Source organism: Gammaproteobacteria bacterium (assembly GCA_016200485.1).
GTDB lineage: Bacteria > Pseudomonadota > Gammaproteobacteria > Tenderiales > Tenderiaceae > JACQEP01.
On record JACQEP010000009.1, the window covers coordinates 1 to 103867 of the forward strand.

Below are 103867 nucleotides of genomic sequence, written 5' to 3' on the forward strand. Positions count from 1 at the left end.
GTCGGCTCATCACATCCTGGGGCTGTAGTCGGTCCCAAGGGTATGGCTGTTCGCCATTTAAAGTGGTACGCGAGCTGGGTTTAGAACGTCGTGAGACAGTTCGGTCCCTATCTGCCGTGGGCGTTAGAAACTTGAGAGGAGCTGCTCCTAGTACGAGAGGACCGGAGTGGACGTACCTCTGGTGTACCGGTTGTCACGCCAGTGGCACTGCCGGGTAGCTATGTACGGACGGGATAACCGCTGAAAGCATCTAAGCGGGAAGCCCACCTCGAGATTAGGTTTCTCTGGGACCTTGAGTCCCCTAAAGGGCCGTTGGAGACTACGACGTTGATAGGCTGGGTGTGGAAGTGCGGTAACGCATGTAGCTAACCAGTACTAATTGCCCGTGAGGCTTGACCATATAACACCAAAGATATTTGGTGGGTACGAAACAAACCGTACGACCTCAGTATTGCGACAATTCCCAAATTACGGCAGCCGGAGTATACCGGCGTCGAAAAAGTTTGCTTGGCGGCAATAGCGAGTTGGCCCCACCCGATCCCATCTCGAACTCGGAAGTGAAACGACTCAGCGCCGATGATAGTGTGGCAGATGCCATGTGAAAGTAGGACACCGCCAGGCTTTAATCAGTGACCCTCAGCTCGTGTGAGCTGAGGGTTTTTTTATTTCCCGGGTGCGGTCCTGCTTTCACGCGCCGCTCTCGCACATCCCTGTACTTCGCGGCATTCGAATTTTCCTGTTCATCAAGTGGGGTGAGAACGGATTAGCAAAAGCCAATAGGTTGGCTTAACCACCCGAGGCGCGGAGCAGGGGCCCCGGCAAAAGCCGGGGATGCAACCGCCGGTGGGTGGTATATCGTTCCTTTGGCGGTATCCGCTCCACCGAGGGTCGGATCCCCACTTAGGTGGGGCCCCTCCTCTGCCTCTCGGAGCGGTCCCGTTCGAACGCCCGAGCGTCTCGCGAGGGCTGGACCACCGCCAGGCTTTATTCCCAAAACCCTTGAGTGAGAGGTCGCTCAAGGGTTTTTCTTTTGTTTTTTTCGGCGTTGTCAAGCAAAAAATTTTAATAGTTGAGAAAGCGTAGGGGTTTAATTGGCCCTACTAATTTGGTATCTTTACACCCTAACAAAGATCAAGGTTCAAGCAGCAGGGACTGGGTTCTTTGTTTGTCACAACTTTTTTGATCGTAGTTAACGAGGAGAGATGTAGATGGCAACTAAGAAAGCGACTCAAGATGACGGTTTGATCGTGGTCTCCACTATTATTGCCCTGGTCGCACTGACCGTTCTGGGTTTTGGCATGGTTGGTTAATTAACTGAGCATTAGGCCGTCGATGAAAGGCCGGCGTACCGCCGGCCTTTCGCGTTTCCGGGGAGAGGTTATCAGTATCGGGGGGCGGGTATTTTTTCAAGTCAGACCTGATGGAGTTTGTTGCGGGCTCAGGTAAAGCGCATTTCTTTTGGTGATACAATTACTTCTCGCGATATTAGTTGATATCACATCTTTTGTAATAACCCCGAACTCAAAGAATAATATGATGAAAAAAACAACGCGCACCTATCTTGTTTTGGCGTTGCTTGTAATCACATCGCAGATCATCGGCTGCAGTGCGGGTGGTGGCAAGGTGGGTAGCCGTAAGGCGGCTTACACCGTCGGCGGCAATGTTTCTGGGTTGAGTGCAGCTGGATTGGCGGCGAACAAAGGTCTGATTTTACAGAATAATGGTGGGGATTCGCTGACGATCACGGGTAATGGCAGTTTTACTTTTGGTGGTGCGTTGCCAAATGGTCGTGACTATAAAGTGATAGTGCTCACCCCCCCGGAAGGGATGACCTGTTCGGTGAGTAACGCCGGTGGGACAGTGAATGGGGCCGATGTCACGAATGTTGATGTGAGTTGTGCAAATATTGAGACAACCTACACCATCGGCGGTACCTTGTCCGGGCTGATGTCGAGCAATAGTCTGGTGCTCCAAAATAATGGCGGCAACGATATTACGCTCAATAAGGAAGGTAGTTTTACCTTCGTGGCACAGTTAAAGACCGATGCTGCCTATAATGTTACGGTTGCGACACAACCTGTCAATCAATCCTGCGACGTAATCAATGGCAGCGGTACTGGTACCGTGAATAAAGCGGCAGTGACTACTATATCGGTTGCCTGTGTCATTACCTCTGGTCCGCCTGAGCTGCGGCTTGATTTTGGCATCAAGCAACTTAAATTCCATTGGGCGAAACGGTTGGGCGCTACTCATTACCGGCTCTTCGAAAAATTAAATGCGGGAGCGTCACCCGTGCAGGTGGGTGGGGATATTGCTAGCACCGAGTTGAGCAAGACACTGGGTATTGAGGCAATTCACTTCTATGATTGGCCGAATATGAGCTACCTGATGAAGGCGTGTGATGCCAATGGTTGCTCTGATTATTCCAATGAAGTGACTCTGGTCGGTGCGTCGGCTAAGGCAGTGGGTTATTTCAAGGCATCCAATACCGATGCGAATGATTATTTCGGTTGGGCAATGGCCTTAAGCGCCGACGGTCAGACGCTGGCTGTCGGGGCGTTTAATGAGGGCAGTGATGGTACTGCAATCGAGGTTCCGAATGCGGCCAACAGCAAGCAAGCCAATAATGCAGCGCCTAAATCGGGTGCAGTATATGTTTATACCAGGGACTCGTCTTCAGGCAATTGGTCACAGCAGGCGTATATCAAGGCCTCTAATGCCGGGGCAGGTGATTTATTCGGCATCTCGGTAGCGCTGAGCGAGGATGGGAATACGCTGGCGGTGGGAGCGATTAATGAGGATGGCAGTGCTACGACTGTTAACGGTGGAAGTAATGAGTCCGCTGTCGATGCAGGAGCGGCCTATGTCTTTAGACGTTCAGGAACAATCTGGACGCAGGAGGCGTATGTGAAGGCTTCCAATACTGGGGCAGGTGACGGCTTCGGGTATAAGTTAGCGTTGAGCGGCGATGGTAACACGCTGGCGGTGGGGGCGATTTATGAGGATAGTAATAGCGCTGGTACACCAGCCGATAATAGCGTGCAGGATGCAGGTGCGGTGTATGTTTTTACCCGATCAGGAACAACTTGGACGCAAGAGCAGTATCTCAAGGCGTCTAATCCAGGTGCGGGTGATTTTTTCGGGTACTCGGTGGCATTGAATAATAACGATGGCAATACCCTGGTGGTGGGGGCGATTCATGAAGATGGCGATGTTGCTTCTACGATGGCAGTCCCCAATGATACTGCCGCCAATGCGGGTGCGGTGTATGTTTTTACCCGTGCTGCAGGCGTATGGACGCAGCAAGCGTATCTAAAAGCTTCCAACACCGAAGCGGGCGATGGCTTTGGCTATTCGGTGGCATTGAGCGGGACTGGGAATACCTTGGCTGTTGGCGCTATTTATGAGGACAGTAATAGCGTTACTATGCCGGTTGATAATAGCGCGACTGATTCCGGTGCTGTCTATGTTTTTACCTTTTCAGGAAGCTGGGCACAGCAGAAATATCTGAAGGCCTCCAACGCCGAGGCAAATGATGGCTTTGGTTCTGCCGTGGCCCTGAATGTCGAAGGCGATACCTTGGCAGTAGGTGCTTACCACGAGTCAGGCAGTGTGGTGGGAATCAATGGTACGGAAAGCAGTAACACGGCGCCGACGGCGGGAGCGGCATATGTGTATTCGAATGTGAGTGCGGTATGGTCACAAAAGGCATATGTCAAAGCCTCGAATACGGCCGCTGGCGATAATTTTGGACACGCGGTGAGCCTGAGTAGGAATAATAATTCGAATCAATTTAAAAATACATTGGCCGTGGGGGCTTCTGCGGAATCAAGCTCGAGTACCGGGGTTGGTAGTGCGCGATCGACAGTGAGCGCGCCTTTTGCGGGCGCAGTGTATTTGTATTGATGCGCATTGTGTGTTGTCTTTCGCCAACAAACCCCGAAACATGTGTCGGGGTTTTGTTTTTTAGGCCAAGGGAATACAGATTCCGCGGTTTGTTAAACCACTCTACAATGATTAAAAAATAGCGGGGAGATTCTCATGCACTACCGTATTGCACCGGTACGACCACAGGCACATATCTTTGAAGTCAGGGTCACGATACCTGAGCCAGATCGTGAGGGGCAAGTGTTGGCGTTGCCGGTGTGGATTCCGGGCAGTTACATGGTGCGCGAGTTTGCCAGAAATATTCTCACCATTCGTGCCGAGACGAATGGTCGGCCAGTGATGTTGACCAAATCCGATAAACAGCGCTGGCAAGCGGCGCCGTCACCGGGGCCGTTGACGGTCATATATGAGGTTTATGCCTGGGATTTGTCCGTGCGCGCGGCGACTCTGGATCTGACGCGCGGCTACTTCAATGGCACCAGTGTCTTCTTGCAGGTGGTGGGGCAGGAAGATAAACCATGCACAGTGGAGATTGTGCCGCCACCGTTTGCGCAGCAATGGCGCGTGGCAACAACGTTGCGTCGCGATGGGGCTGAAGCCTATGGTTTTGGTCGTTATATCGCAGACAATTACGATGATCTGGTCGATCACCCGGTGGAATTGGGCGAGTTTACATTGGGCACATTTGCTGTGGCGGGTGTGCCGCATGAGGTGGTGATTACGGGTCGGCATAATGCCGATATGGCGCGCGTGTGCCGTGACCTGGAGGCGATTTGTGCAGCGCAGGTGCATATGTTTGGCGAGCTGCCGCCGATGGAGCGTTACTTGTTTTTGGTGACCGTGGTGGGCGAGGGTTACGGTGGCTTGGAGCATCGTTCATCGTGTAGTTTGCTGTGCAGCCGCGATGATTTGCCGTTGCCGGGACGTGCTGAAATGACCGAGGAATATCGGACATTTCTGGGATTGTGCAGCCACGAATATTTTCATACATGGAACGTCAAGCGCATCAAGCCGGCGGCGTTTGTGCCCTACGATTTAAGTGGTGAAAACTATACCCGCCAGTTGTGGGCCTTTGAGGGGATTACGGCCTATTACGATGATTTGATGCTGGTGCGCAGCGGCCGGATTTCTGCCAAACAATATCTGGAGACGCTGGCGCAGACGGTGACGCGTGTCTGGCGCGGCAATGGACGTTTTGTACAGTCGGTGGCGGATTCGAGTTTTGATGCCTGGATCAAGTTTTACCGTCAGGATGAAAATGCACCGAATGCGGTTGTAAGTTATTACACCAAGGGCAGTTTGATTGCTTTGGCATTGGATCTGTTGATTCGTAAACACACGAATAGTGCAAGCTCGCTGGATGATGTGATGTGCCGTTTGTGGCGAGATTTCGGTAAAAAGGGTGTCGGTGTGCCGGAGGGGTATATCGATCAACTGGCCGCCGAAATTGCAGGCGTGCGTCTGAATGATTTCTTTGCGCGCTGCCTCTATGGCACTGAAGACCCACCGCTGGAAGCGTTGCTGGAATATGTTGGCGTTGAATTTCGAATGCGGCCTGCAGAATCGAGCAGCGACAAAGGTGGTCAGGTCAGTAAAAAGACTACGCAGGGACTGGCTACGCGGCCAGTCTTGGGGGCGCGTACCAGCGGTGAAAATGGTGGGGTAAAGTTGCAGACGGTGCTCACGGGCAGCGCAGCAGAAAAGGCAGGCTTGGCGGCGGGTGATGTGTTGATGGCGATTAATACTTTGCGGACGACGCCATCCAATCTGGATAAGTTGTTGGGCCGTTTTGAAGTTGGCCAGAAGGTGATAGCGCATGCCTTTCGGCGCGATGAGCTGATGACGTTTGATGTCGTATTGCAGGCACCGCCAGCGGATACTTGCGAGCTAGTTTGGAACGAAGATGTCGATCCGCTAACGGCAGCGCGGGGCGCGGCCTGGTTGAGGGGTAATGCTTCAAGCTGAAAACTCAATGTCTGGTACGCACTGATCCTGGCGCGGCACGTTTTGTAAATTCCAGTGATGAATGGCCCACTGCCATAGTTCATCGAGCGTGGCGTCACTAAGTTCGGCAGGCGGCTGCTGACCGAGAAATTCCAAGACCTGAATAATGAGTTGTTGCGGGCGCCAGTGATCGATGCTGGCGGCGCCGGTTTGTTTACTCAGTTTCTGGCCGAGTTGATTGACAGCAATGGGTAGATGGGCGTAGCGCGGGGTGGGCAAGCCAAGTTGTTGTTGTAAATAAATCTGACGTGGCGTGTTGTCGAGCAGGTCAGCGCCGCGCACGATCTCGGTAATACCTTGGGCGGCATCGTCGACGACGACAGCAAGCTGATAGGCGAATAAACCGTCGGCGCGCTGGATGACGAAGTCGCCGACCGAGGACGCGAGATTCTGGGTATAGCGGCCGCGCAGTTGATCGTCGAAGCCGATGAGCTGGTCTATAGTAATGAGTCGGAGGGCAGACGGGCCGGTGGCAGTGGGTTTGACCCGGCGGCAGAGACCATCATAGACGAGCGATTCGGCAGTTGTCGGGTGGCGGGCGGCCAGTTCTTTGCGGCTGCAGTGACAGGCATACACCAGTCCCCGATGGCGCAGATCGGCGATGGTGGCCAGATAGGCCGCGCGGCGCTGGCTTTGGTAAACGACTGCCCCGTCCCACCCCAGTCCCAGTCGTTCCAGGCTGCGTAAAATGGCATCTGAGCCGCCAGGAACCTCGCGGGGCGGGTCAATATCTTCGATCCGCAGCAGCCATTCTCCGCCCTTATGGCGGGCCTGGAGATGGCTCCCAATCGCAGCGACGAGGGAGCCGAAGTGCAGGGGGCCGGTGGGTGAGGGGGCAAAGCGGCCGCAGTAGGGGTGAGTGAGATTCATAGGTGGCCTATTTTACAATCTTCCGGGTCGATTGCCTTGGAGCGATTCCGTAAGAAGCGCGTGGTTGCGTTACCCGGGGGGAGTAGGGTAAGTTTAGTCCAAGGTCGATTTAGACTCATTCTTAATTGTTGATCGAAAAGCTACATCCAAAGGAGAATAACTATGAGCGTATTGGTAGGCCGTCCGGCTCCTGATTTTACCGCTGCCGCAGTAATGCCCAATGGCAGCATCAAGGACAATTTCAAACTGTCTGATCTGAAGGGTAAGTATGTAGTGTTGTTCTTCTATCCGCTGGATTTTACCTTTGTCTGCCCGTCTGAGATCATCGCCCATGATCATCGCGTCGATGAGTTCAAGAGCCGTGGTGTGGAAGTGGTCGGTGTGTCCATCGATTCTCAGTTTACGCATCATGCTTGGCGCGAGACGCCGGTAGAGAAGGGTGGGATCGGCCGTGTCAAATTCCCGCTGGTGGCCGACGTGAAGCACGAAATTCAGAATGCCTATGGTATTGCGCATCCTGAGGCGGGCGTTGCGATGCGCGCCACCTTTCTGATCGACAAGAGTGGTGTTGTGCAACATCAGGTGGTGAATAATCTGCCACTGGGTCGTAATGTCGATGAAGTGGTACGCATGGTTGATGCCCTGCAATTCAGCGAGGAACATGGCGAAGTTTGCCCGGCTGGATGGAAAAAGGGTGCCGAGGGAATGAAGCCTACTACTGAAGGTGTTGCCGCTTATTTGGCTAAGCACAACAAAGAACTCTAATCTCCACGCGTGATGAATACAAAAGCCGGGTGCTTGTGGTATCCGGCTTTTTTCTTGCCTTAATTTTTTTCTTCTATCAGGGAGTCGCCATTGGGCAATAATGATTCCGGTGTTGGTCGGCCGTGATGTTTTAGCACGCGCCGTACACAATCGGTTTTCTTAGGGCCATTGCAATAATGGTTGATCCAGATTTTCTTGGTGTTGGTTTTGTAATTACGCCAGATTCCTTTGCCGCATTGTTTGAAGTTGGGACACAACGTGTGTTGAGGTGGCTGCACAGTCTTTGGGTCGTCCATGGTTATTAATTAATCCCTTTTGTATGATTCTGGCGGGCGCTCTGTAATCAGCACCCTTTGATAATAACGTGCCCTGTTGCAGAATCTTTAATTAATTCATTGATTGACAAGTATTTTTGACTGATTTGATATACTATTTTGTCAATAAGTTTGTGGTGATGATTGCACGATGAAGCCGATAGAGTTGCTTGGAATTCTTGCCGATGGACGTTTTCACTCCGGTGCGCAGCTTGGGCAGCGCCTGGGGGTGAGTCGTGCGGCGGTGTGGAAGCACATCAAGGCGCTCGCTGAGTTGGGGATTGATTGTCATTCAGTGCCAGGCAAAGGTTATCGTCTGACGGCGCCGCTGGAATTGTTACAGCATGAATCAATCCTGACTGCGATGAGTGATGCGCAACGTTCATTATTGTCTGCGCTGGAAATTCATTCAGAAATCACGTCAACCAATCGTTACTTAATGGAGCGGGCGGCGATGCTGCGTAGCGGTCACGCATGTTTTGCCGAGCGCCAGAGTGCGGGGCGTGGGCGGCGCGGCCGGGAGTGGGTGTCGCCGTTTGCGCGGAATATTTATTTGTCGGTGTACTGGCAGTTTGCGCTCAGTCCGGCGGATCTTTCGGCGTTAGGCCTGGCGATGGGTGTAGCAGTGATGCGCGTATTGCGGCAGCTGGGTGTGAAGGATGTGGGTTTGAAATGGCCGAACGATGTGTTGTGCCGTGGCCATAAGCTGGCGGGGATTTTGATTGAGATGAGCGGCGAGAGCGCCGGGCCCTATCACGTTGTTGTGGGCGTGGGTCTGAATGTGGATATGCCACAGACGCATCATGCCGCGATTGATCAGCCGTGGATAGATCTGGCGACTATCTTGCGCCACCCGGTATCGCGTAATCGGGTGGCGGGTAAATTATTGACAGAAATATTGGCGGCATTGGATGTTTATCAACGGCGAGGTTTTGCAGCGTTTCGAAATGAGTGGCAGCAGTGCGATGCGTTCGCGGGCGCGCCAGTGATGATCATGACGGCGATGGAGCAGATTGCAGGACGTGCGCGCGGCGTTGATGAAGCAGGGGCGTTGTTGCTGGAAACGGAATCCGGCATGCAACGTTTTCATTCGGGGGAAGTTAGTTTGCGGCGTTTTGCGGAGTGATGTGATGGTGCGTTTGCTGGTGGATATTGGAAATAGCCGCATCAAATGGAATTGTGCCAATGATGAGACACTAAGGGTGACGACAGCAGTCATGCGCAGCGATGATGGCTTGCCCAGTGAGTTGTTGACTGCATGGCAAGGGCTGGCAGCGCCAGCGGCAGTATGGGCGGTGAGTGTTGCTGGCGCCGGTGTTGATCATATCTTGGCGCAGTGGGTGAAAGAAAATTGGGGCTTGGCGGTTCAATTTGCCAAGCCATCCAGCAGTCGTTATGGCATTATCACGCGCTATCGCGAACCACAAAAATTGGGCGCTGATCGTTGGGTGGCAATGATTGGGGCGCGTGAGCAAGCGCCGGTGTGTGTCATTGATTGTGGTACCGCCATCACGTTGGATGTACTGACTGTCCGGCGCGAGCATGTGGGCGGTTTGATTGTGCCAGGATTGAATCTAATGCGCGCGAGCCTGACACAGCGTGTGCCTGGAATACGTGCCGGTGTGGTCGATAGTGTTGGGACTGAAACGGGAGTGTTGGGGCTGGATACCGTGTCAGGGGTACAACAGGGGACGCTCCGTGCTATCGTCGGGGCGATCAGGCATTGTGTGGCAGACATCGAGGCGGCGTACGGGCCGCTAGCACGGCAGATCACCGGCGGCGATGGGGCATTAATCCAGTCACTTCTGGGCGATGAGTATAACTATGTTCCTGATTTGGTATTACATGGATTGTTAAAAGTGGCTTTGGAAGAGCAATGATACGCGGGATCGCCATTTTTCTGCTGACACTCAACCTCGGCTATCTGGCCTGGAATATGTTGACGCCGCCGCCACAAGTTCCGGTCACAGCGGATAGCGAGCCATATTATGGCACCCGGTTGATGCTGTTGGCGGAGCGGGTGATCTCTTTGCCTGGGGCGCAGACCAATGGCGGGACGGGCAGCGGACCGTTGTCTCCGCACCCGGAACCAGCGCCGTCGCTTGTATCACCTGCGACCGAGCCGGCAAAGGTGGCGGAGGTCCCCCCCTTAGTTCCCCAGGTCAGAGCGCCTGAGTCTGTGACTAAAGTTGAACCCAAGCCCGAGATTAAACCGGTCGTGACGCCACCGCCACCTCCGCCCGTGCGTTCCAAACCCAAGGCATGTTATGCCGTCGGTCCTTTTTATCTGGTTGGCGATGTCGGGCGTGCCGCCGCCGTGTTTGAAAAAGAGGGGGTGAGCGCCCAGCAGCGGGCAGCGGCCGAGCGCAAACAGGCCGGATTCTGGGTCTATATTCCGCCGCGACCAACATTGCAGGAGGCGCGTGAGGTGTTGAGAACGCTCAAAGAGAAAGATATTTACGACGCGTTGATTATTGCCGAGGGTGAGAAACAGAATTCGATCTCGGTCGGGGTGTATCACGTGGAGCCGCAGGCTAAACAGCGCCAGGATGAGATCAAGGTCCTGGGTTATAAGGCCGTGGTTGAGCCTTTATATCGTACCCAGCCGCAATATTGGCTGGATCTGGAGCTGAAAGATGCGCGTGAGATTCCGGTCAAGCCGTGGAATAAGGTGCGAGAGGATTTTCCAGGGATATCGCAATCCGCACGCAAATGTGACTAGCCCATTAGGGATGCCTTAGGTAAAATGGCGCACCTTCGTCGTCAGGTGAGCCGGGTTAGCACAACGGTAGTGCAACCGCCTTGTAAGCGGTAGGTTGGGGGTTCAAATCCCTCACCCGGCACCATACAAACATGTCCTTTAGTTCATATTCCTTTCGGAACAGCATTATTGCGGCTGTTGTGTTAACGACAACACGAAATCAACCAGGATCTCAATATCCTGCTCACTGACGCGGCCACCGTAGGCGGGCATGACCACGCCGCCCGTAATCTCGGTCCAGTTGCCGCTACCACCTGTCTTGACCTTCTTGATCAGGTGGCTGCGGGCACCTTCATCTCCGGCATAGCGTTTGGAAACCTCCTGCCAGGGCGGGCCGATGATTTTGTGGTCTACGGCGTGACAGTTAAGACAGCCGCTCTTCTGGGCCAAAGCTAAGGGCGGGGAGAGCGTGGGTTCGGTGGCGGGCGCGCTTAATTGACTGAGCGTGTGGGGCTTGATGGGCGAAGTGATTTCGTCGTGGGCGCTGCCTGGCGCTTCGGGTGGAGCCTGCTGCTCGCATGCGGCGAGGTTAAGGGTGAGTGTCAGCGCGGCGATGATCAGGCGGCCAAGGTTCATGGCGGGCTCCATTGTTTGGGGGCTGGAGCAATAATACTCCTCGAACGTGGCTGTTGCGAGAGTGTTAGGATGGCAAATCGTGACAGGAGGATGATATGGGTGATGTCATTAAATTCCGTAAACCCAAACTCAGCGAGAAACACAAGGGCAACACCTTGTGTCGTGAAGGATTCCATAAGTGGCAGGTGATGCAGGATCAACGTTTCGATGTGAAACAGGGAAAACTAGTGACGGTTTATAAGTGTAGCCGCTGTGGTGTGACCAAAACGGAATTAAAGTAATCCGCAAATTTCCAGTTTCCGAATAAAATAATGTAATGAATTTACCGATTGAAGCCATCCTCCCGCAGTTGCAGCAAGCGCTGGCGGGGCATGTCAATGCCGTGCTGCAGGCAGCGCCAGGCGCAGGCAAAACGACGCGCGTGCCGTTGGTGTTGCTGGCAGCACCGTGGTTGCGTGGACGCAAGATCATCCTGCTTGAGCCGCGGCGTTTGGCGGCGCGCACTGCGGCGCATTATATGGCGCAATCGCTGGGTGAAAGTGTTGGCCAAACGGTTGGATACCGGGTGCGGCTTGATAGCCGTGTCAGTGCCGCAACGCGCATTGAAGTCGTGACCGAAGGGGTGCTGACGCGGATGTTGCAATCCGATCCGGCGCTCGAAGGTGTGGGGCTGGTGATCTTCGATGAATTCCACGAACGCAGTTTGCAGGCGGATTTGGGTCTGGCCTTGTGCCTCGAAACACAATCGGCGCTACGCGATGATCTGAAACTATTGCTGATGTCGGCGACGATCGATGGTACAAAGGTTGCTGCCTTGCTCGGCGACGCGCCCGTCATTAGCAGTGCCGGACGCAGTTTTCCAGTGGCTGTGCATCATTCAGCGCCGCCCGCCCATGCCAGTCGCGATCAAACGTTGCAGCATGTGGTGAGTGCCGTGCTGCGCGCCATGCGCGAGGAGTATGGCAGCATACTCGTGTTTTTGCCGGGCACGGGGGAGATCCGGCGCGTCGAACAATGGCTGCAGGCGCAAGTATCCAATGCCGAGGTGATGATTACACCGTTGTATGGTGAATTATCGATCGAAGCGCAGGAACAGGCGATTCGGCCTGCGCCTGCCGGTAAGCGAAAAGTGGTGTTGGCGACCAATATCGCTGAAACCAGTCTCACCATCGAGGGGATACGCATCGTGATCGATGCCGGTCTGGCGCGCGTACCGCGCTTTGATCCGAATAGTGGTTTGACGCGTCTGGAGACAGTGAATGTCTCGCAAGCAGCGGCCGATCAACGCTGTGGCCGCGCCGGGCGCCTGGAATCCGGTGTGTGTTATCGTCTGTGGCCGGAAGGTCGTCATTTGTTACCTTATGCGTCACCGGAAATTCTGGAGGCTGATCTGGCGCCGCTGACATTGGAGCTGGCGCAGTGGGGATGCCGCGATCCGCAGCAACTCGCGTGGCTCGATCCGCCGCCGGCAGCGGCTTATGCCCAGGCACAGGAGTTATTGCAGCGGCTTGGCGCCTTGGATAATGAAAATCGAGTAACAGCGCATGGCCGCGAGATGGCGGCGCTACCTGTGCATCCGCGTTTGGCACACATGATATTGCGGGGGCGGGATATCGGTGCCGGAGCGCAGACCTGTGCGTTGGCGGCATTGTTGTCAGAGCGTGATGTGTTGCGTACCGGCAAAGAGCGCAATGCGGATATGCACACGCGTATGCAAGTGTTGCATGGTGTTGTGCGCGACGAGGAATTTGACCGTGGTGCGTTGCAGCGCATTAAGCAGACGGCGGCGCAATGGCGGCGACAGTTAGGGATCTCAACGGAAAATTATGATGATGCCCTGCTCGGCGTGTTGCTGGCGTATGCCTATCCCGATCGTATTGCCCAGCGGCGCTCAGGTGACGCCGGGCGCTATTTGCTGGCGAATGGCCGTGGGGCCGTCTTCACACAACACCAGTCATTGGCGGATGCAGCCTATCTGGTGATTGCACAACTTGAAGGCAGCGAGCGCGAGGCGAAGATATTTCTTGCGACGGCCATTAGTGAACAACAAATCGAACATTATTTTGCCGCGCAAATCGAGAGTCGTGAATTTGTGGAGTGGGACCGCCGCGAAGAGGCGGTGATGGCGCGGCGCCAGCGGTGTTTGGGCGCCTTGGTGCTGGAAGATTTGCCGCTGACGCAAGCAAGCCCAGAGCACGTGACTCAGGCGTTACTGGCAGGGATCCGGCAGCTGGGTCTTGAATCTCTGCCCTGGGACAGGCAAACGCGGTTTTGGCAAGCACGGGTGCAATTTCTGCATCGTCTGGAGCCGGAACAGTGGCCCGATGTCTCGGATCAAGCGCTGATGGCTACGCTCGAAAAATGGCTGGCGCCCTTTGTGACGGGGATGAGCCGGCGAGTGCATTTGGCGAAGCTGGACTTGGCGGGCGCATTGAATCATTTGTTGTCATGGCAGCAACAACGGGCGCTGGATGAATTGGCGCCAACGCATGTGCAAGTCCCCACCGGTTCGCGTATTGCGCTGGATTATAGTAACGATCCGCCGGTGTTGGCGGTGCGCTTGCAAGAGATGTTTGGTGCGACGGATACGCCGCGCATCGGTGGTGGCAAGGTGAAGCTATTACTGCATCTGCTTTCCCCCGCGCAGCGGCCGGTGCAAGTGACACAGGATTTGGCCGGTTTCTGGCGCGGCAGTTATCATGAGGTCAAAAAAGACCTCAAAGGCCGTTATCCCAAACATTATTGGCCGGATGATCCCTTGCAGGCGGAGCCGACTCGCCGCGCCAAGCCGAGGCCGCACTAAAGCGTTTGGCTCGTGGCCGATCGAAATCATGATGGGATGCTGAATGAAGACAAGGATGTGCCCCATTTTGTTGGTCAGGATCATTATTAAATGGGTAAACCCCGGCACGCAACCGAACGCCTGAGCGGGACGTTCGGTTGCGTGCAGTGATGTTACTGGGGCTTGCTGGCAGGTTTTGCCGGAGTGGTTTTTGCGGGAGCGATTTTTTTGGCGGCAGCAGGTTTGGTGCTGGGATTTACGGCGGCCTTGGGTTCGGCTGCTGACGTGGCGTCGCCAGTCTTGGTGAGTTTGCTCAGGCGAGGCTTATCCGCATCGCTGACCTGATGTTCTACCTGATATAGGATCTTCGCTAATTCCCGTTCCTGTTCTGAGGCGCCGGGATCTACCATGACTGAGCGTAATTTCGGCTTGTCTTCCTGACGTACGGAATGATCCATGTTGATCAAGGATGATGCGAGACGGCGTTCATTTTCGGTCACGCTGTGGCTGTCGATAATGCTTTGCAGATCCTTTTTCTCAGTAGCTGATGGCTGGTGGTTTAGTTTCAGCATGATCGATGCCATGGTTTCGGTGGCATTAGTTGCGTGAGCGGCTAAAGGTGACGCCATAGCCAGTGCAACGATTAATGCTAATTTTTTTTTAATCATCTCTTAGGTTCCCCTCCGGTAGTAATAGTCTAAATTAGCCGTCTTGGCGGTTATTATTTGGTGTATTGTCCGAGACGGATTTTTTCACGATCTTCTGGTTGTGACTCCAGTTTGTAGAGTACTTTGGCGATAGCGCGCTCGGCATCGGTTGCACGCGGGCTGATCATGATGTCACGCATTTTTGGTTTGTCGTCAGCTTTCACTTTGTCTTCGACGCCGATCAGGGCGCTGGCCAAGGTACGCTCATATTCGGTGGTCGAAGTGCTGCTGGCGATTTCTTGCAGGGCCTTCTTTTCTTGATCAGAAGGAACCTTGCTGAGATTGATAACGATAGTGGCCATCTGCTGGGTGGCAACTGTGCCTTCGGCCATGGCCGCGCACTGGAAGCCGATCATCAAAGCAATGGTGGCACCGATTAATTTGCTATTCATTGCATCTCTCTCCAAGTGGACAATATAGTAGGGCCACTATTCTATACAGGATTACCCGGCCCGTCACGGGTAAAAGGAGGTTGTTATGGTTGGGTTTGTGAAGCCGGATTATCTTGGTGGCGGGATCGTCAATCTGATGAGCACGATTATCCGCGGCCGGGGTGGTGAGATGGGAGATTACCTGCCGCTGACGGGTTTGGATCTCGAAGTATTTGATTCAGCACGCAATGTGGTATTGCTGGTGGTGGACGGGCTAGGCCACGACTATCTCCAGGGCGCGGGCGGGATGATGGCGGGGCAGGTAGCGCGGTCGCTGACGTCTGTCGCGCCGCCGACCACGGCCACCGCGGTGACGACATTTTTGACCGGAGTGGCGCCGCAGCAACATGGCTTGACCGGCTGGTTTGTCCATTTTCGCGAGGTGGCCAGCGTCCTGGCGGTGTTGCCGTTCCAACCGCGGCTGGGAGGCGCTGCGCTCGGGCAGACCGGGATCAGTGCCCATCAATTGCTGGGGCATGTGCCGATATTCGACCGGATGCCGGTGCAGAGTTATTCCGTGAGTCCGGCCTGGATTGCCGAATCCGAATTTAATCGCGCGCATCTGGGGCGTGCACAGTTGGTGCCGTTTCAGAATCTGGATGATCTTATTACCCAAATTAATCGCGTCGTGCTCAGTCACGATCAACGCAAATATGTGTACGCCTATTGGGCCGGGTTTGATGGTCTGGCGCATGAGCATGGCGTCGGCAGTTTCCAGGTGGCAGAACATTTCAAGCGTATCGATCAGGGTGTGGCTCGGTTGCGGGAATCAATGGCGGGTAGCGATACCTTGTTGTTGGTGACAGCGGATCATGGGTTTGTGGATATCGCGCCGGAAAATAGAATCGATATCAATCAGCACCCGCAATTACGACAAATGTTATCGCTACCGCTGTGTGGTGAGCCACGGATGGCCTACTGTTATGTACGTACAGCGCAGGCGCGTGATTTTGAATCCTATGTGACCGAACAATTGGGTCATGCGGTCGCGTTGTTTTCAAGCCAGCAAATTCTGGAGGAGGGATGGTTTGGATTAGGCGCCCCGCATCCAGAGCTGTTGGCGCGGTTGGGGGATTATGTGCTGGTGGCGAAAGAAGGTTATGCCTTGGTGCAGCGACTGCCGCATGAAACGCCCTTGCGGCATATTGGATTTCACGGAGGAGTGAGTAGGGCGGAAATGCTGGTGCCGTTGGTGATGATGCGGGTGTGATGAGTGACGGGTTGTTAAAAAACGCGCTGCATCCCCTGGCTGCGACTATTAACCGATTTCTAGGAGGCGAGGGGCGATGAAGTTTCAGCAATTGTCTGTGGGGCAGCGTTTTGAGTTTGAAGGGCAGGTGTTCGTCAAGATCTCACCCTTGCTGGCGCAGGCAGAATCATCGAGCGGCCAACGGCTATTGCCGCGTTCGGCCATTGTGCGTCTATTGGATAAAGGTATGCCATCAGTTGCAGAGTCCGTTAAAAAAGAGACGCTTGATTTAGCGGAGGTATCGGCGGCAGTTGGACAATTCCATCTCGATTGTGTGGCCAGTGTCGAGATCTTGGCTGATGTGGTGCCACAAGAGCGGCTCGCGCTTGTTTTGCAGGCAATTGATGAGGCGTATTCAACTGTGCAACGCAAGTTACGACATTAGTGTTCACCTTGACGTGAGTTTGAGGCAGGGGTAGTGTGTTCGATGATCAGCGTCATGCTGCTACTGATCGGTATTGATTAAAAAATAATAAGAATTCGGGTGGTGGAGAGGTGTCTTGGGGGATGGCCAATACAAATCTCTGTGGGGGATCTTATGAATCAATGTCGTAATGTAATGAACATCCTGGTGGGGATTTCACTGACCGGGATAATGGTGGCGTGCGCCACGAATACGAATACTGCCGGGATGCAGGCGCCTGATGCGGGCGCTGGCAGCGCCCAGGTGGCGGCAGCGGCACCGGCGGTGCAGGTTGCAGCAGTACCTAACATGAAGGCGGCTTCAGGTGCCGAAATTTCAGCAGCGCCTGCGGCAAAGACTGATGCAGTGCGCGAGCCTGCGGCGGTGGTTGAGTCGCGCCCGACGCGTACGGTGGCGGAGCTCGCAGCGCAGCTACATAAAGATCGGCGTGCGCTTTATATTTCAAGTGAGGGAAGTTATCAGTTTTATATTGGGGGCGTGCTCAAGGCCAAGTATTTCCCCGACGATCAAAAGCTGGTGCTGCTCGATATGTCGACCGACCAGTCACAACCTTGCAATTACAATATTGACGGCAGATTACAAACCAAAGCCAAGGGTAAAAATACTGCAGATGTGACCAAGTCGTGCGCGGACCTGGTGGAGAAGCTAAATAATTCACTGCCCAATTAGTGGGCAGTTGATTTCAAAGATTGCTGTAGTGGCGCCACAAACGGCGCCACTACAGTAACGGTTTAACTATCAGCGTCATCAACCCAAACGGCATCGTCATCACTGATAACGGCGACATCTTCGCTGTCTTCGGGATTGGTTTCCGCGGTGTCAGGGCGTGTGCGGCCACCTTTTTCCGGGATCGCGAGACGGTTGCCTTTTGGTTTGAAGTTGGCGCGGACAAGGGCATAGCCCGCGGTCAGCTCTTCTTCCAGGGCTTTTTCGTTATTCTTCAACGTGCGCAGCTTGGGTTCAACAACACTGCGTTTATATTCTATGATCTCGCCGCGGCTGAGATTGAAAAGATAAAACGTGTCCGGGTTGCCGGTGGAAATTTTGTCGTCACGCAATACGGCTGCACTTCTGTCGCCGGCTTCCAAAAAGCCAAACCAAAATCTATCGGTGCTCATCGCTATCCTTCAATAAATTCAAAAAATTTGTTATTCACTTTAATCGTTGTTCTGGGCGCCTGAGGCCAGAATCACCCTCCTATCTCCCGGTTGAATTACCCTAAAAATAGAGGCTAGATTCCGGGAACGACATTGGAGCGGGGTAAATTTAGCTACACTCGGGCGCCGTGTCTAGTGGGTATGTGATTTAGAGTAGCGCGGCGATGGAGTCGATGACATAGTCCGGGCGGGAGGTGAAAGGGGAGGTTCGGGGGGTGATGCCGCTGCAGACCAGGACACTGGCGATACCGCACCCCTGGGCTCCACGGATGTCGGTCTCCAGTTGGTCGCCGATCATGACCAGTTTGCCGGGGCTGCGCGCCTGAGCCGCCAGGAAGATGGCGGCGTGGGGTTTGCCGAGCCGGATGAAGTGCAGGTCATTCAGACCGGGGTAGCGGAGTTGCAGGGCGGCTTCCAGAATCATGGCGATGCTGCCCGCCGTGATCCCAAAGCCTGAGGCTTTGGGGTAGATCAGGTCCGGGTTGGGCAGGATCAGATGTAGAGGGAGATTCTGATCCAGCCGGCGGCAGAGGGTGCTCAGCGCGGCGTCGATGGTCTCCAGTAGCGGGTAGCCCATCTCGTCGGCAACCACCAGTACTTCAAAATCGTCCTCAGCGGTGACCACCTGGCCCCCGGCGTTGGCGACAAGCTGCCGGCTATCCTCCGGCCCCAGGACCAGGCAACGTTTCCCGGTCAGGTGATGGTACTGGAAATGGTCGGTCAGCAGGCTGCCAGCGCTGAGAATGCGTTCGGGCGGGATCGCCAGACCATAGCGCTGATAACGGGCGCTCGCAGTCGTCGCCAGGCGCGATGCATCGTTGGTCAGGATCAGATACGGTTTGCCGATCCGGTTCAGGCGGTTAATCAACTCGCTGGCGCCGGGCAAGGCGCCGCTGTTATGGATCAGCACGCCATAAGCGTCGAACAGCAGGGTGTCGTAGCGGGCGATGAGTTGTTCCAAAGAGATGGTTTGCATAACGGGTTTAAGCGACAATGGCGGTTTAAGTTAGATAGTAACATCAGGGGTAGTGCGTGAATATCGATATTGAGCGGCTGAGTCCGGGGCAGGCCTATTTTTATTTGACCCAAACCTTGTTGCCGCGGCCGATCGGCTGGGTGCTGAGTGAAAACGCCTTGGGGCGATACAATCTGGCGCCGTTCTCATTTTTCAGCGCAGTGGCGACGGACCCCCCGCTGGTGATGATTTCGGTGAGTCGCAAGGCTGACGGCTCGGCCAAGGATACCTTGGCCAATATCGAACAGCGTGGTGATTTCGTGGTGCATATTGCATCGGTGGATCAAATGCGGGCGCTCGATGCCAGCGCGGCAGCCTTTCCGCCAGAGGTTTCAGAAGTTGAGCAATTAAAGCTCAAGGTGAGGGATTTTCCTGGTTCCCGTTTGCCTCGCGTGGAGGGTTGCCCTGTGGCGTATGCCTGTGACACGTATCAGATCCACGATCTGGCGGGGATGAAGGTGATCTATGGCCGGGTGCGGCACATGTTTGTCGATGATACGGTGTGTCAGCAGCTTTCAGATGGGCGGCTTAAAGTGGATGCTGCCAAGGTCAGATCGTTATCGCGGCTGGGCGCGGGTGAGTATATGGGGCCGGGCGAGGTGTTGCGTTATCCACCGCGGGAATAACTGCCTAAAAAAACCTAACGCGGAGACGCAAAGGCGCGGAGGAAATGCAAAAGTTTGCAACGGTAAAGACACCAGCGACACGAAGAAAGCGGTCTTTAATATGCGGGATGTGAGCAGAAAAATCGTGTATCGCTTTGGTTTTCCTTTGCGCCTTTGCGTCTCCGCGTTAGATTTTCAATAGTTTTTCAATCAAGTAACGCTTGATATCGAAGATGTCTTCCGGTGCAGACGTGAACTGTGTGTGACGGTAGCTGCCATCGGGCAATGCCTGATAAAGCGGCCGGTAGTGTTCGATCTTGCGAGTAATATCTTTGATGGCGGCGACTAAGGCATCGATATCGGCTTCGGTGGTGTAAAGACCAAAACTGGCGCGCACCATGCCGCGCTTGAGATTGATCAGCATACTTAATTCCGCTTCGGAATCCGTTTCTGGAATTGAGTCAAATAATTCTTCCTTGATCATCGCCGCGACGTAGGGGTGAGCGCAGAAACATTCGTTGCGCACGGCAATACCGTAATAGTCATTGAGCAGCGCAGCGGTGAGGCCATGATCGATGTGGTTAAGATTAAAGGCGATGCAACCAACACGGTTTGGATTATCAATGGGGCCATAGAGACGAATGCCCGAACATTGTTGCAGTTGCCGCGTGGTGTAATTCACCAGCGCCAGGTCGCGGCGGAAAATCTCCTCCATACCAATTTGGTCTAAGGTTTCAAGCGCGCAGGCCAGTAATAAACTACCGATAATATTTGGCGTGCCGGCATGTTCGCGCGATTCAATATCGGGCAGTAGTTCAAAGGCAAAAGGTGTGACGTGTTTGACGATGCCGCCGCCGAGTTCAAATGGCGGCATGGCGGCGAGTAGATCGCGGCGGCCGATCAGTACGCCCGGCGCACCGGGGGCGTAGATCTTATGGCCGGAAAAGATCATAAAATCAGGACTTCGCATATCCATAGCGCCGATGCGAATCGGTACATGGGCGGCCATTTGTGCTGCATCGACGATTACATAAGCATCATGGCGATGGGCGAGTTCTGCAATTTCGGCCAGCGGATTGATAATGCCGGTGACATTGCTGACGCCGGTCACGGCAATATAGTTCACGCGCCCCTTATGGCGCAGGAGTAAAGCCTCGAGGGCGTTGAGGTCAATATTGCCCAGCTGCGGACCGGTGCCACAAAGCGGGATATGTTCAATCAAGTTGCCATAGGCACGATGCGGCAAATCATTGGAATGATGCTCGAGTGTTGAGATCAGCACAATGTCACGTTCAGGCCGTAGCACCTTCAGTCCGTGTGCGAGCCGATTTGCGGGTGCCGTGGTGCCGCTGCCCATGAAGACGCTGACATAGTGCGCTGGATCGGCGTGGGTGAACTCAAGCGCCTTGTGGTGAGCCCAGGCCATCGCCTGGGACGTGATACGGGCGCTGGTGTGGACGGTGGTATGGGTGTTGGCGTAATGCGGTAGATAATCAAGTACCGCTGCCAGCGCCGGTTTCAGCATCAGGCTTGAGGCGCCGGAATCCAGGTATATCCGGCGCGTGACACGTCCGTCAGCCAGTGGATACTGTGTATCCAGGCCGAAAAATTGATTTTTGATCTGTTCGTAGCGCAAAACGCAGCATCCTGATCTGGAATGAACACTATATACTCTCAAGCATTCTATAATGAATCACCTTGCTCGAATATGGCGGACACAATGATAACCACTGAAGGGTCGGAGCAGGCAGTCGGCAGTTTATCCGAAGTTCAGTTGCGAGCGGTATTGAAAAGCGTCTCGCGTTCGTTCTATTTGAGCATTCGCGTCTTGTCTACGCCCTTGCAGGCACCGATCGCCCTGGCCTATCTGTTGGCACGCGCCGCCGATACCATTGCCGATACGCGTATCTTGCCGCCGTCGCAACGCTTGCACTGGTTGCAACGGTTCCGGGCGGTGGTCGCCAATAATGCGAATGTCAGCGAAATCGAGGCGATCATCGCGTCGTTGACGCCAGGTCAAGCCAATGTCCATGAGCGGCGCTTGATGCATTGCCTGCCACAGGTATTGCAGTATGTGGAGGCACTGCCACCCGCAGATGCGCAGCGGGTGCGGCAAGTTGTGCTGACGCTCTGTGATGGCATGTTCATGGACCTGGAAGCTTTTCCCGATGAGCAACGTGGAGTGATTGCAGCGTTACCGAATGCCGCGGCGCTGGAGCATTATATTTATCTGGTCGCCGGTTGCGTGGGCGAGTTTTGGACGGAGATGTTGCTGGCGCATGAGCCAGCGTTGGCTGGTTGGGATTATGAGCGGCAATGCGAGCAAGGTGTGCAATTTGGCAAGGCGTTACAGTTGACCAATGTGCTGCGCGATGCGGGTACTGATTTGCGCAATGGGCGCTGTTATTTGCCGCGGGATGCGTTACAGGCGTTAGGTTTGAAACCGGAACACTTGCTGGCGGAAGATGCTTCACTGCGGGCGCGCCCTGTGCTGCGGCATTGGCTAAGACAGGCGCTGGAGTATTATGACAGCGCAGGTGTTTATGTGCTGGCGATTCCGCAACATTGTTTGCGGCTGAGGCTGGCAGCGATCTGGCCGTTAGTGATTGGCATGGCAACGCTGGCGCGGTTATCTGTGAACCCGGCGTGGCTGAAGTCTGAGTCTGCGACCAAGGTGCCGCGGCGTTCGGTATATGCCATGTTGCTGTTGTCTATTCCGCTGGCGTTTTCCAATAATTTGCTCAGTCGTTGGTTGTTGTTGCTACGTAAACGCGTAGTCGTTGTTTAGTGAACAGGAAGATTCGATGTTGCCAGTCACCAAGTTTTTATTATATTGCCGCTCCGGATTTGAAGGGGAGTGCGCGGCTGAGATACAGGTGCAAGCGGCTACCCGTGATGTGGCTGGCTATTGTCAGGCCAAGACAGATTCGGGTTATGTACTGTTTTCTCCGTATGATGCAGCGCAAGCGCAATTACTGTTTGAAAAGCTTGATGTGCGAAAGATGATTTTTGCACGGCAGTGTTTGGGGGTGGTCGGTCAGCTGGAAGGTTTGCCGGTCACGGATCGAGTGACGCCGGTGGTGCAGTCCGTTGCCGGGATACATTTTAGCGATGTGTGGCTGGAAACGGCAGACACCAATGAAGCAAAAGAACTGGGAACATTTTGCCGTAAGTTTGCCGTTCCTTTACGGCAGGCATTAACCAAGATGGGAATATTGATCTCTGATCTTCGTGTGCCGCGCTTGCATTTATTTTTTCTCGATTCAAGCCGTGTTTTTCTGTGTGTGTGTCTGCCTGAGGGAAGTTCACCATGGTTGATGGGGATTCCCAGATTGAAATTTCCGCATGCTGCCCCCAGCCGTTCCACGCTCAAACTGGAAGAAGCCTTGCTTTACTTCTTGAGTGAAAAGGAGCGAGAAAAATACTTGCAGCCGGGCATGCGGGCCGTGGATTTAGGTGCGGCACCGGGTGGCTGGACTTATCAATTGGTGCGGCGTCATATTCATGTGACTGCCATCGATAATGGACCGATGGCGCCGGAGCTTCTGGACTCTGGGCTGGTCGAACACTTGCGGGTGGACGCCTTTCGTTACCGGCCGGCTAAGGCTGTCGACTGGTTGGTGTGTGACGTCGTTGAGCAGCCGATCCGGATTGCGCGGCTGGTTGCGGAGTGGGTGGCTGGCGGGTATTGCCGACATGCGATTTTTAATCTGAAATTGCCGATGAAAAAACGCTTTCAGGAAGTGAAACGCTGCGACGATGAGATGAGTGAGATATTGGCGGCAAAGGGTGTGGATTATGAGTTGCGTTTTAAACAGCTTTATCATGATCGTGAAGAAGTGACGGGTTATTTGCGGAAACTGTAGGGGCACGGCGCGCCGTGCCCCTACGATGGGTTGTTGGATATGGCGTGTTGCGGGGCGATTCATGAATCGCCCGGCGATTTGATTCGAGGTTATTATGGGGCAATTGCAGTGTTGGCGTTGTGGTGCGGTAGTGGAAGGTGTTCCTCTGCCATTGACGCGTTCAGCGCAATGTCAAAAGTGCCATGCTGATTTGCATGTTTGTCGCATGTGCAAGTTTTACGATCCCAGTCGTGGTCAGGCCTGCCGTGAGCCGATTGCTGGGGAAGTTAAAGATAAAGTGCGGGCCAATTTTTGTGAATTGTTGCAGCCGCGCTTGAATGCGTATCAGCCACCCAATGACCAGGCGCAAAAATCGCGGGGTGAGTTGGAGCGGCTGTTCGGTGGCGCGGCCAGCCCGCAATCCGAGTTGTCAGCAGAAGAACAGGCACGCAAGGCGTTGGAAGAGTTGTTTGGCAAGAAATAACTAATACGTGCGGCCGAGAATGAATCCGCCCCAGATGTTGTTATGATCGCTGGGGCCGTTTTTGACTTCTGAGGTCTGGCCGCGCATGAAATAACTGGCGCGCCAGCCGTCGCTAAATTCGCAGGTGACGCCTGCCCATGCGTCACCGATGATGTGATTCAGTTCGTCACTGCGCAAGGTGACTGTGCTGTCTCTAAACTGCCCCTGTAAAAAAACATTATAAAGGCGTGCTCTAAGATTAAATCCTGTCCAGAAATACATTTCCTTTGAACGTTTGTCGGGCAAGATTGCGCTTGGTTTTGAATATTCACTGTATTCGGCCAGTTGTGGGCTGAAAGACCACCAGGGAGTTTCCAGTCGCCCGATGCGCGCACTTAATCCCCATGCGCCATCGGTCAGGTACCCAATATTGAGCTTTTGCGTGGTGACAATCTCATATTCGATGCCATCGCTGGAATAGTTGGCATCCAGGATGTTGTTCCAGGCAACGGAATAGCGCAAGGTAGGTTCACCGCCATCGGAGATCTGATAATCCCAGCCCCTGGGTTGTCTGCCACCCATGTGTTTATGAATGTTCTGCTGTAGTTCTTGTGCGACGGATAGCCCGAGAATCCCCAGCGTTAAACTGCTAACCCGGGAATGACCTGTGTTGGCATCAATGTATTGCCGGCTATTGCCCAGATAGATGAGGCTCGCATAAGGGCGCTGGCCATAGAGCGGGGTCCGCCGCGATATTCTTTCCGGCGTGAAGGCAGTGAGGCCGAATTCGAGCCCGTGAAGCACAATCGTATCGCTGTCGAGTTGGTGCCAGGCGTCCAATGGGGCCAACGGCCGATCCAGGGAAAGCCAGGACTCTGTCGCCAATGCACCGCTTAACGAAATTGAGATGCCGCCAGTGTAGTCGCGATCACGGCGGCCTGGAGCGAAGCCATCATTATCGACATAAACCGTCCAGCTACTGATGTCTTTTTCTTTGCGTTCCGGGGTGAGGGGTGCAACCTGCGGGAATTGTTCATTTTCGACTTGCGATGCCAGTAGCAGGGGTGGGTTGCTGGTAGGTTTTGCTGGAACGTGGCCTAATATTAGGGTGGAGTCCAAAATATCCGTGTTAGCTGCCCCCAGAGCAACTTGAGCAAGCAGGCTGCTTAATATTGCCAGACAGGCACGTAGAGACTGCTGTGCACGCGTTTTTTTGGTTCCGAACATTTGGCTTCACCGCTGATCAAACCTTGGCTTCGCCGTCCGTGGTGTAAATGTGCTTTCACTCCAGAAAGCACCGTATTGATTACCAGTGTTAGCGGACGCTCGGAGGCACGCATTAGGTTTAACAATAATTACCTCTCAAAAAGAGCATGTATGTGCGTGCGAAGGGGAGGGGGATTGCTTGGCTTTGCGCAGCGATGACAAAGGCCTTGGTATATAATGGCGGCATCAAAAAACAGGCCCGGACTTTATGGTGTAATTTCCGGGCGAAACATGGAGATGCTGATGAAAGGGGCTGGTGCATGAAACCATTGGTGGGACTGATCATGGGGTCGACCTCGGACTGGGAGACCATGGTCCATGCGGCGGATATCCTGGAGAAATTCGGTGTTCCCCACGAAGTCGAGGTTGTTTCGGCCCATCGCACCCCGGATAAGCTGTTTCAATACGCAGGAACTGCCGAGGCGCGAGGACTGGAGGTGATCATCGCCGGCGCCGGTGGCGCGGCCCATCTGCCCGGGATGGCGGCGGCCAAGACCCGGTTACCCGTTCTGGGGGTGCCGGTTGAATCGAAGGCGCTGAATGGCCTTGATTCCTTGCTGTCGATGGTGCAGATGCCTGCCGGAATCCCGGTCGGAACCTTGGCCATTGGCCGCGCGGGCGCGATCAATGCCGCCCTGCTGGCGGTGGCTATCCTCGCCAACAAACATGTTCAGTTCCGCAAACCACTGGAAGACTATCGCCAGCAGCAGACCGATGCCGTGCTCGCCCAACCCAACCCGCGTGGAGGTCAGGCGTGATCATAGGTGTCTTAGGTGGCGGGCAGCTCGCCCGCATGTTGGCATTGGCAGGATATCCCTTGGGTTTGCAGTTTGTCGTGCTTGATCCGACGGCCGACGCCTGCGCGTCGCCGGTAGCGGAACATACCTGTGGCAGTTTTGACGACCAAAGCTTGCTGGAATGGCTCGCCGATCGTGTTGATCTGGTGACCTACGAATTTGAAAACGTGCCCGCAGAAACGGTGCGCATCCTGGCCGAGCGCGTGCCCGTCTATCCACCGCCAGCCGCCTTGGTAGCCTCGCAGGATCGATTGCGGGAAAAAACTCTGTTCCGCGAACTGGGTATTCCGGTGCCGCCGTTTGTGGCCGTGGAGAGTTTGGCGGCGCTGGAATATGCCACTGTAGAGATTGGCTTGCCCGCGGTGCTCAAGACCCGCACCTTGGGTTATGACGGCAAAGGGCAGGCACGCCTGTTGCGCCAGGAAGATTTGGCGCCGGCGTGGGAAAGCCTGGGCAGTACCAATGCCATTGTCGAGGCCTATGTGCCCTATGATCGCGAACTCTCGATCATCGCCGCCCGCGGCCGTGACGGCCAGATCGTCCATTATCCGTTGACCGAGAACACGCATCGCGAAGGCATCCTGCGTTTGTCGGTGGCGCGCCCCGGCGATCCGTTGCAGTTGCTGGCGGAAGATTATGTCAGTCGATTATTGAATGCGCTGGATTATGTGGGCGTGGTTGCGCTGGAGCTGTTCCAGGTGGGTAATCAGTTGCTTGCCAACGAATTTGCGCCACGGGTGCATAATTCCGGTCACTGGACGATAGAAGGTGCTGAGACCAGTCAGTTTGAAAATCATCTGCGTGCAGTCTGTGGTCTGCCGTTGGGGGATACCAAAACACTAGGCTATTCTGCAATGCTCAATCTGATCGGCGAAGTGCCGGACATGATTGCAGTGCTGGAACAGCCGGGGGCGCACCTGCATCTTTATGGCAAAGAATCGCGCCGTGGTCGCAAACTGGGGCACATCACTGTTCGCGCCGGGGGCGAATCTGCGCTCAAACAGGCGCTTGAGGTGCTGCGGCCACAGGCCGAGGGTGAGTTGAGTAACCTCCAGGAGGTGTAGTTTTAAGAGACTTGATCCACCGACTATTCTAAAGAATTATGGGCCTAGGGCTTCGTCAAAAACCGTAATCTGTCCGCCACCCCTTTGCTTGGCGCTATACATTGCCTTGTCGGCTTCGCCAATTGCGGTTTTTGCGGACATTTTTTTTGTCCCAATAATATATATGCCTATGCTCGCGCCGATGGCTAATTTTTTTTCATCATAATAAATTGGTTCGCACAATGATCGGTGCATTTTTTCCGCGATTGTTATGGCTTTGCTGCGAGCGACATTTTCACTGATATCAAGTTGCTGAACCAGTAACACAAATTCATCGCCACCGAGACGACTTAAAGTGTCTTCAGATCGCGTCGCGATTTTTAACCTTTTGGCAACCTCAATCAGTAATGCGTCGCCCACATTGTGGCCGTAGGTGTCATTGACCTTCTTGAAGCCATCAAGGTCGACAAATATCAGCGCGCCAAAAATGGGGTGTCTTTCACAAACTGCAAGATATTTTTCCAAATATTCAATCAGCAGTCGCCGGTTCGCCAAGCGGGTCAATGAATCATGAAACGCCAGATAGGCAATGCGTTCTTCGGCTTCGTCGCGCGCACGGACAAAGGGTCTGATCACCCAAAAGTAAATTAAAGGTATTGATATTAAGACGAGTAGCGCAGCGTCTAAAAGTGCTTCGAAGGCGACGCTGACTTCTTCAGGGAATACGTCAAAAGCTGCCATGATAAATAACTCCATCAGCATGACGATGACGGCGATCCTCGCAAGCAGTGCCTTGATGCTTAGTGCCTTGCGCCGGCTTTTGTCAGGGGCGGTGTCGGGTGAAATATTGTCACTCATGGTTGTTACCCTTGTTGGTCATTATCGAATGGGTTGGCGCGGCGTAACCCGATCGCCCGGTTTCACTTCGCAGAATAATAGGCTGCGATCCCCTTGATTTCTGTCGCGCTCAATACGTCAGACATGGCGTGCATGGCTGAGTTTTTACGTGAGCCTTGTTTGTATTCATGCAATGTTTTCTCTAGATATGATTGTCGCTGACCCGCCAGCCGGGGTTTGTCTACTTCGTGACTGTAGCCGTTTTCGCCGTGGCAACGGTCACACTTTTGTGCCAATACCTCGGGACTTTGCGGGCTTCTTGGTTGCGAGGGTTGTGGCGTTTGAGCGGCGAAAAAGTTTGCAACTACAGAGATATCATTGTCGCCAAGTGTAGCCGCTGCTTTTTGCATATCAGAATTATCACGATCGTTGCTGGCATAAGCGTGGAGAGCGGTGGCGATATACTCCGGATTTTGTCCTGCCAGGCTGGGGATGAGCGGTTGAGTGCTGTTGCCGTCAGCGCCATGGCAATCGGTGCAAGAACTGGTCAGTTGTTGAGCTGAGGCGATATCTCCAGTTTCTTTGCCGGCACGCGGTAACGGTTTCTGCCCGGCATAGTACCCGCTGATTTTTTCGATGTCAGTGACGCTCAGCTGTGAAACCAGTAGCGACATCAGTTCGTGTTTGCGGGCACCAAGCTGATATTGCATGATACTGCGATCAAGATACGTCTGATCGAGTCCGCTTAAGCGTGGGGTTTTCGCGCCTGGTTTGGCATGGCAGGCATTGCATGAGCCCGCAAGCGCGGCACCAGCTTTCAGCGGATCTTGTTCGTTGATGGTGAACGGGTGTGGTTTTTGGGCGGCAAAATAAGCGCTGATGTTCTTGAATTGTTCCTCGCTGAGCCCCTGAATTGCAGAACGCATCATGGCGTCATCGCGGTGACGATCGCGGTAGGCGCGCAGCGCATTCACCAGATAATGAGGATTCTGCCCCGCGAGTGACGGGATGCCGGGATAAGGGCTGTTGCCATCCACGCCATGACACCCGCCACAACTGATGGCTTCTGTTTTGCCGGCGATCATATCTCCGGTGGCGGCAAGTGGGGATTGTTGTGGTGGCAGACTGCTGAAATAGGCGGTTACTTCTTTAATCTTCTGCGGAGTGAACGAAGTACGGAATATGCCCATTACTGAACTATGACGTTTACCATTGAAGTATTCATCCAGTGCCTTAGCTAAATATGCTTGATTCAAGCCCGCTAGGCTTGGAATGGCGGCATTATGGCTGGCGCCATCCAGGCTGTGACAGGAACTACAGGGCATGGCGGTTATCTTGCCAGCGTTGATGAGCTTGAGATCGGTGGATGTTTGCTGTGTGATCGAAGGTTTTTCCACACCATGCCACTCGCTTGTCATTGCGGAATAGTGGGTGGCAACATCGTTGATCTGCGCCTCATCCAATCCGCTCATCGCCGTAGCCATGGCGGCGTTGTTGCGGCTGTTGTCAGTGTAGGCATGTAATGCCGTGGCCAGGTATTGTAATTGTTGGCCAGCGATAAACGGCGCATCGGCTTGGCCGCTGGCGCCATCTTTGCCATGGCAGCTTGTGCATTGGTCTTTAATGTCTTGGCTGGTTTTGGTGTTGCCTGAGGATGTAGTGGTCTGTGCCTGGTCGTTGGGAGATGGCGGCGTGGTCTGGTCGCAGGCAGTCAGCCAGAAAATTGCGAGTAACACCAAGATCCATGCTTGTTGACGCATAAACAGTTCTCCATTTCCCTAAAAACATATTTTAGATATATCACTATTGAACCCGAAAATGACGAAGAATTCACCTGTTAAATCATGCAGCTAAACTATGGTTGTGTGTTCAGGGATCATTCATTCACGGCGGCGTAATGTGAAATTGAGCATCGGTTTTGCGGGGACGGGAAACCGGTGTGACCAAGGGGTGTTTTTATGGCAGTCGCAGCCCCTTTTTGATCGCTAGCAATGGAGGAGTCAAGTATGAACAAAGTAACACGTAGTCTCGGAATGTCGGTGTTGGCCGTCGCTGGGCTGGTGTTTTCGGTGTCAGCATCGGCGGATCTGGAGTTGGCCAAGAAGAGTGGGTGTTTGGCATGTCATAGTGTGGATAACAAAGTTGTCGGGCCAGCGTGGAAAGATGTCGCCAAGCGCTACAAGGGTGATGCGATGGCCCGTGCGAAATTGGTCGACAAGGTGAAGAAGGGTGGTAAAGGTAATTGGACTGAGGTAACGGGCGGGGTGCCAATGCCGCCGTATTCGCCACGCATTGCCGATGCCGATATTGAGAAGCTGGTGGATTTTGTTCTAGCGTTGTAATTTGAGTCTGATGTAAAAGACGGGCGCATCGATGATGCGCCCGTTTTATTTTGCATCGTAGCGAACATCGATGATCGAATACATGCGTTTACCATGGGGTGTTTCGACTTCGATATCTTCATCGACAGTTTTTTTGAGTAAGGCGCGTGCCATGGGTGAATCAATACTGATCCAGCCGCGATGGGGATCAATCTCGTCGGCACCCACGATTCGGAAAAGGCTGCTGATGCCTGCCACGTCTTCAACTTCAACCCACGCTCCGAAGAATACGCGCCGCTGATCAGTCGGTGTTTCGTGCACCACCTTGAGGTCGGGAAGCCGTTTTTGCAAATATCGAATCCGGCGATCTATTTCGCGTAGCTCTTTCTTGCGGTAAATGTATTCGGCATTTTCCGAACGGTCACCTTCCGCGGCGGCCGCTGTCAGCGCCGTGGTGACCTCGGCGCGCCGTTTCCAGATGGTGTTAAGTTCGTCTTGCAGCGCCCTGAAACCCTCGGGAGTGATGTAGGGAGATGATTTTGGTTGCGGGGGACGATAATGTGCCACGATGTGAACCTGAGCCTGTTTTTGGGGTGTGATTATAGCACTTGCCTGGTGCAGGCCAGGGGTGGTGGCTCCGAATCAAAACAGTTAGACTGACAAAATGAAACCGGAGGAGCATAGATCGATGCCTGATCTCGATAACAGAGTCGCAGACGTGGTGTTGGCGATTGAGGCAGAAATGCGGCGGGTAGGCGTCTGGCAGGCAACGCCGCCCTCAGCGCAGGCGCTGTCCAGCCAAGAGCCTTTTTGTGTCGATACCCTGGAATTCAATGAGTGGTTGCAATGGGTGTTTCTGGCGCGGATGAAAGCGATTCTGGAGCAAGGCGCCCCTTTGCCGGAACGGAGCGCGATTTATCCCTATGCCGAGGAATGGAGCCGTCATCATCAATGGGGTAATGCGCGTTTGCTTAATGCGCTGCGCAATTTTGACGAGATCATCGCCATTCACAGCAAGCGTCAGGAAACGAATGCGCCAACGGCGCATTGAGAAGAGCGTTTTTACCACAGAGGCACTGCGTGGGACAGGCTCTGGTGAGTAATTACTTTTTAGATCCAAGTTGAAAACGTATCCCCTGCGCCAGCGGCAGCTCCCGGCTCCAGTTGATGGTATTGGTTTGGCGCCGCATATAGGCCTTCCAGCAATCCGATCCTGCCTCGCGCCCGCCGCCGGTTTCTTTCTCACCGCCGAATGCGCCACCGATCTCGGCGCCCGAAGTGCCGATGTTGACGTTGGCAATGCCGCAATCGCTGCCCTGTGCCGATAAAAATTGCTCGGCATGGCGCAAGTTGGTGGTGAAAATCGATGATGATAATCCCTGCGGCACATCATTCTGCATGGCGATGGCTTTATCCAGTTGTTTGTAGCGCATCACATAGAGGATGGGGGCAAAGGTTTCTTCCTTGACGATATCGAATTGGTGATCGACTTCAATGATCGTCGGCTCAACGAAGTGCCCGCGTCCCTTGAGCGCCTTGCCACCGCATAGCACAGTGCCACCTGCGGTAACCGCGCGCATAACGGCATCTTCATAAGTGCTAACAGCCGCAGCATCGATTAAGGGGCCCATCAACACCTTTTTCTTGAGCGGGTCGCCAATACGCACTTGTTGATAGGCATGCACCAGTTGTGTCACTAGCTCATCATAAATTTTGTCATGGGCGATCAAACGCCGTGTCGTGGTGCAACGTTGGCCTGCGGTACCAACCGCGCCAAAGACGATAGCCGGTACCGCGAGATCAAGTTCGGCGCTGTCATCGACGATGATGGCATTATTGCCGCTGCACTCCAGTAAATAACGGCCCAAGCGTTTGGCCACTGTTTCGGCAACATGGTACCCGACCTGGCTGGAACCGGTGAATGAAATTAAAGGTACACGGTTGTCTTCGACAAAACGCTGTGCAATATCAGACTTGGACGGGATAAACAATGAAAATACACCAGGGTGGCCTGCGTCTTTCATCACTTCATTGCAGATGTGTTGTACGGCAATGGCGCAGAGCGGCGTTTTGGATGAGGGTTTCCACACCACCGTGTTGCCGGCGATGGCGGCAAGAAAGGCATTCCATGACCAGACGGCGACCGGAAAATTGAAGGCGCTGATGACGCCAATCACGCCCAGCGGATGCCATTGCTCATACATTCGATGTTGCGGCCGCTCCGAGTGCATGGTGTTGCCATAGAGCATGCGCGACTGGCCGACGGCAAAGTCGGCGATGTCGATCATCTCTTGTACTTCGCCGTCACCTTCCTGTTTGATCTTGCCCATTTCCAGGCTGACGAGACTGCCCAGCGCATCTTTATGATCGCGTAGCGCATTGCCAATGCGGCGAATTAACTCACCGCGCTTGGGCGCAGGTACTTTGGCCCATTCTTTTTGCACGGCCAGGCTATTACGAATGACTTTTTCATAGTCGCGGCTGTTACAACCCTGAACTTTAGCCAATAGCTCGCCAGTCGCCGGATTATGCGACTCGATAATCGAGGATTCTGATTTTAACCAGCCATCACTTCCGGCGTGAGTGCCCGGGTTGATGCGTTTGAGCTTCAGAGTCTTCAATATCTCCACGGCGATCTCCTGTGATGGCGTAGTGTTTGCCAAAGCGGTTGGCAAGAAATTCCTTGAGTGGGATCTGTTCCTGTGTCACGAATCCCTGATAACGGGGTAGATTATCCAGAACAATATCCATTACGCCGCAAATACCGGCGGCAGTGGTAACTTGAATCGACGACCAGCGTTTGCCGGCGATGGTTTGCGGATAAACTTTTTTGGCATAATTTTCTTCAAACAGATCACCTTGCTGCGTGCCTGAGACGGCAACGTAGATCAACACCACGTCTTGTTTGGTTCGAGGAACAGCAGTTTCCAGAACGCGCTTTAAGGTGTCGCGGTCATCGTTCAGGCGCAGATCGTTCATCAGCAGGCGGATGTTTTCGCAGTGGCCGGGATAACGCATGGTTTTGTAATTCATGGTGCGCACCTTGCCGTCATACGTTTCGGCCAGGGTACCGAGTCCACCGGAGGTGTTAAAGGCTTCATAAAGCACACCGTCGAGACTGATGGTTTCCAGACCTTCCAATGGTTGCAGCGCGGTCAGTTCACCGTTTTCGATCCCATAACAGGTGTTGCCGTATTCGTTGATCAAACCATCTGTGGACCAGGTGAGTGAATATTTCAGCACATTGTTGGGGTTGACCGGCAGCGCGCCAACGCGCATTTTGACGGTATCGATTTTGTCGAAGTGACTCATCAGATCGTTAGCCGCAATGCTGATAAAGCCGGGGGCTAACCCACATTGCGGCATAAATACTGTTTTGCGTCCGGCGCTGAGTTTTTGCACATGACGGGTGACTTCGACATCTTCGGTCAAGTCAAAATAATGAATATTGTGGCGGGCGGCGAGATCGGCCACCAGCGGGTTGCAGTAATAAGGCAGGCCGGAAATCACGGCATCGAAGCGTTCGGATTTCATGGTCTGATCCAGCGCCTGTTCGTCACGGGCATCAAGCTCAAAGGCGCTGGCGTTTTTGAGTTTTAACTCTTTGATCAGGGTTTGCGCGGCCTCAGAATTGAGGCTGCCAACACGAACATTGTAATCCCCTGATTCGGCAAGCATTGTGGTAATCAGCGAGCCTATTTTGCCGGAGCCCAATAATAGAACATTGCGTTTCGTCAAAGGTTTTCTCCTTTTGGCCGATCTATATTTATAGAAACGTCGCTTTGGTGTTCCCTCGCGGATTAAGGAGGTCCTTATGTCCCGTGAACGGTTTTCCACCTTTGCCAGTTCCCTGGCTCAAACCTTGTTGCGTGATGAACCTCGGTTGAAACAAGACCCGCAACACGCGAATGTTATTCATGCTACCACCGAAAAGTCCGAGGTTTACACCCTCGATCTGACACCCTTTGTAGCTAAGCCGGCAGCGCCAACCGCTGCGCCTTACTTTGCCAATGTCCAGACCGTCTCGCAATTGTTATCGGCTTATCAGGCGGCAAAGTCGAGTCTTCCGTTTGAAGTCGATATCCCAGAGGCTTGTGAAAACGTATCCGATTATGCCAATGATTTCTTGGTGGCGATATTGGCCAAGGCCAATGCCGCCTTGAGTGATACGCAGGCGCGGCTGATTGCCGGTTGGGTCAAGCATCTGGATGTGTATTGTGCCGTGAAATCGGTAGAGTCGTTTGTCTATAGCCATGCCGACCTAAAATTACTGGAAATCGCCCCGAGCTATAAGTGGGATGTGGTATTTGATCACATGGCGATTCGTTGTGGTTCACGCGCGCATCAGGATGCGGAGCGAGTTTCGGAATTGCTCAAAAAACATCATGGCTATGTTGCAACCCAATTTCCAGGCGAGGCCTTTTATCAGTTTCCCGATGGCTGGAATGCCTATCCTGTCTATAAAATACTGAGCAATGGCCAGGCATTGCGGGTGTTTGTTGATCAGTCCGATGCCGATCATCCAGCACAGATCATTCAACACTGGAATAAAGTGTATGGCTATACGGCACATCACCTCGGTATCCGTGCCACTACGTTACGTAATGGTGTGCGCGTCGCGGTGCCGCTGGCCGAGGTCATGGCGGCATTGGAAAAAGAAGGCATCAAAATCATGACGCCGACAGGGCAATATACGCAGGGCGCGTTATTGCAAGTGTTTACCCAGCCAGAATGTAATACGACTATTCCGCCCGCGCTAAAGGCGGAGATCGTTAAGCATGGTGAACAGCTGAGCAAGAGCATTGAAAATGCCAAATTGCTGGAGCTGGTGTCACGCAAGGAAATGTCACCGCTGCTGGCCAAGGCCTATTTTGAATTGTATGGCATCGATTATGATGCCGCTAATCCATTGCATTCGGCGCCCGTGTACCAATATTTCCTGCCGGCGCAGGCGGCACATGTGATTCGTACTTCACAGCAAGTTGCATAATGGGGTTCATCCAGAACGCCCCTGCTGTTAAGTAGCAGGGGCGTTTATTTTTTGGCGTTTACTTGCCAAGAAGCATGCTTAGGGATTTTTTTTCGCTAGCTGTGGGATGGTGGTTGAGATTGTAAATAATCCCGGCAAGTTCTTTAGTTTGGGGCGATGCCGATGGGTCATCGATAATCCCCTTCAGTCGAGTTTTGTCACTGCCGGTGGCTTTGTGTTCAACATTAAGCAGGGCCGTGGCAATCGTTTTTTCGTGAGCGCTGGTCGCCGGGTCTTTGGCTATATTTTGCAAGGTCATTTTTCCTGATGATGTTGGGTTGTGATCAAAGTCGATAAGGATAGCGGCCATTTCCTTGACGGCGACGGATTCAGGTTCTGCCGCATAGATGCCTGTGCTGTTTAGTGCGAGCGCCACAGCAAGCGCATGTATGGTTTTCATAATTTCCTCTTTATTTGATGTTGGGGTTATATTTGGACTTCACGATTAACCAAATAGATTACTTGGTAATTGGTTTCAAGCTTATTTAAAATGCATGAATAGATGTGTTCGAAGCAGTGACTCAAGGCCGGGGGAGGAATCCGGTATAATGCCCCATTTCCTGCGTTATTACCCACGTAAAAATTGATGGTAGGTGAGACAATGAGCAAGGCTAAAAATAAAACAATAGATTTTTCACTGGGTTACTATTCAAGTGATCGTAATGTGGGTGGAGTAGCTGTGGTCAGCGCCAAGGGTGGCAAGACGAGCGTAATCACGCTGGAGACCGTGCCTGCCACCGATCTGGACAAACCCCTGAAACCCGTTTTCGTGGGGCTGGCCGAGGATCACCGCGTCATCACCCTGGACCCGCGCACCAAAGAGCTGGACGTGCAAAAAGCATTTCCGGTGGATGCCTTTCCGGCGCATATCTATTCCGATCCGACTTCAAATCGCGACTGGTTCATGAACGATGGCGACAAAGAAACGGGCAACGACACGCTCAATTGTGGTGATAAAGGTTCTTCGGTCACGGTGATTGAAGGAACGGCCAGTAGCCAGGCAAAATTCTTAAAGACGATTTGTGTCGGCCGTGGACATCATCAAGCCGCATTTAGTTTTCCTTCGGACACCGCACCCAATGTGCCGAGCCAGGCCTATATCAGTAATCTGAAAGATGGCAGCATCACCGTGATTGGCAATGATCCGGCGCAGACGGATAAATTCTTACAAGTGCTGGCGACGATTAATCTCTGTGAGCCAGATAAAGAAGATGGCGTCAGCGCGCCGACGATTCCCAACAATTCTTTTCCGCATGGCTTGGTGTACTCAAAAGTAACGGGCAAAGTTTATAACCTGAGTAACGGGTATGGCACGGTAGTGGTGATTAATCCGGTGACGCATGAAATCGAGCAGCGTATCGCCTTGAAGGGATTTAGTAATTTGTTGGTGAGCCCCTGTGGTCGCTATGTCATTGCGCGTGGCGCGGATCGTAAGTCCGATCCTAATCATGTGATCGCACGCCTGGCAGTGCTGGATATCACTGTCAATGAAGTTGTCGCGCGGCTTGAACTGAAAGATATTTATATCAGCAAATACTTCTTCAATCCCGAAGGTACCAAGTTATATCTCACGACGTCCGTATCTGGTAGCCCGGAACAGTTAGCCAATCTGAAGCAGGATGCGCTGCTGGTGTTTGATTTGACGCAACTCCCGGCGCTGAAATTGACTGGCGAGTTACGCTTGGGTTCATCATGCGGCACGCTTGATTTCCTGGCGCGGGATGGTCGTACCGAATTGGTATTCTCTTCCAATTCAACCGAAGGTACGGTGGCAGTAATATGTGCCGAGAGTGATCAAATTCTGGAAAAGATTTCTGTGGGCCCCGGGCGTGAGCATTCGCGGTTGTGGGTGCTGTAATTAAATTGTAGGGGCGATTCGTGAATCGCCCCTACGTAAACAATTCTTCCAAGGGTAATACTGTTAGCCTTGAATCGATTTCGTTAAGAAACGCGCCGGTATCGATCAGCCAGTAATTCTCAATGACGTGAATTTTGAGATCAGAAGTCACGCTGTGGCCGCAGACTACGCGCTCAATGCCGCTGACACCATGGCGGACTTTTCCTTTGGCGCGGCGGCGTCCCCACAGCGCCTCCTGGCGGCAATCCATGTCGCCACGTTGCAGTAATTTCAGAAAATCCGGCCAGTTTAGACGGGGCGGGACGTCAGCGTGGACGATGCCCACCTTTCCATGCGCGGTAGCCACTTCCATCGCCAGCGGCAGCTTCTCAAACGCGGTATGGATTTGTTTGCGGCGTTGGGCATCCAGCGCCAACCACCACTCGCCGCCGTTGGCTTCGAACCAATAACGTTCGCGTGCTATTTCCAGGGAACAATGCAGCACCATGTCTTCGTGATTGCCCAGGCAGGCGTGAAACCAGGGCTGAGCAAGATAATGGAGTACGGCGAGGGAATTAGGGCCGCGATCGACCAGGTCACCGACAGCAAAACAGCGATCACGCTGGGGATTAAATCCATGGGCTTTGAGGGCCTCTTCCAGCTGATCAAAGCAGCCATGGATATCGCCGATGACAAAATCGCGGCCCGCTGTGTTAATGTTGAAATACTCGATCATGTTTTAATCCGGGGTCATCCAGCCCCATAGTCTACGAGTTGCGGTCATGAACGACCAGTATTTACATGACAACTTGGTCTTGATTTTCAGGGCGCTGACCTTTGCTGCCGAAAAACATCGTCATCAGCGGCGCAAGGATGTGGCTGCCTCGCCGTATATCAATCATCCCATCGCATTGGCAACGGTGTTGAGCCAGGAGGCCGGGATTAGCGATGTGCCGGTGATTTGTGCCGCGCTGCTCCATGATACGGTGGAAGATACCGAGACTTCGCCTGAAGAGATCGAAGCCTTGTTTGGCGCTGAGATCCGCAATGTGGTGATGGAAGTGACTGACGATCAAAGTTTGTCCAAGGCAGAACGAAAGCGCCTGCAGGTCGAAAATTCGGTGCATGCAACCCAGGCGGCAAAGCTGGTCAAATTGGCGGACAAAATTTGCAACCTGCGCGATATGGATGCAAACCCGCCGGCAGGATGGACAATGGAGCAGCGACGAGCCTATTTCGACTGGGCGAAGGCAGTCGTGGATCGGATTCGTGGCACGCATCCCAAACTGGAAACGATTTTTGATACGGCTTATGGGCGTCGCCCTGATAATTAGATTTCAAATTCCACGTATTCGCAATTGGCTATTTTTAAATCCAGCATTTGTTCGTCGCTGAGGTGGGTGAAATGGGCGATAAAAACCCGCAGCGTCTCTTCATGGGCGATGGCGGCAAAGTAGTCAGCGACTGGCTGGCCATCAAAGCCTGAGCGGATGTCATTGATTAAAGGATGGGTTTCAATCGGGGCATGGTGATGACGATTGATGATATCGGCGGTTTGACGCGTGCGTGGCAGTTCCGAAACGAGGATGCGTTCGATGCCTGCATTGCGCAATCGTTCGGCGGCGGCGCGGGCTTGTGTCTCTCCCGCAGGGGTCAGGTGAACATTACGCTGCGGATCATCGTTGCATAGATGCAATAAGTTATAGTTCGTCTGGCCGTGTGACGGATAAAATAAACGCGCATATATTTTTAGCGAAATTTGGTTCTGGCAATGGGAAATTGTAACAGCCTGCACGAATGAAAGAACTAACCAAGGGTTTAATTTGCGACGAGATGCTGCAAGGCGTCGGCCGCTGGTTGCGGGCAGCGGGTTATGACGTTTGGATTGCCGAAAGGGGATTGAGTGACCGGCAATTAGTCAATCTGGCGCGAGACAGCGATCGTTTGTTGATTACCCGTGACCGGCGTTTGAACAATGAAAATAATCTTGCCGGGGTTTCGTATCTGCTGTTGGAGTCAAATGCCATGCCGGAATGCCTGGCTGAGCTTACGGCTGCATTGGGCATCAATTGGCTGCGCGCGCCGTTTAGTCGCTGTTTGATATGCAATACGCCGTTGCAGTTGGCGACAGAATCGCAAATGGCGAGGGTACCGGGTGATGCCAGGCGGTTCGGTGATGTTATTCTTTATTGCGCGGGTTGCGATCGAGTCTATTGGCAAGGGAGTCATGTGCGACGGATGCGACATAAGCTTGAATCTTATGCCAAGGGGGAATGGATGTGAAAACGAAGTCTTATTTAAAACAACAAAGCGCCTGGTGGCGCTGGTGGTTGATCTGGGGGTTGCTGGCGTATTTATGCAGTCCGGGGTTCGTAAGTGCCGGCGTGTTTCGCTGTGTTGAATCCGGGCGAGTTGTATTCCAGGATCAACCGTGTACGTGGCCGAAAGTGGGGGTGGCCACTGAAAAATCGGCGCCTACGGCTGCGCCAGCGGTTGCAACAGATAAAAATCGGACGTTATTTTGGCGACTTGATCGTGGACAGACACGTTTTTATTTGCTGGGCTCGATACATTTTGGCCGCGCTGAGATGTATCCGCTCCCTGCGCCAATCATGCAGGCTTTTGCCGCTGCCGATGCCTTGGTCGTCGAAATTAACATGACGGCCATTGATCCGTTCCAGGTGGCGCAATTATTTGCCGTCAGTGGCATGTATCCGCCGGGAGAAAGTCTTCGCCAGCATCTGGATGAGGTGAGCTGGCAACGGTTGGTGAAGGCAATGGCCAAACTGGGGGCGCCGGAACAATTGGTCACCATGCAAAAGCCGTGGCTGGCGGCATTGACGCTGGAGTCATTATCGATCAAACAGGCAGGATATAATGAGGAGCTTGGGGTCGATCTGTATTTTCTGAATCAGGCGGCAGGAAAGAAAAAAATCATTGAGCTTGAAAGTGCAGCCAAGCAGGCGGAACTGTTAGCTGGATTGTCAGAGACGGCTCAGTTGGCGATGTTGCGCGATTCTCTGCGCGTGATGGATGACAGTAAGGAATATTATCAGCGGATGTTGAGTGCCTGGTCCCAAGGGAATGGGGCGGCACTTGAAGATTTGATGGACGAGAGTTTTGGCGTTACGGCCGGTGAAAAAGAAATAGAAACTGTGTTGATGACTGCCCGAAATAAGGGTATGACGGAAGGCCTGGAGCGTCTGGCCAAACAGGGCGGTACTTATTTTGTGGTGTTGGGTGCCGGCCATTTTGTCGGGCATGATGGAATTGTGGAGCAGCTGAAACAGAAGGGGTTTGCTGTGCAGCAGCAATAATTGCCGGGTACGTTACAGGAGAGACATATGAAATTGTTACGTTGGGGAATGTTGGCGGTATTAGGTTTGGCATGGCAGTCTGCATTGGCCACTGTTCAAACCAAGGAAGTTGAATATACAGTTGAAGGCCAGGTCATGCGTGGGTTTATTGCTTACGATGATGCCATTAAGCAAAAGCGCCCCGGTGTGTTGGTGGTACATGAATGGTGGGGGATGAACGATTATGCCCGTAAGCGGGCAACGATGTTGGCGGAGCTGGGATATACCGCAATGGCTCTGGACATGTATGGTGAAGGCAAGCAGGCGCATCACCCGGAAGAGGCCGGTAAATTCGCCACCGAAGTGAAAACCAATTTACCGCTGGCGCGGGCCCGGTTTATGAAGGCGATGGAATTGCTGCAATCGCAACCCAGTGTTGACCCGAAACGGATTGCCGCCATTGGCTATTGTTTTGGTGGTGCGGTGGTGCTCGAAATGGCGCGCAGTGGGATGGACTTGGCGGCAGTGGTGAGTTTTCATGGCAGCCTGGATGCCATCGAGCCTGCGCAACCGGGCAAGGTCAAGGCCAGGATTCTTGTCGCTCATGGCGCGGATGATCCCTTTGTCCCTCAGGCCCAGATCGATGCCTTCCATGCCGAAATGAAGGCAGCGCAAGTGGATTATGAATTCAAGGCCTATCCTGGCGCCAAGCATAGTTTTACCAATCCGGATGCCGACAAATATGGTCAGCAATTCAAACTGCCACTGGAATATAACGCGGCGGCCGACAAGGCCTCCTGGGCCGATATGCAGGCCTTGTTCAAGCAAGTCTTCGATCCTAAACGGGAAAAATAAGGGCCTAACAAAATCGCCTTGCGGGTCGATAACCGCGTGGGGTGATTTTTTGTGTGGTTATGGTTCAATAGAGGCGGTTTTTTATGGCAAAAAAAGAACAAGACGTCGAAGTAATGAAATGGGATGTGGCGCTGGCCAATTTGGCCACTGAGAAATATCAACAAAAGGGAGTGCCGTTGAAGCTGGATGATTTCATGCAGCTGTCGAAGGAGTATTCGATCCGCTTGGATGACATTATGGTGACCATGTTTGAGTTGGTGATCAATGGTGTCTGGAGTTATCGTGGCGAGCAGACGATCAGCCGCAAGACGCTGAATGAGCTTTATGTCGGTGGTCGCCTGCATGCCAAGGATTTGGAAGTATTTCGCGGCGACTGGTTTCCACAGAAATAGCGGTTTGGCATGAAAACGACTTAAGGGCGCCCGTGGGCGCCCGTTTTATTGGTTGATGATCCGCGAATAAACGCTAATAAACGCCAATAATCATCGAGTGTCTATTTGTGCCGTCGTTCTGGGTTAATATCTCGGAATGGATTCGCGCGAATTTGCGTTCATTGGCGGACTGTTATTTTGATGTAAATTCAAGTTGTTGAGGGTGCAAAATGAAAGCCTGTGATTTAAAGTGGGGCATGGTGGTCAGCCTTCAGGGAGCGACCTATGTGGTGAAGGAGCTGCACGTGCATTCTCCCTCTTCGCGGAGCGGGAATACGTTGTACAAGGTTCAATACCGCGATGTCGTGACCAAGCAAAAGTTGGATCAAACCTACAAGGGCGATGATACCGTCGAGACGGTGGATTTTATGCGCCGGCCGGCCCAGCTGGTGTATCGGGAGACCGAATCCTGCACCTTCATGGATAATGAGAGCTATGAACAACACACGATTGCCAATACCGATCTTGAGGCGGAAATGCCGTATTTGGTGGATGGGTTGCAAGGCATCTTCTTGCTGGTGGCAGATGACGCGGTAATAGGCATTGAATTGCCCGGCTCGATCGAGCTTGAAATCGTGGACACCTCGCCGGTGATCAAAGGCGCCACCGCCGCTGCGCGCAGCAAGCCAGCCACGCTGATCACTGGCCTGGTGGTGCAAGTGCCGGAATATATTGCCCCTGGGGAGCGTATCAGGGTGAATACCCAGACCGGGGAATTCATGTCCCGGGCCTAGCCAGCTCGGGTGGGCGGGGACTTGTGGTTCCCGCTGAAAGGTCTATACTGATTGAGCCGCAGGTGTGGTGGGGGGGGGTTCGTTGACCTTGGTGTTGGCGAATTCACGATCGATGTCTGTGTGCAAGGAATCGATTCTGTAACAACGTTGAGGTGTTTTTGATATGGCAACTGGTACTGTAAAGTGGTTTAACGACGCTAAAGGCTTTGGATTTATCACTCCCGCTGACGGCGGTGATGATGTGTTTGTACACTTTTCTGCGATTCAGGCAGGCGGTTTCAAGACCCTGGCCGAAGGTCAAAAAGTGAACTTCGACACTGAGAAAGGCCCGAAGGGCATTCAGGCGACTAACGTAGTGCCGCAATAACTCAGTTTCGGTCAGGCGTCTCTTAGAACCCGCCTTCTGGCGGGTTCTTTATTTGTGGAACCTGTTCAAGATGTTGCTGAAGGGCGCGTCGCGGCGTTGGAAACAGACTCAAAATGCTCATTTACTACGTGTAAACTCGGCAACCGCTCCCTGCGTTGCCCTACCTCGCACATCCATGTGCTCGTCCGCTTTTTCGTCTGTTTCCGCCTTGCACTGCATCCCTTGATCAAAATCTTGAACAGGTTCTTAAGGTTTTACTTCTGCGCCATTATTTTGGCCGCGCGGTCCCCGGCTTGATTTAAGGCCGAGACCATGGCGTTGCCGAGGATCTGGATAGCCCAGCGATGGGCGCTGGATTCGCAAAGCTCGACATAGGTTTTCAGTTCGGCATCGCTCAGTTCGCGGTAGGCATAGAGATAATAAGTCTGTGTGCCGCGTTCAATCGGCGCTTGCAGCGACTGCCGCACTTCGCGTTCCATCTTCTGCATTTCACCTTCACCCAAACGCATGTCCGTCTCCATCACCGGATCAAGGGCGACAAACACAGCCTTGAAAAACGCGGCTTCCATATCGATGCGTAATTCAGTAGTGCGATTGGCCTTGTCCAAACGTTTGACCAAGGCCAGGCGTTTTCCGGCGGCCGGTTTTTTCTGTAACTCTTCGGCAAATTGGCGCAAGTTTTTCTGCTGCTCAGGGTCGTTGAGGGCGCGTTCAAGCTGAGTTACTTTTCGTGCAAGCGGGCTTTCTTCCAGTTGCAGATAATCGCTGGCTTGCTTGGCATCGTAATGGCTGCGCAGAATGGCAGCAAAGTCCCGTTGAATGAGTTCAGGTTGAAAGGCCTGATTAAAGGCGCCGCTCAGAGCAGAGTTCATCTGGGGTTCAATCGCGCCGCTGCTTTGTTTAAGCACGCCCTGTGCCAGTTGAGGTACGTGGTTGATCAACTTCTCCAGGCCGCTGCGATCGACAATCCGATTCAGTTGTGCATTGCTGTCGTCAGCGCGCGCGGCGAAGGAGAAGGTAAGCCCCAAAAGCAGGACAGAAGATAAACGCAGGGAAACATGTTTCATTGTTAAAGATCCTTGAATCGCGGCAGGGGGTCGCCCTGCCGCAGGCAGTCGATGGCGATTAAATCAGGCGCCGTAGATTTGGCGATCATTCCAGAATGAGAAGCTGAATTCCTTGATCTTGCCTGCGCCGAGGGTCACGGTTTCAATGACTTTGTGGCTGGCGCCGCCGATGATGGTCAGTGTGCCTTGAGTCGGATTGGGGACGAAAATGTAGGGTGCTGTGCCGCCTTGTTCCAGGAAAGCGATCGGGCGGCGGCCGGAATCGGTGGTTTCGAGTTTGATTTCTTCAATCAGCTTCAATTGCGGCAATGCCGAGCTGTCGTAAACCTGAACCACATCGGTGCGCAGATTGTCGCGCTGTATACCCTTGCCAGTGGCGGCGGTGGTGACATAGAGCCGGTCGCCTTTGGGGTTGAAGCGATAAACGCTGGGATAAATATCTTGAATCTCAAGCGAGTTAACAATTTCATTTTTGGTGGCGTCGAACACAGTCAGTTTGCCCATCACGTGTTCAGGATTGGCCTTGCGATCAGCGCCTTTGCCGATGAAATAGCGATGGCAGCGGCTTTGCAGCAGATTGCTGCAGCCGGGCATCGAGATGCTGGCCTCGACTTCGTGAGTCAAGGGATCAATCACCACCACTGTGCCGTAACCGTTGTTCAGGTTATAGATCTTGCTGGTGAGTGGCGAGAAATCCATGCCGTGCGGATAGGCACCATTCGGGATGTGAGTCTTGGTATTTTCCTCGAAGCGCTGATCAAAGAGATTAATAGTGGCGATGATCTTGAGGAAACTCACGGCATCGTTCGGATCATTGCCGATGACGGAAATCGTGCCATCGTTGAGATTACTGGCGAAGGCACGGTGTGGCAAACGGCCGGCCTTGGCGGTCGGGCCGCTAAAGGCCACCACATGATGACCCCGGCCCAGACACAAGGTTTCGACGTGATCGCCATTGCCGTTGGTCTTGGCCAGGATGCTGATGGTGGAGCCGTTCACGCCGCAGGCGTAGGTATCGTTACCGTTTTCATCGCCATCATTGACGAGCCAGGCGCGCACTGAGCCGGGATCGCGATAGGCGTAATAGAAGCGCGCGTCGGCGGGGACGCCGTCTTCGCGACTGATTTCTTTGGTCGCCGGATCCATGAGTAGCGCGCGATTGTTATCATTGATGCCGATAAACACCGGCCGGCGGTTGAATTCGGCGCCGCTGGCCGCTGTGCTTTCGAGTTTGGTGACGCTGACCTTACCTTGAACCTGTTTGACGATGCTGACCGTGCCGTGGTTGTCGTACTCCAGATGGCAGCCGATGATCCAGTCGGGTTTGATCTGTGTGGTTTGTGTCATTGTCCTACCCTCTCAATTATTTTATGGCTAAATGATACCAAGGTTTAGTTGTTCCGTTCAGTGGCTGTCTGTGGGGTTAAGCGCCAGTTTGTCGCTGACGCATTCCAGTCGCAGTTGGCCATTCACAAAGGCCAATACTTGATCGCCGCCGTGGTGGCGGCGCCAGCCCTGGAGCAGGGACAGGTCACGTTCGCCGCGCACCAGGTCCTCCAACTCCTTGCGGCTGGTGAGGCTGGAGGGGCTGAGCTGATAGCGCTGGGCGCAGAGCTTGATGATCGCGTTCAGGGCATCGACCAAGGCGTCTTCTGCAGATTCCAGGCGCCGTGGCAGGTGGAGCTTGGGCCAGGCCTCCTTGGGCAGCGCTTCGGCGGCGCGGATGCATGCCAGCAGCGCGTTGCCGTGGCGCTGGGCTACCCCGGCCGGGAGTCCGCGCAGTTTGGATAAGGCTTCCGTATCGCGGGGCCGCAGGCGGCACAGATCGACCAGTGGTTCGTCGGTCAGGACATGACGCCGAGGCAGGTCGCTGGCGATGGCGGTTTCCTCACGCCAGGCAGCGATTGTGCTCAGGATCGCCAATTGCACGCCCCTGAGCTTTTGTGTGCCCTTGACGCGGAGCCAGGCCTGTTCCGGATTCGGCCGGTAGCGGCGTTCGTCGCAGAGGGCGGTGAAGTCTTCGTCCAGCCAGTCCAGGCGTCCGGCGTCCTGTAATCGCTGGCGCATCAGCGGGTAGATCGTGGCCAGGTGGCGGACATCGTCCTCGGCATAGCTGATCTGAGCCGGGTCCAGCGGGCGCCGCAGCCAGTCGGTGCGGCTTTGGGTCTTGTCCAGGTCCAGTCCTAACAGTTCCTTGACCAGATTGGCGTATCCCAGTTGCTCGCCCAGCCCAAGCAGGGTGGCGGCGATCTGGGTGTCGAAGACAGCTCGCGGCAGGTGGCCGAAACGGTGAAAAAAGATTTCCATGTCCTGGCTGCCAGAGTGCAGCACCTTGGTGACGCCAGGGTTTTGCAGCAACTCATCAAGCGAGGAAAGGTCGTCGATGGCCAGCGGATCAACGCAGGCGATCAATTCGGCGGTGCCGATCTGGATCAGCGCCAGTTGCGGGTAATAAGTACGCTCGCGTACAAATTCGGTGTCGATGGCGACAAAATCGCTATTGGCGAGCCGGCTGCAGAATTGGGCCAGTGCCTGGGAGTCGGTGATGTAGTGAGCAGTCATGAGATACGCGCCGGAATCAAAGACCGGCATTGTATCTCAGTTAAGGAAGGGATTAGCTGCGAAATTGGCGCGCCAGCGTGGCTAACTGGTGGGTCAGATGACTGAGGGTGTCGCTGATTTCCTGATTCTGCTCGGCCAGGGTGACGGCTTTGTCTGATCCCAGTTGGACACTATCGATATTGTTCTTGATTTCTGAGGCGACGGCGCTTTGTTCTTCCGTGGCGCTGGCGATTTGTTGTGTCATATCGGCGATTCGATCAATCGCAGCGGAAATCATGTCGAGGAATTGCGCCAGTTGCTGTGCCGTGTCGGCGCTACGGCGGGCCTCATCGCTATTGCGTTTCACCGTGCCGGTGGCTTCGCGTGCGGTTTTTTGAATCTGATTGATCATGGCCTCGATTTCGCCAATCGATTGCTGAGTGCGTTGCGCCAGGGTACGAACCTCGTCGGCGACCACGGCAAAGCCACGGCCTTGTTCTCCCGCACGTGCGGCCTCGATGGCGGCATTGAGTGCCAGTAGATTGGTTTGCTCGGCAATGGCGCGGATCACGTCCAGCACCGAGCCGATATTCTGGCTGTCCTTGTCGAGTTGATCGATGATGGTGGCCGATGCAGCGATGTCGTCGCTCAATTGAGTGATGGCCGCGATGTTGTGGCCGATTTGCGATTTGCTCTGTGCAATCTTCTGGCTGGCCTCCGTCGTTGCGGCGGCAGTGTCATTGGCGCTTTGCGCGACTTGATGGACGGCGGCGCTCATCTCGGTAATGGCAGAGGCCATTGATCCGACTTCAGCTTGTTGTTTGGCGATACAGTTGCGTGACTGGCTGGCGACGATGGCGGTTTTTTGCGCGGTGTTGGTCATGTCTTCGCTGGAATAATCGATACGCGAGACAACGGCATCAAGTTGTGAGCTTGCCATTTTTAGAGCAAGTTGCAGCTGCCCGATCTCGTCCTGGCGACCGGTGTAGACGTAACGCATCAGCGGATTATCGAAGAGTTCGCGACTATCGTCTGCCGTGCGTGTCAAGGAGCGCGTTAATGTATGAATGGTACCGGCGCCAATTACCAGGCCGATCAACAGCGCGGGCAGAATTGCTGCAGGCCAGAACAGGGTGCCGAGCAGGGCGGGGACGATGGTCAGTGCGAGTCCGAAATAAAGCTGTGTGGTAAAACCAAATGCATGCGGCAACGGGGTTTTGTTATCGCGCAATCTGGCATACAGCGCCTCGGCGCGCGCGACGCGTTCGCGAGTAGGTTTGGTGCGCACGGATTGATATTCGACGATGGCGCCATCGTGTTTGATCGGTGTAGCAAAGGCATCGACCCAATAGTGATCGCCGTTTTTGCTGCGATTTTTGACCAGCCCCATCCAGGGCTTGCCGTCCTTAATCGTGTCCCAGAGATTGGCAAAGGCTGCGGGTGGCATGTCGGGGTGGCGCACCACGTTATGGTTTTTGCCTAACAGTTCTTCTGGCATAAAGCCGCTGATCTCGAGGAAATCCTGGTTATAGCCAGTGATGGCTCCCTTAGGGTCGGTTGTCGAAATGATGCGAACCGACTCGCTATAATCGATTTCTCTACCGCTCACGGGTAAGTTAAGCTTCATCGTGTGTTCGCCTTCTGGTTTTAGGAAGAGACTACCACTATGCCGATAAGGTTATCGGAAGAAGTTGTTATAAGTTTATAATTTCCCTAAAGATTGATTTTATTTACCTGATTATCGAGATAAAATCTAATAAAAAGTAATGAGTTAACTCTAGAGGACAGTGCAGTGAAAACCTATGTTGGAATCGATCAGGATACTTACGGCGGCATGACGCCGACGGGAACCATTGTTCGAGACGCCTGGGTATTTGGCATTCTGCCGGAGAGCGAAACCTGCGCCGGGTGGGATGGCGGGCGTATCCAGGTCGTGTATGACAAAGTCGCGGCCATTTGGGATCAGTACGGGTATCTGGTGAACCACTTGCCCCCCGAATTGCGCGAGCGCCATGCGCGGATTCATGATGCGGCCGTCAAGCGCGCCCGCGAACTCGGCTGGAGTCCGCCGATGGAAGAAGATTAATCGAGTCGACTGAAGTTTTTCGCGCCAGTTGTCGATCTAACGTATGGATACTGTTGAATCAACAACGATAAATACATTATGACGAACTCTCTGTTTGTGGGGCAGGAACAAGTCCGGGTGCGCGCTCTTTATCTTGGGCAGCGTCTCGATTTAAAGGCGTTTCGTGATGCGCAACGGCTCGCCGATGGTCCGCTGGTGATTACGGCCGGAATTGCTGGTTGTGCGGTGTTGTTTCGTTATGGTGTGGCGGTGGTGTGCGGGCTCAACGCCCTGGAAGAAGTTACCTTCGCCAATGACATTAAACAGTTTGTCATCGATCCCATGGAACGAGTGGAGCATGATGAGCTGAATATCGTGTTGGCCGCTCCCGGTAATGGCGAGCAGGTCGTGCCCGGTGGTATTCGGTTGCAGGATTTTAGTTTGCAACGAATACAACTGGTTGCTGATACCCTGGCCAAGAGCGTGGTGCTGGCGTATTACGAAGCCAATGTCGCTGAAACTTTCGATCGCATTGAACCCTTAGCCTCCGATTTACAACGTTTTGGCCGTGGCGGGCGCCAGGCGAAAGAGTTGTTGCGGCATATTGGCCATACCTTGTCGATTCAGAGCCGGATGGTGGGGCGTGTCGAGGTGGAAGAGAAACCTGAACTGTTGTGGGAGCGGCCCGATCTGGAGCGGCTTTTCATGCGATTGCAGGATGAATATGAGCTGCGGGAAAGGCATCTGGCGCTGGAGCGCAAACTGGAATTGATTTCCAGAACCGCCGAAACCTTGTTAAGTTTATTGCAAAACAAACGCACCTTGCATGTTGAGTGGTATATAGTATTTTTAATTCTATTCGAGATTATGCTTTCGCTGTGGGATAAGTTTGGCGGTACGCAGTAACCGCAGTGAGGCGAGCGAGGTGGGTGTGGCACATCTGCAATTGCAATTCATCGGTGCAGCACGGGAGGTCACGGGTTCCTGTTTTCTGCTGCGTGTCGGTAATCGTTCGTTGTTGGTGGATTGTGGCTTGATTCAAGGCACACCCGACGACGAAGCGCGTAACTGGAAGCCCTTTCCGTTTGATCCTCGTCAGATTGATGCGGTCATCCTGACGCACGCACATCTGGATCACTCCGGACGTTTGCCCTTGCTGGTTAAGGCGGGGTTTCGTGGCCAGATCTATACGCATTTCGCCAGTCGCGATTTGTGCGAGATCCTGCTGCACGATGCCGCCTATCTCAATGAAAAAGAAAGCGAGTGGGAAAACAAAAAGCGGCAACGCAGACACCAAGTGTTGGTTATGCCGCTCTACACCATCAGTGATGCCAAGGCAGTCATGGCCTCGTTTCAGGCGTTACCCTATGACCAAATCGATGAAATCATACCAGGGATCAAACTCCGGTTGACCGATGCCGGGCATATCCTGGGTTCGGCCATCGCCGAAGTGTGGGTGGAGGATGATGGCGTCAAGCGCAAGCTGGTGTTCAGTGGTGATCTGGGGCATCGCGGTGCGCCGATCTTGCGCGATCCCAGTCTGGTCAGTGATGCTGATCTGGTGATTATGGAAACTACGTATGGTGATCGGCGGCATCGTTCATGGGATGAGACCTGGTCAGAGTTAGCCGGGATATTGCGTAATGCCAATAGTCGGAAAGGGAACGTGTTGATCCCTGCCTTCGCCGTTGGTCGTACACAAGAGTTGTTGTATGCCTTTAATCGTAATTTCGAGGCGTGGGAACTGGATCGGTGGACGATCTTTCTGGATAGCCCGATGGCGATTGAAGCGACCGAGGTGTATCGCAAGCATCGAAATCTCTTTGATCGCGAAACCAAGGATTTAGAACGGGGTAACGCTAAACCGTTAACGCCGCCGAACCTGCATTTGGTGCGGCGTGCCGAAGAATCCATGCATCTGAATCGGGTTGAAAATGGAGCCATCATCATTGCCGGTAGCGGGATGTGTAACGGTGGCCGCATCAAGCATCACCTCAAGCACAATATTTGGCGTCAGGGTTGTCATCTCTTGATTGTCGGTTATCAGGCCTGGGGCACTTTGGGGCGGCGTTTGGTCGATGGGGTGAGTGAAATCAATCTCTGGGGTGAGACGATCTCGGTGGCGGCCAAGGTGCATACGATAGGTGGTTTTTCCGCGCACGCCGATGCCGATGGATTGATGGACTGGTACCGCAATTTTCAGGGGCGGCCGCCGGTAGCGCTGGTGCATGGCGAACAAGAGGCGATGACTGCATTTGCTGCCCGGTTAAAGGGCGAGGGGGCGAAGAAGGTGTGGTTGCCGGAGTCGCAGGAGGCGATTGATCTGGTAAAAATGTCCTGATGCCGGATTCAGGCAAGTCGAGCGGCTGCCGATAACCAGCATGTGAGGGTTGTGTTGAGTTAAGTGATGTGCGGGGATGGCGGTCGCGCCCGTTTGCGATTAAAGTACGCAGCGCAATTAAAAAAATTATTAAAGGTTCCCTCGAGGGGCTGAGTTGAAGTGTTTAAATTTTTCTAAAATTTGATTCCAACAAATTGAAAGTTGTGAACTGGCGGATGGTCCGTGTCTTCGTTAAGGGAATAAGCGCGAGTCAGTATGGCGGCAGAATTACAAGAGCAAGTTAAGGGGCAATATGAGCGTTTTCCTTATCCGGCTGTAGGCAGTCTGGCCTTGCCGCGCCGTGGTCAAGGCGAAGGTCTGCGTTATGAAGTGGGCGTGGCCCTGGCGCAGGCCGCAGGCGCGGCGCATGGCTTGATTCCCGATCATCGCGGCAAGCGGATTCTGGTCGCAGGCGCGGGGACGCTGGAGGCCTTGGTCGTGGCGCAAGCGCACCCAGAGGCTGCCGAGATTGTGGCGCTGGATGTCAGCGCTGCGTCAATTCGTACTTTGAAACAACGTCTGCGTTGGGCAGGATTGCGTGATCGCATTTTTAGGCGGCGGGTGTTACCTCCGATAGCCGCGCACCAGTCTGATTTGAATCACTGGACACAGGGAGGCTATGACTACATCATCGCTACCAATGTGCTGCACCATACGTTGAATCCTGCGGCATCACTGAAGCGGCTGGCAGCGTTGCTTAAACCTGGTGGTGTGATGCGTGTGGTGACCTATCCGGCGCAAAGCCGACACTGGATACGCCAAACCAGCGCCTGGTTGGCATGGCATGGATTGACACCCGAAAAGAGCGGTCTGGCACGAAAGGCGCGGGCCGCCATCCGAAAACTACCTGTTGGCCATCCGATTCGCAGTTGTTATGAGGGGCATGGCGAACGCATGTCGGCAACGGGCGTCGTCGATGCTTTTTTGCATGCCCTGGAACAACCATTGCCGCCTGAGCAGTGGCAGGAGGCGGCCGAGGCAGCAAGCCTGACCTGGGTGGGTGAGACGCAGGCGGATACTTCGCGCGGAGAGTTTTTATCCACCTTGTTGCCGGCGGCAGCGGCGCTTAATCATTGGCAACGCTTACAAGTATTGGATGATGTATTGGAGTTAGCGACCAATCCGATCTGGTGGTTCGTCAAACGGCCATTGTCGGGCGTACCAGTCGTTGTCGATGAAGACGTTCAGATCGTTACCCCCGATGGCCGTGCCGACATGTTGTGGCAGGGCATTAGCGTAAAAGAAGTGGCGCGCAATTTGAGCCTGCCCTGGTATTTGCCGTCACAGCCATATTTTGAATTGGCGCGCGGCGCACGTAATGCGCAACGGATATTGGGCAGTGTAGGTGCTACAGTGCCAGGCTTGATGGATGCTCTGAAGCGTGAAGTCGGGATACGTTATTCGCGCACTGGGCGCGAACTCCCTGGGCTTACCTTGCCGGAGCATGATGTCGCTGCCATGCTGGAAGTGCCAGAACCATGGACACCCGAGCAGTGGCAACAGCTTGAAGAATCAGTGGGTGCCGATTGGCATTTGAGTTACGAAGGTAAGCATGTGCCCGGCGTAGGGCTGGCGATGCAGGCGCAGTGGTTGCAATTATATCACGGCGCTCAACAGGCCCAGATCGGGCCAATTGCGTTTGTGCGGGGGCGATAGCGGTAGTGGTTCATCCCCCATTCCCGTGAATACGGGTCTGAGGCACCAGATAAATCGGGATTTGTCTTAGCGAAAGTTCATTACCCGCTCATGCTCATCGCCAGGGGGATATGTTTCCTCAAAGATGAGGCGGTACTGTTCAACCATCGACAGTATCTTTGCCTCGGTTTCAGGTGATGGCTCGTAGACAAAGGTGGCAATCTCGCGGTACAAACGCCCAAGCCACCATTCTGCTGCAGTTTGATTGTCCATATGACCTCCTATACTTATGTTAATGACTTGGGGTATTTAACCAGTTGATTGTGACTGAATGATGACAATTGGCTGTATAGTCATTATTCGGTTTGGGTGTAGATTCCGCCGCAGGGTAAAATGGCTGAGCATGTTTCTGGTTCTGGATGGAATTGGTGATGAAACTGATTAATCAATCGATGATCGGCAATTTAACTGCCCAGGCGCAGCAGTCGCCACGCGCGCGCACCAATCTCAATTTACATACTCAGTATGATGATCCCGTCCAGCGCCTGTTGATTGCGATTGAGCCAGGCAGTTATGTGCGTCCGCACCGTCATCTGGATGCCAATAAATGGGAGCTGTTTTTGATTGTTCGAGGCAGAATCGCCGCTGTTTTTTTTGATGATGAGGGGCGGATGCAAGATCGTATTCTGCTGTCGCCCCAAGGGCCGGATCATGGTTTTGAAATTGTGCCAGGTCAATGGCATACCGTTGTTGCACTGGAGCCTGGTACAGTGTTTTTCGAGGTCAAGGCCGGCCCCTTTATGCCAACCAGTGATAAAGATTTCGCAATATGGGCGCCAGCAGAAGGGAATGCGCGTTGCGCGGATTTTTTAGAGTGGTTTGTACATGGTCAGCCCGGCAGCCGCTATCCCGGCTAAGTGGGATCGATTTTTTACAGTTAACGAACCTCTCCCGCTACAGAAAATCTCTGAGTCATGGTTTGAGCGTTTCGATATTCGGCTGTGGATGTTGCGCGCTGATCTGGTTCATCCCATCGTCTCCGGCAATAAATGGTTCAAGCTTAAATACAATCTCCAAACTGCTCAGGTGGCCGGACATGACACCTTATTGAGTTTTGGCGGTGCCTACTCCAATCATATCCACGCCCTTGCCTATGCCGGACGGAAATTGGGTTTCAAAACGATAGGTGTGATTCGTGGGGAAGCGCATGAATTTCTCAATCCCACCTTGCAGTTCGCAACAGAGCAGGGAATGCAGCTGATGTATCTGGATAGAGTCAGCTTCCGACGAAAATATGAACCTGAACTCGTCAGAAAATTGCACGACTGCTTTGGCGATTTTTATCTGGTGCCAGAGGGTGGCAGTAATGCCTTGGCGGTGCTGGGATGTCGTGAATTAGTGTCTGAGATCAATGAGCCATTTGATGTGTTGGCCTGTGCTTGTGGTACCGGAGGAACGCTGGCCGGGATAATTTCAGGATTGGAAGGTCACCATCAGGCACTGGGTTTGGCGGTATTAAAAGGCGGTGATTTCCTGCGTGATGAGGTGCGCGGCTTGTTGAGAGAAGCAGGCGGCGCCGTTCACGAGAATTGGACGATTAATCACGACTATCATCTGGGTGGGTATGCACGGATGCCGCTAGCGCTTGAGCAATTTATTAGAGGATTTGATGTCAGGCACGGTATTCGGTTGGATCCCGTTTACACCGGAAAACTGATGTTTGGGCTCTATGATCTGATCGCCAAGGGAGGTTTCAAACGTGGTACGACGATTGTTGCGCTGCATAGCGGCGGCTTACAGGGTGGCGAAGGTTTCGCTGGGCCAGGAAAATAGGGTAAAATGAAAAAACTTCCCCCACCTATAGTGTTTTATTTGCCATGGATTTAAAAGCGATTCCAGTTCGTGCCGTAAAGATTACGCCTGAGAACAAATGCAGTTTTTGCGTCGGTTCCAAGTGTTGTAATTATGTCACGCAGAAGATTGACGGGCCGCGCAGCAAATATGACTTTGAACATTTGTTGTGGCAGCTTTCGCATGACAACATGCAGGTCTACAAGGATTCCGAAGGCTGGTTTTTGCAGATGAATACGCGCTGCAAGCATCTGCAGACGGATGGACGCTGCGGGATTTACGAGACGCGGCCGCAGATTTGTCGCGATCACTCCAATGATTATTGCGAATACGATCAACCCGCCGATGAAGGGCATGATCTGATGTTTGATAGCTACGAATCCTTGCTCGTCTATTGCAAAAAGCGATTCAAGAACTGGGGAAAGAAGTAGCAGGCATAATCTCCGCAAAACGCTGAAAGGACTTGAACTCGCTGGTGTTGAATGCCGGTTGTTGTGAATCAGGTTTGCAGGCGGCGAGCAAATGAGCGATGCCATAACTGCGTGCTGAACGCAGAGCCGCCAGATTATCATCTACCAATAAGGTTCGATGTGGCGTAAATGGCTCCCGTTCTTGTAACTGTCCCCAGAAGTTTGTCGCTTCTTTCGGTAAGCCCAGCTCGTGGGAGGAGATGATCCGGTCGAGATGATTGTCCAGCCGCGTGTGTTCCAGTTTCATGCCCAGGCTTTTCGGGTGAGCATTCGTGACCAAAACCAGTCGTTTTCCATGCCGCCGCAGGCGAGCCATAAATTCCAGAGCGTCATCCTTGATGGTAATCAAATGCACCAAATCCTGCTTAAGCGCGACAATGTCCAAGCCCAGTTCGCGGCTCCAGTAGTCCAGGCAATACCAGTCCAGAGTGCCAGCGGTACGTTTGAAATAAGGGGCCAGCACAGCGTTGGCAGTGACCACATCCAGGCCGCGCGTGAAGGCGTAGCGGCGCGGCAGATAATTGCGCCAGAAATGGGTGTCGAAGTGCAGGTCGAGCAGGGTGCCATCCATATCGAGTAGCACGGTGTCGATGTTTTTCCAGTTAATCATATATTGATATCTGTTAACCGCGAAGGACGCAAAGGCGCGCCAAGAAAATTACAAGCCGAGCATTTCAAACCCGGAAAACAAGGGCAATACCCCAGTAATCTTGATTGCCCGATTCCCCGCCTTCGTGTTCCTTTGCGTCCTTCGCGGTTAATCACGGGTTCATGGTTCGGGGGTATAATAAGCCATGCGCAAGAAACCCGAAATCCTCGGTATCACTACCATTGCCCGCAGCCGCCTGTTTCATGTCGAGCAGGTCGAGCTGCGTTTTACCAATGGCACGGAGGTGAGTTATGAACGGCTCAAGAGTACCTCAGCCGGTGCCGTGCTGGTGGTGCCGATGTTGGATGAAGATACGGTGCTCTTGATCCGTGAATATGCCGCTGGCGTCCATCGTTATGAGCTGGGCTTGCCCAAAGGCCGGGTCGAAGTGGGCGAGGATGTCTTGGATGCCGCCAATCGCGAACTGATGGAAGAGGTGGGTTATGCGGCGCGTGATTTGCGGCACTTAACCGCGTTGACGCTGGCGCCGGGCTATTTAGGCCATCACACCCAAATCGTATTGGCGCAGGACTTGTATGAATCCCGTGCGGCAGGCGATGAGCCGGAAGAAATCGAAGTCGTGCCTTGGCGGCTGAGTCAGCTCAATGAATTGATGGCGCGCGAAGATTGCACTGAGGCGCGCAGTATTGCGGCGTTGTTTATGGTGCGGGAGTTATTGCGAGGTACCGCCTGACGGTAGGGGCGACTCATGATCGCCCCTACTCCGGTTCCCGTTCCCCTTTCGGCTTGCGCTTACCGGGCGGATAGGGAAGATAAGGCGGATAAGGAAAGCGTAGCTGGCCATAACGGATCATCAGCACTGCGCCCGCCAAGACCGTGATGGCGGCCGCGACTGCGATAATGCTCCAGGGATCTAATGCCTTGATGTCCAGTGCCAGGTAACGTGCCAGGGCAACGATGGCGATGTAGAGCGGCATCCGCACCGGCAGCTTACCCGAATCAAGGTAGACGGCCACCATCGCAATGACCTCAAGATAGAGAAATAACAATAACAAATCGGCCAAAGTCACCTTGGCGTCCAGGATCATCCGGTAAACTTCTTGGCCGCCAGCGACGAGGGTAGCAATGGTGATAATGAACAGGCCACCGTATTCAATGAGTCTGAGCGCCTTCTTGCCCAAGAGTTCCTGAGCCGGCGACATGATGTGGACTTCTTCGTCTTCGTTGGTCACTGGTTTGTTACCGCGGTCTTGCTGTGCCATAGTTTAGAGCCCGCCAGTGTATGAGTAAGTAATGACGATTCTATGACAAATACCGTCTCAGCGGCAGTGGCAGTTATCGCCACCGAACCGCAACTCCAGATTCAGGCGCGCCAGCTGGCCGAGCGATTGCAGCTGCCTGTCGCGATGGTGGACGGCGCTGAATACCCCTTGCTATTGGTGCAGACCGCCGAACGCCTGGAATTGCGCCAGACCGGTCCGCTCGCACCGGGTCCGGTGTATGTCGATTTTATCGGCGGTAGCGTCGGCCATCGTTTTCATTTCGGCGGCGGCCGTGGGCAATTGATTGCCAAGGCCGTCGGGATCAAAAAAGGATTTATCCCCACCGTTATCGATGCCACGGGCGGTTTGGGGCGTGATTCGTTTGTGCTCGCCAGTTTGGGGTGTACAGTAACCTTGGTCGAGCGTTCACCGATCATCGCCGAGTTGTTGCGCGATGGCATGGCTCGTGCCGAGCTTGATAATGAGATCGGCGCCATTGTCCGCGAACGCATGCATCTGGTGATGACTGATGCAATTGCTTATCTGGTAACGCTGAGCGAAGCGCAACGGCCGGATGTGGTATATCTTGATCCCATGTACCCCGAACGCCGCAAAAGTGCTGCCGTGAAAAAAGAAATGCGCGCCTTTCAGTTATTATTGGGCGGTGATGAGGATGAAGCGGATTTGCTGGTGGTCGCGCTGCGCTGCGCGTGTAAGCGTGTGGTGGTCAAACGGCCACGGCAGGCAGAATCGATTGCCGGTCCGAAGCCGAGTTTGAGTATGAGCGGGCAGAGCACGCGGTTTGATATTTATTTTACGGTTAAAACGTAAAATACATTTTTCTCCCCTCCTCAGCATGAGGAGGGGTGGACGCGAAGCGGACGGGGTGGTGTGCGGCGATGTTACAGCAAAATTTCAACACCACCACCCCGCCCTAATGGGCACCCCTCCTCCTTCCAGGAGGAGGGGATGATAAATGATTAGGACAGTGCGCTATGAATGACAAAATCACCGATCTTGAAATCCGGCTGACCTATCAGGAGTCGGCGTTGCAGGAGTTGAACGATGTCATCGTCAAACAGCAGGATCAGATCGACGCGCTGATTATCGAGATCAGGCGCCTGCGGCAGCAACTGGAATCTGGTAGCGAGTTTGTACGGCCGCAATCGGAAGAAACACCGCCGCCGCATTATTGAGCTGAAAAAAATGATCTAACCGCGAAGGACGCAAAGTATCGCTAAGAATCATTAACCATAAACTGTACGACATTACACAAAGCCCAATCGACTTTTATGTCTTGCATTTACTTAGCGTTCCTTTGCGTCCTTCGCGGCTAATGTTTTTAATTATCCACCGGCAACGCCACATCCCTCCCCAGCATTCGATTAAACGCCGCCACCCCAAACAAACGAAAACCCCGCAACGCCTCGGGCGGGTGGCCGGCGACGGCGACGATGGGTTTGCCGGCAGCGATGCCCATGATTAAGGGGCGGCCGGATTTCATGGGTACGCCATCAACCAATAACTCACCGACTTCAGAAATCAGATCGGAAATGAAATCACGACCACCAACCGCGGTGCCGCCGGAGATGACGATCATGTCGGATTGTTTAAGTGCGTTGCGCACGGCAGCGACGAAGCCTTCGAAATCGTCACCCATGATGCCGCCGAATTGCGGGATGCCACCCGCAGCGATGACGGCGGCGCTGAGCATCGGGCCGTTGCAGTCGCGGATTGAGCCTGGTTTTAATGATTGTGTGTGGGCGATGACTTCATTGCCTGAAGAAAACAACGTGACGCGCGGCTGACGGGCAACGCTGACTTTATCCAGCCCCAGGCTGGCGATAGTGCCGATGTCCTTGGCTTCGATGACGCTGCCTTTTGCCAACACCACGCTGCCTTGCTTGATGTCACAGCCGCGATCTTCAATAAAGAAACGTGGCGGGAAGGGGCGGGTGATGGTGAAGCTGTTGCCTTCGCGTTTGCAGTCCCACATGCGGACGATGGCGATCGGGCCATCGGGCAGGATGCTGCCGGTATTCACTTCCACCGCTTCGCCTTTGCCAAACGTGGGGCATTGTTCGTCACCCGGCTGCACATTACCAACGATCTTGAATTGCACAGGGTTGGTGTCGCTGGCGGCCTGGGTGTCGGCGATATGAACGGCAAAGCCTTCGACGATGGCGCGGTGATAAGGGGGTGCATCTTCAGGGGCCAATAAATCGCTATGCAAGGTACGGCCCAGTGCCTGTGACAGCGCAATGCTTTCGGCAGGCATGGTGGCGAATGGCACAGCCTGGCTGAATTTTTCCTGGGCTTCGATCAATGGCGATTTTTCGGTCATGGTTTTATCTTCTCTGAATGACATTGTTGTATGTTTAACGATTCCAGCCCTGTGTCAGTTATTAGGGACATCCCTTCTCCCTGAGGGAGAAGGATAGGATGAGGGGGTAATTTAATTATTTTATCCCCTCACCCCAACCCTCTCCCGGAGGGAGAGGGGGACTACAAGTCAATGCGACATATTAAACTGATCAGCCATTGTGACAAGCGTATCTCTTAGAGGCAACTGCCGACCGAGCCGGTGCGGCAGCGGCGGCGGTCGAGCCAGGTGGTCAGATCGAGCAAGGCGTCATCAAAACGGGCGCCGCTGGCATCGGCCCCGGTCAAGGTGGCGGCACTCAAGTCGGCCTGGGTGAAGTCGGCATTGATCAGTGATGTCTGATCCAGATGCGCCTTTTGTAAATTGGCGTTGGCGAGCTGTGCCCGCTCCAGATTGGCGCGTGACAAAAGCGCCTTGCTGAGGTCCGCCTGGCGCAGATCGGCCTGCACCAGATTGGCTTGTTCCAGGCTGGCTTGGGTCAGGCTGGCATGTTGTAGATTGGCGCCGCTTAAATTGGCATCGTCGAGATCGGCTTTGCCGAGGTTGGCATTGCTAAGATTTGCTTTGATTAACGTGGCGCGTTCCAGTTTTGCCTGTGTCAAGGTGGCCGCTTTGAGATTGGCGCCATTCAGGTTGGAACCGACCAAATGAGTTTCAGTCAGATCGGCAGATTCAAGATTGGCGCCTTCAAGATTGGCGCGACCCAGATAAGCGTTACGTAGATTGGCGCCACTGAGGTTGGCCTTGCTGAAGTTGGTTTTATCCAGCGTGGCATCACGTAGATCGACGCCATGCAGGTCTGCGCCATGTTTATCGCAACCTTTCCAGTCGACGCGTGCAGCAGGCGGGTCGGTGCATGCGGCGTTGGCGTGGGTGAATGTTAGCGCCAATACCATGAAATAAAATGGCGCCAACCACCATTTGCTGTGACGTTGAATCTCAAGTAGAGGTGTCTTCATCGTCATTGATTATAACGGGTTTATTAAAGCTGCGTGCCCCACAAATCGTGCTCATCGGCGTTTTCAATTTCAACCTCGATGATATCGCCGGGATTCAGGTCGCCGCTGGGAGTGATATAGACGCAGCCATCAATCTCCGGGGCGTCACCTTGCGTGCGGCCGATGGCGCCTTCATTCTCCACGCTATCGATGATGACCTCGACAGTTTTACCGATTTTATCCTGTAGCTTGGCGGCGCTGATTTCGGCCTGAATTCCCATGAAATATTCGAGTCGCGCTTGCTTTACTTCTTCCGGCACGGCACCGGGCAGTTCGTTGGCGGCGGCGCCTTCCACCGGCGAATAGGCAAAGGCGCCGACACGATCGAGGCGCGCTTCTTCGATGAAATCCAGCAATGCTTCGAAATCTTCCTCGGTTTCGCCGGGGAAGCCGACGATGAAGGTGCTGCGCAGCGTGATGTCCGGACAAATTTCGCGCCAGCGATTGATGCGTTCCAGAGTGTTTTCGATGTTGCCCGGACGTTTCATCGCCTTGAGGATACGTGGGCTGGCATGTTGCAGCGGCACATCGAGATAAGGCAGGATTTTGCCCTCCGCCATCAATGAGATGATTTCATCGACATACGGATAGGGATAGACATAATGCAGCCGCACCCAGACGCCGAGATCACCCAAGGCGCGGCACAATTCCGTCATTCGCGTTTTTAGCGGTCGCCCGTTCCAGAAACCGGTGCGGTATTTGACATCCACGCCATAGGCGCTGGTGTCTTGCGAGATCACTAACAACTCTTTAACGCCGGAGTCGACGAGATTTTCCGCCTCTTGCATCACGTCGCCGATCGGGCGGCTGACTAAGTCGCCACGCAGACTTGGGATGATGCAAAAACTGCAACGATGATTGCAGCCTTCGGAAATCTTCATGTAGGCGTAATGTTGTGGCGTCAGCTTGATGCCTTGTGGCGGAATCAAGCTGGTGTAAGGATCATGTTGCGGTGGCAGATGCTGATGTACAGCGGTCATCACTTCTTGATACGCATGTGGTCCGGTGACGGCCAGCACGCGCGGATGTGTCTCCTGCACGATGTTGCCCTTGGCGCCGAGGCAGCCGGTGACAATGACTTTGCCATTTTCCGCCAGCGCCTCGCCGATGGTCTCCAGTGATTCTTCAACGGCGGCATCAATGAAACCGCAGGTATTGATCACCACCAGATCCGCATCCTCGTAAGACGGTGAAATCTGATAACCCTCGGCGCGGAGCTGAGTGATGATTTGTTCGGAATCGACCAGGGCCTTGGGGCAGCCAAGACTGACGAAACCAACTTTAGGGGCGTGTGCTGACATAATGGGAGAAAACCGCGAGTTGAAAGTAAGGCATTGATCGTAAAACGCTAATTCTACCCTAAACTCGGGGTGGGCGAAATGCCGAGTAGTAGAAACCCTAGCGATATGAACAAGCTAGGACGATATATAAAGGGAGAATCGCTGGTATACTGCGCCGCTTTGACGGGCTGTGGCCAGTATCCAGCCTGATCTTTGAGGGGACTGAATGTAATGAACCAGGAAATCTCATGACCCGCGCCAATCTGATTATCTCGGTAGCGGTCGCGGCGTTGCTGATCAGCATTCTCGCGCTAATGAACCGCCCTGAACCTGAGCCAACATGGCCCGCAAAAATCAGCGGCTTCTCGTTCTCACCCCTCCGTGAAAATCAGGATGCCTTGCGAGAGATTTACCCCACGGTAGAGGAAATAGATGCTGATTTGCAGTTGCTGCAAGGCAAGGCGAAGGCCGTGCGCATCTATACGGTAGCGGGGACACTGGGTGAGATCCCGGCGCTGGCAGCGCCTTATGGGTTCAAAGTGACGGTGGGATCCTGGGTGGATGGTCGCCTGGAGAATAATGAAACCGAGTTGGCCAAGGCGATCGAGATCGTGAACCAGCATCCCAATGTCAATCAATTCATGGTGGGCAACGAAGTGATGTTGCGGGCAGATGTTTCCAAGGCACAATTAATCGACTATCTGGAGCGGGCGCGAAAAGCGGTGAAGGTGCCGGTGAGTACGGCGGAACCGTGGGATGTCTGGATACGTAATCCTGATCTGGCGCAGCATGTGGATTTCATCTCAGTACACTTGTTGCCGTACTGGGAAGGGTTGCCGGCAGAGCAGGCGGTAGGTTATGCCCTCGATAAGGTGAAATTACTCAAAGCCACATTTCCCAATAAGCGAATTTTGATCGGCGAAGTGGGCTGGCCGAGTAATGGCCGTAACCGATTGAGTGCAGTCGCTTCAGAATCCAATGAGGCGATTTTTCTGCGGCAGTTTCTCAATCAAGCCGAGAAAAAGGGTTACGAATATTTCGTGATGGAAGCCTTCGATCAACCCTGGAAACAAAAAACCGAAGGTTCAGTGGGGGCCTATTGGGGCGTTTATGATGTCGATCGGCAGCCTAAATTTGAATTCGATAAACCGATCGTTAAGACACCCGAGTGGCGAATTCTTGGGGTGATATCGGTCGTAGTGGCCGCGATTATCCTGACCTTCTTTTTTGCAGACAGCTCCAAACTCAAAACCACAGGCCGCAGTTTTCTGGCCATTGTCGCCTATGCCGCCGCGAGTGCCGCTGTCTGGATTGTGTACGACTATACCCAGCAATACATGAGCTTTGCCACGGTAACCGTCGGTGTGTTATTGATTGTCGGAATGATCGGTGTCGTGTTGGTGCTGTTGATCGAGGCGCATGAATGGGCCGAGGCGCACTGGATACGCGATCATCGGCGTGCGATTTCGATAGATCGTGAGTCGAATGAAGAATTGCCGATGGTTTCGATACATGTCCCCTGTTATAACGAGCCGCCAGACATGGTGATCGAGACGCTGGATGCCCTGGCGCAGCTTGATTATCCGCACTATGAAGTCATTGTTATCGATAACAACACCAAAGATCCGGCAGTGTGGCAGCCGGTAGCGGCCCATTGCGCCAAGCTCGGTGACCGCTTCCGGTTTTTCCACGTAGATCCGCTGGCCGGATTTAAGGCTGGCGCGCTCAACTTTGCACTGACGAACACCGATTCTGAAGCCGAGATTATCGGTGTGATTGATAGTGACTACACGGTCGATCCGAATTGGTTGCGTGATTTGGTGCCGCAGTTCCAGAGACCAAGCATGGCGATTGTACAGGCGCCACAGGATTATCGCGACGGCGATGCGAGTGCATTCAAGGCGATGTGTTATGCCGAGTATCGTGGATTTTTTCATATCGGCATGATTACGCGTAATGAACGGAATGCCATTATTCAGCACGGCACGATGACCCTGGTGCGGCGTAGCACTTTAGAAGAAGTGAATGGCTGGGGCGAGTGGTGTATCACTGAAGATGCCGATCTTGGGTTACGTATCTTCGAGCACGGTTATGAAGCTAATTATGTCGCCAAGAGTTATGGCCGAGGCGTGATGCCGGATACGTTTACTGATTTCAAGAAACAACGTTTCCGTTGGGCCTATGGTGCGATGCAGATTCTGAGGCACCACGCCGGCGAGCTGTTCGGGGGTAAGAAAACGCATCTTAATTCCTGGCAAAAATATCATTTTATTGGCGGTTGGTTACCATGGGTTGCCGATGGCATGAATTTGATCTTTAATCTGGCGGCGCTAGCCTGGTCATTGGCGATGATTATTTCCCCGCATCATGTGGATCCGCCGTTGGTGATGTTCTCGATGTTGCCATTGGCGTTTTTTGTCTTCAAGATTGCCAAAATGATTTACCTCTATCGTTCTCGCGTAAAGGCGAGTGTGGCACAGACAATATCAGCGGCGATGGCGGGATTGGCACTGTCGCATACGATTTCGCTGGCGATCCTCAGTGGCCTGGTCACGAAAAGCAAACCATTTTTCCGGACGCCGAAATTGGCGACGAATCAACGACTGCTCAAAGCCTTGGCGGATTCGCGTGAAGAAGGGATTTTGTTGCTCGCCATCTGGGGCTCTGTGATAGGACTCTTTTTTCGCCAAGGAACGGGATCTCTGGATTTGTTGTTGTGGGTGATTGTAATGCTGGTGCAGTCGATTCCTTATCTGTCGGCGGTATGGGTGTCGATGATTAGCGCCTTTCCCGGTATCCCTGCGCGCTGGGTGGGGGATGCGCGGTATCCAGATACGCCAGGCCAACAGAGTTAACAGGCAATTCATGTAGGGGCGATGCATGAATCGCCCCTACGGTTTAGCGGGTGTTGGGTGAGGCGCCGATAAGTTGTTCAGACAATAGCCGGTGGGTGATGGTGAGTGCATCACGCACAATCACTCCCGCAGCGCCGTGGTAGTAATGCAGATTGCACTTCACTGGCGCGAGAAGGTTGTTCCGGTCCTGCGTTTCAAAGCCGGTCCAGGCAGCAATCGGCATATCATTCATACTGCGATCGACGCAGACCCATGAATCGTTATCAATGAGCATATCGATGTTGCGCTCGTTGATGAGATCCAGGCGTATGGGATTGGAAAGCCGGCGTAAAGCGAGGCGGATCTGATTGTAATAGATGGCCTCAATCTGGGTCGGGAAACTGGAGAAGATCGGTATTTCTTTCAGGCGCCACATCATGTGAGTTACCTCCATGGTTTTGCTTCAATAAAATCAAAGCATTATCCATGCCATAATCAGGCTATTTATCCTGGTCTAGGTAAATATTCGGCTATTCAAGAAATTAGACGTGTGCTTAACGATAGGGTTTCTTCCTCTAAATAAATAATTGACGCATTCCGCAATGAATTGCACCGTTTTCTGTCACTTGGTCAAGTTCGCAAACAGCAGCGGCAGTTTTTCTGGCAGCCGTTGCACATGGTCAATCCCATGGTCAATCACAGTATAGTTATTGCTGCCAAAAATGCGCTTAACGTAATTATCAGCATTCGGATCCAGTGTCAGGCAGTAGCTCATAATGCCTTTGGAGTAGAGTTCCGCCACCGCTTTTTTGGCATCGTAGCGTAGGTGTCACTGGGTAGTGATGAGTAAATCGATATACTGAAATAGTAAATTGTGTGACTATTAAGTGGTTATTATTTTAATAATTAACTTAGTGATTTAATTGAATTAACGATAAACGAAGCCGCTCAAGTAATCCCTTGAATTGCCCGATACACCTTCAATATTCGAATGTTTGCGCAATAATTGAAGGGAGAGAGATAGTGAGTACATTTCTGTCGCCGGCGATAGCGTTGATGGATCGCCTGTCATATCAAAAGAAAATGGCGATTGTCGCCATATTGTTTCTGATCCCCCTGAGCGTGACCACCTACCAGGTGATAAAAGTCTCTAGTGACACCATTAGCGCGGCACGGTCCGAGCAAATTGGGATCACGTACATCAAGCTGCTAAGGCAGTTTCAACAGCACGTTGCCGAACATCGTTATCTCTCGAGCGTGGTTTTATCCAACAAAACCGATGGAGATAAACTCTCAGAAAAAAACAGCGAGATTGAGGGGGATATCAAGCTCATTGATGAAGCTACACAGCAAAACGAGAATACGCTAGGCGCAGCGGCTCAGTGGACAGGAATAAAATCATCCTGGGAGAAGTTAAAGTCATCCACCAGCATGAGCGTCGAGGAAAGCAAAAAAGCGCATGATGCGCTCATCCATGACGTAATTTCATTATACGGTGGTCTTAGTGCATCATCCGGATTGATTCTTGACCCAAGTCTGGACGCTATTCATCTGGTATTGGCGCTAACCACCGATATTCCCAAGGCCGCTGAACATGGTGGACAGGTTCGTTATTATGGAATGGTGTTTCTTACCGCGAACCGTGCCCTCACATTTAATGAAAAGGCGCAGATGTTAATTGACTTTGAGGGAAGCGGAATGGCCTTGGAGGCGACTGATGACGAGATTCAGGCAACATTGAAAATCAGTCCTGATCTGAAAGAGCTATTGAGTGGCCCGTTGGAAGGGGGCATTAAAAATAATAGCCAGCTTTTGGGTGTAGTTAAGAAAGAGATACTCGATGAAAATTGGAATATTACCTCGCAAGAATATAACGCCATGGCAACCAAGGCGGTAAACTCCTACTTTGCATTGTTCGATGTAACGGGCCAAGCGCTTGAGCAGCTGCTAAATGCTCGGTTGGCACATGAACAGCAAAAGCGATTCTTGATCATTGGACTAGTGATCAGCTCGCTGGCAGTGGTGCTGTATTTCTTTATGGGCTTTTACCGTTCATCTATGCAGTCAATCGGTAATTTGGTGACAGCGTCTCAACAAATAAGCGATGGCGATTTATGCGCCCGCATCAAAACTATTTCCGGTGATGAGCTGGGTGCGGTGGCCAAGACGTTTAACAACATGGCCGAGAAATTCCGTTCCATTATTCAGCAGATGGCCACCACCAGCACTCACCTAGCGACAGCTTCAGAAGAGTTGTCCAGTGTTACCCAGGAGAGCAAGGCAGGTGTGCAGCAACAACAAAATGAGTTTACTCAGTTGGCTACGGCAATCACTGAAATGTCTGCAACCATTCAGGAGGTGGCACGTAATGCTGCCGAGGCTGCCTTGTCGGCTGAAAAGGCTGATAAAAGCGTGGTTGATGGCCGGCGCGTGATCAAGGATACCATGGATGCCATTAACAAACTTACTGCGCAGGTAGAGTCTGCTACGGGAGTGATCAATAATCTGGCGAAGGAAAGTGAAAATATCGGCGGTGTCTTGAGTATTATCGATGGTATTGCCGAGCAAACTAATCTACTTGCGCTAAATGCGGCGATTGAAGCTGCGCGTGCGGGCGAACAGGGGCGTGGTTTTGCCGTGGTGGCTGACGAGGTACGTACCTTGGCGCAACGAACCAAGGATTCCACCCATGAGATTCAGCAGATGATCGTAAAATTCCGTTCAGGTACCAGTGAAGCGGTAAAAGTAATGGAACAAAGCTATCGTCAGTCGCAGGACGGCAGGAATTTTGCCGAAAAGGCAGGGGCATCTTTTACAGAAATCACCAGCGAGGTTAACAAAATCAGCTCGATGAATCAGCAGATAGCCACTGCCGCAGAAGAGCAAAGCAGTGTCGCCGATGAGATCAACCGCAATATCCATAAAGTCACCGAGATCGTCGATCAGGTGGCTGCGGGGACAGAGCAGATTGCCGCTGCCTCGGAAGGGTTGGCCAAACTGGCTGCCGAGTCCCAGTCTGGGGTTGCACGGTTTAAAGTGTAGTAAATTATTTTGCAGGGTAGTAGGAATTCGGTGGATGTGTTGCTATATTTTTTGTTGGGGTATGGCAGTAATCAAGATAGTGCAAGGTGATGATCATTGTTTTTAAAAAGGAGATATAAATGAAAAAGCTCGTCCTGTTCTGCTTGGGGTTAACATTGTCGGTGGGTGCTTCACTGGCGAATGCTGGTAGTTGTGAGGTTCATTATAAACGTACTGCTTGTAAAGGCCAGGAAGCGACTGCCTACCGCAAGTGTAATGGCGAGAAAGAATGTAATAAAGACCATGACGCGGATTCGGTGGCGGCATGTCAAGACTTGGCAGTTAAGGCCTGTGCTAATGATCGATTCGATATCACCAAAAGCAAGGTCATAACCGCCAAATTCAATGGCAAGGCAATTAAATCCGCATCAGGGAAAGACGATTTTTGTATGGACTACGCCAACAAGGCAACTGAGTTCAATCAATGTCCAGAAGACAAGAAATAAGCTAATTTAACTGCGTTTGTTTGAATACAAAGCCCGGACACGTTGCTTGTCTGGGCTTTGTATTTACTTGGTCAGGCTTGCAAACAACAGAGGTAATTTTTCTGGTAGTCGTTGCACATGGTCAATCACAGTATAGTTATTGCTGCCAAAAATGCGCTTAACGTAATTATCAGCATTCGGATCCAGTGTCAGGCAGTAGCTCATAATGCCTTTGGAGTAGAGTTCTTCCACCGCTTTTTTGGTGTCGTAACGCAGGTGTTGTGGGTCACGCTCGTCAATGTCCGCTGGCTCACCGTCGGTGACGATTAATAGCAGCTTCTTGCGTTCGGGTTGTTTAAGCAGGTGTTGTCCCGCATGGCGCATTGCGGCGCCCATCCGTGTCGAGAGCCCGCCCTTCATTCCCGCCAGCCGCGCTTTTGCTTCATCATCGAATTTTTGATTGAAGTCCTTGAAGCGAAAATACTGCACGTCGTGACGGCCATCGGAGGCGAAGCCATGGATGGCGAAGGGGTCGCCAATGCCGTTGATCGCGGTGGCGACCAGGGTGCAGGCCTCGCGTGTCAGCTGCAGGATCGATTTATCAGTATCGGCGACTAATTCATTGGTCGACTCGGAGAGATCAAGCAGGACTACGACGCACAAATCTCGACTTTTGATCACATTGCGCATGGTAATGCGGGGGCTGGGTTGTTCACCCATGCGGATGGCGATCATGGCGTCAATGGCGGCGTTGAGATCGATCTCATCGCCATCCTCCAGATTGCGCATTCGCTGCACGCCTTCGGGTTGTAGCATGTCGATAATCTGCTTGATGCGAAATGCAATCGGCTTGTGTTCGAGCAAAATCTTCTCGATGTCTGCCGGATCCCCTTTCTTGGGACGCCGCTCAAAAACGGTGGTCCAATCCGGGCGGTGCAATTGCACCTGATAATCCCATTCCGGATAGCGATAGGGGTCGGAGATAGGCTCCTTGCCTTCCAGTTCATTGATGGTGCAGCCTTCATCCAGATAGAACGGCGTCGATAGCGTCCAGATTTCCTGTGCGTCGTCTCCCGCCAGTTCGCAATCCACCTCGTTGACCATCTCCATCAATGACATGCGCTTACGCACTTGCCGTGACTGACCGGGGAGCGCTGCACCATCAGCCCAGGACAGTTCTTCAAATTCCCAGACGAAACGGTTGTCGTCGCGGTAAGGAATGCGGATCGATTGCAGGATGCGCAGGCTGGGCACCTCCCGTCGCACGGCAAAGAGGTTGTATAACTCCAGTCCCATGTGCCAGGAGAACTGGTTGTTGTCTTTGTTGGCGTCGATATTGGCGTGGAATTTTTCGGCGAAGGTGTTCAACTCAGCATCATCCGATTTTACCGTGGCGTCGAGCAGCATGTGTGCAACATGCTCAAGGATTTCAGTCGTATGATGTTCCAGGGTGCATTCATGCTGCAATGACAACATCCGCTTCCACAGCTTCTTCAGACCGGGGAAGGCATTGGCGGCCTCATATTCGACGCGGGCGTCTTCAAGCAAGCCGATGAAGAACATCTGCGCCTGACTCAATTGTTCGGCTGAGATCGCGTTGCGGGTATAACAGATGTGTGCCGCCAGATGGGCAACGATGGCGCGATACACATCGATGCCGGCGATATCGCCAATATTATCGACGGCGTCCGGCAGATGAATGACGTGTTTTTCAATATAAGGGCGGAAACCTTCGTAATCGGCCGCCGTAGGCCGTAGAAAAAAATCCCGGCCCCAGAGTGCCCGCATGTAAAAATTGAGTTTGCGCTGATTATCGATAAACAGTGTGCCGCGGCGTTCCTTTTGCAACACGGCCAGACTGTCTTGAGTCTGGAGGCCAAAATAGGCCGCCTGAGCCTGGAGATTGGTGCGATAGGCTTCGGCGCCGAAATTTGCCCAGCGCTTGAGGCCGGACAGGGTGAGTTTTGATAACAATGCATCGAGTTGCGACAGCATCGGGCGCAAGCCGCGCGGCGCCTTGGCTGAAATCTGGTGAACCAATGCCAGATAACCGCGCAACAACTCGGGATCGCCGAGGCGACGTGCAGCCGTCGGCAGGCTGTTGAAGAGCAGGGCGATGATCTCGCCGGAGGTCATGGAAGATAATTTCAATGCAGCATGCAGACAGTCGTTGATGATGTCGTCGCCGCACTCTTTCACCACCAATGGCATTTCTTGAAGATAGGCTATGACCAATTCTTTGCCGCGACCGAGATTGATGAGTCCTTTGCCACCATCAAGATAAGCTTGCAGGCCGGCAGGCGACATGACGCGCGCGGCTTCGTGGAAACTGCCTTCCAGCACATCCCTGATCTCAGGCGATGCTTCAGTAAACTGTTCCCTGTAATCGTCGAAGTTAATGCTCATCGTTGATTCCCGTTTGTAGGGTGCGCTGCGCGCACCGGACATTGGTGCGTGTAACGCACCCTACATTTATCCAAAAAACGTATTTACTGCGGCATCCAATGTATCGCGCATATCCGGATCGTCGGTCAGTGGTCGGACCAGCGTCATGCTGCATGCGGCAACGGGGTTAACTCCCTTGGCAATCAACTGACCTGCATATACCAACAGACGGGTCGAAATGCCTTCGTCCAGGCCGTGGCCTTTGAGGTTGCGGGCACGATGCGCGATTTGCACCAGCTTGTGGGCGGTATCTTTATCGACATCCGTTTCCTTGGCCACGATTTCAGTTTCGATGTCTTCGGTCGGGTAGTCGAAGTCCAGCGCAGCGAAGCGTTGTTTAGTGGATTGCTTCAGATCTTTCATCAAGCTCTGATAACCGGGGTTGTATGAAATCACCAACTGAAAATCCGGATGTGCTTCGATCAGTTCACCTTTTTTGTCCAGCGGCAGGTTGCGGCGATGGTCGGTCAGTGGATGGATGACCACGGTAGTGTCCTGCCGCGCCTCAACCACTTCATCGAGATAACAAATGGCGCCGATACGCGCGGCCGTAGCCAGCGGGCCGTCCTGCCATTTGGTGCCATCTTTGTCGAGCAGGAAGCGGCCGACCAGATCTGAGGCGGTCATGTCTTCATTACAGGCGACGGTGATCAACGGTTTTTTCAGTTTCCACGCCATGTATTCAACAAAGCGCGATTTGCCGCAACCGGTCGGGCCCTTGAGCATGACGGGCATGCGGACGCTGTATGCGGCCTCATATAAACCGACTTCATTGGCGACCGGACGGTAGTAAGGTTCTTTTTTGACTTGATATTGCTCGAGATTACTTTTACTCATGGTGATTATCCTTTGGCGGTTTGTCTTCTATAATTAGTGAGACAAAAAAAGCCCCTGGGCGGAAACCGGCCAGGGGCTTTTGATTACAGCTCGACCCGACCGAACTTATACAGCTTTACCGCGGAATACCACCATCTCGGCACCCTTGGACTGATTAAAGTTGTTGTAGCCGACCAGACGCACGTGGTTGTTGGGGTGCGCCTTGTGGCAGGCTTCGGCTTCAGCCAGGATTCTGTCCACGTTGGTTTCGCCAAACAGCGGCAGCTTCCACATGTACCAATAATGGTCGAAGGCGTTTTCCGGCTCGGAGTGCTCAACGGCCGGGTTCCACCCTTTGCTGACGATGTACTCCACCTGCTTGCGGATCTGCTCTTTGGTCATGGCGGGCAGATACGAGAAGGTCTCAAATTTCCGGCTTGAGGCATCGCTCACACTGGATTTGTAGTCTTGCATTTCGCTCATTGTCTTATCTCCAAAAGTTTTGTTTCAAATTCGAGTTTGGTGTTGTTCACGTTTTATATTGGGTTAAAGTGCGGGTTTGTAGGGTACGCTGTGCGCACCGAATATTGGTGCGTGTAACGCACCCTACATTTAACTCCGCACTTCGATCCGCTACTTATGTGCCACGTCCAATTTATCTACAGTATCGAATTCGAACTTGATTTCCTTCCAGGTTTCCATCGCAATCTTAAGTTCAGGGCTGGCTTTGGCCGCTTTGGTAAGAACGTCCTTACCTTCCTTCTCAATCGCGATCCCCTGGTTGCGAGCTTCGACGCAGGCTTCCAGCGCGACGCGGTTGGCGGCGGCGCCAGCCGCGTTGCCCCAAGGGTGACCCAGCGTACCACCACCGAATTGCAGCACGGAGTCGTCACCGAAGATGTTGACCAGTGCCGGCATGTGCCAGACGTGGATACCACCGGAGGCGACTGGAATCACGCCAGGCATGGAGCCCCAGTCCTGATCGAAGAACAAGCCGCGTGAACGGTCTTCTTTGATAAACCGGTCGCGCATGGTGTCGATCCAGCCCAAAGTGGCTGCACGATCGCCTTCCAGCTTGCCGACCACGGTACCGGAGTGCAGGTGGTCACCACCGGACAGACGCAGCACCTTGGTCAGTACGCGGAAGTGGATACCATGATGCGGGTTACGGTCCAGTACGGCGTGCATGGCGCGATGGATGTGCAACAGCATGCCATTGTTGCGGCACCAGTTGGCCAGGCCGGTATTGGCCGTCAGGCCGCCGGTCAGGTAGTCGTGCATGATGATCGGCGCGCCCAATTCCTTGGCATATTCGGCACGCTTGTACATCTCCTCCGGTGTGGGCGCGGTCACGTTCAGGTAGTGCCCCTTGCGCTCGCCGGTCTCCGCTTCGGCCTTGTGGATGGCCTCCATAACGAAATCGAAGCGATGGTTCCAGCGCATGAAGGGCTGGCTGTTGACGTTCTCGTCGTCCTTGGTGAAGTCCAGACCGCCGCGCAGACACTCGTATACGGCGCGGCCGTAGTTCTTGGCGGACAACCCCAGCTTGGGTTTGATGGTGCAGCCCAGCATCGGACGGCCGTACTTGTTCATGATGTCGCGTTCGACCTGAATACCTTGTGGCGGTCCGCCGCAGGTCTTCACGTAGGCGATCGGGAAGCGGATGTCTTCCAGACGCAGGGCGCGGAGGGCCTTGAAACCGAACACGTTGCCCACCAGCGAAGTCAGCACGTTTACCACCGACCCTTCTTCGAACAGATCGATCGGGTAGGCGATGAAGGCGTAGAAACAGGTGTCGTCGCCCGGCACGTCTTCGATGGCGTAGGCGCGGCCCTTGTAGTAGTCCAGGTCGGTCAACAGATCGGTCCACACCGTGGTCCAGGTGCCGGTGGAGGACTCGGCCGCAACGGCCGCAGCGACTTCTTCACGCGGTACGCCGGCTTGCGGGGTGACCTTGAAGCAGGCCAGGATGTCGGTATCCAGCGGGGTGTAATTCGGCGTCCAATAGGTTTCGCGGTATTCTTTCACGCCCGCGTTGTAGGTCTTAACTGCCATGGCAGTGCTCCTTGATGGTTGGTGTAAATCGTCAGCCGCTTCAAACTTCTTCACCACTGAGACCCTGGTGCCGGACCGCGGCAGTGGTCGGCGGGTAAGCAGTGGATGTAGGCCACTATAGCGGATATTTGTATAAAGTAAATTCAGAGTTTATGATTGTTGCCATAAGCTATTACTTATGGGAAAATATGAACCTTACATTTCGTCAGTTAAAGGTATTTGAAGCGGTTGCACGGCATCTGAGTTACACGCGTGCAGCGCAGGATTTGCATCTTACGCAGCCCGCAGTTTCCATGCAAATAAAACAGCTGGAAGAAAATGTCGGTTTGCCGTTGTTTGAACAAATCGGCAAACAGATTTATCTCACCGAAGCGGGACGCGAGATGTATCATTATTGCCGCACGATTGCTGCCCAAGTGCGTGAAGCCGAAGAAGTCATTGAACAACTCAAAGGTATACAACGCGGACGTTTGCGCATTTCGGTGGCCAGTACTGCTAATTATTTTGCGACACGATTGTTGGCTGCATTCGTGAAGCGGCATGAAGGTGTGAGTTTTACGCTAGACGTTACGAATCGTGAAACATTGCTACGCCAGCTCGACGCCAATGAACAAGATTTGGTGATCATGGGTAAACCACCGGAAGGTTTGGAATTGGTGGCTGAGCCATTCATGGAAAATCCGCTGGTGGTGATCGCGCCGCCCGATCATCCACTCACTAAAAAGAAAAAAATTCCACTTCAGCAACTGCAAACTGAAATCTTTGTTGTGCGTGAAGCAGGTTCCGGTACCCGGATTGCCATGGAACGATTTTTCAGTGAACGTGGTATTGAATTGAACACCAGCATGGAGATGAGCAGTAATGAAGCCATCAAGCAGGCGGTGGCTGCGGGTTTGGGACTTGGCTTGGTTTCCATTCATACCCTGGGTCTTGAGTTGCGCGCCAAAGATTTGGTAGTGCTGGATGTACAGGATTTTCCCATCCTGCGGCACTGGTACATCGTTCACCGGCAGGGCAAGCGCTTGTCCGTTGTTGCCCAGGCGTTCAAGGACTTCTTATTGGAAGAGGCGAAGGTGATATTGAAGATGCCGGGCGGTGTGAATGCAGAGTAGATAGCCGCAGGCGAATCTAAATTTATCTGCGTCCTTCCTCTATCAATTAGCCTTGATCCCCGGGCCGATGAATAGGTGGCTGATATTTTCGGTGATAGTTATGCCGTGATCGATAATGTCGAGAAGTTGCCGGAGCAATTGACGCGCTTGTTTGTGACCTTGACCAAGTGATTTCATGCCAGGCTTTGGTTGTGGCGGGCGGGTCCGTTGGCGATGTGGAGCCGATATGCCACAATTGTTGATGTTGAAGGGTATCTAGGTAGTTTTAGCAATGATGGAAGAGCAGGGTAGTTGGATGCAGCGCGTGACAGCGCGCTGGTCGTCTGGGGCGTCTGAATCAGGGCAGCGGCGTTGGGTTAGGGTCGGGGCCGATGTTGGTTTGGCGCTGTTCGTGATCGGTGTAATAGCCGTGCTGACGGTTCCGGCCTCGCCTTCCGTTACCGCTCCTGTTCAAGTTCAATCCCCAGTATTGGAGCCGCCGGCGCCAGCGGTGGAGACGGCGCTGGAACACGCGCGCCAACATATGCAGCCAGGATATCGTTGTCCTATTCATCCTGAAGTGGTTTCTGAGACGCCTGGGCGCTGCCTAATCTGTGGCGAGGCCTTGGTCCCTGCAGTATCGACTATGAAACCCTCAGAGTTGCATCCGGTCGATGTCGTGGCCTACGTCGATAATAGTCATCGCAATCGTGACGTGATCCCTGAAAGTGAGGGATGGGTGGAGCGTATTGTCAAGGCAAAGGTGGGGCAGCGTGTAAAGCAGGGTGATGTGTTACTGGAGATTTATTCTCCGGGGTTGGTGCAATTGCAAATGGATTATCTGGATGGTCAGCGGCGTAAAGACGCACTGGCTTTGATTGATGCGCGCAACCGGTTGCGTGCCCATGGCCAAACGGATGAGTCGATTCGTGCGCTGGCGCTGGGAAAAAAGGCGGACGGGGTAATTCGCGTGCGAGCCCCTGGCGATGGGATGATCACTGAAGTTTATGCCCCTGAAGGAATCTTTGTGCCGCAGGGTATCGCGGTGGTGGATATGGTGGATGTTTCCAGTTTATGGATGAGCGCCAAGGTGCCGCTTTCAAAAATCATGGGGTTAGCGCCTGGAGTCAAGGTTGAGGCGCGCTCACCATTGCTGGGTAATGAAGTGTTGCTTGGGCAAACGGTGGCGGTGGATCGATTGGCTGCCGGAGATGATGCGCTGACGGTACAGGTGCGTTTCGATAACAGCAGTCAGAAGTTGGCGGAACGGCACTACGCGGATTTGCGGATATTTCCCGCTCAGCCGGTGAGTGAGCCGCTACTGCCGATGGTGAATGCTGATTGGTTGGACTACTAATAAGTTTGCTTAGCGCCGGTGCTGATCCACAAACTGAATCGCTTCTGTCACTGCATTACGTACGGTTTGTGCGATGTGCGCATGTTCTTCGGCGGAGAGATAAAAAATCAAATCCACATGGTGGCGGACATAGCGTGACGGAAGCCGATTTAGCGCGACGCAGGCGATATCTTCCATCAAGTCCTCATCGGCCTTGCGCTTCATCGCTTTTAACGTGGTTTTGATTTCGTTAAAGACCAATTGTTCGTAATAGTTAGCAATATTTTCGAAAGCCATGTGTTGTCCTCGGTAGACTGTAAATGTCTTATTTCTTCAATGGATGCCGTGCCTGAATATATAACGACATTTTGGCCCGAGGGTTAAGATCCTTTATTTCAAACATATTCATGCCATATCAATAGTGCGGAACTTTAACCCTGGATGTATTTGGGTATTCTAGCCCATTATAAAACTCCATGTCTTGAGTTGTGCTGTCGTTGATCTTTCTTGCCTGGGAGCAGGAGAGGTTCAGGAGAGTCATGTAACTTCACTGGACATAGTTCTGCTGTTGTATTGCGATTCGAGTCCGAACCCTAACGCAATCTCTAGTGCCAGCCCTTCAATGGGATGCCTGGTTTCGTAGCATAGCCTTGAAAACAGGGGTTTTTCCAATTTTTTGCATGGATAAGATTTTGTCTCTATCTCGGAGTCCTTTGGCCGTACGTGACTCTAAACAAGATACAATATGAGAAGTATGCCAGCAGGCGCTGGAGGAAGATTCTGCATCATCGTATGGCGGACAAGCATTCTGTTGAGCCGGTTCCGATGCAATATGACCATATGGAGTATTAAATATTGAATCTCGCGAAGAGAGTTGGTTCCGCGTATTGCTTAATGGCTATAGCGCTCGTGTTGTCAGGGTGCGAGCGGCAACAAGGCCATGTGGTGGAAACCATGAGTGGCGCACCGATTGTGCGTCAGCATGATCCTGCCAAAGTGGTTGCAGGTGAGCAGGTCTATCGCCAGCACTGCGTACGTTGTCATGGTGAACATGGAGAGGGTGCACCACAGTGGCGGCAGGTGGGTGTGGATGGGAAATATCCGCCACCACCGTTGGATGGTAGTGGTCATGCCTGGCATCATCCGCGCCACTGGCTACAAGAAATGATTCACGAAGGTAGTCCAGCAGGACAGGGTAATATGCCTGCTTGGAAGGATAAGCTGACAGATCAGGATATAGATGCTGTGGTCGAGTGGTTCCAGTCGACCTGGCCCGATCAGGTGTACGCCGTCTGGTTCGAGATGCAACAGAACACCCGGCGTTGAGATACCTAATTCATTACATGAGGGGTGAGTTTAATGTACGGATTTAGCGTGAATGTAAAGGGCAAGTTCGATGCAGCCATCGAACGAGTGACTGCCGAATTGCAGAAAGAAGGCTTTGGTGTGTTGACGGATATTGATGTCCAGGCAACGATGAAAAAGAAGCTCAATATTGATCGTCGCCCTTACCGTATTTTAGGTGCCTGCAATCCGCCGCTGGCGCATCAGGCGATCGAGGCGGATCCGGATATTGGCTTATTACTACCCTGTAATGTCGTTGTCCGCGAGGAAGCTGATGATTCAATCACCGTCGCCTTTATGGATCCAGAGGCGGTATTGAAGCTGGTGAATAAACCGGGAGTTGCCGAATTAGCAGCAACAGTGCGGTCTAAACTGGAGCGGGTTCGCGATGCACTGCGTGGGTGATTTTTAATGAGTAAGTCTGAGACGTTGCGTTTATCGATCGGTGGTATGAGCTGCGCAGGATGCGTGGCATCGGTCGAGAACGCGCTCAAGAACGTACCAGGAGTGAGCGAGGCGCATGTTAATTTCGCCGAGCATACCGCTGCGGTGACTGGAAGTGCTCCCGCCACCGTATTGATCAAGGCAGTGGTCGATGCCGGTTATGAAGCCAGTGAACTTAAAACGGCTGCCGATAGCGCCGTCAAAGAAGAGACGGAATTCGCTTATTACCGTAATTTATTGAAGCAGAGTGTTGCGGCGGCGGTGATCGGGGTGCCTTTGTTCTTGATGGACACGCTGGGGGTAATGCCGCATGTCATGGATCATCAAGCATTTTGGGCGTCGGTTTCGCTCGTGACGCTATGGGTATTGTATTACTCAGGCGCACGATTTTTCAGAGGGGCGTGGAAGGCATTTAAGGCGCATAACGCCAATATGGATACCTTGATTGCACTGGGTACGGGCTCGGCCTGGGTATATTCGACATTGATCGTAATCAATCCCGATTGGGTGCCCGAACAGGCGCAACATGTTTATTTCGAAGCCGCCGCCATCATTATTGCACTGATTAATCTGGGTTCGGCGTTGGAGATGCGCGCTCGTGGTAAGACTTCGGAGGCCATTAAACGCTTGATTGGCCTACAGCCAAAGACTGCGCGCGTGCTGCGTGACGGGCGCGAGCTGGATATACCGATTGAAGAAATTGGCCTGGATGAAACGCTGCGGGTGCGGCCCGGTGAAAAGATCGCTGTGGATGGTGTGATTATCGATGGCCACTCCAATGTTGATGAGTCTATGCTTACGGGCGAACCGATCCCGATTGAAAAACATGTTGGTGATCACGTAGTGGGTGGCACGCTCAATAAAAGTGGTAGTTTTTTGTTTCGTGCGACACACATCGGTAGTGATACCGCGCTGGCGCGTATCATTGAATTGGTCCGTCAGGCGCAAAACTCCAAACCGTCGATCGGACGGCTTGCCGATCGAATTTCGGCGATCTTTGTGCCGACGGTATTGATTATCGCGATATTAACGTTTCTGGCTTGGTATAACTTCGGTCCCGAACCCAAAGTCGCCTATGTATTAGTAGCGACGATGACGGTGTTGATTATCGCCTGTCCGTGCGCCTTGGGATTGGCAACGCCCATTTCGATTATGGTCGGTGTTGGCAAGGCTGCGGAATTTGGCATCTTGATTCGCAATGGCGAGGCCTTGCAGCGTGCGGGTCAGTTGACCACGATTGTGCTCGATAAAACGGGAACCGTGACCCAGGGGCGGCCTGCAGTGACGGCTTTGATCCCTTTAGCGCACAGTAATGAAACAGAATTGTTGCAATATGCGGCCAGTTTGGAGTTGGGTTCGGAACATCCCTTGGCAGAGGCGATTGTCGAGGCTGCGCGTGAGCGTAATCTAACGCTGCATAACGCAGGACAATTTGCAGCCATCGCCGGACACGGCGTTGCCGGGCGTGTTCAGGAGCGCAATGTTTTGCTGGGTAATCGCAAACTAATGCTTGATCGCAAAATCGATATTTCGGTGCTGAGTAATGATATGGAACGGCTGGCAGCACAGGCGCAGACACCCATGTTCGTGGCGGTAGACGGACGTGCTATCGGTATTATCTCCGTAGCGGATCCTATCAAACCGGATTCCAAAGCCGCGATCGCACGCCTGCATGCGATTGGTATCAAGGTGGTGATGTTGACGGGGGATAATCGGGCAACGGCCCAGGCAGTGGCTGCAGCGGTGGGCATCGATACCGTCATTGCCGAAGTATTACCTCAAGATAAAACAAACCACATCGCCGCCTTGCAGCAACAGGGTGAAATTGTCGGCATGGTCGGCGATGGGATTAATGATGCGCCCGCGTTGGCGCGCGCCGACGTTGGACTGGCCATTGGTACCGGCACTGATGTGGCCATCGAGAGCGCGGATGTGACCTTAATGCGGGGTTCATTGCACGGTGTTGCGGATGCGATTGCCATCTCCCGTGCCACGATGCGCAATATCAAACAAAATCTCTTCGGTGCATTCATTTACAACTCATTGGGGATTCCCGTCGCGGCGGGGGTCTTGTACCCGATTTTTGGCTTGTTGCTGAACCCCATGATCGCCGGGGCGGCGATGGCCATGTCGTCGGTGACGGTGGTGAGTAATGCCAATCGCCTGCGCTGGTATCGGCCTCAGGAGGTCTGATGGCGTGGCTGGTCAACGGGCTGGGGCTGCTGCTGATCCTGTTTGTCATCGGCTGGTTTTGGGTGAACAAACCCCGGCTGCAACAAGCGCAGGCCGCCGCGGTGATTGAGATCATTGTCGATGGCGGTGTCTATGATCCAGCCCGGATTGAGGTGCCGCGTGGTCAGGCGACGACCTTGCGCTTTATTCGCCGTGATGCCTCACCTTGCGCCGAGAAAGTTATTTTCAATGGCTTGGGAGTGTCGGCTGAACTGCCGCTTGATGAGCCCCGGAATCTGGACGTTACGCCACCTCAGTCCGGCGAGTATGAGTTTACCTGCCAGATGGGGATGTACCGGGGTGTCTTGGTCGTCAAATAAGAATCCAAACAGCATCGATTTCATTCCCGCCGCTCTGACAAAGCAAATCAGGCTTCGGTATAATGTTCGGTTCCAGTGTCCCTAGGTTCAGGGGCGCGCAGGCAAACCCAGGTAGGAGAGATGTGAATGGTGGCAGCCGCCGGTCGAAGGACAGTGATGACGCTGTATTCCGGTAATTCGTGCCCTTACAGCCACCGTGTACGGATTGTGTTGAAGGAAAAAAACGCAACCGTCGAGGTTGTCGGTTCTGACGATAATCACTTGCCGGAAGATATTATGGAGTTGAATCCGTACAACTCCTTTCCTACGTTAGTGGATCGGGAATTGGTGCTTTATCATTCTCCGGTCATCATGGAATATCTTGACGAACGGTTTCCCCAGCCCTCCTTGATGCCGGTGGATCCGATCGGCCGGGCGCAGACGCGCCTGCTACTGTATCGCATCGAGCGGGATTGGTATGGATTGGTGAATGACCTCACCGGAAAAGATGCGGCCAAGGCCGACAAGGCACGCCGCATATTGCGCGACGAACTGACCTCAGTGGCCCCCATTTTTGATCATAAGCCGTATTTTATGAGTGATGAGTTATCACTGGTGGATTGCAGCCTGGCACCGTTGTTATGGCGGTTGCCAATCTATGGTGTGGATTTGCCACCCCCCGCTCGCGCATTACTCAAATATGCAGACCGGATATTTAGTCGGGCAGCGTTTCGTGCCAGTTTGAGTGAGACAGAACGAGCGATGCGGGTTTGATTACAAATGCAAAGATAATGCAAAGATAAAGAGAAGCTAATGATTTCATCACGCCCCTATTTGTTGCGAGCCATCTACGACTGGATTATCGATAATGGTTTAACGCCATATGTCCTGGTCAATGCAGGGGCTGAAAACACCTCTGTACCGACACAATTTATTCAGGACGGTAAAATCATCCTCAACATTAGTTCGCAAGCTGTGCGCAATTTGCAAATGAATAATGATTGGGTGATGTTCAGCGCCCGCTTTAGTGGCACATCAATGGAAGTCAGTTTTCCGCCGCAAGCCGTAATGGCAATTTACGCCAAAGAGAACGGACGCGGCATGGTCTTCTCGGACGATGATGAAGGCGAGGGTGGTGATGAGCCGCCAGCGGCCGATGGTACGCCGAGCAAGGGGCGCCCCAGCTTGCGTGTTGTTAAGTAAGCGTAAAATAAGCCAATTGTCTTCAAAATTTATCCTCAAACGATTGAGGGTAACGGCTGATATCTTTAGTCGTTTCCTCAGAAATCGCCATATAAACACAGTGGACTTTTAAAAAGTGAAGGTGTATTGTTCATGCACCAATTGAGTGTATCGTTACGCTGTAAGTTGGAAATTTATTTAGGTACGCACTACTGAATGAAGTGCTTATCAGATTCGGATCAAGATCAAAAAAACGGAGACATCTAAATGAAAATGACTCGTGTATTCAAGGGCGTGTTACCTGTTTTAGCTGCGGCTGGCTTGGTAATGGTAGCGCCTGCTAATGCGGCGGATGGTAAGGCTACCTTTGAGTCGGTATGCAAAATGTGTCATGGCGCTGGTGTTGGTGGCGCGCCGAAGTTTGGCGATAAGGCAGCATGGGCGCCGCGTATTGATCAGGGTATTGAGACGTTGAATGATCATGCTATTAAAGGATTCAAAGGCAAAGGATTAATGCCGCCGAAGGGTGGTCGTTCCAGCTTGTCTGATGATGATGTCAAGGCCGCTGTGCAATATATGGTAGACGCAGCCAAGTAATTTTTACTGTTAGCTGCAAAAGAAGAGGAGGCCATTGGCCTCCTCTTCTTTTTGCGGTTTCTTAAGTGAAAAGCGTGCTTAAGAATTCGAGTGGACAGATACGTAGGGGCGATTCATGAATCGCCCCTACAAAAAATTTGCGTTTATTTGCGTTTTTTGCGGATAGATACTTAATTTTTTTTCGCCCAATCAAGCCAGGGCCGGACTGCCTCAGTAATTTCTTTGGGCGTACTGGTATGGCTCAATAGATTTCCCAGCGAGCCATCGGGCCGAATAATAAAAATGTAACCGCCATGACCGATGCTATAGCCAAGTGCAGATGATGCGACAGCCTGCTTCTCGTAAGTAATCTTGAATTGATTGGCAACAGACGCAATTTGTTCTTGTGTTCCGGTGAGGCCTAGTATGCGGTTGTGAAAATATCGTGCAAAGCTGCTGACTTTTTCGACATTGTCACGTTCAGGATCGAGCGTGATGAACATGCCCTGTACTTTTTCCAATTCGCCAATCCCTTTGAGCAATCGAAACGCAGCAGCGATATTGCCTAATGTCTGCGGGCAGATGTCGGGGCAATGGGTATAGCCAAAAAACACCACGACCACCTTATTGCGATAGTCATGTAATGACGCAGCGCCATGAGCGCTCTGGAGGGTAAAGTCGCCGCCGATACCGGGATAGTTCGTGGGCGGCAGCGGGCCGGGTGTCATCCAGCTAATGACCAATTTCACCGCCGAAGCCAGGATCAAACCGATGAGCAGTAGATAAATCCGCTTGTCCCAGGGGATGCGTTTCCGATTCGAGGGAAGGGGGGCGGTTTCACTTTCGCTGGTATTGATCATAGCCACTCCAAGAATTTTCTATTGACATTAATCCCATAAATCTTACATGGACGATTCTGGTCTAGCCATGAATATTTGTAACCATATGTTTCTAATAAACTAATTTTCAGGATAAAAGTAGTAAACAAAATACATGACTAAAATAGTCATGAATAGCCATACTATTGACATGGGTAATAAAAGAGTAGAACATTCATCCGTCGTCCACGTTCTAGCCGCATGGAACTTGTACAAAAGTAATTTCCGAGGTGCATATGCGTATAAATAATAAAAAATTATGCCATTTATCAGTTCTGCATCCTTTGCTCAAGCTATAGTTTATTTGTCCTGAGTCAGCGAGATTTGGCGCCAGGTTCCGTACTTTTTTAATTTTGATTTTCAAGCGTAAGGAGGGAGTAGTCAATGAGTGCTAATCACGATGCGGCCCACTGGCATTACGAACCCTGGCCATTGATGGTTGGGTTTGGTGCGGGTTTGTTTTTGCCATGGGCCTTCATGTTTCAGTTCGTTTACCACCAGGGATTGTTTGCGGTCATCGCCTTAACGCTGGCCTTGCTGTTGCTGGTCATCGGCGGCTTTGGCTGGGTCGGCGCTACGGTGGGTGTGGTTCATGACGAGGGCTGGAGTCCCTCGGCGATGTTGATGTTCATCTTCACCGAAGTCATGACCATCCTGGGCTTGTTGGCAACTTACTGGACAATGCGTCTTGAAGCACCGGTATGGCCACCCGCAGGAACCCCGGAGATTTCTGCTCCCTTCATGGCGACAATTCTGTTGCTTGTTTCCAGCGTGACCATCGGTATTGCACGCAAGAAAGAAATGCAGGGTGACGCCAAAGGCTTTGCCAGCATGACACTGGTATCGATGGTGATCTGGGTCTTGTTTGCGGTGATGACGGCAAGCATGTGGAGCCATTTGGGTTCCCAAGGCTTCAACATCGGAACCAACTCCTACGCCACCGCGCTTTATGGCATGACCGGTATTCACTTTGCGCACATCGTGTTTGGTTTGCTGATCATGTTGTTGGCAGTGCCGCCCGCGTTGAAAGGGAATCTAAGTCCTTCCTATGCGCGTTCAATGACGATGTATGTGCATTTCGTCAACGTGCTGGGTATATGGGTGTTGTTGCAGATTTTTATTTGGTAATTGGATCGCGAGGCTTACGCCATGTTGTTGAGCAGGGATTCAGTGAAACAAAACTGCCTGGTTCAAGCCGGATTGTTGGCTTGCGCCATGATGGTAGGTGTTGAATCGGCGCAGGCAGCCTATGGCAAGATTCCTAATTCGACGGTGGATTCGTCGATCATGAAGATCGATGAGGACAAATTCCTGGGTGTGTCAGTGGCGCGTGATTATGCGCTTCAGGACTCTAATGGCAAAGAATTGCGGTTGGGTGACCTGATGGATAAGCCGCTGATCCTGGTGTTGTCGTACTACAGTTGCGATGGCGCCTGCCCGGCGATCAATGATTCGCTGCGGACCACACTCAAGGGCGTGTCCAGCTGGAAGTTGGGCCAGGATTATCGTGTGCTTACCGTGTCATTTGACAAAAATGATACGCAAGAAAATCTGGAAATGTTTGTGCATCATGCCGGATTTCACGATGGCCTGCCGCAGGGCTGGACCATGGCCCGCTTCAAGAATCCCAGTGACATCGAACGTCTGACGGGCTCTGTAGGCTTCAAGTTCTTCTGGGAGCCAAGGGATCGCGTATTTCTCCATCCGGCAGCTTTTCTTGTGGTATCGCCGGATGCCAGGGTTACGCGCTTTCTCTATGCAGGCTCAATTCAAGCGTCAGATATAGGAATCTCGATTACCAAAGCTTATGGCAGCGAATTGTCGGCATCGAACATGGTGAATTTCATGATGAGTGCTTGTTATAGCTACAACTATCATGATGGCAAATACACCTTGAATTACCCGATGTTTATCGCAGTCGGTGCCTTAGGGCTGGGCGTAACTTCGCTGGTCGGCGGATCAATTCTCATGAAACGGAGGGAAAAAAAGTGAAGATTAAGAGGCTGTTTAGCGGCGGCCTGTTGGCATTGGCCGCATCTCCCTGGATGTCAGGGATCGTAATGGCGGGGACAGGAACGGATGATATTCCGACCCGGACCCGGGATTTTGCAATGGCACCGCATGAACATTATGATCATGTGTTGCATGAAATATTCGTCGATTTGACGATCATCGGCGTTATTTTTTTGATATTGACCGTGTATTTACTGTTTGCTTACAAGCGTAAGAATGCGGGTGATGTCGGTAAGCAACCAAAGCTAAGTACCCAGGCGATGCTTGGCTGGTTGATTATTCCTTCCGCCTTGTTTTTGGCCGATGACTTGTTCCTCTTCGCCAAAGCCTGGGATCTGCACGATAACTATCGCAAGGTTCCCAAGGACGCTTATGAAATCAAAGTCACCGGTCAGACGTGGAGCTGGTCGTATGAATATCCCAATGGTGTAACCACGACTAACGAGCTCGTCGTTCCGCAGGGGCAGCCAGTACTGTTGCGGATGACCAGTAACGATGTCATTCACTCGCATTACATGAACAAGTTCCGCGTCACTGAAGACGTGGTGCCTGGGCGTGTGACCTATGAGTGGTTCATGCCAAATGAGTTGGGCGAGTCGGTGGTGACCTGTCGTGAATACTGCGGCATGTTGCACTCCGGCATGTATGGCACGGTTAAGGTGGTCAGTCCGGCGGATTTTGAAAGCTGGATGGCGGCTCAGGCATCTGCTGCTGCGCCTGCCGCTGAACAACCGACTGCTGCTGCGCAACCCGCCGCACCTGCCACTGCGACGACACTGTAAGAGAGGGAGTAAGTCATGGCACAACCAAAAACAGTTAAAGAATGGGTCTTTAGTTGCGATCATAAGATCCTGGGTATTTGGTATCTGATCGGATCGATCGCCGCATTTGCGGTGGCCGGTCTGATGGCGATGCTGATTCGTATCGAACTCGGCTCACTCGGGCCGACACTGACCGAAGATCCGAATGTCTATAATTTGTGGCTGACCATGCATGGCGCGGTCATGATTCTGGGCTTCCAGATTCCCGCCTTGCTCGGTTTCTTCGCCAACTGGGCGGTACCGATCATGATCGGGGCCAAAGATATGGCCTTCCCGCGTGTGAATGCACTGAGCGTATGGCTGTTCTGGTCCGGCGTGTTGCTGGCGCTGAGCAACTATGTAATCCCAGATTCCTTCAATGGCATGTGGACCGGTTATCCGCCGTATTCGGAATCCGAGATGGCCGGTAATACTGCGCTCTATACTATGATCGTGGTAGTGCTGGGGATGTCTTCCGTGTTTGGCGCGGTGAATTTGGCGTGTACCGTTGCCTTCATGCGCGCCAAAGGCATGGGCTGGTTCCAGATGAACGTGCTGACGTGGGCCGTATTCACATCGAACATCATCCAGCTGATCTTTATTCCAGTGCTGGCGGCCAGTGTGCTGTTGCTGACCTTGGATAAATATCTGGGCTTCGGCTTCTATGATCCAACCAAAGGGGGTGATGTGTTGTTGTATCAGAACTTGTTCTGGTTCTACTCGCATCCGGCGGTGTACGTCATTCTGTTGCCATTCCTGGGTGTCTGTTTCGAGATCGTGGCCACCTTCTCGCGCAACCAGATCTTTAACTACAAAGTATTGATTTGGGCGATCATTGCCTTCATCCCGGTCGGTGGCGACGTGTGGATTCATCATGTGTTCGTCGCGGGTATGCCGAACTGGTTGCGTCAGCTGCAATCCTTCACCACGCTGCTGATCTCCATTCCCTTCGGTCTGATGATCATGAGTCTGGTCGGTACCTTCTATAAAGGCAGTATCGAGTTCCGTACGCCGCTGCACTGGGTAATCGGCGTGTTGTTCATGATTTTGATTGGCGGTCTGACGGGTATCCCGAACGCACTCGCTTCGATCGACTATGGCCTGTCTGACAGCTATGCCATCATGAGTCACTTCCATTATGTCATGGCCATGTCGGGTACGATGGCGATCTTCGGCGGCGTGTATTACTACCTGCCCAAGTTGACCGGCCGTTATTACAACGAAGTCATGGGCAAGATCTCTTGCTGGTTGTTTTTTATCGGCATGAACGTCACCATGGCACCGCTGTACTTGATCGGTCTTGATGGCATGTCGCGCCGTTATTACGATTACCAGCAGTTCCCGCAGTTCGAGGCGACTCAGCATCTGGCTACCTACGGCGTGTATATCGCTGCCGCAGGTATCCTGATCATGCTGGTGTCGTGGATCCATTGTGCGGTTGCGGGTGCGAAGGCGCCTGCCAATCCATGGGGCTCGAAGTCACTTGAGTTCACTCATACTGAAGTCATCCCAGGCCCCGGCAATTTCCTAGAGCCACCGGTGTTGCCTGCGGGCTGGACCCCCTATAACTACGATAAAGCGTAACCTCCCAAACGTTTGGCAGGCCTTCGGGCCTGCCAATTTCTTAAATTCGGAGACAAGTAGTAGGTGGTGATTATGCAGATTCAAAGCACCTATCAATATTTAGTAACAACCCAACGCCGGGCATCTTCGATTGCCCATACGGTAAAGGCGCTGTATGCCATTGCCAAGCCCGGTATTGTCGGATTAACACTGGTTGCCGCGTTGGCCGGCGCTTATGTCGGTAATCGGGGCGCATTACCCGGCGTTGAATCGCTGGTATGGATGTTGATCACGCTGGCGTTAGTCACAGCGGGATCGTGCATGTTGAATAATCTTTATGATCGCGATATCGATCGCCTGATGGCGCGGACGCGCTCGCGTGGATTGGTTGTCGGCGCAGTGTCGCCGCAATTGACGCTGATCATTGGATTAATATTGGTGACATTGCCTTTGCCTGTCATGGCGGCAAAGGTAAATGTGGTGACCGCGTGGCTGACTGCTGCCGCGGCGTTTGGTTATGTTGTGGTTTACACCATATGGGCGAAGCGAAGAACACCGTGGGCCAATCAGCTTGGTGGTATTGCGGGTGCGTTGCCGCCGATGATTGGTGTTACTGCCGCTGCCGGCGGTGTTGATCTCAATGCCTGGATACTGTTTGTGATCATGGTCGTGTGGCAGCAACCGCATGCCTTGAGTCTGGCGTTGAAATATCGCGCCGACTACGCCCGCGCCGGTGTGCCGGTGATTCCGGTCGCCAAAGGGGTCGCCGCTACCAAGCTGCGGATTTTTATCTATACTATGATCCTGTTGCCATTGAGCATGGTGCCTTATTTCACCGGCATAGCAGGCATGTTCTATCTGGCGACGGCGACTATTCTAAGTTCGATCTTCCTCTATAAAGCGGCAGTATTCCTGCGCTCAGAAGCCGACTGCGATATGCGCCTGTTCCTGTTCTCGCTGCTGCATCTGGTGGTGCTGTTTGCAGCGCTGGTGTTGGATATCAATCCTGTGGTGGTGCCATGATGAATCAAACAATGATTAACGAAGACAAACGCCGTGAACGCATGAAGAACATCACCGGGCTGATGCTGGGTGTGTTTGTGTTGGTTCTGTTTGTGGTTAGCTGGCTGGCGTTGCAGGGCAAGGTATAGCTACTGGGATCGCGGGGCGTCCCGCGTAAAATCCCCGTTTTTACCACAGAGGCACAGAGAACACAGAGGGAAACGCTGTTGTTATATTTCTGGGGCCATCTTTCGGCGTGGTGAAGAAGTTAAATCAATTTCTTGTAGGGTGGTGCCCATGCCCATGCCCATGCGCACGCGGTTAGCGTAAATCAACATCCCCTACTGCGCCGTCCGACTAATCGGCAACTGATACTCAACATGTCCGTCGGTGTAGTAAATCTCCAGCGACGGTAAGCTCAATTGATAGTGATTTTCACTGCTCCACTGCTTCATGGCAGGGTAGGCTTTGAATGAGCCGAGCATCGGGCTGCCGTTGAAGGTGGCGCGGATCACTTGCTGGGACAGTAAGTTTTCTTCACTCAGGCCGCTGGGTGGATAGTCACGGTCGCTGATGATGTAGCCGACTTTGCTGCGCAGTTTGTCGGCGGCAACTTGTGCCGGGTCATCGAAGAATAACGCGGCGGCGGCGATGGGGGTGACATTGGCTTCTTTGAGTTTGGCTTCGACCTGCTTGAAAACGCCTTTGATCTCGTTATAAGGGCCGGTGTGATTGACGTAGACCAGCCGGTAACTGGGCGCCATTACTTTTTCCAGCGTCGGCTGGCTGAACATGCCCAAATAAAACAGTATGCTTGCCGTGCCGATGATGGCAAAGGCGGAGGCGATCAAGGCGACGACTAATAGTTTTTGTGATGGGTATTTGTTGTCTGGCTCTGACATAGTCGAGTTAATCCTGGTTAATTACTGGCGCCGCAGGGCATGTGCGGCAAATAAGGCGGCGGTAAATAATAGTACGGCACCGCCTTGGTGGGCAGCTGCCAACGGGATCGGCACGATCAATAATAACGTGGTGATGCCGATGGCGACTTGCAGCAACACGGCTGCGAGTAACAGATTCATGCCGAGTCGGGCACGGGGTTGGAGATCGACGCGGCGCGCCGTCCACCAGAATGCGAGGATGCTGGCGAGTACGGTCATGGCCAGTACGCGGTGGTCAAACTGGACGGTGATGAAATTCTCGAAGAAATTGCGCCACAGCGGATCCAGCGCCAGGATGTCGTTGTGTATCCATTGACCTTCCATCAACGGGAAGGTGTTATAGACAAATCCTGCACGCAGGCCGGCAACAAAACCACCGGACAGGATCGTGACATACGCCAGCGCCACGATAGCAGCGGCGTAGTTGCCGAGGGTGGCGATGCGATTGGGTTTTAATTCTTTGCGTGGAAACAGCAGCCCGAGCGCGACCCAGAGAATATAGCCATAGATGATGACGGCGAAGCCGAGGTGCGCGGTGAGGCGATATTGCGAGACGTGGGCATCTTCAGCCAGGCCGCTTGAAACCATGTACCAGCCGAGTGCGCCTTGTAGCCCGCCAAGGATAAACATAGTAATCAACTTGGGTTTTAGCTCTTTGGATACCTGGCCACGCACAAAGAAATAGAGCATAGGGATCAAAAAGAGTACGCCAATGCCGCGGCCGAGCAGGCGATGAAAGTACTCAAGCCAGAAAATACCTTTAAAGCCTTCTACATCCATGTCCGGATTCTTGAATTGGAATTCCGGGAACTGCTGATATTGACGAAAAGTGCTTTCCCATTCGGCTTGTGACAGTGGCGGAATGGCGCCGACAATGGGCTCCCACTGCACCATCGATAGACCGGAGCCGGTGAGGCGGGTCACGCCGCCGATGACCACCATCGTGAAAATCATGGCGCAGATGAGCAGCAGCCAGGCGGTGATGATTTTGTCGTGATTGCGGGAAAAGGATGTCGATTGCATAGTCAGAGATGTTACGTTCATTGGTCGTACCCTCGCCAGTGATTGCTGCTTAGGCATGGAATAAATGTCGCATTTATAATACCACGATGCCTGTGGCTATTGTAAAATGTGCGGGCATTATTGAAGAATGTTCCGAGTATTCCGAGTAATAAAGTCAGAATTAGTCACGGATATGGGCGCAGCATGAAACAGAATCAATATGAATTGGAAATCCCGACCGGTAGTCCTCGCCAGTTGGCGATCGGTTGGTTGTTTTTGGCGCTTGGGGCGCTAATCCTCGGTGGTGTGTTGACTATATTAATAGTGTTGTCACGCACGCCCGGTGTGCAGAGTATTATTCCGTGGACCGATTTTTTTCACACGGCGATTATTGTTCATGTTGATCTAACCGTGCTGGTCTGGTTTCTCGCATTCGCGGGCATATTCTGGAGTCTGAATGGTAACGCGCGCGGCGCTGGATTAGGTTGGTTGGCGCTGGGTTTGTGTGTGCTTGGAACAATTATTTTCACCGCCGCGCCATTTCTCGGTGCCGGTGACCCATTGATGAATAATTACATTCCGATTCTGCTCGATAAAAAGTTTCTCATCGGTTTGGGGATCGTCGGTCTTGGGTTTTCAGTGTCGATCGTGCGTGGCTTAATCAGTTTGCGTGGGCTAGGTAACATGCAAACCGGCACCGGTGTCTTGCAGTTTGGCATCGTGACAGCATTGATTACAGCACTGGCATCAGTGCTGGCACTAATGGCGACATATAGCACCATGCCGCAACTGGATCAGCCGCGCGCTCATTATGAATTGTTGTTCTGGGGTGGTGGCCACACTCTGCAATTTACGCACACGCAATTAATGGTGGTGGCCTGGCTGGTGTTGGCCACGGCGGCGGGTGTTTCGATAAAATTTTCACCGCGTGTTGCCTGGATCATTATCGCGCTGGGTTTTGCGCCGGTGCTCTCAGTGCCGGTGTTGTATGCCATGTACAGCGTCGATTCCGCAGAGCATCTCGTGATGTTCACCAAGCTGATGCAATATGGCGGCGGCATCAGCGCATTGCTGATCGGTTTGATGTTAGTGATCGGTTGGGCAGAAACAGGGTTTGGTTTGCGCACGCCTGAACGCTCGGCGATGATTTGTTCGATTTTGTTGTTCGGATTCGGTGGTGTCATCGGCTATTTGATTAGCGGCATTAACGTCACCATCCCTGCGCATTATCACGGTTCCATCGTTGCGGTAACGATCGCCTTTATGGGGTTTGGCTATTATTTGTTGCCCCGCTTTGGTTTTGAAATCAGAACGCCAAAACTGGCGACCTGGCAACCGGCGATTTATGCCGGTGGACAGTGTCTGCATGTATTAGGGTTGGCATGGGCGGGTGGCTATGGCATTCAGCGCAAAACTGCGGGCGCGGCGCAAGGGTTGCACAACATTCAAGAAATTGCCGCGATGGGCATCATGGGTATTGGTGGCTTGATTTCAGTGGTCGGTGGTTTGTTGTTTCTGGTGGTTGCGATCAAGGCGATTTGGCCGGTGCTGCGCAGTCGATAAACCCCTCCTAATACCCACTTTTATGTAGAGGGGAATTCACGCTAATAAAATATGTAATTTAGCCGTTAGCCTCTGATGCCGAGGAGGCTAACGCCCTATGCCATTAAGTATCAATCATTCGCAGTTATTCATTCTATGTCACGCGGAGATGGTCGTGGCGCAGTGGTTTATTAGTAAGTCAGCATTTATTAACGCCCATTTAAAAATCAAAAAGGAAGCGCAGCTATGAACATTGCAGGTGTGTTGGTCAATGCGCTGCCGGGCAAGAAGCAGGAGGTGGAAATCGCTTTGTTGGATATGCCGGGTGTCGAAGTACATATCGTTAATGAGCAAGGGCGCATGGTGGTGACAATAGAAGGTGCCGACGAGCGCATGGTTTCCGACACGCTATCGCAGATGCACGCGTTGAATGGCGTGCTGTCAGCAGCGATGGTTTATCACTCTTTCGATGATTCTGAAACAGAGGGGGGTTCCCCATGACACTCAGCAGACGTGATTTTCTAAAAATGAATGCCATTGCAGCGACAGCGGCAGCGGCGGGGATTTCCATTCCCAGCATTGCCGAGACGCAGCACAACGATGAGATAGTATGGGACAAGGCGCCGTGTCGATTTTGCGGTACAGGTTGTGGCGTGATGGTAGGGTCGCGTGAGGGTCGGGTCGTAGCTACGCGTGGCGATTTGCTTTCGCCAGTGAACAAGGGATTGAATTGCGTCAAAGGTTATTTCTTGTCCAAGATCATGTATGGCAAGGATCGGCTGACCAAGCCGTTGCTACGCATGAAGAATGGTAAGTTTGACAAAGAGGGTGATTTTTCCGAGATCAGCTGGGACCACGCCTTCGATATTATGGCCGAGAAGTGGAAGGCGGCGATCAAGGAAAAGGGCCCGACGGCGGTTGGCATGTTTGGTTCCGGCCAATGGACGATCTGGGAAGGCTATGCGGCATCAAAACTTTACAAGGCAGGATTTCGCTCCAATAACATTGATCCCAATGCACGGCATTGCATGGCATCGGCAGTCGGTGGATTCCTGCGCGCCTTTGGGGCCGATGAACCAATGGGTTGTTACGATGACTTGGAGGCGGCGGATGCCTTCGTGCTGTGGGGCTCGAATATGGCGGAGATGCATCCCATACTCTGGATGCGGCTGACAGAAACACGATTGAGCGATCAGAATCGTGAAGTGCATGTGCTCTCCACCTTTGAACACCGCAGTTTTGATCTGGCCGACAACGGTATTGTCTTTAAACCGCAGACTGATCTTGCCATTCTCAATTACATCGCCAATTACATTATTCAACACAAAGCCTATCACAAGGACTTTGTGAGCAAGCACGTCAAGTTTGCCAAGGCCGTGACGGACATCGGTTATGGTTTGCGGCCGGATCATCCGCTGGAGCAAAAGGCCGCCAATGCGGGCAAGGGTGATTTGACGGATATTGGGATCGAGGAATATGCAAAACTGGTGGCGCCATATACGCTGGAATACACCTCGAAGCTCAGTGGCGTGCCGCGGGAAAATCTGTTGCGTCTGGCCAAGCTTTATGCCGATCCAAAAAAGAAAATCACTTCATTCTGGACCATGGGCTTTAACCAGCACACACGTGGTGTCTGGGCCAATGGTCTGCTCTATAACATTCATCTGCTGATGGGAAAAATATCGGAACCCGGTAACAGTCCTTTCTCACTTACAGGGCAACCTTCGGCCTGCGGCACTGCGCGTGAAGTGGGCGTATTTTCACATCGGTTGCCAACCGACATGGTGGTGGACAAACTCGAGCATCGTGCCTTCGCTGAAAAAACCTGGCAACTGCCCGATGGAACGATTCAGGAAAAGCCAGGCTATCATGCGGTGATGCAAAATCGCATGTTGAAAGATGGAAAGCTGAATGCGTATTGGGTGATGTGTAATAACAACGTGCAGGCGGCAGCAAACATCAATGAAGAAGTGCTGCCTGGATATCGAAATCCCGCTAATTTTGTCGTTGTCTCGGATCCTTATCCTACCGTTACCGCTGTTTCTGCCGATTTGATTCTGCCGACGGCCATGTGGGTGGAGAAAGAGGGTGCCTATGGCAATGCCGAGCGCAGAACGCAATTCTGGCGGCAGCAGGTGTCAGCACCCGGTGAGGCACGCTCCGATTTGTGGCAACTGATGGAGTTTTCAAAGCGATTCAAAGTGGAAGAGGTCTGGCCGCCGGAGTTGCTTGCCAAGAAGCCGGAATATCGTGGCAAAACCTTGTATCAGATTTTGTTTGCCAATGGTGTGGTCAACAAATTTCCGAAACAGAAAGTGATCGATGAAAATGGGCACGAACATGCCAATGATGAGATGGCGCATTTTGGTTTCTATGTACAAAAGGGACTATATGAAGAGTATCGCCTATTCGGAATTAATGGTCCTAAGAAAGGACATGAATTAGCGCCGTTTGATGCGTATCATCAGGTGCGTGGTATCCGTTGGCCAGTCGTCGATGGCAAGGAGACACGCTGGCGTTATCGTGAAGGCTACGATGTACATGTCGGCGTAGGCAAGGGTGTCGAGTTTTATGGCAACCATGACGGCAAGGCCAAGATAATCTTTGCGCCTTACGAACCACCACCGGAATCGCCAGATAAGGAATACGATATGTGGCTTAGTACCGGGCGGGTGTTGGAGCACTGGCATTCCGGTTCCATGACAAGGCGTGTGCCGGAGCTGCATCGCGCGATGCCAGAGGCGATGGTTTACATGCATCCCAATGATGCCGATATGCGAGGATTGCGTCGTGGCTTGCCCGCAAAAATTATCAGTCGTCGTGGTGAGATCAAGGCGATCGTGGAGACTCGCGGTCGTAATCGTCCGCCGGAGGGCTTGATATTTATTCCGTGGTTTGATGAAGGTCGATTGGTGAATAAATTGACCTTGGATGCCATCGATCCAATCTCCAAGCAGACCGATTATAAAAAGTGTGCGGTAAAGGTTGTGAAGGCATGAAGTCACTATCGCACCGCTTATTAAAGGGGTCGACGATGAATAATCGCATTTTCGTAATGCTGGGGATTATTCTTGTCATGTTGTTGAGTCAACCGCTGGCGATGGCGCAGGATGGTGGATTGGTATCGCTACGCGGTGATAAGGCGGTGAGCGATTCCTCCGTTGAGCCGCGTGTTGCAAAAATCCGTCACGATAGCGAACCCATTTTGCGGCAATATGTACAGCAACCACCCTTGATTCCACATCGTGTTGATGGCTATGTAATCAACAAAAAATTCAATAAATGTCTGACTTGTCACAGTTGGGCGAACTACAAGCAGAGTGGTGCCACCAAGATTAGTCAAACCCATTTTGTGAATCAGGAGGGTGTTGAATTGTCGAATGTCGCCGGGCGGCGTTATTTCTGCATGCAATGTCATGTGCCTCAGTACGAAGTTGATCCGTTGGTGGGAAATACGTTCAAGCCGATCCCGCTGCTTGATCGGGATTGAGTAGCGATTCCATGTCTGACCAAATACCAAAATCACAGTCAGAGGAAGGCTTTTTTCTTCGTCACTGGCGTAATCTGACGCAGCCGCGGATTTGTTACACGGTGCGTACGGTATTGGTGATGGGGGTTGTGATTGGCGTCATTTTATGGGGTGGTTTTAATACTGTGCTTGAAGCGACCAACACCGAACAGTTTTGTCTTTCATGTCATGAAATGAAAGAGAATGTCTACGTCGAGTACAGAAACACCATTCACTACAATAATCGTTCGGGTGTGCGGGCAACCTGTCCCGACTGTCATGTACCCAAGGAGTGGACACACAAGATGATCAGGAAAATACAGGCCAGTAATGAGCTGTTACATAAAATGCTGGGATCGGTGGATACTCCGCAGAAATTCGAGGCTAAGCGTCTGGAATTGGCGCGGCATGTATGGGCCGGGATGAAAAAGACCGATTCACGCGAATGTCGTAATTGCCACGATTTTAAAGCCATGGACTACATGGCTCAAGAACGGCGTTCGGTACAGCAACACGATAAGGGATTATCGATAGGGATGACCTGTATCGACTGTCACAAGGGGATTGCCCATTCATTGCCCGCGATGTACGAAGTCGATTCGAGTGCTGTGGTGGGTGATAAGAAATAGCGGGTAATTTTAATATTTGAACAAAGGGCGCCAGTAGGGCGCCATTTTAATTTCAACAAGCTGTTAGCGCTTAACGTTCATTGAGTCTGGGAATAAGATTGACGAAGTTGCAGGGTTGGGTGCGATTATCCAGCTGTGGGGCGATGATTTTTTCCCATGCCAGTTGGCAGGCGCCGGTGGAGCCAGGCAGACAAAAGAGATAAGTGTTGTTGGCCTGGCCGGCAAAGGCGCGTGACTGAATGGTAGATGATCCGATATCGCTGAATGAAAGATGACGGAACAGTTCACCAAAGCCAGCGATTTCTTTGTCCAGTAATGGCAATACCGCTTCGGGCGTGATGTCGCGCCCGGTAATCCCGGTGCCGCCGGTAATTAGCACGCAGTGGATATCCGAATCAGCGATCCATTGTGATACAACAGCCCGTAATTGATAGCGGTCATCTTTTACAATTCGTTTCTCGGCCAAGCGATGACCTGTGGTGACGAGTCGTTCTGCCAGATATTGGCCTGAGTGGTCAGTAGCGTCAGTGCGGGTATCAGAAACGGTGAGTACGGCGATATTGATGGCTTTGAATTCAGGCGCAGTGGCCATAGAAGTCTCCGTTAAAAGTGCCAGAATGTCCTAAGCATACCATCTATTTAATTCGCTAACGCTGCGATACGGCGTTGCAATTCACGTAGGGGGCGATTCATGAATCGCCCCTGCTAGGCCAGCGGTAGCGCCTTATCGGAATTCAAAATATTGTTCGGATCAAACTGTGTCTTGATGCGGCGCATTAAATCCAGTGTTGTGGTATCAATCTCACGGCCGACGAAATCACGTTTTTCGAGGCCAACGCCATGTTCGCCGGAGATGGTACCGTTCAGTTTCAGAGTAAGATCAAAAACATCGCTCAGGCAATGTTCAGCATTGTGCATCTGCACTGGGTCGTCAGGATCGATCAATAGATTTACATGAATATTGCCGTTACCGGCGTGACCGAAATTGACGATAGGAATGCTGTACTGCTGTGACAGTTGTTCAAGACCGCGAATCAGAGCCGGCATTTCCGAAACTGGAACCACGATGTCTTCATTGATTTTCTTCGGCGAGATGTTGCGCAGTGCAGGCGATAATGCCTTGCGCGTTTCCCACAGGCTGGCGACATCTTCTTTGGTGCGTGCAACATACAAGTCGAGCAGACCATCGTTACGTGCCGCCTGCGCAACACGATCAGCAGCGGCATCCAGCCCTTCCGCCAGACCGTCAACTTCAATCATCAACATGGCGCCAGCGCCGGTAGGCAGATTGGCGCGCGAATAACTGCGGATCATGTCGATGGCGCGGCCATCAATAAATTCCAGGGCACAGGGAATCACCGGTTGCGCCATAATGCTGGAAACGGCGGCTGCGGCATCGGCCATATCTTTATAGACTGCCTGCAATGTGCGTTTGGCTTCGGGTAGCGGTGTGAGTTTCAATGTCGCCTCGGTAACAATCGCCAGCGTGCCCTCAGAGCCAATGATTAAGCGCGTTAAATCGTAACCAACGACACCTTTGGTCGTGTAAACGCCGGTACGAATTTCTTTGCCATCGCCAGTAACGGCGTGCAAACCAAGTACGTTATCACGCGTGGTGCCGTATTTAACGGCGCGTGGACCGGCAGAGTTGTAGGCGATATTGCCGCCGACGGTACAAAAGGCAGCGCTGGTCGGGTCGGGTCCCCAGAAAAAACCAGCCTTGGCGGCGGCATCTTGCACCGCCTGATTAGTGACGCCTGGTTCAACAATCATCACCCGATTGCCGGGATCGAGTTTGATGATCCGCTCCATGCGTTCCAGCGATAGCACAATGCCACCTTGGGTCGGCACCGTAGCGCCAGTGGTGCCGGTGCCGCGGCCGCGAGCGGTGAGCGGAATGCGATGTTGATTGCAAAATCCGACAACAGCAACGACTTCAGCATGTTCTCGCGTAAAAACCACGGCTTGAGGCAGCGCATGGCGGCGACTATTGTCATAGCCGTAAGGCCAGCAATCGGAAGGCTCGTGTAATACATTGTCAGCGCCAACGAGCGTGCGCAGTTGCTGCAACAGGGAATCGCTAAGCGGTATGCCGGTCATTAATTCTGGTACTCGAACAAAGTAATGACTTGCTGTACATCTTCGACCTGGCGCGTGATCTCGACGGCAATGTCCGCTTCGGCATGCGTCACGAGGCCCATCAGAAACACAGATTGATTCTCGGTCACGATCTTGAAGTGTTGTGCGCTAATGTCCTGAGCGGCAAACAATCCGGATTTGATCTTGGTGGTGATCCAGCTGTCTTTGCTGCGAGAAGCAAGGCTGCTGGGGGCTGCGTTCAGAATCTCGTTATGCACTACTTTGACGCCCTCAACCCGGCGCGCAAGATCGACGGCACGAGTCAGTAATTCCTCAGTGGGGGCCTCTCCAGTGAGCAGTACCGTTCGGTTATAACTCACTATGTTAATGTGGGCCTGTGTGTCCAGCGCCGGATCGGAATGAATGGCATTGCTGATTTGCATCTCAATGGACTGATCGTCGATCAAGGCCTGGGCATCACGCCGTTCCGTGGCGCTGCCCATTGTGGCGGCGGCACCGCCTGCGACCAATAACGGCACTGGACAACCCGTCAGGTTGATTGCAAGTGCGGAAAGCAGTGTGAAGCTGATCACAGATCTGATATTGAACATCGTTAGCCCTTTTGTCCGAACAGTTGCATGTCTATCAAATCGCAGAGGCAATGAATCGTCAGCAGATGGACTTCCTGGATGCGCGCAGTCTTGTCGGAAGGGACGCGGATTTCGATATCGCCATCGTGCAGGACGGAGGGAACCTCACCGCCATCACGACCCGTCAGCGCCAACACTGTCATTTGTCGTTCGTGGGCGGCATTGATGGCATTGATGATGCTGGGTGAGCGGCCGCTGGTGGAAATGGCGATCAAGATGTCATTGGCATTGCCCAGGGCGCGGATCTGTTTGGCAAACACGTCTTCGTAGCGATAATCGTTGGCGATCGATGTCAGCGTCGAGGTGTCTGTCGTTAGGGCGATGGCAGGCAGCGGTGGCCGCTCCATTTCGTATCGATTGAGCAGTTCGGAGGAAAAATGTTGCGCATCCGCGGCTGAACCGCCATTGCCGCAGGTCAGTATCTTGTTGCCGTTGATCAGGCGTTGAGTCATGAGCTGCGCGGCAAGGGCAATCACCGGAGACAATATCTCCATCGCTTGCAGCTTGGTGTGGGCGCTTTCCTCAAAGTGTTGATTAATACGTTCAATCAAGTCCATACATGCATATTCCTGAAGGCAGCGGCTTAAAATGCGTTTACTATCCAGTCAATTTGCGGTTGCCCGGTACGCTGGCTGATCGAGATGACATCGAATCGAGCCTGGCGTTTGGCAAGGGCATCATGGTGTTGCAAATAGTGTAGCGCTGTCGCGTTGAGTTTGCATTGTTTGCGGTAATCGATGCTATCGGCGCCGCTGCCATAGTTTGGGTTGCTGCGGTAGCGGACTTCGACAAAGACCACGGTGCCGGCATGATCCATAATCAGATCGATTTCACCCCGAGGGCAACGATAGTTGCGTGTAATCAGTTTCAGGCCCTTGGCCTGTAAGTGGCGGCAGGCCAGATCTTCGGCCTGCGCACCACGCTGTTGCTTAATGGGTGCCTGCATGGTTTTGCGATTTGCTGTTCCCGGATGGGTCGCCCAGCAGGCGCGGCTCTCCCTCTTTGAATCGCGCCCACAACAATTGCCGATGGACACGGTTCTTGTCATCGAGAAACAGATTGCCCGTTTCGCCCTGGATCGGAGATTCGCGATTGCGCTGTAATGCATCAAGCTGCGTCATTAAGGTATAGGCGTCTATGCCCAGCGCATAGAGGCGGCGATAGGCCGGTGCCGTGTCGCTCCAGAGGCGATTGATTTGTTCCCAGTTGGGATCGTGGTCGGCGCTGGGATTCAACACCCAGGGGATATCGGGGAACATGATGCCATCCATGTCGCGGTCTAGGTTGGGATTGGCCTCGCCGCCAAAGACATGGGATGTGGTATAGACCGGCAACGCTCCAGCATATTGGAATTTGAGTTGTGGTCGAATTTGACGTGCCTGGCGCGGAAAGGCGGCGACAAAAATAAAATCGGCATCCTGGCGGGGCGCGGGTTCGAATTTAATGTCGCGGCCGAGCAATTGCTTTAACACCTGAAAGCGTGCCTGGCTGGCATCGACATTTAATAGTGCTGCCACCGGGTCTGCAAAGTCATTGCTATTGGGTGGATAGGTTTGCGCTTCCAGAATTTCGCCGCCCAGCTCGCGCCAGTGAGTGCTGAAGGTTTCATTCAAACGTTGTCCCCACTCACCTTCGGGTGTCAACATCAGTGCTTTACTGTAACCATCGAGCCAGGCGCGTTCGGCAACCTGGCGGGCTTCGTCTTCGGGTGAGAGGCCGAATTGAAATAAATTGTTAATCGAAGCTTCACTTTGTGTGTAATTGAGCGCCAGAGTGGGCACCGGGAAATTATTGCTGCTGCTCAAGTCTTCCAGTAGTGGTTTGCTGAGTGGGCCGACAATGAAATCGGCACCTTCATCCAATGCCCGGCGATACGCAGCACGACCAGTTTGCAGATCATTGCCAGTATCGTAAACACGGATGTCGGGGCGATAATCCGCCTTTTGCCCGGCATAAAAGGCAGCCAGAAAACCATCACGCACTGCAGCGGAGTGAGGTGCAAAATCGCCGCTCAGTGGCAGCAGTAGCGCAATGTGCTGTGCCTTGCCGATGGAGGTCACATTACCTGTGCCTGACTGGAACAAGGTATTAAATTGTGCCGCTGACGCAGGATGGCCGGGATAACGCGCCTGCCAGTCAGCAAGAAAATTTTTGGATGATGTGCCTTGATCGCGCGTCTTGGCGAAATAGGCCAACTCCAGCCAGCCGCTCAATACATCAGGCGGCGTAGTGCGATATGTTTGCAAGGCGGCCGGCGATGCCTGCATCAGGGCCTGCCACAGACGCAGGCGATTTTCCTGTTTGGCATTGTCATCGGCCAGCATCGGTTCCAGTTCGATGCGCGTGCGTGCCGCTTCCACGTAGTTGCCATTGCTTTCGTAGGCATCGGCGCGTACTTGATACACCTCGATTGAGGAAGCAGGCGTTTGTGCAGTGGCGACCTTGGTGACGGGCAACTGTTTCAGCGCCTGTTGCGGTTTGCGCTCCATTAAGGAGATGCGTGCCAGCAACAGATCACGTTGCACCAATTGTTTTTGCGAAAGCTTTTTTGAATTTAGCGTTTTGATGACATCGCGAGCCTCGGAGCCATAGTTGCCGCGCACATAAATGCTTGCGGCCTTGAGCAAGAACGCTTCGCATTGCGGGCTGGCGCTGCGATTGCCCAGGGCGCGGTATTCCCGTGCCGCAATCACCAGATTGCCATTGGCCTCGGCCTCGGCAGCATGAGCGACGGCATCGCGTTGTTTGGGCTCGATCTCAACCCCCAGGTCAGGGAGCGGAGCACTACATCCCGCCAGCAACAGCGGCAGGGTAAAAAGTGAAATCAGGCAGAAGCGTAGAATTGGGGAATGAGTCATCGGATTCAGGGTGTTGGTTGCAAGCAAGTGGCAATAGTTTAGCAGGCTGTTGAAAAAATGATTTAAGTCCCTTCTCCCTCAGGGAGAAGGTTAGGATGAGGGGGCATGATGTAGGGGCGATTCATGAATCGCCCCTACGAACCCCTCACCCCACCCCTCTCCCTGAGGGAGAGGGAGTTTTTCAACAGCCTGTTAGAGGGTCAGAGTATAACATCTGGCATAATGCCATGGCTGAAATACTGGTAAACGAGAGTGTCTGTGAGCAGCGACAAACGCGCAATCTTATATATAGTGGCGACTCCCATTGGCAACTACGCCGATTTTTCGCCGCGCGCCCGCGAGGTGCTGGCCGGCGCGGACGTCATCGCCGCCGAAGATACCCGCCACAGCGCCCGATTATTGCAACACATGGGGATAAGCACGCCCTGCGTCGCCTATCACGAACATAACGAACGCACCATGTGCGACAAACTGGTCGGGCAACTGCTGGCCGGCACCTCCGTCGCCCTGATCAGCGACGCCGGCACCCCGATGATCAGCGACCCCGGTTATCACCTGGTGCGGGCGGCGCAAGAAGCGGGGATTCCGGTCAGCGCCATCCCCGGGCCGAGTGCCCTGGTCACCGCATTATCCGTCTCCGGCCTGCCCAGCGATCGCTTCATTTTCGAAGGATTTTTACCGTCTAAATCCGGCACCCGCCGCAATCGGCTGCAAGAACTCGCCGCCGAAACCCGTACCCTGATTTTCTACGAAAGCCCCCACCGCATTCTCGATAGCCTGACGGACATGGCCACAATCTTCGGCGCCGAGCGCGAAGGCGTCATCGCCCGCGAGCTGACCAAGACGTATGAAACTGTCCGCCGCGCACCATTGGGGGAATTGCAGCAATGGGTGGCGGCTGATCATGAGCAACAGCTGGGTGAAATCGTGGTGCTGATTCATGGTGCCCCCAACCGGCCAGTGCAGGAAATCGATCCGGAATCCGCCCGCATACTGGCCATTCTGAACGCCGAGCTGCCCCTCAAGCAAGCCGCCTCCCTCACCGCCGAGATTACCGGCCTCAAGAAGAATGCTTTATATAAGTATGGGTTGGGAGTGGGTGAAAAGGATGAATAACCAGGACCGGATCGCGGGCATCTCTGTCGCCGCTATGCGTCGGCAGAGCCACGTCTGAGCTTGGTCGTTGGGCAAAACAACGTGTATAGAATCACGTCCGTTAAGTCCTGAAGCTCCAGTCCACTAACCGATCTTGGTTAGCAACGAAGGCTCCTCCCTCATAGAACAGGGCTGCTGCGAAGCGCTTGAGTTGCTCCTGACGCGAGTGACCTAATCGTTCCCACCATGCTTTGGAAAAGTAAGTGTTTTCGCAGTTCAGAAAACAATACTGAACGAAGATATCGCCCTTATGATCGTCCGCCACCTCATCAAAACTGGAAACCACTGATGCAGGCGATTTCTGGTCAGCTGACCAAGTGAATACGATCGCACCGCCGTCGTCAGTAGCCATTATCGAGTGTGATAGCATTTCTGCATCCACGCTTAAATCCCACATATCGATGAGTACCTTGCCGCGAAAGTCAAACTCAGTATGTAAGGCGCCTGAACTTGTGATGCACAAGTCTCCTTTGAAAAAGTAGCACTTACTTAAGAAGCGATCGTATTGTCGTCGTGCAACGACATCCTTAAACTTGTGCCAAAGAACTTCGAGCTCGTCCCTAGATTTTGTTTGTCCGGCAATGTTTTGCGCAACTGACAGTTGCCTGTTAATTTGCTCATCAATATCGCATCCGCGATCGATGACGTTGCGCTGATATTCAAGCGACTCTAACAGGGCGCGTTTCTTATAGAGTTCGTTACACACATTGCGGTATGCCTGAAGAACACATTGCTCGTGAGAACCCGTGAATGGAACTCGCTCAAGAACATCGAAGACTTCGGAATCGTGCTTTGCACAGTATCCCGGAAAGGTCGAAGCCTTTTTCCAGCCAATCTCTTCGACGACGATTCCTTGTCCTGGCGACCCCGTCAGATGGCAAACATGGTTGTCACTACCTGTAATCTTCTGCAGTGGACCCTTTCTCTGGATCGTATGCGCATCGACCACCTTCCCTGCGCAGACAGCTTCAGACGCGTACAGATGCATGCAGCCTCGATTCTTCCAGAAAACACGTTCCTGCTCATCCAGCATCTGTCCGAGAGACAGCGCCCTCTCTTGCTCTCGAAATCGATGGCACTTCTTAAATTTCCGGCCGGATCCGCACCAACAGAGTTCATACGGCTTTCTATGTCGGAGGGCTTCTGCGACGAGCCGGTGTTCATCTCCCGCATCTGTGATCCTGAAAGGCAGTTCGGGTAGCTTTACCACGTCTGACACTCCGCCTGTTGGGGTAATTGATGGAGCTAGGGTGTTCGACGAGTGTACAGTATGCTATGGATTGCAAGAAGGCGGCGTGACTTTCAGCACGGCTTGCACCAACATCATAGCAAGCGTAGCCTGGGTTGAACGTTTTTTGTGAACCCCGGGTTTCGCTTTCACTCAACCCAGGCTACATATTAGCTAGATTACAATCTCCTACTCTTTTCCTCCGGTGAGAAGCCGGAAAGCGCGCGTAAGGTGCGGTGGTGCGGGTATCAATAGGCGAAGCCGTATTGCGCCGGATGGAAAAGGTGATTTGGTGATTGGTGTTGAAAGTGTGATCTCACATGTGGCGCAATGCCCTTTGAGACTGTGAAAGTATCCACTTTTACACCATCGAGCCGGACTATAGTAGGAATTGAATTCCTCTCCAGCTAATCTCGTGCAATAGGTTCTTGCCCACAAAAGTCAACGATGCCGCCATATTTTTTCGTCGGTTAACCGGCTCGCTAAGCATCATAATCATAATCATATTCCCAGTGCCCTGAGGACAATTAACATCGCCCTGCTTGATTGCAATAAACCGTAAATTGCACCACACCTATCAGATTCATCACTCGGGTAAAGTTATAAGCCCAAGCCATAAGACTCCACTCACCCCTCACTTTGTTCAAA

General features: G+C 53.0%; 104 protein-coding genes, 1 tRNA gene and 2 rRNA genes. 64 read left to right on the top strand and 43 right to left on the bottom strand.

All coding sequences use genetic code 11. The annotated features are described in order from the left end of the window. From HY272_04805 to HY272_04820, 4 genes are all read left to right on the top strand, one after another. Positions 1 to 412, top strand: a 23S ribosomal RNA gene (locus HY272_04805); the annotation flags it as partial. A gap of 94 nt (positions 413 to 506) precedes the next feature. Then, positions 507 to 621: ribosomal RNA gene (gene rrf / locus HY272_04810) — 5S ribosomal RNA — on the top strand. A 915-nt stretch (positions 622 to 1536) separates the two neighbouring features. Further along, positions 1537 to 3906, top strand: a complete 2370-nt coding sequence (locus HY272_04815) for an integrin (protein ID MBI3772000.1) — start codon at positions 1537 to 1539, stop codon at positions 3904 to 3906. Between the two features lie 135 nt (positions 3907 to 4041). Next, positions 4042 to 5853, top strand: a complete 1812-nt coding sequence (locus tag HY272_04820) for a M61 family metallopeptidase (GenBank protein ID MBI3772001.1) — start codon at positions 4042 to 4044, stop codon at positions 5851 to 5853. Here the strand turns inward: HY272_04820 and gluQRS are convergent. Beyond that, a complete protein-coding gene (gene gluQRS, locus HY272_04825; protein ID MBI3772002.1) occupies positions 5845 to 6762 on the bottom strand; it encodes a tRNA glutamyl-Q(34) synthetase GluQRS in 918 nt (305 codons plus the stop codon). The two genes, HY272_04820 and gluQRS, sit on opposite strands and share 9 nt — an antisense overlap. Before the next feature lie 162 nt (positions 6763 to 6924). Between gluQRS and HY272_04830 the strand changes: the two genes are divergently transcribed. From HY272_04830 to HY272_04850, 5 genes are all read left to right on the top strand, one after another. After that, the gene (locus tag HY272_04830; protein MBI3772003.1) at positions 6925 to 7527 is read left to right on the top strand and encodes a peroxiredoxin; all 603 of its coding nucleotides are present in this window, start codon (positions 6925 to 6927) and stop codon (positions 7525 to 7527) included. 465 nt (positions 7528 to 7992) lie between these two features. Beyond that, positions 7993 to 8967: a bifunctional biotin--[acetyl-CoA-carboxylase] ligase/biotin operon repressor BirA gene (gene birA, locus HY272_04835; GenBank protein ID MBI3772004.1), complete on the top strand. Its 975-nt coding sequence runs from the start codon at positions 7993 to 7995 to the stop codon at positions 8965 to 8967. A gap of 4 nt (positions 8968 to 8971) precedes the next feature. Then, positions 8972 to 9721 carry a type III pantothenate kinase gene (locus tag HY272_04840; GenBank protein ID MBI3772005.1) on the top strand — a complete coding sequence of 250 codons (750 nt, stop codon included), beginning with the start codon at positions 8972 to 8974 and terminating at the stop codon, positions 9719 to 9721. Then, positions 9718 to 10563 carry a hypothetical protein gene (locus tag HY272_04845; GenBank protein MBI3772006.1) on the top strand — a complete coding sequence of 282 codons (846 nt, stop codon included), beginning with the start codon at positions 9718 to 9720 and terminating at the stop codon, positions 10561 to 10563. Before HY272_04840 ends, HY272_04845 begins: the two co-directional genes overlap by 4 nt. A gap of 49 nt (positions 10564 to 10612) precedes the next feature. Continuing rightward, positions 10613 to 10687: transfer RNA gene (locus HY272_04850), tRNA-Thr, on the top strand. Positions 10688 to 10728: 41 nt separating this feature from the next. Here HY272_04850 and HY272_04855 read toward each other — a convergent pair. Continuing rightward, positions 10729 to 11178 carry a c-type cytochrome gene (locus HY272_04855; GenBank protein MBI3772007.1) on the bottom strand — a complete coding sequence of 150 codons (450 nt, stop codon included), beginning with the start codon at positions 11176 to 11178 and terminating at the stop codon, positions 10729 to 10731. Between the two features lie 95 nt (positions 11179 to 11273). On the opposite strand from HY272_04855, the gene HY272_04860 reads away from it, so the two are divergent. Next, on the top strand, positions 11274 to 11459 hold the full coding sequence (locus HY272_04860) for a hypothetical protein (GenBank protein ID MBI3772008.1): 186 nt from the start codon (positions 11274 to 11276) through the stop codon (positions 11457 to 11459). Positions 11460 to 11494: 35 nt separating this feature from the next. Further along, positions 11495 to 13981: an ATP-dependent helicase HrpB gene (gene hrpB / locus HY272_04865; protein MBI3772009.1), complete on the top strand. Its 2487-nt coding sequence runs from the start codon at positions 11495 to 11497 to the stop codon at positions 13979 to 13981. Between the two features lie 152 nt (positions 13982 to 14133). Here hrpB and HY272_04870 read toward each other — a convergent pair whose 3' ends face one another. Both HY272_04870 and HY272_04875 read right to left on the bottom strand, forming a co-directional pair. Further along, positions 14134 to 14628, bottom strand: coding sequence for a hypothetical protein (locus HY272_04870; protein MBI3772010.1), 495 nt, complete (start codon positions 14626 to 14628; stop codon positions 14134 to 14136). A gap of 53 nt (positions 14629 to 14681) precedes the next feature. Further along, positions 14682 to 15059: a hypothetical protein gene (locus HY272_04875; GenBank protein ID MBI3772011.1), complete on the bottom strand. Its 378-nt coding sequence runs from the start codon at positions 15057 to 15059 to the stop codon at positions 14682 to 14684. A gap of 85 nt (positions 15060 to 15144) precedes the next feature. Here HY272_04875 and HY272_04880 point away from each other — a divergent pair, with 85 nt between their 5' ends. The 3 genes from HY272_04880 to HY272_04890 all read left to right on the top strand — a co-directional run bounded on the left by HY272_04880 (position 15145) and on the right by HY272_04890 (position 17440). Further along, positions 15145 to 16308 carry an alkaline phosphatase family protein gene (locus tag HY272_04880; GenBank protein ID MBI3772012.1) on the top strand — a complete coding sequence of 388 codons (1164 nt, stop codon included), beginning with the start codon at positions 15145 to 15147 and terminating at the stop codon, positions 16306 to 16308. Between the two features lie 76 nt (positions 16309 to 16384). Beyond that, the gene (locus tag HY272_04885) at positions 16385 to 16732 is read left to right on the top strand and encodes a hypothetical protein (GenBank protein MBI3772013.1); all 348 of its coding nucleotides are present in this window, start codon (positions 16385 to 16387) and stop codon (positions 16730 to 16732) included. Between the two features lie 153 nt (positions 16733 to 16885). Continuing rightward, positions 16886 to 17440 (top strand): hypothetical protein, encoded by a 555-nt coding sequence (locus tag HY272_04890; protein ID MBI3772014.1) that lies wholly within the window; start codon positions 16886 to 16888, stop codon positions 17438 to 17440. Positions 17441 to 17502: 62 nt separating this feature from the next. On the opposite strand, the gene HY272_04895 is transcribed toward HY272_04890, so the two are convergent. After that, positions 17503 to 17889: a hypothetical protein gene (locus tag HY272_04895; protein MBI3772015.1), complete on the bottom strand. Its 387-nt coding sequence runs from the start codon at positions 17887 to 17889 to the stop codon at positions 17503 to 17505. A gap of 187 nt (positions 17890 to 18076) precedes the next feature. Beyond that, positions 18077 to 18904 carry an HAD hydrolase-like protein gene (locus HY272_04900; GenBank protein MBI3772016.1) on the bottom strand — a complete coding sequence of 276 codons (828 nt, stop codon included), beginning with the start codon at positions 18902 to 18904 and terminating at the stop codon, positions 18077 to 18079. A gap of 56 nt (positions 18905 to 18960) precedes the next feature. Here HY272_04900 and HY272_04905 point away from each other — a divergent pair, with 56 nt between their 5' ends. Further along, positions 18961 to 19569: a flavin reductase family protein gene (locus HY272_04905; protein ID MBI3772017.1), complete on the top strand. Its 609-nt coding sequence runs from the start codon at positions 18961 to 18963 to the stop codon at positions 19567 to 19569. 166 nt (positions 19570 to 19735) lie between these two features. Here the strand turns inward: HY272_04905 and HY272_04910 are convergent, their stop codons facing one another. After that, positions 19736 to 21184 (bottom strand): aminotransferase class V-fold PLP-dependent enzyme, encoded by a 1449-nt coding sequence (locus HY272_04910; GenBank protein MBI3772018.1) that lies wholly within the window; start codon positions 21182 to 21184, stop codon positions 19736 to 19738. A gap of 84 nt (positions 21185 to 21268) precedes the next feature. Here HY272_04910 and HY272_04915 point away from each other — a divergent pair, with 84 nt between their 5' ends. The 3 genes from HY272_04915 (at position 21269) to HY272_04925 (ending at position 23877) form a co-directional block, all read left to right on the top strand. Further along, a complete protein-coding gene (locus tag HY272_04915) occupies positions 21269 to 22336 on the top strand; it encodes a squalene/phytoene synthase family protein (GenBank protein MBI3772019.1) in 1068 nt (355 codons plus the stop codon). Between the two features lie 16 nt (positions 22337 to 22352). Next, complete coding sequence (gene rlmM, locus HY272_04920) at positions 22353 to 23414, top strand: 23S rRNA (cytidine(2498)-2'-O)-methyltransferase RlmM (GenBank protein ID MBI3772020.1); 1062 nt, start codon at positions 22353 to 22355, stop codon at positions 23412 to 23414. A 94-nt stretch (positions 23415 to 23508) separates the two neighbouring features. After that, entirely contained in the window at positions 23509 to 23877 is a 369-nt protein-coding gene (locus HY272_04925) for a hypothetical protein (protein MBI3772021.1), read from the top strand. Here HY272_04925 and HY272_04930 read toward each other — a convergent pair whose 3' ends face one another. Next, positions 23878 to 25083 carry a lipid A deacylase LpxR family protein gene (locus HY272_04930; GenBank protein MBI3772022.1) on the bottom strand — a complete coding sequence of 402 codons (1206 nt, stop codon included), beginning with the start codon at positions 25081 to 25083 and terminating at the stop codon, positions 23878 to 23880. It abuts the gene before it with no gap. A 299-nt stretch (positions 25084 to 25382) separates the two neighbouring features. On the opposite strand from HY272_04930, the gene purE reads away from it, so the two are divergent. Both purE and HY272_04940 read left to right on the top strand, forming a co-directional pair. Then, positions 25383 to 25880, top strand: a complete 498-nt coding sequence (purE, locus tag HY272_04935; protein ID MBI3772023.1) for a 5-(carboxyamino)imidazole ribonucleotide mutase — start codon at positions 25383 to 25385, stop codon at positions 25878 to 25880. Further along, complete coding sequence (locus HY272_04940; protein ID MBI3772024.1) at positions 25877 to 26983, top strand: 5-(carboxyamino)imidazole ribonucleotide synthase; 1107 nt, start codon at positions 25877 to 25879, stop codon at positions 26981 to 26983. Before purE ends, HY272_04940 begins: the two co-directional genes overlap by 4 nt. Positions 26984 to 27019: 36 nt before the next feature. On the opposite strand, the gene HY272_04945 is transcribed toward HY272_04940, so the two are convergent. Both HY272_04945 and HY272_04950 read right to left on the bottom strand, forming a co-directional pair. Further along, the gene (locus HY272_04945; protein ID MBI3772025.1) at positions 27020 to 27820 is read right to left on the bottom strand and encodes a GGDEF domain-containing protein; all 801 of its coding nucleotides are present in this window, start codon (positions 27818 to 27820) and stop codon (positions 27020 to 27022) included. Between the two features lie 62 nt (positions 27821 to 27882). Further along, the gene (locus tag HY272_04950) at positions 27883 to 29559 is read right to left on the bottom strand and encodes a c-type cytochrome (GenBank protein ID MBI3772026.1); all 1677 of its coding nucleotides are present in this window, start codon (positions 29557 to 29559) and stop codon (positions 27883 to 27885) included. Positions 29560 to 29805: 246 nt separating this feature from the next. Between HY272_04950 and HY272_04955 the strand changes: the two genes are divergently transcribed. Then, complete coding sequence (locus tag HY272_04955) at positions 29806 to 30141, top strand: c-type cytochrome (protein MBI3772027.1); 336 nt, start codon at positions 29806 to 29808, stop codon at positions 30139 to 30141. A gap of 45 nt (positions 30142 to 30186) precedes the next feature. Here HY272_04955 and greB read toward each other — a convergent pair whose 3' ends face one another. Then, positions 30187 to 30687, bottom strand: a complete 501-nt coding sequence (gene greB / locus HY272_04960; protein MBI3772028.1) for a transcription elongation factor GreB — start codon at positions 30685 to 30687, stop codon at positions 30187 to 30189. A gap of 121 nt (positions 30688 to 30808) precedes the next feature. On the opposite strand from greB, the gene HY272_04965 reads away from it, so the two are divergent. Continuing rightward, complete coding sequence (locus HY272_04965) at positions 30809 to 31171, top strand: YqcC family protein (GenBank protein MBI3772029.1); 363 nt, start codon at positions 30809 to 30811, stop codon at positions 31169 to 31171. 52 nt (positions 31172 to 31223) lie between these two features. Here HY272_04965 and HY272_04970 read toward each other — a convergent pair whose 3' ends face one another. Further along, positions 31224 to 32750 carry an aldehyde dehydrogenase family protein gene (locus tag HY272_04970; GenBank protein MBI3772030.1) on the bottom strand — a complete coding sequence of 509 codons (1527 nt, stop codon included), beginning with the start codon at positions 32748 to 32750 and terminating at the stop codon, positions 31224 to 31226. Then, entirely contained in the window at positions 32689 to 33798 is a 1110-nt protein-coding gene (locus HY272_04975) for a saccharopine dehydrogenase NADP-binding domain-containing protein (GenBank protein ID MBI3772031.1), read from the bottom strand. The genes HY272_04970 and HY272_04975 overlap by 62 nt, the downstream gene beginning before the upstream one ends. Positions 33799 to 33934: 136 nt before the next feature. Between HY272_04975 and HY272_04980 the strand changes: the two genes are divergently transcribed. After that, complete coding sequence (locus HY272_04980; GenBank protein MBI3772032.1) at positions 33935 to 35110, top strand: hypothetical protein; 1176 nt, start codon at positions 33935 to 33937, stop codon at positions 35108 to 35110. A gap of 58 nt (positions 35111 to 35168) precedes the next feature. Here the strand turns inward: HY272_04980 and HY272_04985 are convergent, their stop codons facing one another. Further along, entirely contained in the window at positions 35169 to 35549 is a 381-nt protein-coding gene (locus tag HY272_04985) for a hypothetical protein (GenBank protein MBI3772033.1), read from the bottom strand. 201 nt (positions 35550 to 35750) lie between these two features. Between HY272_04985 and HY272_04990 the strand changes: the two genes are divergently transcribed. Further along, on the top strand, positions 35751 to 37007 hold the full coding sequence (locus HY272_04990; GenBank protein MBI3772034.1) for a hypothetical protein: 1257 nt from the start codon (positions 35751 to 35753) through the stop codon (positions 37005 to 37007). Positions 37008 to 37038: 31 nt separating this feature from the next. Here the strand turns inward: HY272_04990 and HY272_04995 are convergent, their stop codons facing one another. After that, positions 37039 to 37722 carry a metallophosphoesterase gene (locus HY272_04995; GenBank protein ID MBI3772035.1) on the bottom strand — a complete coding sequence of 228 codons (684 nt, stop codon included), beginning with the start codon at positions 37720 to 37722 and terminating at the stop codon, positions 37039 to 37041. 46 nt (positions 37723 to 37768) lie between these two features. On the opposite strand from HY272_04995, the gene HY272_05000 reads away from it, so the two are divergent. Continuing rightward, positions 37769 to 38320, top strand: a complete 552-nt coding sequence (locus tag HY272_05000; protein MBI3772036.1) for a bifunctional (p)ppGpp synthetase/guanosine-3',5'-bis(diphosphate) 3'-pyrophosphohydrolase — start codon at positions 37769 to 37771, stop codon at positions 38318 to 38320. On the opposite strand, the gene HY272_05005 is transcribed toward HY272_05000, so the two are convergent. Beyond that, a complete protein-coding gene (locus HY272_05005; protein MBI3772037.1) occupies positions 38317 to 38682 on the bottom strand; it encodes a histidine phosphatase family protein in 366 nt (121 codons plus the stop codon). The genes HY272_05000 and HY272_05005 overlap by 4 nt on opposite strands. Before the next feature lie 101 nt (positions 38683 to 38783). Here HY272_05005 and HY272_05010 point away from each other — a divergent pair, with 101 nt between their 5' ends. The 6 genes from HY272_05010 (at position 38784) to HY272_05035 (ending at position 42669) form a co-directional block, all read left to right on the top strand. Further along, positions 38784 to 39269: a hypothetical protein gene (locus HY272_05010; protein ID MBI3772038.1), complete on the top strand. Its 486-nt coding sequence runs from the start codon at positions 38784 to 38786 to the stop codon at positions 39267 to 39269. Further along, positions 39266 to 40303 carry a TraB/GumN family protein gene (locus HY272_05015; protein ID MBI3772039.1) on the top strand — a complete coding sequence of 346 codons (1038 nt, stop codon included), beginning with the start codon at positions 39266 to 39268 and terminating at the stop codon, positions 40301 to 40303. The genes HY272_05010 and HY272_05015 overlap by 4 nt, the downstream gene beginning before the upstream one ends. 27 nt (positions 40304 to 40330) lie before the next feature. Beyond that, complete coding sequence (locus tag HY272_05020) at positions 40331 to 41137, top strand: dienelactone hydrolase family protein (protein ID MBI3772040.1); 807 nt, start codon at positions 40331 to 40333, stop codon at positions 41135 to 41137. An 83-nt stretch (positions 41138 to 41220) separates the two neighbouring features. Continuing rightward, complete coding sequence (locus tag HY272_05025; GenBank protein ID MBI3772041.1) at positions 41221 to 41529, top strand: hypothetical protein; 309 nt, start codon at positions 41221 to 41223, stop codon at positions 41527 to 41529. Between the two features lie 209 nt (positions 41530 to 41738). Then, a complete protein-coding gene (yeiP, locus tag HY272_05030) occupies positions 41739 to 42302 on the top strand; it encodes an elongation factor P-like protein YeiP (GenBank protein MBI3772042.1) in 564 nt (187 codons plus the stop codon). Positions 42303 to 42465: 163 nt separating this feature from the next. Then, positions 42466 to 42669 carry a cold-shock protein gene (locus tag HY272_05035; protein ID MBI3772043.1) on the top strand — a complete coding sequence of 68 codons (204 nt, stop codon included), beginning with the start codon at positions 42466 to 42468 and terminating at the stop codon, positions 42667 to 42669. 254 nt (positions 42670 to 42923) lie between these two features. Here HY272_05035 and HY272_05040 read toward each other — a convergent pair whose 3' ends face one another. The 4 genes from HY272_05040 to HY272_05055 form a co-directional block, all read right to left on the bottom strand. Further along, a complete protein-coding gene (locus HY272_05040; protein MBI3772044.1) occupies positions 42924 to 43736 on the bottom strand; it encodes a hypothetical protein in 813 nt (270 codons plus the stop codon). Positions 43737 to 43799: 63 nt separating this feature from the next. Beyond that, positions 43800 to 45083 carry a hypothetical protein gene (locus tag HY272_05045; GenBank protein ID MBI3772045.1) on the bottom strand — a complete coding sequence of 428 codons (1284 nt, stop codon included), beginning with the start codon at positions 45081 to 45083 and terminating at the stop codon, positions 43800 to 43802. 57 nt (positions 45084 to 45140) lie between these two features. Further along, a complete protein-coding gene (rnd, locus tag HY272_05050; protein ID MBI3772046.1) occupies positions 45141 to 46298 on the bottom strand; it encodes a ribonuclease D in 1158 nt (385 codons plus the stop codon). Between the two features lie 52 nt (positions 46299 to 46350). Next, positions 46351 to 47904, bottom strand: coding sequence for a methyl-accepting chemotaxis protein (locus tag HY272_05055; GenBank protein MBI3772047.1), 1554 nt, complete (start codon positions 47902 to 47904; stop codon positions 46351 to 46353). A gap of 129 nt (positions 47905 to 48033) precedes the next feature. Between HY272_05055 and HY272_05060 the strand changes: the two genes are divergently transcribed. From HY272_05060 to HY272_05075, 4 genes are all read left to right on the top strand, one after another. Continuing rightward, positions 48034 to 48363 carry a hypothetical protein gene (locus HY272_05060; protein MBI3772048.1) on the top strand — a complete coding sequence of 110 codons (330 nt, stop codon included), beginning with the start codon at positions 48034 to 48036 and terminating at the stop codon, positions 48361 to 48363. Between the two features lie 78 nt (positions 48364 to 48441). Continuing rightward, a complete protein-coding gene (locus tag HY272_05065) occupies positions 48442 to 49248 on the top strand; it encodes an RMD1 family protein (GenBank protein MBI3772049.1) in 807 nt (268 codons plus the stop codon). A 34-nt stretch (positions 49249 to 49282) separates the two neighbouring features. After that, positions 49283 to 50683: an MBL fold metallo-hydrolase gene (locus HY272_05070; GenBank protein MBI3772050.1), complete on the top strand. Its 1401-nt coding sequence runs from the start codon at positions 49283 to 49285 to the stop codon at positions 50681 to 50683. A gap of 255 nt (positions 50684 to 50938) precedes the next feature. Then, positions 50939 to 52378 carry a class I SAM-dependent methyltransferase gene (locus HY272_05075; GenBank protein MBI3772051.1) on the top strand — a complete coding sequence of 480 codons (1440 nt, stop codon included), beginning with the start codon at positions 50939 to 50941 and terminating at the stop codon, positions 52376 to 52378. A 66-nt stretch (positions 52379 to 52444) separates the two neighbouring features. Here the strand turns inward: HY272_05075 and HY272_05080 are convergent, their stop codons facing one another. Beyond that, entirely contained in the window at positions 52445 to 52630 is a 186-nt protein-coding gene (locus HY272_05080) for a hypothetical protein (protein MBI3772052.1), read from the bottom strand. Between the two features lie 158 nt (positions 52631 to 52788). Between HY272_05080 and HY272_05085 the strand changes: the two genes are divergently transcribed. Genes HY272_05085 through HY272_05095 form a run of 3 tightly spaced genes read left to right on the top strand, consistent with a single transcriptional unit; the run spans position 52789 to position 54639 of the window. Beyond that, entirely contained in the window at positions 52789 to 53274 is a 486-nt protein-coding gene (locus tag HY272_05085) for a WbuC family cupin fold metalloprotein (protein ID MBI3772053.1), read from the top strand. Continuing rightward, positions 53243 to 54190, top strand: a complete 948-nt coding sequence (locus HY272_05090; protein ID MBI3772054.1) for a 1-aminocyclopropane-1-carboxylate deaminase/D-cysteine desulfhydrase — start codon at positions 53243 to 53245, stop codon at positions 54188 to 54190. The genes HY272_05085 and HY272_05090 overlap by 32 nt, the downstream gene beginning before the upstream one ends. A gap of 44 nt (positions 54191 to 54234) precedes the next feature. After that, positions 54235 to 54639, top strand: coding sequence for a YkgJ family cysteine cluster protein (locus tag HY272_05095; protein ID MBI3772055.1), 405 nt, complete (start codon positions 54235 to 54237; stop codon positions 54637 to 54639). On the opposite strand, the gene yrfG is transcribed toward HY272_05095, so the two are convergent. Continuing rightward, a complete protein-coding gene (gene yrfG / locus HY272_05100; GenBank protein ID MBI3772056.1) occupies positions 54617 to 55288 on the bottom strand; it encodes a GMP/IMP nucleotidase in 672 nt (223 codons plus the stop codon). The two genes, HY272_05095 and yrfG, sit on opposite strands and share 23 nt — an antisense overlap. Positions 55289 to 55472: 184 nt before the next feature. Here yrfG and nudE point away from each other — a divergent pair, with 184 nt between their 5' ends. Then, positions 55473 to 56021 carry an ADP compounds hydrolase NudE gene (nudE, locus tag HY272_05105; GenBank protein ID MBI3772057.1) on the top strand — a complete coding sequence of 183 codons (549 nt, stop codon included), beginning with the start codon at positions 55473 to 55475 and terminating at the stop codon, positions 56019 to 56021. Positions 56022 to 56046: 25 nt separating this feature from the next. Here nudE and HY272_05110 read toward each other — a convergent pair whose 3' ends face one another. After that, positions 56047 to 56490, bottom strand: coding sequence for a phosphate-starvation-inducible PsiE family protein (locus HY272_05110; protein ID MBI3772058.1), 444 nt, complete (start codon positions 56488 to 56490; stop codon positions 56047 to 56049). 102 nt (positions 56491 to 56592) lie between these two features. Between HY272_05110 and HY272_05115 the strand changes: the two genes are divergently transcribed. After that, on the top strand, positions 56593 to 57381 hold the full coding sequence (locus tag HY272_05115) for a class I SAM-dependent methyltransferase (GenBank protein MBI3772059.1): 789 nt from the start codon (positions 56593 to 56595) through the stop codon (positions 57379 to 57381). 164 nt (positions 57382 to 57545) lie between these two features. Next, positions 57546 to 57746 carry a SlyX family protein gene (locus HY272_05120; GenBank protein ID MBI3772060.1) on the top strand — a complete coding sequence of 67 codons (201 nt, stop codon included), beginning with the start codon at positions 57546 to 57548 and terminating at the stop codon, positions 57744 to 57746. A 146-nt stretch (positions 57747 to 57892) separates the two neighbouring features. Here the strand turns inward: HY272_05120 and HY272_05125 are convergent, their stop codons facing one another. The 3 genes from HY272_05125 to rimO all read right to left on the bottom strand — a co-directional run bounded on the left by HY272_05125 (position 57893) and on the right by rimO (position 61232). Then, on the bottom strand, positions 57893 to 58894 hold the full coding sequence (locus HY272_05125) for a molybdopterin molybdotransferase MoeA (GenBank protein ID MBI3772061.1): 1002 nt from the start codon (positions 58892 to 58894) through the stop codon (positions 57893 to 57895). A 215-nt stretch (positions 58895 to 59109) separates the two neighbouring features. Beyond that, positions 59110 to 59892 carry a pentapeptide repeat-containing protein gene (locus tag HY272_05130; GenBank protein MBI3772062.1) on the bottom strand — a complete coding sequence of 261 codons (783 nt, stop codon included), beginning with the start codon at positions 59890 to 59892 and terminating at the stop codon, positions 59110 to 59112. 23 nt (positions 59893 to 59915) lie between these two features. Beyond that, complete coding sequence (rimO, locus tag HY272_05135; GenBank protein MBI3772063.1) at positions 59916 to 61232, bottom strand: 30S ribosomal protein S12 methylthiotransferase RimO; 1317 nt, start codon at positions 61230 to 61232, stop codon at positions 59916 to 59918. Positions 61233 to 61459: 227 nt separating this feature from the next. On the opposite strand from rimO, the gene HY272_05140 reads away from it, so the two are divergent. Continuing rightward, positions 61460 to 64066, top strand: a complete 2607-nt coding sequence (locus HY272_05140) for a glycosyltransferase (protein MBI3772064.1) — start codon at positions 61460 to 61462, stop codon at positions 64064 to 64066. 43 nt (positions 64067 to 64109) lie between these two features. Here HY272_05140 and HY272_05145 read toward each other — a convergent pair whose 3' ends face one another. Together HY272_05145 and HY272_05150 are read right to left on the bottom strand one after the other, a co-directional pair. After that, complete coding sequence (locus HY272_05145; GenBank protein MBI3772065.1) at positions 64110 to 64484, bottom strand: hypothetical protein; 375 nt, start codon at positions 64482 to 64484, stop codon at positions 64110 to 64112. Positions 64485 to 64667: 183 nt separating this feature from the next. Further along, a complete protein-coding gene (locus HY272_05150) occupies positions 64668 to 64847 on the bottom strand; it encodes a hypothetical protein (GenBank protein MBI3772066.1) in 180 nt (59 codons plus the stop codon). A 221-nt stretch (positions 64848 to 65068) separates the two neighbouring features. On the opposite strand from HY272_05150, the gene HY272_05155 reads away from it, so the two are divergent. After that, positions 65069 to 67087 carry a methyl-accepting chemotaxis protein gene (locus HY272_05155; GenBank protein ID MBI3772067.1) on the top strand — a complete coding sequence of 673 codons (2019 nt, stop codon included), beginning with the start codon at positions 65069 to 65071 and terminating at the stop codon, positions 67085 to 67087. A 119-nt stretch (positions 67088 to 67206) separates the two neighbouring features. Beyond that, entirely contained in the window at positions 67207 to 67572 is a 366-nt protein-coding gene (locus tag HY272_05160) for a hypothetical protein (GenBank protein MBI3772068.1), read from the top strand. Positions 67573 to 67635: 63 nt separating this feature from the next. Here HY272_05160 and HY272_05165 read toward each other — a convergent pair whose 3' ends face one another. The 4 genes from HY272_05165 to HY272_05180 form a co-directional block, all read right to left on the bottom strand. Next, the gene (locus HY272_05165) at positions 67636 to 69957 is read right to left on the bottom strand and encodes a VWA domain-containing protein (protein ID MBI3772069.1); all 2322 of its coding nucleotides are present in this window, start codon (positions 69955 to 69957) and stop codon (positions 67636 to 67638) included. Positions 69958 to 70023: 66 nt separating this feature from the next. After that, positions 70024 to 70833: a CbbQ/NirQ/NorQ/GpvN family protein gene (locus HY272_05170; GenBank protein ID MBI3772070.1), complete on the bottom strand. Its 810-nt coding sequence runs from the start codon at positions 70831 to 70833 to the stop codon at positions 70024 to 70026. 105 nt (positions 70834 to 70938) lie between these two features. After that, positions 70939 to 71295, bottom strand: coding sequence for a ribulose bisphosphate carboxylase small subunit (locus tag HY272_05175; GenBank protein ID MBI3772071.1), 357 nt, complete (start codon positions 71293 to 71295; stop codon positions 70939 to 70941). 150 nt (positions 71296 to 71445) lie between these two features. Beyond that, positions 71446 to 72867: a form I ribulose bisphosphate carboxylase large subunit gene (locus tag HY272_05180; protein ID MBI3772072.1), complete on the bottom strand. Its 1422-nt coding sequence runs from the start codon at positions 72865 to 72867 to the stop codon at positions 71446 to 71448. Between the two features lie 188 nt (positions 72868 to 73055). Between HY272_05180 and HY272_05185 the strand changes: the two genes are divergently transcribed. Together HY272_05185 and HY272_05190 are read left to right on the top strand one after the other, a co-directional pair. Next, positions 73056 to 73979: a LysR family transcriptional regulator gene (locus tag HY272_05185; GenBank protein ID MBI3772073.1), complete on the top strand. Its 924-nt coding sequence runs from the start codon at positions 73056 to 73058 to the stop codon at positions 73977 to 73979. A 271-nt stretch (positions 73980 to 74250) separates the two neighbouring features. Continuing rightward, complete coding sequence (locus tag HY272_05190; GenBank protein MBI3772074.1) at positions 74251 to 75315, top strand: efflux RND transporter periplasmic adaptor subunit; 1065 nt, start codon at positions 74251 to 74253, stop codon at positions 75313 to 75315. A gap of 9 nt (positions 75316 to 75324) precedes the next feature. On the opposite strand, the gene HY272_05195 is transcribed toward HY272_05190, so the two are convergent. Next, positions 75325 to 75591 carry a late competence development ComFB family protein gene (locus HY272_05195; protein ID MBI3772075.1) on the bottom strand — a complete coding sequence of 89 codons (267 nt, stop codon included), beginning with the start codon at positions 75589 to 75591 and terminating at the stop codon, positions 75325 to 75327. Between the two features lie 597 nt (positions 75592 to 76188). Between HY272_05195 and HY272_05200 the strand changes: the two genes are divergently transcribed. From HY272_05200 to HY272_05230, 7 genes are all read left to right on the top strand, one after another. Continuing rightward, the gene (locus tag HY272_05200; GenBank protein MBI3772076.1) at positions 76189 to 76620 is read left to right on the top strand and encodes a cytochrome c; all 432 of its coding nucleotides are present in this window, start codon (positions 76189 to 76191) and stop codon (positions 76618 to 76620) included. Positions 76621 to 76653: 33 nt separating this feature from the next. Further along, positions 76654 to 77043 (top strand): DUF302 domain-containing protein, encoded by a 390-nt coding sequence (locus tag HY272_05205; GenBank protein ID MBI3772077.1) that lies wholly within the window; start codon positions 76654 to 76656, stop codon positions 77041 to 77043. Positions 77044 to 77049: 6 nt separating this feature from the next. Further along, entirely contained in the window at positions 77050 to 79275 is a 2226-nt protein-coding gene (locus HY272_05210; GenBank protein ID MBI3772078.1) for a copper-translocating P-type ATPase, read from the top strand. Beyond that, on the top strand, positions 79275 to 79634 hold the full coding sequence (locus HY272_05215; protein MBI3772079.1) for a cupredoxin domain-containing protein: 360 nt from the start codon (positions 79275 to 79277) through the stop codon (positions 79632 to 79634). Before HY272_05210 ends, HY272_05215 begins: the two co-directional genes overlap by 1 nt. 126 nt (positions 79635 to 79760) lie before the next feature. Further along, on the top strand, positions 79761 to 80387 hold the full coding sequence (locus tag HY272_05220) for a glutathione S-transferase N-terminal domain-containing protein (protein MBI3772080.1): 627 nt from the start codon (positions 79761 to 79763) through the stop codon (positions 80385 to 80387). Positions 80388 to 80426: 39 nt separating this feature from the next. Continuing rightward, on the top strand, positions 80427 to 80816 hold the full coding sequence (locus tag HY272_05225; protein ID MBI3772081.1) for a ClpXP protease specificity-enhancing factor: 390 nt from the start codon (positions 80427 to 80429) through the stop codon (positions 80814 to 80816). Between the two features lie 246 nt (positions 80817 to 81062). After that, the gene (locus HY272_05230) at positions 81063 to 81392 is read left to right on the top strand and encodes a cytochrome c5 family protein (protein MBI3772082.1); all 330 of its coding nucleotides are present in this window, start codon (positions 81063 to 81065) and stop codon (positions 81390 to 81392) included. 170 nt (positions 81393 to 81562) lie between these two features. On the opposite strand, the gene HY272_05235 is transcribed toward HY272_05230, so the two are convergent. Then, on the bottom strand, positions 81563 to 82231 hold the full coding sequence (locus tag HY272_05235) for an SCO family protein (protein MBI3772083.1): 669 nt from the start codon (positions 82229 to 82231) through the stop codon (positions 81563 to 81565). A gap of 402 nt (positions 82232 to 82633) precedes the next feature. On the opposite strand from HY272_05235, the gene HY272_05240 reads away from it, so the two are divergent. From HY272_05240 to cyoE, 5 genes are all read left to right on the top strand, one after another. After that, positions 82634 to 83377 (top strand): cytochrome c oxidase subunit 3, encoded by a 744-nt coding sequence (locus HY272_05240; GenBank protein ID MBI3772084.1) that lies wholly within the window; start codon positions 82634 to 82636, stop codon positions 83375 to 83377. A 21-nt stretch (positions 83378 to 83398) separates the two neighbouring features. Beyond that, complete coding sequence (locus HY272_05245) at positions 83399 to 84241, top strand: SCO family protein (GenBank protein ID MBI3772085.1); 843 nt, start codon at positions 83399 to 83401, stop codon at positions 84239 to 84241. 119 nt (positions 84242 to 84360) lie between these two features. After that, positions 84361 to 85044 carry a hypothetical protein gene (locus HY272_05250; protein ID MBI3772086.1) on the top strand — a complete coding sequence of 228 codons (684 nt, stop codon included), beginning with the start codon at positions 84361 to 84363 and terminating at the stop codon, positions 85042 to 85044. Between the two features lie 15 nt (positions 85045 to 85059). Then, positions 85060 to 86646, top strand: coding sequence for a cbb3-type cytochrome c oxidase subunit I (locus tag HY272_05255; protein MBI3772087.1), 1587 nt, complete (start codon positions 85060 to 85062; stop codon positions 86644 to 86646). 72 nt (positions 86647 to 86718) lie between these two features. After that, the gene (gene cyoE / locus HY272_05260) at positions 86719 to 87648 is read left to right on the top strand and encodes a protoheme IX farnesyltransferase (GenBank protein MBI3772088.1); all 930 of its coding nucleotides are present in this window, start codon (positions 86719 to 86721) and stop codon (positions 87646 to 87648) included. A 320-nt stretch (positions 87649 to 87968) separates the two neighbouring features. On the opposite strand, the gene HY272_05265 is transcribed toward cyoE, so the two are convergent. After that, positions 87969 to 88529 (bottom strand): GyrI-like domain-containing protein, encoded by a 561-nt coding sequence (locus HY272_05265; protein MBI3772089.1) that lies wholly within the window; start codon positions 88527 to 88529, stop codon positions 87969 to 87971. 21 nt (positions 88530 to 88550) lie between these two features. Next, positions 88551 to 89591, bottom strand: coding sequence for a COX15/CtaA family protein (locus HY272_05270; GenBank protein ID MBI3772090.1), 1041 nt, complete (start codon positions 89589 to 89591; stop codon positions 88551 to 88553). A 183-nt stretch (positions 89592 to 89774) separates the two neighbouring features. Between HY272_05270 and HY272_05275 the strand changes: the two genes are divergently transcribed. From HY272_05275 to HY272_05295, 5 genes are all read left to right on the top strand, one after another. Continuing rightward, a complete protein-coding gene (locus HY272_05275) occupies positions 89775 to 91133 on the top strand; it encodes a cbb3-type cytochrome c oxidase subunit I (GenBank protein ID MBI3772091.1) in 1359 nt (452 codons plus the stop codon). A gap of 225 nt (positions 91134 to 91358) precedes the next feature. Continuing rightward, positions 91359 to 91613 (top strand): chaperone NapD, encoded by a 255-nt coding sequence (locus HY272_05280; GenBank protein MBI3772092.1) that lies wholly within the window; start codon positions 91359 to 91361, stop codon positions 91611 to 91613. Next, the gene (gene napA / locus HY272_05285; protein ID MBI3772093.1) at positions 91610 to 94111 is read left to right on the top strand and encodes a nitrate reductase catalytic subunit NapA; all 2502 of its coding nucleotides are present in this window, start codon (positions 91610 to 91612) and stop codon (positions 94109 to 94111) included. Before HY272_05280 ends, napA begins: the two co-directional genes overlap by 4 nt. Before the next feature lie 56 nt (positions 94112 to 94167). After that, positions 94168 to 94602 (top strand): nitrate reductase cytochrome c-type subunit, encoded by a 435-nt coding sequence (locus tag HY272_05290; protein MBI3772094.1) that lies wholly within the window; start codon positions 94168 to 94170, stop codon positions 94600 to 94602. Between the two features lie 11 nt (positions 94603 to 94613). After that, on the top strand, positions 94614 to 95249 hold the full coding sequence (locus HY272_05295) for a NapC/NirT family cytochrome c (protein ID MBI3772095.1): 636 nt from the start codon (positions 94614 to 94616) through the stop codon (positions 95247 to 95249). 70 nt (positions 95250 to 95319) lie between these two features. Here HY272_05295 and moaB read toward each other — a convergent pair whose 3' ends face one another. The 6 genes from moaB to HY272_05325 all read right to left on the bottom strand — a co-directional run bounded on the left by moaB (position 95320) and on the right by HY272_05325 (position 100836). Further along, complete coding sequence (moaB, locus tag HY272_05300) at positions 95320 to 95841, bottom strand: molybdenum cofactor biosynthesis protein B (protein MBI3772096.1); 522 nt, start codon at positions 95839 to 95841, stop codon at positions 95320 to 95322. Positions 95842 to 95954: 113 nt separating this feature from the next. Next, positions 95955 to 97349 carry an FAD-binding protein gene (locus tag HY272_05305; protein MBI3772097.1) on the bottom strand — a complete coding sequence of 465 codons (1395 nt, stop codon included), beginning with the start codon at positions 97347 to 97349 and terminating at the stop codon, positions 95955 to 95957. Then, positions 97349 to 97939 carry a BON domain-containing protein gene (locus HY272_05310; GenBank protein MBI3772098.1) on the bottom strand — a complete coding sequence of 197 codons (591 nt, stop codon included), beginning with the start codon at positions 97937 to 97939 and terminating at the stop codon, positions 97349 to 97351. The genes HY272_05305 and HY272_05310 overlap by 1 nt, the downstream gene beginning before the upstream one ends. 2 nt (positions 97940 to 97941) lie before the next feature. Then, positions 97942 to 98535, bottom strand: a complete 594-nt coding sequence (locus HY272_05315; protein ID MBI3772099.1) for a phosphoheptose isomerase — start codon at positions 98533 to 98535, stop codon at positions 97942 to 97944. Positions 98536 to 98561: 26 nt separating this feature from the next. Then, on the bottom strand, positions 98562 to 98924 hold the full coding sequence (locus HY272_05320; protein MBI3772100.1) for a YraN family protein: 363 nt from the start codon (positions 98922 to 98924) through the stop codon (positions 98562 to 98564). Continuing rightward, positions 98908 to 100836 (bottom strand): penicillin-binding protein activator, encoded by a 1929-nt coding sequence (locus HY272_05325; protein MBI3772101.1) that lies wholly within the window; start codon positions 100834 to 100836, stop codon positions 98908 to 98910. Before HY272_05325 ends, HY272_05320 begins: the two co-directional genes overlap by 17 nt. Before the next feature lie 252 nt (positions 100837 to 101088). On the opposite strand from HY272_05325, the gene rsmI reads away from it, so the two are divergent. Next, positions 101089 to 101952: a 16S rRNA (cytidine(1402)-2'-O)-methyltransferase gene (rsmI, locus tag HY272_05330; GenBank protein MBI3772102.1), complete on the top strand. Its 864-nt coding sequence runs from the start codon at positions 101089 to 101091 to the stop codon at positions 101950 to 101952. A 100-nt stretch (positions 101953 to 102052) separates the two neighbouring features. Here the strand turns inward: rsmI and HY272_05335 are convergent, their stop codons facing one another. Further along, positions 102053 to 103201, bottom strand: coding sequence for an SEC-C domain-containing protein (locus HY272_05335; GenBank protein ID MBI3772103.1), 1149 nt, complete (start codon positions 103199 to 103201; stop codon positions 102053 to 102055). Positions 103202 to 103867 lie beyond the last annotated feature (666 nt).

Coding starts and splice junctions, on each gene's coding strand:
- HY272_05290 (MBI3772094.1), top strand. CDS start 94,168: ATGCTGGGGATTATTCTTGTCATGTTGTTGAGTCAACCGCTGGCGATG.
- HY272_05210 (MBI3772078.1), top strand. CDS start 77,050: ATGAGTAAGTCTGAGACGTTGCGTTTATCGATCGGTGGTATGAGCTGC.
- birA (MBI3772004.1), top strand. CDS start 7,993: ATGAAGCCGATAGAGTTGCTTGGAATTCTTGCCGATGGACGTTTTCAC.
- HY272_04975 (MBI3772031.1), bottom strand. CDS start 33,798: ATGCTTGCCGAATCAGGGGATTACAATGTTCGTGTTGGCAGCCTCAAT.
- HY272_05055 (MBI3772047.1), bottom strand. CDS start 47,904: ATGAAGCTTAACTTACCCGTGAGCGGTAGAGAAATCGATTATAGCGAG.
- HY272_04880 (MBI3772012.1), top strand. CDS start 15,145: ATGGTTGGGTTTGTGAAGCCGGATTATCTTGGTGGCGGGATCGTCAAT.
- HY272_05315 (MBI3772099.1), bottom strand. CDS start 98,535: ATGGACTTGATTGAACGTATTAATCAACACTTTGAGGAAAGCGCCCAC.
- HY272_05205 (MBI3772077.1), top strand. CDS start 76,654: ATGTACGGATTTAGCGTGAATGTAAAGGGCAAGTTCGATGCAGCCATC.
- HY272_05165 (MBI3772069.1), bottom strand. CDS start 69,957: ATGAGCATTAACTTCGACGATTACAGGGAACAGTTTACTGAAGCATCG.
- HY272_05040 (MBI3772044.1), bottom strand. CDS start 43,736: ATGAAACATGTTTCCCTGCGTTTATCTTCTGTCCTGCTTTTGGGGCTT.
- HY272_05045 (MBI3772045.1), bottom strand. CDS start 45,083: ATGACACAAACCACACAGATCAAACCCGACTGGATCATCGGCTGCCAT.
- HY272_04995 (MBI3772035.1), bottom strand. CDS start 37,722: ATGATCGAGTATTTCAACATTAACACAGCGGGCCGCGATTTTGTCATC.
- HY272_05175 (MBI3772071.1), bottom strand. CDS start 71,295: ATGAGCGAAATGCAAGACTACAAATCCAGTGTGAGCGATGCCTCAAGC.
- HY272_04870 (MBI3772010.1), bottom strand. CDS start 14,628: ATGATTAAAAAAAAATTAGCATTAATCGTTGCACTGGCTATGGCGTCA.
- HY272_04890 (MBI3772014.1), top strand. CDS start 16,886: ATGAATCAATGTCGTAATGTAATGAACATCCTGGTGGGGATTTCACTG.
- HY272_04855 (MBI3772007.1), bottom strand. CDS start 11,178: ATGAACCTTGGCCGCCTGATCATCGCCGCGCTGACACTCACCCTTAAC.
- HY272_05010 (MBI3772038.1), top strand. CDS start 38,784: ATGAAAGAACTAACCAAGGGTTTAATTTGCGACGAGATGCTGCAAGGC.
- HY272_04815 (MBI3772000.1), top strand. CDS start 1,537: ATGAAAAAAACAACGCGCACCTATCTTGTTTTGGCGTTGCTTGTAATC.
- HY272_04980 (MBI3772032.1), top strand. CDS start 33,935: ATGTCCCGTGAACGGTTTTCCACCTTTGCCAGTTCCCTGGCTCAAACC.
- HY272_04900 (MBI3772016.1), bottom strand. CDS start 18,904: ATGCAAACCATCTCTTTGGAACAACTCATCGCCCGCTACGACACCCTG.
- HY272_04955 (MBI3772027.1), top strand. CDS start 29,806: ATGAACAAAGTAACACGTAGTCTCGGAATGTCGGTGTTGGCCGTCGCT.
- HY272_05200 (MBI3772076.1), top strand. CDS start 76,189: ATGGCTATAGCGCTCGTGTTGTCAGGGTGCGAGCGGCAACAAGGCCAT.
- HY272_05020 (MBI3772040.1), top strand. CDS start 40,331: ATGAAATTGTTACGTTGGGGAATGTTGGCGGTATTAGGTTTGGCATGG.
- HY272_05275 (MBI3772091.1), top strand. CDS start 89,775: ATGAAACAGAATCAATATGAATTGGAAATCCCGACCGGTAGTCCTCGC.
- HY272_04820 (MBI3772001.1), top strand. CDS start 4,042: ATGCACTACCGTATTGCACCGGTACGACCACAGGCACATATCTTTGAA.
- HY272_04985 (MBI3772033.1), bottom strand. CDS start 35,549: ATGAAAACCATACATGCGCTTGCTGTGGCGCTCGCACTAAACAGCACA.
- HY272_05085 (MBI3772053.1), top strand. CDS start 52,789: ATGAAACTGATTAATCAATCGATGATCGGCAATTTAACTGCCCAGGCG.
- yeiP (MBI3772042.1), top strand. CDS start 41,739: ATGAAAGCCTGTGATTTAAAGTGGGGCATGGTGGTCAGCCTTCAGGGA.
- HY272_04830 (MBI3772003.1), top strand. CDS start 6,925: ATGAGCGTATTGGTAGGCCGTCCGGCTCCTGATTTTACCGCTGCCGCA.
- HY272_05110 (MBI3772058.1), bottom strand. CDS start 56,490: ATGTCGCCGGCTCAGGAACTCTTGGGCAAGAAGGCGCTCAGACTCATT.
- cyoE (MBI3772088.1), top strand. CDS start 86,719: ATGCAGATTCAAAGCACCTATCAATATTTAGTAACAACCCAACGCCGG.
- HY272_05095 (MBI3772055.1), top strand. CDS start 54,235: ATGGATTTAAAAGCGATTCCAGTTCGTGCCGTAAAGATTACGCCTGAG.
- HY272_05250 (MBI3772086.1), top strand. CDS start 84,361: ATGGCACCGCATGAACATTATGATCATGTGTTGCATGAAATATTCGTC.
- HY272_05115 (MBI3772059.1), top strand. CDS start 56,593: ATGACAAATACCGTCTCAGCGGCAGTGGCAGTTATCGCCACCGAACCG.
- HY272_05195 (MBI3772075.1), bottom strand. CDS start 75,591: ATGGCTTTCGAAAATATTGCTAACTATTACGAACAATTGGTCTTTAAC.
- HY272_05235 (MBI3772083.1), bottom strand. CDS start 82,231: ATGATCAATACCAGCGAAAGTGAAACCGCCCCCCTTCCCTCGAATCGG.
- HY272_04965 (MBI3772029.1), top strand. CDS start 30,809: ATGCCTGATCTCGATAACAGAGTCGCAGACGTGGTGTTGGCGATTGAG.
- HY272_05190 (MBI3772074.1), top strand. CDS start 74,251: ATGATGGAAGAGCAGGGTAGTTGGATGCAGCGCGTGACAGCGCGCTGG.
- rlmM (MBI3772020.1), top strand. CDS start 22,353: ATGTTGCCAGTCACCAAGTTTTTATTATATTGCCGCTCCGGATTTGAA.
- HY272_04845 (MBI3772006.1), top strand. CDS start 9,718: ATGATACGCGGGATCGCCATTTTTCTGCTGACACTCAACCTCGGCTAT.
- rimO (MBI3772063.1), bottom strand. CDS start 61,232: ATGTCAGCACACGCCCCTAAAGTTGGTTTCGTCAGTCTTGGCTGCCCC.
- yrfG (MBI3772056.1), bottom strand. CDS start 55,288: ATGATTAACTGGAAAAACATCGACACCGTGCTACTCGATATGGATGGC.
- HY272_05325 (MBI3772101.1), bottom strand. CDS start 100,836: ATGACTCATTCCCCAATTCTACGCTTCTGCCTGATTTCACTTTTTACC.
- HY272_05225 (MBI3772081.1), top strand. CDS start 80,427: ATGATTTCATCACGCCCCTATTTGTTGCGAGCCATCTACGACTGGATT.
- HY272_05305 (MBI3772097.1), bottom strand. CDS start 97,349: ATGACCGGCATACCGCTTAGCGATTCCCTGTTGCAGCAACTGCGCACG.
- HY272_05180 (MBI3772072.1), bottom strand. CDS start 72,867: ATGGCAGTTAAGACCTACAACGCGGGCGTGAAAGAATACCGCGAAACC.
- HY272_04875 (MBI3772011.1), bottom strand. CDS start 15,059: ATGAATAGCAAATTAATCGGTGCCACCATTGCTTTGATGATCGGCTTC.
- HY272_04860 (MBI3772008.1), top strand. CDS start 11,274: ATGGGTGATGTCATTAAATTCCGTAAACCCAAACTCAGCGAGAAACAC.
- HY272_05230 (MBI3772082.1), top strand. CDS start 81,063: ATGAAAATGACTCGTGTATTCAAGGGCGTGTTACCTGTTTTAGCTGCG.
- HY272_05185 (MBI3772073.1), top strand. CDS start 73,056: ATGAACCTTACATTTCGTCAGTTAAAGGTATTTGAAGCGGTTGCACGG.
- HY272_05080 (MBI3772052.1), bottom strand. CDS start 52,630: ATGGACAATCAAACTGCAGCAGAATGGTGGCTTGGGCGTTTGTACCGC.
- HY272_04950 (MBI3772026.1), bottom strand. CDS start 29,559: ATGCGTCAACAAGCATGGATCTTGGTGTTACTCGCAATTTTCTGGCTG.
- nudE (MBI3772057.1), top strand. CDS start 55,473: ATGCGCAAGAAACCCGAAATCCTCGGTATCACTACCATTGCCCGCAGC.
- HY272_05090 (MBI3772054.1), top strand. CDS start 53,243: ATGGTCAGCCCGGCAGCCGCTATCCCGGCTAAGTGGGATCGATTTTTT.
- HY272_05245 (MBI3772085.1), top strand. CDS start 83,399: ATGTTGTTGAGCAGGGATTCAGTGAAACAAAACTGCCTGGTTCAAGCC.
- HY272_04915 (MBI3772019.1), top strand. CDS start 21,269: ATGATAACCACTGAAGGGTCGGAGCAGGCAGTCGGCAGTTTATCCGAA.
- HY272_05320 (MBI3772100.1), bottom strand. CDS start 98,924: ATGCAGGCACCCATTAAGCAACAGCGTGGTGCGCAGGCCGAAGATCTG.
- rnd (MBI3772046.1), bottom strand. CDS start 46,298: ATGACTGCTCACTACATCACCGACTCCCAGGCACTGGCCCAATTCTGC.
- HY272_05065 (MBI3772049.1), top strand. CDS start 48,442: ATGACGAACTCTCTGTTTGTGGGGCAGGAACAAGTCCGGGTGCGCGCT.
- moaB (MBI3772096.1), bottom strand. CDS start 95,841: ATGGCCACTGCGCCTGAATTCAAAGCCATCAATATCGCCGTACTCACC.
- HY272_05170 (MBI3772070.1), bottom strand. CDS start 70,833: ATGAGTAAAAGTAATCTCGAGCAATATCAAGTCAAAAAAGAACCTTAC.
- HY272_05130 (MBI3772062.1), bottom strand. CDS start 59,892: ATGAAGACACCTCTACTTGAGATTCAACGTCACAGCAAATGGTGGTTG.
- HY272_05140 (MBI3772064.1), top strand. CDS start 61,460: ATGACCCGCGCCAATCTGATTATCTCGGTAGCGGTCGCGGCGTTGCTG.
- HY272_05025 (MBI3772041.1), top strand. CDS start 41,221: ATGGCAAAAAAAGAACAAGACGTCGAAGTAATGAAATGGGATGTGGCG.
- HY272_05145 (MBI3772065.1), bottom strand. CDS start 64,484: ATGATGTGGCGCCTGAAAGAAATACCGATCTTCTCCAGTTTCCCGACC.
- HY272_05215 (MBI3772079.1), top strand. CDS start 79,275: ATGGCGTGGCTGGTCAACGGGCTGGGGCTGCTGCTGATCCTGTTTGTC.
- HY272_05120 (MBI3772060.1), top strand. CDS start 57,546: ATGAATGACAAAATCACCGATCTTGAAATCCGGCTGACCTATCAGGAG.
- HY272_05265 (MBI3772089.1), bottom strand. CDS start 88,529: ATGTCAGAGCCAGACAACAAATACCCATCACAAAAACTATTAGTCGTC.
- HY272_05220 (MBI3772080.1), top strand. CDS start 79,761: ATGGTGGCAGCCGCCGGTCGAAGGACAGTGATGACGCTGTATTCCGGT.
- HY272_05295 (MBI3772095.1), top strand. CDS start 94,614: ATGTCTGACCAAATACCAAAATCACAGTCAGAGGAAGGCTTTTTTCTT.
- hrpB (MBI3772009.1), top strand. CDS start 11,495: ATGAATTTACCGATTGAAGCCATCCTCCCGCAGTTGCAGCAAGCGCTG.
- HY272_04930 (MBI3772022.1), bottom strand. CDS start 25,083: ATGTTCGGAACCAAAAAAACGCGTGCACAGCAGTCTCTACGTGCCTGT.
- HY272_05280 (MBI3772092.1), top strand. CDS start 91,359: ATGAACATTGCAGGTGTGTTGGTCAATGCGCTGCCGGGCAAGAAGCAG.
- HY272_04895 (MBI3772015.1), bottom strand. CDS start 17,889: ATGAGCACCGATAGATTTTGGTTTGGCTTTTTGGAAGCCGGCGACAGA.
- HY272_05310 (MBI3772098.1), bottom strand. CDS start 97,939: ATGTTCAATATCAGATCTGTGATCAGCTTCACACTGCTTTCCGCACTT.
- napA (MBI3772093.1), top strand. CDS start 91,610: ATGACACTCAGCAGACGTGATTTTCTAAAAATGAATGCCATTGCAGCG.
- HY272_04925 (MBI3772021.1), top strand. CDS start 23,509: ATGGGGCAATTGCAGTGTTGGCGTTGTGGTGCGGTAGTGGAAGGTGTT.
- HY272_05240 (MBI3772084.1), top strand. CDS start 82,634: ATGAGTGCTAATCACGATGCGGCCCACTGGCATTACGAACCCTGGCCA.
- HY272_05160 (MBI3772068.1), top strand. CDS start 67,207: ATGAAAAAGCTCGTCCTGTTCTGCTTGGGGTTAACATTGTCGGTGGGT.
- HY272_04945 (MBI3772025.1), bottom strand. CDS start 27,820: ATGAGTGACAATATTTCACCCGACACCGCCCCTGACAAAAGCCGGCGC.
- HY272_05000 (MBI3772036.1), top strand. CDS start 37,769: ATGAACGACCAGTATTTACATGACAACTTGGTCTTGATTTTCAGGGCG.
- HY272_05255 (MBI3772087.1), top strand. CDS start 85,060: ATGGCACAACCAAAAACAGTTAAAGAATGGGTCTTTAGTTGCGATCAT.
- HY272_05125 (MBI3772061.1), bottom strand. CDS start 58,894: ATGACCGAAAAATCGCCATTGATCGAAGCCCAGGAAAAATTCAGCCAG.
- HY272_04840 (MBI3772005.1), top strand. CDS start 8,972: ATGGTGCGTTTGCTGGTGGATATTGGAAATAGCCGCATCAAATGGAAT.
- gluQRS (MBI3772002.1), bottom strand. CDS start 6,762: ATGAATCTCACTCACCCCTACTGCGGCCGCTTTGCCCCCTCACCCACC.
- HY272_04885 (MBI3772013.1), top strand. CDS start 16,385: ATGAAGTTTCAGCAATTGTCTGTGGGGCAGCGTTTTGAGTTTGAAGGG.
- HY272_05075 (MBI3772051.1), top strand. CDS start 50,939: ATGGCGGCAGAATTACAAGAGCAAGTTAAGGGGCAATATGAGCGTTTT.
- HY272_05035 (MBI3772043.1), top strand. CDS start 42,466: ATGGCAACTGGTACTGTAAAGTGGTTTAACGACGCTAAAGGCTTTGGA.
- purE (MBI3772023.1), top strand. CDS start 25,383: ATGAAACCATTGGTGGGACTGATCATGGGGTCGACCTCGGACTGGGAG.
- HY272_04990 (MBI3772034.1), top strand. CDS start 35,751: ATGAGCAAGGCTAAAAATAAAACAATAGATTTTTCACTGGGTTACTAT.
- HY272_05270 (MBI3772090.1), bottom strand. CDS start 89,591: ATGCAATCGACATCCTTTTCCCGCAATCACGACAAAATCATCACCGCC.